General features: G+C 41.4%; 109 protein-coding genes and 1 tRNA gene (2 of these 110 running past the window's edge). 52 read left to right on the forward strand and 58 right to left on the reverse strand.

Annotation, left to right across the window (positions count from 1 at the left end):
• Nucleotides 1–79, reverse strand: partial view of a RagB/SusD family nutrient uptake outer membrane protein gene (locus ACFGVR_RS20945; protein WP_448699488.1) — the start only. It extends 1,364 nt beyond the left edge of the window; 79 of the gene's 1,443 nt are visible here — the first part of the coding sequence; it begins with the start codon at nt 77–79; its stop codon lies off the left edge, out of view.
• Nucleotides 80–92: 13 nt separating this feature from the next.
• Nucleotides 93–3,125 (reverse strand): SusC/RagA family TonB-linked outer membrane protein, encoded by a 3,033-nt coding sequence (locus tag ACFGVR_RS20950; protein ID WP_448699489.1) that lies wholly within the window; start codon nt 3,123–3,125, stop codon nt 93–95.
• 265 nt (nt 3,126–3,390) lie between these two features.
• On the opposite strand from ACFGVR_RS20950, the gene ACFGVR_RS20955 reads away from it, so the two are divergent.
• Nucleotides 3,391–4,281, forward strand: coding sequence for a 3-hydroxyacyl-CoA dehydrogenase family protein (locus ACFGVR_RS20955; protein ID WP_448699490.1), 891 nt, complete (start codon nt 3,391–3,393; stop codon nt 4,279–4,281).
• 69 nt (nt 4,282–4,350) lie between these two features.
• Nucleotides 4,351–4,641 (forward strand): hypothetical protein, encoded by a 291-nt coding sequence (locus ACFGVR_RS20960; protein ID WP_448699491.1) that lies wholly within the window; start codon nt 4,351–4,353, stop codon nt 4,639–4,641.
• 163 nt (nt 4,642–4,804) lie between these two features.
• On the opposite strand, the gene argS is transcribed toward ACFGVR_RS20960, so the two are convergent.
• Nucleotides 4,805–6,574 carry an arginine--tRNA ligase gene (gene argS, locus ACFGVR_RS20965; RefSeq protein WP_448699492.1) on the reverse strand — a complete coding sequence of 590 codons (1,770 nt, stop codon included), beginning with the start codon at nt 6,572–6,574 and terminating at the stop codon, nt 4,805–4,807.
• A gap of 176 nt (nt 6,575–6,750) precedes the next feature.
• Here argS and ACFGVR_RS20970 point away from each other — a divergent pair, with 176 nt between their 5' ends.
• The gene (locus ACFGVR_RS20970) at nt 6,751–8,208 is read left to right on the forward strand and encodes an arginine deiminase family protein (RefSeq protein ID WP_448699493.1); all 1,458 of its coding nucleotides are present in this window, start codon (nt 6,751–6,753) and stop codon (nt 8,206–8,208) included.
• A gap of 66 nt (nt 8,209–8,274) precedes the next feature.
• Here ACFGVR_RS20970 and ACFGVR_RS20975 read toward each other — a convergent pair whose 3' ends face one another.
• Nucleotides 8,275–9,078, reverse strand: a complete 804-nt coding sequence (locus ACFGVR_RS20975; protein ID WP_448699494.1) for a class I SAM-dependent methyltransferase — start codon at nt 9,076–9,078, stop codon at nt 8,275–8,277.
• Between the two features lie 105 nt (nt 9,079–9,183).
• Between ACFGVR_RS20975 and ctlX the strand changes: the two genes are divergently transcribed.
• From ctlX to ACFGVR_RS20990, 3 genes are all read left to right on the forward strand, one after another.
• Nucleotides 9,184–10,095: a citrulline utilization hydrolase CtlX gene (gene ctlX / locus ACFGVR_RS20980; RefSeq protein ID WP_448699495.1), complete on the forward strand. Its 912-nt coding sequence runs from the start codon at nt 9,184–9,186 to the stop codon at nt 10,093–10,095.
• A 494-nt stretch (nt 10,096–10,589) separates the two neighbouring features.
• Complete coding sequence (locus tag ACFGVR_RS20985) at nt 10,590–11,984, forward strand: arginine decarboxylase (protein WP_448699497.1); 1,395 nt, start codon at nt 10,590–10,592, stop codon at nt 11,982–11,984.
• Between the two features lie 139 nt (nt 11,985–12,123).
• The gene (locus ACFGVR_RS20990; RefSeq protein ID WP_448699499.1) at nt 12,124–12,546 is read left to right on the forward strand and encodes a secondary thiamine-phosphate synthase enzyme YjbQ; all 423 of its coding nucleotides are present in this window, start codon (nt 12,124–12,126) and stop codon (nt 12,544–12,546) included.
• 17 nt (nt 12,547–12,563) lie between these two features.
• On the opposite strand, the gene ACFGVR_RS20995 is transcribed toward ACFGVR_RS20990, so the two are convergent.
• Complete coding sequence (locus ACFGVR_RS20995; RefSeq protein WP_448699501.1) at nt 12,564–13,766, reverse strand: proline dehydrogenase family protein; 1,203 nt, start codon at nt 13,764–13,766, stop codon at nt 12,564–12,566.
• Between the two features lie 69 nt (nt 13,767–13,835).
• Between ACFGVR_RS20995 and ACFGVR_RS21000 the strand changes: the two genes are divergently transcribed.
• Genes ACFGVR_RS21000 through ACFGVR_RS21010 form a run of 3 tightly spaced genes read left to right on the forward strand, consistent with a single transcriptional unit; the run spans nt 13,836 to nt 16,056 of the window.
• On the forward strand, nt 13,836–14,042 hold the full coding sequence (locus ACFGVR_RS21000) for an RNA-binding S4 domain-containing protein (RefSeq protein ID WP_448699503.1): 207 nt from the start codon (nt 13,836–13,838) through the stop codon (nt 14,040–14,042).
• Between the two features lie 6 nt (nt 14,043–14,048).
• Nucleotides 14,049–15,122 (forward strand): 3-dehydroquinate synthase, encoded by a 1,074-nt coding sequence (aroB, locus tag ACFGVR_RS21005; RefSeq protein ID WP_448699504.1) that lies wholly within the window; start codon nt 14,049–14,051, stop codon nt 15,120–15,122.
• A complete protein-coding gene (locus tag ACFGVR_RS21010; protein ID WP_448699505.1) occupies nt 15,109–16,056 on the forward strand; it encodes a sterol desaturase family protein in 948 nt (315 codons plus the stop codon). The genes aroB and ACFGVR_RS21010 overlap by 14 nt, the downstream gene beginning before the upstream one ends.
• Here ACFGVR_RS21010 and ACFGVR_RS21015 read toward each other — a convergent pair.
• From ACFGVR_RS21015 to ACFGVR_RS21025, 3 genes are all read right to left on the reverse strand, one after another.
• Nucleotides 16,049–18,031: a M1 family metallopeptidase gene (locus ACFGVR_RS21015; RefSeq protein WP_448699507.1), complete on the reverse strand. Its 1,983-nt coding sequence runs from the start codon at nt 18,029–18,031 to the stop codon at nt 16,049–16,051. The two genes, ACFGVR_RS21010 and ACFGVR_RS21015, sit on opposite strands and share 8 nt — an antisense overlap.
• 163 nt (nt 18,032–18,194) lie before the next feature.
• Nucleotides 18,195–19,745, reverse strand: a complete 1,551-nt coding sequence (locus tag ACFGVR_RS21020; protein WP_448699508.1) for a DHA2 family efflux MFS transporter permease subunit — start codon at nt 19,743–19,745, stop codon at nt 18,195–18,197.
• 152 nt (nt 19,746–19,897) lie between these two features.
• Nucleotides 19,898–20,500: a TetR/AcrR family transcriptional regulator gene (locus ACFGVR_RS21025; protein ID WP_448699510.1), complete on the reverse strand. Its 603-nt coding sequence runs from the start codon at nt 20,498–20,500 to the stop codon at nt 19,898–19,900.
• Nucleotides 20,501–20,579: 79 nt separating this feature from the next.
• Here ACFGVR_RS21025 and ACFGVR_RS21030 point away from each other — a divergent pair, with 79 nt between their 5' ends.
• Both ACFGVR_RS21030 and ACFGVR_RS21035 read left to right on the forward strand, forming a co-directional pair.
• On the forward strand, nt 20,580–21,101 hold the full coding sequence (locus ACFGVR_RS21030) for an N-acetyltransferase family protein (protein ID WP_448699511.1): 522 nt from the start codon (nt 20,580–20,582) through the stop codon (nt 21,099–21,101).
• Nucleotides 21,102–21,112: 11 nt separating this feature from the next.
• Nucleotides 21,113–21,616: a hypothetical protein gene (locus ACFGVR_RS21035; protein WP_448699512.1), complete on the forward strand. Its 504-nt coding sequence runs from the start codon at nt 21,113–21,115 to the stop codon at nt 21,614–21,616.
• A 5-nt stretch (nt 21,617–21,621) separates the two neighbouring features.
• Here the strand turns inward: ACFGVR_RS21035 and ACFGVR_RS21040 are convergent, their stop codons facing one another.
• The 6 genes from ACFGVR_RS21040 to ACFGVR_RS21065 form a co-directional block, all read right to left on the reverse strand.
• A complete protein-coding gene (locus ACFGVR_RS21040; protein WP_448699513.1) occupies nt 21,622–22,341 on the reverse strand; it encodes a LytR/AlgR family response regulator transcription factor in 720 nt (239 codons plus the stop codon).
• Nucleotides 22,332–23,354: a sensor histidine kinase gene (locus tag ACFGVR_RS21045; RefSeq protein ID WP_448699514.1), complete on the reverse strand. Its 1,023-nt coding sequence runs from the start codon at nt 23,352–23,354 to the stop codon at nt 22,332–22,334. Before ACFGVR_RS21045 ends, ACFGVR_RS21040 begins: the two co-directional genes overlap by 10 nt.
• 29 nt (nt 23,355–23,383) lie before the next feature.
• On the reverse strand, nt 23,384–23,818 hold the full coding sequence (locus tag ACFGVR_RS21050; protein ID WP_448699516.1) for a c-type cytochrome: 435 nt from the start codon (nt 23,816–23,818) through the stop codon (nt 23,384–23,386).
• Nucleotides 23,819–23,828: 10 nt separating this feature from the next.
• Nucleotides 23,829–24,362: a YceI family protein gene (locus ACFGVR_RS21055; protein ID WP_448699518.1), complete on the reverse strand. Its 534-nt coding sequence runs from the start codon at nt 24,360–24,362 to the stop codon at nt 23,829–23,831.
• An 8-nt stretch (nt 24,363–24,370) separates the two neighbouring features.
• Complete coding sequence (locus ACFGVR_RS21060) at nt 24,371–25,375, reverse strand: metallophosphoesterase family protein (RefSeq protein WP_448699519.1); 1,005 nt, start codon at nt 25,373–25,375, stop codon at nt 24,371–24,373.
• A gap of 126 nt (nt 25,376–25,501) precedes the next feature.
• Nucleotides 25,502–27,007 (reverse strand): PAS domain S-box protein, encoded by a 1,506-nt coding sequence (locus ACFGVR_RS21065; protein WP_448699520.1) that lies wholly within the window; start codon nt 27,005–27,007, stop codon nt 25,502–25,504.
• A gap of 285 nt (nt 27,008–27,292) precedes the next feature.
• Here ACFGVR_RS21065 and ACFGVR_RS21070 point away from each other — a divergent pair, with 285 nt between their 5' ends.
• The 24 genes from ACFGVR_RS21070 (at nt 27,293) to ACFGVR_RS21185 (ending at nt 53,020) form a co-directional block, all read left to right on the forward strand.
• The gene (locus ACFGVR_RS21070; RefSeq protein ID WP_448699521.1) at nt 27,293–29,386 is read left to right on the forward strand and encodes a T9SS type B sorting domain-containing protein; all 2,094 of its coding nucleotides are present in this window, start codon (nt 27,293–27,295) and stop codon (nt 29,384–29,386) included.
• Complete coding sequence (locus ACFGVR_RS21075) at nt 29,387–30,394, forward strand: PorP/SprF family type IX secretion system membrane protein (RefSeq protein WP_448699523.1); 1,008 nt, start codon at nt 29,387–29,389, stop codon at nt 30,392–30,394.
• Between the two features lie 224 nt (nt 30,395–30,618).
• Nucleotides 30,619–31,779: an ABC transporter substrate-binding protein gene (locus ACFGVR_RS21080; RefSeq protein ID WP_448699524.1), complete on the forward strand. Its 1,161-nt coding sequence runs from the start codon at nt 30,619–30,621 to the stop codon at nt 31,777–31,779.
• Entirely contained in the window at nt 31,780–32,928 is a 1,149-nt protein-coding gene (locus ACFGVR_RS21085; protein ID WP_448699526.1) for a CaiB/BaiF CoA transferase family protein, read from the forward strand.
• Nucleotides 32,925–34,067 carry a CaiB/BaiF CoA transferase family protein gene (locus tag ACFGVR_RS21090; RefSeq protein ID WP_448699528.1) on the forward strand — a complete coding sequence of 381 codons (1,143 nt, stop codon included), beginning with the start codon at nt 32,925–32,927 and terminating at the stop codon, nt 34,065–34,067. Before ACFGVR_RS21085 ends, ACFGVR_RS21090 begins: the two co-directional genes overlap by 4 nt.
• The gene (locus ACFGVR_RS21095; protein ID WP_448699529.1) at nt 34,057–35,292 is read left to right on the forward strand and encodes an extracellular solute-binding protein; all 1,236 of its coding nucleotides are present in this window, start codon (nt 34,057–34,059) and stop codon (nt 35,290–35,292) included. The genes ACFGVR_RS21090 and ACFGVR_RS21095 overlap by 11 nt, the downstream gene beginning before the upstream one ends.
• Nucleotides 35,293–35,297: 5 nt before the next feature.
• Complete coding sequence (locus ACFGVR_RS21100; RefSeq protein ID WP_448699531.1) at nt 35,298–36,371, forward strand: Gfo/Idh/MocA family protein; 1,074 nt, start codon at nt 35,298–35,300, stop codon at nt 36,369–36,371.
• A gap of 206 nt (nt 36,372–36,577) precedes the next feature.
• Nucleotides 36,578–37,027 carry a MaoC/PaaZ C-terminal domain-containing protein gene (locus tag ACFGVR_RS21105; protein WP_448699532.1) on the forward strand — a complete coding sequence of 150 codons (450 nt, stop codon included), beginning with the start codon at nt 36,578–36,580 and terminating at the stop codon, nt 37,025–37,027.
• A gap of 2 nt (nt 37,028–37,029) precedes the next feature.
• A complete protein-coding gene (fucP, locus tag ACFGVR_RS21110; RefSeq protein WP_448699533.1) occupies nt 37,030–38,334 on the forward strand; it encodes an L-fucose:H+ symporter permease in 1,305 nt (434 codons plus the stop codon).
• A 170-nt stretch (nt 38,335–38,504) separates the two neighbouring features.
• Nucleotides 38,505–39,914, forward strand: coding sequence for an L-fucose/L-arabinose isomerase family protein (locus tag ACFGVR_RS21115; protein WP_448699535.1), 1,410 nt, complete (start codon nt 38,505–38,507; stop codon nt 39,912–39,914).
• 4 nt (nt 39,915–39,918) lie between these two features.
• The gene (locus ACFGVR_RS21120) at nt 39,919–40,743 is read left to right on the forward strand and encodes a transketolase (protein WP_448699536.1); all 825 of its coding nucleotides are present in this window, start codon (nt 39,919–39,921) and stop codon (nt 40,741–40,743) included.
• Nucleotide 40,744: 1 nt separating this feature from the next.
• Nucleotides 40,745–41,710 carry a transketolase family protein gene (locus tag ACFGVR_RS21125; protein WP_448699537.1) on the forward strand — a complete coding sequence of 322 codons (966 nt, stop codon included), beginning with the start codon at nt 40,745–40,747 and terminating at the stop codon, nt 41,708–41,710.
• A gap of 44 nt (nt 41,711–41,754) precedes the next feature.
• Nucleotides 41,755–42,690 (forward strand): substrate-binding domain-containing protein, encoded by a 936-nt coding sequence (locus ACFGVR_RS21130; protein ID WP_448699538.1) that lies wholly within the window; start codon nt 41,755–41,757, stop codon nt 42,688–42,690.
• A gap of 6 nt (nt 42,691–42,696) precedes the next feature.
• A complete protein-coding gene (locus ACFGVR_RS21135; RefSeq protein WP_448699539.1) occupies nt 42,697–43,317 on the forward strand; it encodes a DUF2291 domain-containing protein in 621 nt (206 codons plus the stop codon).
• A 2-nt stretch (nt 43,318–43,319) separates the two neighbouring features.
• Nucleotides 43,320–44,828: a sugar ABC transporter ATP-binding protein gene (locus ACFGVR_RS21140; protein ID WP_448699540.1), complete on the forward strand. Its 1,509-nt coding sequence runs from the start codon at nt 43,320–43,322 to the stop codon at nt 44,826–44,828.
• A gap of 6 nt (nt 44,829–44,834) precedes the next feature.
• Nucleotides 44,835–45,812 carry an ABC transporter permease gene (locus tag ACFGVR_RS21145; RefSeq protein ID WP_448699541.1) on the forward strand — a complete coding sequence of 326 codons (978 nt, stop codon included), beginning with the start codon at nt 44,835–44,837 and terminating at the stop codon, nt 45,810–45,812.
• 4 nt (nt 45,813–45,816) lie between these two features.
• Nucleotides 45,817–47,304 (forward strand): FGGY family carbohydrate kinase, encoded by a 1,488-nt coding sequence (locus tag ACFGVR_RS21150; protein WP_448699542.1) that lies wholly within the window; start codon nt 45,817–45,819, stop codon nt 47,302–47,304.
• A gap of 470 nt (nt 47,305–47,774) precedes the next feature.
• Nucleotides 47,775–48,113 (forward strand): ArsR/SmtB family transcription factor, encoded by a 339-nt coding sequence (locus ACFGVR_RS21155; protein WP_448699544.1) that lies wholly within the window; start codon nt 47,775–47,777, stop codon nt 48,111–48,113.
• Nucleotide 48,114: 1 nt separating this feature from the next.
• On the forward strand, nt 48,115–48,576 hold the full coding sequence (locus tag ACFGVR_RS21160; RefSeq protein WP_448699546.1) for an SRPBCC family protein: 462 nt from the start codon (nt 48,115–48,117) through the stop codon (nt 48,574–48,576).
• Nucleotides 48,573–48,980, forward strand: a complete 408-nt coding sequence (locus ACFGVR_RS21165) for an LIC_13387 family protein (RefSeq protein WP_448699548.1) — start codon at nt 48,573–48,575, stop codon at nt 48,978–48,980. Before ACFGVR_RS21160 ends, ACFGVR_RS21165 begins: the two co-directional genes overlap by 4 nt.
• A gap of 286 nt (nt 48,981–49,266) precedes the next feature.
• The gene (locus ACFGVR_RS21170) at nt 49,267–50,376 is read left to right on the forward strand and encodes a Gfo/Idh/MocA family protein (RefSeq protein WP_448699549.1); all 1,110 of its coding nucleotides are present in this window, start codon (nt 49,267–49,269) and stop codon (nt 50,374–50,376) included.
• A gap of 10 nt (nt 50,377–50,386) precedes the next feature.
• Nucleotides 50,387–51,304 carry a sugar phosphate isomerase/epimerase family protein gene (locus tag ACFGVR_RS21175; protein WP_448699550.1) on the forward strand — a complete coding sequence of 306 codons (918 nt, stop codon included), beginning with the start codon at nt 50,387–50,389 and terminating at the stop codon, nt 51,302–51,304.
• A 36-nt stretch (nt 51,305–51,340) separates the two neighbouring features.
• Entirely contained in the window at nt 51,341–52,171 is an 831-nt protein-coding gene (locus ACFGVR_RS21180) for a phytanoyl-CoA dioxygenase family protein (RefSeq protein ID WP_448699551.1), read from the forward strand.
• Between the two features lie 24 nt (nt 52,172–52,195).
• Nucleotides 52,196–53,020, forward strand: coding sequence for a sugar phosphate isomerase/epimerase family protein (locus ACFGVR_RS21185; RefSeq protein WP_448699552.1), 825 nt, complete (start codon nt 52,196–52,198; stop codon nt 53,018–53,020).
• A gap of 9 nt (nt 53,021–53,029) precedes the next feature.
• Here ACFGVR_RS21185 and ACFGVR_RS21190 read toward each other — a convergent pair whose 3' ends face one another.
• Both ACFGVR_RS21190 and ACFGVR_RS21195 read right to left on the reverse strand, forming a co-directional pair.
• A complete protein-coding gene (locus ACFGVR_RS21190) occupies nt 53,030–53,791 on the reverse strand; it encodes a hypothetical protein (RefSeq protein WP_448699553.1) in 762 nt (253 codons plus the stop codon).
• A 79-nt stretch (nt 53,792–53,870) separates the two neighbouring features.
• Nucleotides 53,871–54,752 carry a hypothetical protein gene (locus ACFGVR_RS21195; RefSeq protein WP_448699554.1) on the reverse strand — a complete coding sequence of 294 codons (882 nt, stop codon included), beginning with the start codon at nt 54,750–54,752 and terminating at the stop codon, nt 53,871–53,873.
• Nucleotides 54,753–55,062: 310 nt separating this feature from the next.
• Between ACFGVR_RS21195 and ACFGVR_RS21200 the strand changes: the two genes are divergently transcribed.
• The 6 genes from ACFGVR_RS21200 (at nt 55,063) to ACFGVR_RS21225 (ending at nt 63,049) form a co-directional block, all read left to right on the forward strand.
• Nucleotides 55,063–55,953 (forward strand): alpha/beta hydrolase family esterase, encoded by an 891-nt coding sequence (locus tag ACFGVR_RS21200; protein ID WP_448699555.1) that lies wholly within the window; start codon nt 55,063–55,065, stop codon nt 55,951–55,953.
• A gap of 91 nt (nt 55,954–56,044) precedes the next feature.
• The gene (locus ACFGVR_RS21205; RefSeq protein ID WP_448699557.1) at nt 56,045–57,319 is read left to right on the forward strand and encodes a phenylacetate--CoA ligase family protein; all 1,275 of its coding nucleotides are present in this window, start codon (nt 56,045–56,047) and stop codon (nt 57,317–57,319) included.
• Between the two features lie 119 nt (nt 57,320–57,438).
• Nucleotides 57,439–58,983, forward strand: a complete 1,545-nt coding sequence (locus ACFGVR_RS21210; RefSeq protein WP_448699559.1) for an HAL/PAL/TAL family ammonia-lyase — start codon at nt 57,439–57,441, stop codon at nt 58,981–58,983.
• A gap of 37 nt (nt 58,984–59,020) precedes the next feature.
• Nucleotides 59,021–60,154, forward strand: a complete 1,134-nt coding sequence (locus ACFGVR_RS21215) for a beta-ketoacyl-[acyl-carrier-protein] synthase family protein (RefSeq protein WP_448699560.1) — start codon at nt 59,021–59,023, stop codon at nt 60,152–60,154.
• Between the two features lie 4 nt (nt 60,155–60,158).
• A complete protein-coding gene (locus tag ACFGVR_RS21220; protein WP_448699561.1) occupies nt 60,159–61,988 on the forward strand; it encodes a beta-ketoacyl-[acyl-carrier-protein] synthase family protein in 1,830 nt (609 codons plus the stop codon).
• A complete protein-coding gene (locus ACFGVR_RS21225; protein WP_448699563.1) occupies nt 61,985–63,049 on the forward strand; it encodes a beta-ketoacyl synthase chain length factor in 1,065 nt (354 codons plus the stop codon). The genes ACFGVR_RS21220 and ACFGVR_RS21225 overlap by 4 nt, the downstream gene beginning before the upstream one ends.
• A 6-nt stretch (nt 63,050–63,055) precedes the next feature.
• Here ACFGVR_RS21225 and ACFGVR_RS21230 read toward each other — a convergent pair whose 3' ends face one another.
• From ACFGVR_RS21230 to ACFGVR_RS21265, 8 genes are read right to left on the reverse strand one after another with little or no spacing between them, the layout of a single operon-like run.
• A complete protein-coding gene (locus ACFGVR_RS21230) occupies nt 63,056–63,319 on the reverse strand; it encodes a phosphopantetheine-binding protein (RefSeq protein WP_448699564.1) in 264 nt (87 codons plus the stop codon).
• Between the two features lie 14 nt (nt 63,320–63,333).
• On the reverse strand, nt 63,334–64,614 hold the full coding sequence (locus ACFGVR_RS21235) for an ABC transporter permease (protein WP_448699565.1): 1,281 nt from the start codon (nt 64,612–64,614) through the stop codon (nt 63,334–63,336).
• Nucleotides 64,614–65,363 (reverse strand): ABC transporter ATP-binding protein, encoded by a 750-nt coding sequence (locus tag ACFGVR_RS21240; RefSeq protein ID WP_448699566.1) that lies wholly within the window; start codon nt 65,361–65,363, stop codon nt 64,614–64,616. Before ACFGVR_RS21240 ends, ACFGVR_RS21235 begins: the two co-directional genes overlap by 1 nt.
• A complete protein-coding gene (locus tag ACFGVR_RS21245; RefSeq protein WP_448699567.1) occupies nt 65,360–66,376 on the reverse strand; it encodes a BtrH N-terminal domain-containing protein in 1,017 nt (338 codons plus the stop codon). The genes ACFGVR_RS21240 and ACFGVR_RS21245 overlap by 4 nt, the downstream gene beginning before the upstream one ends.
• Nucleotides 66,366–66,773, reverse strand: a complete 408-nt coding sequence (locus ACFGVR_RS21250; RefSeq protein ID WP_448699569.1) for a hypothetical protein — start codon at nt 66,771–66,773, stop codon at nt 66,366–66,368. The genes ACFGVR_RS21245 and ACFGVR_RS21250 overlap by 11 nt, the downstream gene beginning before the upstream one ends.
• 14 nt (nt 66,774–66,787) lie before the next feature.
• On the reverse strand, nt 66,788–67,936 hold the full coding sequence (locus ACFGVR_RS21255; protein WP_448699571.1) for a beta-ketoacyl-ACP synthase III: 1,149 nt from the start codon (nt 67,934–67,936) through the stop codon (nt 66,788–66,790).
• A 9-nt stretch (nt 67,937–67,945) separates the two neighbouring features.
• The gene (locus ACFGVR_RS21260; RefSeq protein WP_448699572.1) at nt 67,946–68,845 is read right to left on the reverse strand and encodes a hypothetical protein; all 900 of its coding nucleotides are present in this window, start codon (nt 68,843–68,845) and stop codon (nt 67,946–67,948) included.
• A gap of 15 nt (nt 68,846–68,860) precedes the next feature.
• Nucleotides 68,861–69,349, reverse strand: coding sequence for a hypothetical protein (locus ACFGVR_RS21265; RefSeq protein WP_448699573.1), 489 nt, complete (start codon nt 69,347–69,349; stop codon nt 68,861–68,863).
• 228 nt (nt 69,350–69,577) lie between these two features.
• Between ACFGVR_RS21265 and ACFGVR_RS21270 the strand changes: the two genes are divergently transcribed.
• From ACFGVR_RS21270 to ACFGVR_RS21290, 5 genes are read left to right on the forward strand one after another with little or no spacing between them, the layout of a single operon-like run.
• A complete protein-coding gene (locus ACFGVR_RS21270; protein ID WP_448699575.1) occupies nt 69,578–70,393 on the forward strand; it encodes an SDR family oxidoreductase in 816 nt (271 codons plus the stop codon).
• Nucleotides 70,394–70,404: 11 nt separating this feature from the next.
• Nucleotides 70,405–70,878 carry a 3-hydroxyacyl-ACP dehydratase FabZ family protein gene (locus ACFGVR_RS21275; protein WP_448699576.1) on the forward strand — a complete coding sequence of 158 codons (474 nt, stop codon included), beginning with the start codon at nt 70,405–70,407 and terminating at the stop codon, nt 70,876–70,878.
• Complete coding sequence (locus ACFGVR_RS21280; RefSeq protein ID WP_448699578.1) at nt 70,875–72,161, forward strand: beta-ketoacyl-[acyl-carrier-protein] synthase family protein; 1,287 nt, start codon at nt 70,875–70,877, stop codon at nt 72,159–72,161. Before ACFGVR_RS21275 ends, ACFGVR_RS21280 begins: the two co-directional genes overlap by 4 nt.
• Entirely contained in the window at nt 72,154–72,411 is a 258-nt protein-coding gene (locus tag ACFGVR_RS21285; RefSeq protein ID WP_448699579.1) for an acyl carrier protein, read from the forward strand. Before ACFGVR_RS21280 ends, ACFGVR_RS21285 begins: the two co-directional genes overlap by 8 nt.
• A complete protein-coding gene (locus ACFGVR_RS21290) occupies nt 72,408–73,073 on the forward strand; it encodes a 4'-phosphopantetheinyl transferase family protein (RefSeq protein WP_448699580.1) in 666 nt (221 codons plus the stop codon). Before ACFGVR_RS21285 ends, ACFGVR_RS21290 begins: the two co-directional genes overlap by 4 nt.
• Before the next feature lie 5 nt (nt 73,074–73,078).
• On the opposite strand, the gene ACFGVR_RS21295 is transcribed toward ACFGVR_RS21290, so the two are convergent.
• From ACFGVR_RS21295 to fabG, 15 genes are all read right to left on the reverse strand, one after another.
• Nucleotides 73,079–73,450 carry an ApeI family dehydratase gene (locus ACFGVR_RS21295; RefSeq protein ID WP_448699581.1) on the reverse strand — a complete coding sequence of 124 codons (372 nt, stop codon included), beginning with the start codon at nt 73,448–73,450 and terminating at the stop codon, nt 73,079–73,081.
• A complete protein-coding gene (locus tag ACFGVR_RS21300; protein WP_448699582.1) occupies nt 73,437–74,072 on the reverse strand; it encodes a hypothetical protein in 636 nt (211 codons plus the stop codon). Before ACFGVR_RS21300 ends, ACFGVR_RS21295 begins: the two co-directional genes overlap by 14 nt.
• On the reverse strand, nt 74,050–74,685 hold the full coding sequence (locus ACFGVR_RS21305; RefSeq protein WP_448699584.1) for a LolA family protein: 636 nt from the start codon (nt 74,683–74,685) through the stop codon (nt 74,050–74,052). The genes ACFGVR_RS21300 and ACFGVR_RS21305 overlap by 23 nt, the downstream gene beginning before the upstream one ends.
• Nucleotides 74,678–75,439 carry a polysaccharide deacetylase family protein gene (locus tag ACFGVR_RS21310; protein ID WP_448699585.1) on the reverse strand — a complete coding sequence of 254 codons (762 nt, stop codon included), beginning with the start codon at nt 75,437–75,439 and terminating at the stop codon, nt 74,678–74,680. The genes ACFGVR_RS21305 and ACFGVR_RS21310 overlap by 8 nt, the downstream gene beginning before the upstream one ends.
• Nucleotides 75,433–76,497 (reverse strand): beta-ketoacyl synthase chain length factor, encoded by a 1,065-nt coding sequence (locus ACFGVR_RS21315; protein ID WP_448699586.1) that lies wholly within the window; start codon nt 76,495–76,497, stop codon nt 75,433–75,435. The genes ACFGVR_RS21310 and ACFGVR_RS21315 overlap by 7 nt, the downstream gene beginning before the upstream one ends.
• A gap of 3 nt (nt 76,498–76,500) precedes the next feature.
• On the reverse strand, nt 76,501–77,697 hold the full coding sequence (locus tag ACFGVR_RS21320; RefSeq protein WP_448699588.1) for a beta-ketoacyl-[acyl-carrier-protein] synthase family protein: 1,197 nt from the start codon (nt 77,695–77,697) through the stop codon (nt 76,501–76,503).
• Nucleotides 77,694–77,951 (reverse strand): phosphopantetheine-binding protein, encoded by a 258-nt coding sequence (locus ACFGVR_RS21325; RefSeq protein ID WP_448699589.1) that lies wholly within the window; start codon nt 77,949–77,951, stop codon nt 77,694–77,696. Before ACFGVR_RS21325 ends, ACFGVR_RS21320 begins: the two co-directional genes overlap by 4 nt.
• A gap of 14 nt (nt 77,952–77,965) precedes the next feature.
• Nucleotides 77,966–79,210 carry an NAD(P)/FAD-dependent oxidoreductase gene (locus ACFGVR_RS21330; protein ID WP_448699590.1) on the reverse strand — a complete coding sequence of 415 codons (1,245 nt, stop codon included), beginning with the start codon at nt 79,208–79,210 and terminating at the stop codon, nt 77,966–77,968.
• Nucleotides 79,211–79,310: 100 nt separating this feature from the next.
• Entirely contained in the window at nt 79,311–79,736 is a 426-nt protein-coding gene (locus tag ACFGVR_RS21335; RefSeq protein WP_448699591.1) for an acyl-CoA thioesterase, read from the reverse strand.
• A 46-nt stretch (nt 79,737–79,782) separates the two neighbouring features.
• The gene (locus ACFGVR_RS21340) at nt 79,783–80,406 is read right to left on the reverse strand and encodes a hypothetical protein (protein ID WP_448699592.1); all 624 of its coding nucleotides are present in this window, start codon (nt 80,404–80,406) and stop codon (nt 79,783–79,785) included.
• Nucleotides 80,407–80,443: 37 nt separating this feature from the next.
• Nucleotides 80,444–80,857, reverse strand: a complete 414-nt coding sequence (locus ACFGVR_RS21345; RefSeq protein ID WP_448699594.1) for a 3-hydroxyacyl-ACP dehydratase — start codon at nt 80,855–80,857, stop codon at nt 80,444–80,446.
• Between the two features lie 16 nt (nt 80,858–80,873).
• The gene (locus ACFGVR_RS21350) at nt 80,874–81,752 is read right to left on the reverse strand and encodes an LpxL/LpxP family acyltransferase (protein ID WP_448699595.1); all 879 of its coding nucleotides are present in this window, start codon (nt 81,750–81,752) and stop codon (nt 80,874–80,876) included.
• On the reverse strand, nt 81,752–82,009 hold the full coding sequence (locus ACFGVR_RS21355) for a phosphopantetheine-binding protein (RefSeq protein WP_448699596.1): 258 nt from the start codon (nt 82,007–82,009) through the stop codon (nt 81,752–81,754). Before ACFGVR_RS21355 ends, ACFGVR_RS21350 begins: the two co-directional genes overlap by 1 nt.
• Before the next feature lie 14 nt (nt 82,010–82,023).
• Nucleotides 82,024–83,244: a beta-ketoacyl-[acyl-carrier-protein] synthase family protein gene (locus ACFGVR_RS21360; RefSeq protein ID WP_448699597.1), complete on the reverse strand. Its 1,221-nt coding sequence runs from the start codon at nt 83,242–83,244 to the stop codon at nt 82,024–82,026.
• A gap of 162 nt (nt 83,245–83,406) precedes the next feature.
• Entirely contained in the window at nt 83,407–84,135 is a 729-nt protein-coding gene (fabG, locus tag ACFGVR_RS21365) for a 3-oxoacyl-ACP reductase FabG (protein WP_448699598.1), read from the reverse strand.
• A gap of 450 nt (nt 84,136–84,585) precedes the next feature.
• Between fabG and ACFGVR_RS21370 the strand changes: the two genes are divergently transcribed.
• Genes ACFGVR_RS21370 through acpS form a run of 6 tightly spaced genes read left to right on the forward strand, consistent with a single transcriptional unit; the run spans nt 84,586 to nt 94,507 of the window.
• Nucleotides 84,586–85,782: a DUF2062 domain-containing protein gene (locus ACFGVR_RS21370; protein ID WP_448699600.1), complete on the forward strand. Its 1,197-nt coding sequence runs from the start codon at nt 84,586–84,588 to the stop codon at nt 85,780–85,782.
• Nucleotides 85,783–85,795: 13 nt separating this feature from the next.
• Nucleotides 85,796–89,620, forward strand: coding sequence for a 1-acyl-sn-glycerol-3-phosphate acyltransferase (locus tag ACFGVR_RS21375; protein WP_448699601.1), 3,825 nt, complete (start codon nt 85,796–85,798; stop codon nt 89,618–89,620).
• Nucleotides 89,621–89,623: 3 nt separating this feature from the next.
• Entirely contained in the window at nt 89,624–91,135 is a 1,512-nt protein-coding gene (locus ACFGVR_RS21380) for a phytoene desaturase family protein (RefSeq protein WP_448699602.1), read from the forward strand.
• 10 nt (nt 91,136–91,145) lie between these two features.
• Nucleotides 91,146–92,807, forward strand: coding sequence for a C45 family autoproteolytic acyltransferase/hydolase (locus tag ACFGVR_RS21385; RefSeq protein WP_448699604.1), 1,662 nt, complete (start codon nt 91,146–91,148; stop codon nt 92,805–92,807).
• Between the two features lie 58 nt (nt 92,808–92,865).
• The gene (locus tag ACFGVR_RS21390; protein ID WP_448699606.1) at nt 92,866–94,074 is read left to right on the forward strand and encodes a cation:proton antiporter; all 1,209 of its coding nucleotides are present in this window, start codon (nt 92,866–92,868) and stop codon (nt 94,072–94,074) included.
• 58 nt (nt 94,075–94,132) lie between these two features.
• A complete protein-coding gene (gene acpS, locus ACFGVR_RS21395) occupies nt 94,133–94,507 on the forward strand; it encodes a holo-ACP synthase (protein WP_448699608.1) in 375 nt (124 codons plus the stop codon).
• A gap of 201 nt (nt 94,508–94,708) precedes the next feature.
• Here the strand turns inward: acpS and ACFGVR_RS21400 are convergent, their stop codons facing one another.
• From ACFGVR_RS21400 to ACFGVR_RS21490, 19 genes are all read right to left on the reverse strand, one after another.
• Nucleotides 94,709–96,652 carry an OmpA family protein gene (locus ACFGVR_RS21400; protein ID WP_448699610.1) on the reverse strand — a complete coding sequence of 648 codons (1,944 nt, stop codon included), beginning with the start codon at nt 96,650–96,652 and terminating at the stop codon, nt 94,709–94,711.
• Between the two features lie 70 nt (nt 96,653–96,722).
• Nucleotides 96,723–98,858: an InlB B-repeat-containing protein gene (locus ACFGVR_RS21405; protein ID WP_448699612.1), complete on the reverse strand. Its 2,136-nt coding sequence runs from the start codon at nt 98,856–98,858 to the stop codon at nt 96,723–96,725.
• Nucleotides 98,859–98,997: 139 nt separating this feature from the next.
• A complete protein-coding gene (locus tag ACFGVR_RS21410; protein WP_448699614.1) occupies nt 98,998–99,549 on the reverse strand; it encodes a helix-turn-helix domain-containing protein in 552 nt (183 codons plus the stop codon).
• Nucleotides 99,550–99,839: 290 nt separating this feature from the next.
• A tRNA-Leu gene (locus ACFGVR_RS21415) sits at nt 99,840–99,921 on the reverse strand.
• 94 nt (nt 99,922–100,015) lie between these two features.
• Nucleotides 100,016–100,804 carry a helical backbone metal receptor gene (locus ACFGVR_RS21420; protein WP_448699616.1) on the reverse strand — a complete coding sequence of 263 codons (789 nt, stop codon included), beginning with the start codon at nt 100,802–100,804 and terminating at the stop codon, nt 100,016–100,018.
• A gap of 3 nt (nt 100,805–100,807) precedes the next feature.
• Nucleotides 100,808–102,211, reverse strand: a complete 1,404-nt coding sequence (locus ACFGVR_RS21425; protein WP_448699618.1) for an undecaprenyl-phosphate glucose phosphotransferase — start codon at nt 102,209–102,211, stop codon at nt 100,808–100,810.
• A gap of 121 nt (nt 102,212–102,332) precedes the next feature.
• A complete protein-coding gene (locus tag ACFGVR_RS21430; RefSeq protein ID WP_448699621.1) occupies nt 102,333–103,736 on the reverse strand; it encodes an undecaprenyl-phosphate glucose phosphotransferase in 1,404 nt (467 codons plus the stop codon).
• A gap of 57 nt (nt 103,737–103,793) precedes the next feature.
• A complete protein-coding gene (locus ACFGVR_RS21435; RefSeq protein WP_448699623.1) occupies nt 103,794–104,939 on the reverse strand; it encodes a glycosyltransferase in 1,146 nt (381 codons plus the stop codon).
• Between the two features lie 152 nt (nt 104,940–105,091).
• Nucleotides 105,092–105,658, reverse strand: coding sequence for a D-sedoheptulose 7-phosphate isomerase (gene gmhA / locus ACFGVR_RS21440; RefSeq protein WP_448699625.1), 567 nt, complete (start codon nt 105,656–105,658; stop codon nt 105,092–105,094).
• A 47-nt stretch (nt 105,659–105,705) separates the two neighbouring features.
• Nucleotides 105,706–106,659: a D-glycero-beta-D-manno-heptose-7-phosphate kinase gene (gene rfaE1 / locus ACFGVR_RS21445; protein ID WP_448699627.1), complete on the reverse strand. Its 954-nt coding sequence runs from the start codon at nt 106,657–106,659 to the stop codon at nt 105,706–105,708.
• Nucleotides 106,660–106,761: 102 nt separating this feature from the next.
• Entirely contained in the window at nt 106,762–107,736 is a 975-nt protein-coding gene (locus ACFGVR_RS21450) for a GDP-mannose 4,6-dehydratase (RefSeq protein WP_448699629.1), read from the reverse strand.
• Between the two features lie 139 nt (nt 107,737–107,875).
• Entirely contained in the window at nt 107,876–109,111 is a 1,236-nt protein-coding gene (locus tag ACFGVR_RS21455; protein WP_448699631.1) for a glycosyltransferase family 4 protein, read from the reverse strand.
• 61 nt (nt 109,112–109,172) lie between these two features.
• Nucleotides 109,173–110,444, reverse strand: a complete 1,272-nt coding sequence (locus ACFGVR_RS21460; protein WP_448699633.1) for an O-antigen ligase family protein — start codon at nt 110,442–110,444, stop codon at nt 109,173–109,175.
• A 23-nt stretch (nt 110,445–110,467) separates the two neighbouring features.
• A complete protein-coding gene (locus ACFGVR_RS21465) occupies nt 110,468–111,235 on the reverse strand; it encodes a glycosyltransferase family 2 protein (RefSeq protein ID WP_448699634.1) in 768 nt (255 codons plus the stop codon).
• A gap of 37 nt (nt 111,236–111,272) precedes the next feature.
• Complete coding sequence (locus ACFGVR_RS21470; RefSeq protein ID WP_448699636.1) at nt 111,273–111,860, reverse strand: DapH/DapD/GlmU-related protein; 588 nt, start codon at nt 111,858–111,860, stop codon at nt 111,273–111,275.
• A gap of 55 nt (nt 111,861–111,915) precedes the next feature.
• On the reverse strand, nt 111,916–112,608 hold the full coding sequence (locus ACFGVR_RS21475; protein ID WP_448699637.1) for a CatB-related O-acetyltransferase: 693 nt from the start codon (nt 112,606–112,608) through the stop codon (nt 111,916–111,918).
• Between the two features lie 29 nt (nt 112,609–112,637).
• A complete protein-coding gene (locus ACFGVR_RS21480; RefSeq protein WP_448699639.1) occupies nt 112,638–113,570 on the reverse strand; it encodes a nucleotide-diphospho-sugar transferase in 933 nt (310 codons plus the stop codon).
• Nucleotides 113,571–113,579: 9 nt separating this feature from the next.
• Complete coding sequence (locus tag ACFGVR_RS21485) at nt 113,580–114,941, reverse strand: capsular polysaccharide export protein, LipB/KpsS family (RefSeq protein WP_448699641.1); 1,362 nt, start codon at nt 114,939–114,941, stop codon at nt 113,580–113,582.
• A 22-nt stretch (nt 114,942–114,963) separates the two neighbouring features.
• Nucleotides 114,964–115,343: the 3' end of an oligosaccharide flippase family protein gene (locus ACFGVR_RS21490; protein ID WP_448699643.1), read on the reverse strand. It continues 1,072 nt past the right edge of the window; 380 of the gene's 1,452 nt are visible here — the last part of the coding sequence; its start codon lies off the right edge, out of view; its stop codon occupies nt 114,964–114,966.

The raw sequence follows: 115,343 nt of genomic DNA on the forward strand, positions 1-115,343 counted from the left end.
CATCAAGGAAGCTTTTTTTGCAGGAGGCCGTTATAGACGCAGCCGCAATTAGTATATATATTAATTTTTGCTTTTTCATGTTTTTATATTTTTTATAATCCAACATTTATACCCATTGTAAATGTTCTAACAGGAGGTATATCTAACGTAGAGAAACCAGTCACAGGCACTTCCGGATCAAATGGCAGGCGATTATCGTAAGTTTTTACATATAAGTTCGTAGCTCTTCCGTATACATACAATTTTGAGATACCAATTTTCTTTAAGATACCGATGTTTTTAAAATCATATCCCAAAGACACATTCTTTAAACGAATGAAATCGCCATAATATAAAAATCGTGTTGAAAAACTTGACGAGCTTGCAGAGCTACCACCACCGTAAACCAGCTTAGGAACATCCGTAACTTGTCCTGGCGTGGTCCACCTGTTAAGCCAGCTATATTGATATTTATTACCTGTTACTAACTGTGCACCATCTTGTAGATAAAGTGACCAGCTGTCGCTTATACGATTACCAAAACTACCATAAGCATCGGCAGATAAGGTGAATCCTTTATAGGTGAATGAACTTCCTAAACCGCCGGTAACCTTTGGATCGGCTTGAGCGTATGGCACTCTTGCTGCAGCAGTATAGGTAGTTGTTGTAGCTGTTTTTGTTGCATCAGTATACCATAAAGCATTACCATTAGCAGGATCAGCGCCTGCGTATAAACGTGTATAGTAAGTATAGTAGTCCATACCTTGTGCTAGCCAATAGCTACCATTTACAGCATCAGGGTTAGCCAGTCTGGTCATAGTATTGGCATTATGGGCCACATTAAAGTTTAATTTCCAGGTAAAATCTTTAGTTCTTACAGGTACGCCGGTTATACTAAGCTCAACTCCTTTATTTAACATTGCGCCAATATTTTGACTTTGTGTTGAAAAACCGGTTGTTCGTGAAAGGTTTACCGTTTGTATTAAACCATCAATGCTGTTATGATAGTAATCAAAACTTAATCCTAACCTGTCTTTAAAGAAGGCTATGTCAAGACCGATGTCTGTTTTTTTCGAAGATTCCCAGGTCAAATCAATGTTACCAATGGTATTAAAGTTTTGACCATTACTTAGATTATAATTCGAACCGTACCCAGCTGTAGGCCGCCAAGCGTAATTGGCCAAGCCATTCGCGTTACCTGTTTTACCATATGATGCTCTTAACTTTGCAGTAGTTATCAGGTGTTGTTTGGTAAAGAACGATTCCTGATCAATACTCCATGCCCCACCTATTGAATAAAAACTACCATAGATGTTGTTAGTACCGAAACGTGATGAACCTTCATTCCGGTAAGAGCCACTAAGAGAGTATTTGTTTTTGTAGTTAATAACTGCCCTGGAATAAAAAGCAGCAAATGTATAATTTGAAAATAGTTCTGATGCTGTTGCGGGAGCTGAAGCGACACCAACTGCAGTTAGTAATGGCTGAGTAGCAGGATAATTTGTTGCATAAGCCGTATTATAATAGTTAGTAGATCTTTGCGCCTCATAACCAATTGAAGCGTCTATATAGAAATCTTCTGTTGATGGAATGTTATAACGATAATCAAGCTGATTTCTAACTAACCAGTTAAAAAAGCGTGTATAGTTACTCGTTCCGCTACCATTCAATGACTTAGCATCACCCATGGTAGGATTCAGGAAAGTAGTTTCTTCCAGACTCTGAAAATCAACACTTGCATAACCAGTGTACTTCAATTGGTCCCAAATATTCCACTTAATGGTCTGATTACCCAAAACTCTTGTTTCACCAAGCAAACGAACGTCATTAGCGGCTATATACAATGGATTGGAGTTACCCGAAGTTGGGAAGTTAGCGTTGCCTGTTGTGCTCGAATTGATCGAACCATCAGCATTATAGGCCATCTGGAATGGGAGTAGAAAATATGCCGATGCTATAGCGCTGCTAAAATATGCACTTCCTTGCAAAGGTGTATTTTGTTGAATGTTAGAAACATTGATACCGGTTGATGTGGAAAATTCCTTATTGATGTTATGGTCAATATTAATTAAACCGGTAATTCTGCGTAAGTTGGATTTAAGTACTGTTGCATCTTGTTTAAAATACCCTACCGATGAAAATATTTTGGTCTTTTCATCACCGCCACTTAGGGAAACGTTAAATTGCTGTTGCTGACCGCGATGCGTAACCAACGGGTACCAATCATTACCTGCGCCATCCATATTATAGCTTGTTACCAGGCCGGCTATTTGAGACGCACTATATCCGCCATTATTGGTTAATGCTTCAATAAATGCAGCTTTATACTGCTCCGGACTAAGTGGTTTACCTGCATCAGGAATATTTGTATTGTTACTTATCCCAAACTCTGCATCAAAACGAACCTGAGTTTTTCCGCCCTTTCCTTTTTTAGTAGTAATAACAATTACGCCATTGGCGCCACGTGAACCGTAAATAGCGGTAGCGGCAGCATCCTTTAATACGGTAAAACTTTCGATATCATTATCGTTAATACCTGCCAAAGCATTGGCTGTTGATGCAGATCTTGACAAATCACCTGAGTTAACGATCATACCATCAATTACGTAAAGTGGGTTGGAGTTTAATGCTGTAGAGCCTAAACCCCTGATACGGATTTGTACGTTTGCACCAGGCTGACCACTGTTTGATGTAACTGCAACACCGGCAAATTCACCTTGTAATGCTTGCTGGAATGTAGAGAACGGTTTATTCTCGTTATCAGCACCACTTACGGTAGCAGTAGCACCCGTGTACGATTTTTTATTCTGTACACCATAAGTATCAGTAACCACTACTTCGACAAGAGCCCGCGCATCCATCGTAAGTTTAACATTAATGGTTGCACCATTGATAGCAACTAATTTAGTAGCAAAACCGATATAACTAAAGACTAGAGATTTTGCATTTTGCGGGACGGTGATAGAATATTCACCTAATGCATTGGTTTGAGTACCAAGGCTGCTGCCTTGAACTTTTACAGATACGCCAGGTATTGACATACCGTCATCCCCTGTTACTGTACCCGTGATTTTTCTACTTTGAGCAAATGCGCTGCCGAGCGCAAATAAACTTAAAAGCAGAAGAGAGAGTAAATTTTTCTTCATGTTTTATAAATTAAGGGTAAATAGAAATTGAATGGCAAATTAACATTATTGTATTATATTTTTTACAAATACTTCTAAAAAGAGCTCGCCAAATTGAAAATTATATAGATAATGACAAATTCATGACAGAATCACCCACCATATATGGTAATATAATATTTGGTTATAGGCTATAATTACAAAATTCTAATTTGTCTTTCAGTAATTTAACAAAAGCAGAGAATTTGCAGGGCGCTTCCTATATTTACGGTCATAAAACTTAATTATGAAAAACATCACGGTTATAGGTTCGGGCACTATGGGCAACGGCATTGCACATAGCTTTGCTCAGCATGGTTTTAAAGTTAACATGGTTGATATCAGTCCCGACGCGTTGGCCAAAGGATTAAGCAATATTGAAAAAAACCTGGACAGGCAATTATCAAAAGGAGTTATTGACGAACAAACCAAAACCGCAACCTTAAACAATATAACTACTTATACTGATACGGCAGTCGCTGTTCAAAATGCCGACCTGGTTATTGAGGCAGCTACTGAAAATATCGATCTGAAATTAAAGATATTTAAACAGCTTGATGAGCTTTGCGCAAAAGGCACTATTTTGGCTACAAACACATCGTCAATATCCATTACCAAAATAGCATCGGCAACGGCCCGGCCCGCAAAAGTTATCGGTATGCATTTTATGAACCCTGTACCTGTAATGAAATTGGTGGAGGTAATACGAGGTTATGCTACTACCGATAGCGTTACACAAACCATAATGCAATTAACACAACAATTGGATAAGATACCTGTTGAGGTGAATGATTATCCTGGTTTTGTAGCTAACCGTATTTTAATGCCGATGATCAATGAAGCTATTTACACTTTGTATGAAGGCGTAGCTGGTGTTAAAGAAATTGATACGGTAATGAAATTAGGTATGGCCCACCCTATGGGTCCGTTACAGTTGGCCGATTTTATTGGGCTGGATGTTTGCCTGGCTATATTAAATGTACTGTACAATGGCTTTGGTAATCCCAAATATGCGCCATGCCCGTTATTGGTTAACATGGTAACGGCGGGTAATAATGGTGTTAAAACAGGTAGCGGGTTTTATGATTATAGCCTGGGCGGTAAAGACCTGATAGTTGCTGCCAAGTTTCGTAAATAGCCCGCGGGTCTCGATTTTCAAACTTTTCGAATTTTCATCTGTCATATCTATACACTAATTTATATACCGATGAAAACGATTTCGAAATTCTGTATTGTTATAGCCGCCTCGGCAAGTATGCTTGCCGGCTGTGGCGAAAGTGAATTTGTTGTACGCGAACGTCCTGCAGAGGTGGTGTACGAAAGACCGGCAGCTCCTTATCCCAACGCGGTTTGGATATCCGGAGAGTGGGAACGAAGGGGTGATCATTACGAACGCGTACACGGACATTGGGAACGCCCAAACAACCGCGTTTGGGTTGAAGGTCACTGGAACGAAACCCGCGGTGGTTACACCTGGGTACGCGGCCACTGGCAATAAATGGTAAATCCTGAATAGTGGGTAGTTATTTCAACTACCACATAAATAAAGAAGCGCCTGTAATAGGCGCTTCTTTATTTTTATAAATGCTTCAGTAAAATTATTTGTTGTATAACAATATTTCAATTGCACATGTGCATATTAATTCATTAGCACAATTAAACTACATCCTTTCGGGGACATCGATACCCAGCAAAGCCATACTCCTTTTAATAATGTTTGCCGATGCTGCCGATAGCGTAAGCCTTAGTTGGCGGACATCCATAGCTACCTCATCTTTCAATATAGGGCTATCCTGGTAAAAGCGATTGTAAGTTTTAGCCAGATCGTATACGTAATTAGCAATAATAGCCGGGCTATAATCGCGGGCGGCCTGCATAATGGCTTCTGGATATTGGTTTAAGGCCAGTATCAGGTCCATTTCGGCTGTTTCGAGCGGCTGGTTATAAACATCGCTGCTTGTAGAATAATTAGCTTTGTTTAATACCGAACGGATACGGGCGTGCGTATACTGAATAAACGGACCGGTATGACCCTGGAAATCGATAGACTCGGCAGGATCAAACAGCAAACGTTTTTTAGGTTCTACCTTAAGCAGGAAGAACTTTAACGCACCCATGCCTATAGTGTGGTATAGCTGTGTTTTCTCTTCATCGCCAAAATCGTTTACCTTGCCCAAAGCTTCGGTATGCGTTTTGGCAGTTTGTTCCATCTCATCCATCAGGTCATCGGCGTCCACAACCGTTCCTTCACGGCTTTTCATTTTGCCCGATGGCAGATCGACCATACCATAAGACAAATGGAACAAGCCTTTAGCCCAGCTTTTGCCTAACTTTTGCAGGATGAGGAACAATACCTTAAAGTGATAATCCTGTTCGTTCCCTACCACATAAATGGATTTATCCATGCGGTACTCATCATACTTTAACTGTGCGGTACCCACATCCTGGGTGATATAAACCGAAGTTCCGTTGGCGCGCAGCACCAACTTTTGGTCGAGGCCCTCAGCGGTAAGGTCTATCCAAACAGAACCGTCTTCCTTTTTAAAGAAAACGCCTTTAGCCAGCCCTTCGTCTATAATGTCCTTACCTAATAAATAGGTATCCGACTCATAGTAATACTGATCAAAATCGACACCTAACTTTTTATAGGTTTCGGCAAAGCCGGCATACACCCAGCCATTCATGGTTTTCCACAGGTTGATCACTTCGGCATTGCCTGCCTCCCACTGCTCGAGCATTTGCTGGGCTTGTATAATTAGAGGCGCATTCTTTTTGGCTTCGTCCTCGGTTTGGCCCTGTGCTTTTAACTCGTCAATCTGCTTTTTGTATTCCTTATCAAAAACTACATAGTACTTTCCTACAAGGTGGTCGCCTTTTGAACCGCTCGATTCCGGTGTTTCGCCATTGCCGAACAATTGCCAGGCCAGCATGGATTTACAGATATGGATACCGCGATCGTTAACCAGGTTGGCCTTCACTACATCATAACCATTTGCCTTTAATATTTCGGCAACGGAGTAACCTAACAGGTTGTTACGGATATGGCCCAAATGGAGCGGTTTATTGGTGTTTGGCGATGAATACTCAACCATTACCTTTTCGCCTTTAGCAGGATAAACGCCAAAATCAGTTTTCGCTATGTCATTATATAAACGGCTAATCCAGTAAGCATCGGTAACGCTGATATTTAAAAAACCTTTAATAACGTTGAATGCGGATACATCGGCAAGCTCGTTTAACAAATACTCCCCTATCTCGGTACCCGTTTGCTCGGGCGATTTGCGCGAAAACTTCACAAAAGGAAAAGTAACGATAGTAACCTGGCCCTCAAACTCTTTACGGGTTTGTTGTAGTGTTATATCAGAAGCGGTAATATCTGTATTGTATAAGGTCTTAACTGCCTTGAGGGTTGCATTAACGATAAAATCCATTCGCCAAAATTAATCATTTAGTCGGAAGTCAGGAAAGTTTTAAACTTAAGGCAGAACAAAACACCTAATTCAAAATGACCAGATAAAGTAAATCCGAAATCGAAAACCGCGAAGTGCTCAGCGAAGTTAATTCGAAATCCGAAATTAATAAATAGCTTTGTTTACTACCATGTTTTATGACCTTAACAAGAGAAGATTTTAAGATTGGCGTTGGATCGGAAATTGGCGACCTGCGTTGTTTACTGATCCACAGCCCCGATAGCGGTCTGGGCAAAGTTGTACCTTCAAAAGCGCAAGACTGGCTTTTTGAGGACATTGTACACCTGGATACCGTACGAAAAAACGAGTACGACCATTATATAAAGGTACTGATGTACTTTTTAGACCCGAATAAAATTAAGGGTAAGCTTGCGCAGATAGAAGCAGGCGAAAGTAACCGGGCATTTTTTAAACCGGATAACGCGGCCTTCCACGCATCCACAAAAGTGATAGAGATACAATCGCTATTATCGGATATTTTGCAGGAAAAAGGCATCCGCGAAAAGCTCACCGCTGCGGTTTGTGCTATTGAGAACTGCACCTACGGCCTGCAGCAAATACTAACAGACACACCACCGGTTGAACTGGCCAAGATCCTGATATCGGGCTCGATGGATGGCATGGAGAAAATGATCTTTGCCCCTATCCCTAACTTTATATTTTCAAGGGATATCGGCATTGCCATTAATAGCCATGTGCTGATCAATAAGCCGGCAAAACAGGCTCGCGCCCGCGAAACTTTGCTAATGCGTTATATTTTATTTAACCACCCGATGTTTGCTGCTTACCGTGATAAAATTTTGGAGATACCCGAAAGTATGCAAAGCTTTTTACGCCCCGGTGAAGACAGCGGCGAGAAAACCACGCTTGAAGGTGGCGATGTAATGGTGGTAAGCCCAAACCATGTGCTGATAGGTTGCAGCGAACGTACATCTACCATTGGTGCCAACGCGGCCATTAAATTATTATTTGAAAATAATGTGGTAGATAAAGTTACTGTAGTCAAAATTCCGCATAAGCGCGATTTTATGCACATCGACACTATTTTTACACAGGTTAAACGTAACGTTTGGGTATTACTGGGTTCGTTATCCATCGCCGAAAGGCCCATTAAAGACAGCGACCCGATAGCCTATTTTGCCGATCGCAAGGCCAAAGACAAACCCGAAATTGTTCAGTTTAAAAAAGGTCGCATTGATGAACCGAGGCTGTTTGCCAGTTTGGAGGAATTGCTGGATGATATTAGTCAGAATGATTTAAAAAGTACCGAACCAACCCGGTTTATTTATTCTGGCAATAACAAGTTTCCGTACGATGCACGCGAGCAATGGACAGACAGCTGTAACCTGCTGGCATTAAAAGAAGGCGTTGTTTTGGGCTACGATCGTAACGATAAAACCGTTGACGCGTTTTTACAAAGCGGTTTTAAAACCATAAAGGTTTGCGACTTGTTGGATAAATTTGAAAATAACCAACTACAACCACATGATATGCAGGACACCCTTATACTCATGCCATCATCAGAATTATCCCGTGCGCGGGGTGGTTTCCATTGTATGAGTATGCCGCTTTTTAGAGAGAAGGTGCATGGCTGATAGTCCATAAACCATGGAAGAATTGCATTGCGAAACTATGGTCTATCAACTATGGACCATGGTCAATTACACTTTTTTTAAAAGCACGGCAAAATTGGTGTGGATGCGTTTGCCGATTGCAGCGGGCAACAGTTGCGTAAATTGCTCCATTGCCATTACCATTACCCTGGGCATCCATCTAAGCATTGCCCTTAACTTGCTGTAGCCACCGGTAAAAAAGTTGGTATTATATTTCATGTCCACAAGTTGCAGATTTGCCTTTTTTGCCAGCACGCCCATCTCATCCACGTGCAGCAAAAAGATATGATCTTCGGAATGAGGGCCAAATTGTTTTGATTCGAAAACAGACGCATCTTCCACGTCACTGAATTTTGGCAGGTGATTTTTAAAGTATGAGCCCAAAGGTGTTGAAATAACCACATAACCACCAGGTTTAACCAAGGTTGCCAGTTTGGCTAAAAACTCGTCGGGGTGAGCCACATGCTCTATGATCTCAGTAGCGAGCACCACATCAAAAAGCCGGTCGAACTTTAAATCAAAAGCATTACCGGGCCTATAAGTGATATTGCCGGTTTCGCGTTTCATTTCAACATATTCTGCCAGGTCTTCACGAATATCGTTCCAGGTTACATTGTACCCCAGTTCGGCCAGTGTAAGGGTAAAATTTCCCTGCGATGCGGCTACATCTAAAACATGATCGCCTTTTTTGGCGATGCTTTTGATGAGGCCAATGGTACTATCGCGGCGCATACGGTAGGCATACACATAGCCCGGGTTTTCTGTGGTTTCGCCATAGATCTCCATCAGATCGTACGGGTAGCTGTATTTCCAGCTTGGTTTCCAGGAATCATCAGGAAAAAGGCGTCTCATTTAATCTAATAGTTTTAATTGCTTTAAAAATGAACAAAAAAATCATCATACACTATTTTGATAAGTACTTGTTGTAAATTCAACCCATTATTACTGATAAAATCTATGAGATCGACCGTATTAATGATCCGTCCTGTTCGGTTTGGCTTTAACGAGCAAACCGCAGGCAGTAATGCTTTTCAGCAGCAGGGCATTGACCAGCAAAATGTGCAGCAAAAGGCATTGCACGAATTTGATGCATTGGTTGCTGCCTTACAGGATAACGGTATTAGTGTGATAGTGATCGATGATACGCCGGAGCCGCATACCCCCGACTCGATATTCCCGAACAACTGGGTATCATTTCATGAAAACGGCCAGGTGTTTTTATACCCCATGCAGGCTGAAAACAGGCGGCTGGAGCGACGCGAAGATATTGTAAGAGAGTTGGAAGATAATTTCAATATTGATCAGATTGAAGATCTGAGTTATTTTGAAAGCAAAAAGCAGTTCTTAGAAGGCACAGGCAGCATGGTGCTTGATCGCGAAAACAAGATAGCTTATGCCTGCTTATCGCCTCGCACCGACCCGGAAGTTTTAGCAGAATTTTGTGAGGAAAGCGGTTACCGGGCCGTAGAATTTCACGCGGTAGATGGCAAAGGTAAAGCCATATACCACACCAATGTGCTAATGTGCATGGGCGAAAAATTTGTAGTGATCTGCCTTGATTCGATTACAGACGAAGAAGAACGGACATTGCTGATAGACTCCTTCACCATCACCGGCAAAGAAATTATTGAAATAACATTGGAACAAATGAATGCCTTTGCCGGCAATATGCTGGAACTGGAAAATGATAAAGGCGAGCATTTACTGGTGATGTCCGCCAGTGCATATCATTCGTTAACAACACAACAGATAACCCATCTGGAAAAGTATTGCAAATTGGTTTATGCTGACCTGAACACCATCGAGACCAATGGCGGTGGCAGTGCAAGGTGTATGATTGCGGAGGTGAGGTTGCCTTTGGTTGGGTGAGTGGTGAACGGAAAGTAGTCAATAGACCATGTTTGTTGAATTTAGCTCTGATCGCATCTAATCATATAACCAAATCCGTGTTTATGAAAAATTTATTGATCGTAGTCATTGTCTTTTGTTCGCAAATAGCCTTATGCCAGCAAACCCATAAAACTTCACATAAAAATGAAAAAATATTTGAGATAGATTATGATAATGGACGTGGTGAGCCAGGCGGATCTATATTAAAACTACACTCAAAACACGTATACTAATAATAGACACACAGACGATTAAGAATTCCCCATCGGCAAACAATTTACTCGCAGAATTGATTTATCAGGTAAGCCAAATGGATAAAAGTGCTATTGTATTAAAAAGATAATTTGTTAGATACTTATCATAAACAAAACCCTCTAAATTAAATTACATTTCAACTATTAAAATTCTCGCAACAATTAGGATTTTTTCCATTTAAAAATTACATTTTTGCGCAAATTTTATTCAATCAATAAATGCAGAGTTACCAGGAATTTATTGACCTGAGCGTGGGTTTTCCGCAGGATGGTTTTGAGGTGTATGATGATGAACTATATTTTCATGACCTTAACTTAATGGAAATGATCGAAACGTATGGCACGCCCTTGCGTTTTACTTATCTGCCCATTGTTTCGAAAAAAATACAGCAGGCCAAGCTTTTATTTCAGCAGGCTATCGTTAAAAACAACTATCGCGGCAGCTATAAATACTGCTATTGCACCAAAAGCTCACACTTTAAACATATTGTTGAAGAAGCGCTGAAGAATGATATCCACCTCGAAACATCGTCGGCGTTTGATATGCCGATGATTGACGCGCTGGAAAAAAAAGGTGCACTGAACAAGGAAATGACCGTGATATGCAATGGTTTTAAAACCTATCAGTACAAGCAGTATATTATTGATATGCTGCATGATGGATTTAAAAACATCATCCCGGTGCTGGATAACAAAGAGGAGTTTAATATTTATGATGATGAGGTTGAGCTCTCAACCCCGTGCAACCTGGGTATCCGGATAGCGGCGGAAGAGCAGCCTGATTCACAATTTTATACTTCGCGCCTGGGTATCCGTATGGAGGATATCATCGATTTTTATTACAACAAAATCGAACCGAACCCGAATTTTAAATTAAAGCTGCTGCACTTTTTTATTAACTCGGGTATATCAGATACGCCATATTACTGGAACGAACTGGAAAAGTACGTTACGCTGTATTGCAAGCTTAAAAAGATCAACCCTGACCTGGATACTTTAGATATCGGTGGCGGTATGCCTTTCAAGGATTCGCTGGTATTTGATTTTGATTACGAATACATGGTGAACGAGATCGTTAGCCGTATCAAAGAAATTTGTGCTGAGCACGACGTAATTGAACCGGATATTATTACCGAGTTTGGCAAATATACCGTGGCAGAAGCTTCGGGTATTATCTACAAAGTACTGGGCCGTAAACAACAGAACGACCGTGAACGTTGGCTGATGCTGGATGGTTCGTTTATCACCAACCTGCCCGATGTTTGGGCCTTGAACCAAAAGTACATTTTACTCCCCATTAACAACTGGGATGCCGAATACGAACGTGTTAACCTTGGCGGGATCACCTGCGACGGGCAGGACTATTATAACCAGGAAGCGCACATGAACAGTGTATTTATGCCAAAAACACGTAAAGTACAGTATCTGGCATTTTTCCATACCGGTGCTTACCAGGAGGTATTGAGCGGCTATGGCGGTATACACCATTGCCTGCTGCCATCGCCTAAGCATGTTATTATTCGCCGCAACCGCGATGAAACTTTCAATTTCGAGGTTTTTGGCGAAGAGCAAAATAGCAAGCAGGTGTTAAAGATACTGGGCTATACTACATAATAAAGTAAACTTAAATAACGGGTGTCATAGTGAGCCTGTCGAACCAAAGAGGTGGGCTCTACACTCGTTCTTCGACAAGCTCAGAATGACACCTTTTTCTTTTGAATCATATTTGGCACTAATTCTGCTCCGTTAATATATGAAGATCTTCCAACAGACCTTAACACTTAAACAGCGCAGGCGCGGGTTTCACATCATTACGTCCGAAGTGGTGTATGCCATGCCGCATATTAACCAGATCAAGGTTGGCGTGTGCCAGGTGTTTATTCAGCATACATCGGCATCATTAGCTATTAATGAAAATGCCGATCCTACCGTGCGGCAGGATTTTGAAATGTATTTCAACAAAGCAGTGCCCGAAAACGATCCTGATTATCGTCACGATGACGAAGGCCCCGATGATATGCCCGCGCATTTAAAGGCGGCTATGCTGGGCAGTTCAGTAACCATACCTATCCGCAACGGACGGTTAGCCCTGGGTACCTGGCAGGGTATCTATTTATGCGAACACCGCGATCATGGCGGCGAAAGAGATCTGGTGATAACGATTTGGGGAGAGTAAGTAACCTTAAAGCCATGTCATGCCCTTCTCCGCTTCTTCTCTTTAGTGATGAGGCTTAGCTCACGGCTCATCTGCCCTGCTATAGCAGTATTTTCCTGCGCACGGCGAAAAAGGTATGGCAGCACAGCTTTTACCGGCCCGTAAGGCACGTACTTGGCTACATTATAATGCGCGTGCGCCAGGTTAAAACTTAAATTATCGCTCATGCCTAATAACTGTGAAAAGTAAACATGCGGATGATGATGGTCAACCTTGTGAGTATCCAGCAGATCGGCTAAAATACGGCAGCTATCTTCGTTATGCGTACCGGCAACAAAGGCTATCTCTTTTATATTTTCGATGCAAAATACCAAAGCTTTGTTGTAATCAATATCAGTTGCCTGTTTGGTTGGCTGGATGGGCGACGCATAACCCATTTCAGCAGCGCGTTTACGCTCTTTCTCCATATACGCACCGCGCACCAGTTTGGCCCCCAAATAAAAAACTTCAGCTTTAGCTACGCTATGATCCTGCTGCATCGATACCAGCTTATCATGACGATACAACTGGTAAGTGTTATAAACTATAGCTCGCGTACGGTTAAAGGCCCGCATCATATCCAGCGCAAGCATATCAATAGTATCCTGTATCCAGCTTTCTTCGGCATCTATCATTACCGGTATATCCAGCAAATGCGCCTTTTCGCATATCGAACGTACCCTGTTTTGTACTTTTTCCCACTCCTGCTGCTCGGCTATCGTTAATTGCTGTTTAGCATCAAGCTTCTCTAATAACGCAAAGCGGCCAACACCGGTTATTTTAAATACGGTTAACGGAATAGCGGGATCTCCTTTGGCACGCTCAATGGTCCGAATGATCTCTTGCCGGGTTTCATCAAAAATATGCTCCTCATCCTCACCCTCAACCGAATAGTCAAGTATGGTACCTACGCCACCCTGCGCCAGGTTTTTAATGGTATCATCGCATTCGGCTATAGTTTCGCCACCACAAAACTGTTTAAATATTGTTGCGCGGATAATTCCCTTAATGGGTAAGTGTATTTTAAGTGCAAAATTGGTTATCGGTGGGCCAGCCTTAACAAAAAAGTTGATGTTGATAAACTTAAACAGCCACCACGCACGTTTTAATGATGAGTTGGACGCGTGGCGAAAGGCGATCTCGGTATTTTCAAAAGAAAGTTCGTTACCCCTTTGGGGGGCATTGTCGTTTTGGGTCAGCATAGTGCAAATTTATAAAATGCTCATTATTATAACTCATTATTGAATGAATAGTTTATTTTTGCCGAACCGATGATCGAATTCAAACTAACTGAAGAATATATCCATTTGATCCAGTTACTTAAGGCTACGCACCTGGTTACTACAGGCGGTGAGGCACAGATAGCTGTTGTAGAAGGCGAGGTAAAATACAACGGTGAGGTTGATACCCGTAAGCGCCTTAAAGTGCGTACAGGCGACATAGTAGAGTTCCGAGGCAATAAAATTTTAGTGAAGTGATCCCCAATGAATAAGATAGACAGTATAAGTTACCCTATATACTTTAATAACATAACCAACGGCCTTGATGAGTTTATCAGCGCCGGCAAGTACTCCCGTTTTTTTATTTTAACCGATGAACACACCGGAAAATTTTGCCTGCCTTACATACAGGAGCGCCTGAAGAGCAATCCCGACTTCGATCTGATTGAAATAAGCGCAGGCGAAGAGAGCAAGAGCATTGATTTTTGTGTAGGTATCTGGAAAAATCTGATCGATTTTGGTGCCGACCGTAATGCGTTGCTGATCAACCTGGGCGGTGGCGTGGTTACCGATCTTGGGGGGTTTGCTGCATCCACCTATAAACGCGGCATCGATTTTATACATATCCCTACTACCCTGCTTTCGCAGGTTGATGCTTCGGTTGGCGGTAAAACCGGTATCGATATTTTTAACCTCAAAAACATCATCGGCACATTTACACAGCCTAAAGCGGTGTTTATTGAGCACGCCTTTTTAAATACTTTGCCAGCAAGACAGATCAAATCGGGCCTGGCCGAGATGTTAAAACATGGCTTAATAGCCGATGCCGCTTATTGGGATATGCTTAAAAACAGCGACCTCGAAAACCTGAACGCCAAATTGATACAGGACTCTATCGAAATAAAAAATAAAGTTGTTATTGCCGACCCTACCGAACGCGGCTTACGCAAAATATTAAACTTTGGCCACACCATCGGCCACGCTATTGAAAGCTACTCGCTGGATAACGACGAAGATCCACTTACCCACGGCGAAGCCATTGTAGCCGGCATGATATGCGAAACCTGGCTATCGCATCAAAAAGCAGGATTGTCGCTAAACCAGATGCAGGCCATTATTAATTTCCTGCTTGGTCTTTACGGCAAATACGAGATCCATGAAAACTGCTATCCTTTTTTAAATAACATTATGAAAAAGGATAAAAAGAATGTGAACGGCAAGATCAATTGTTCACTGCTTGCCAACATAGGCGAATGTGTGATAGACAACATTTGCACCGATGACGAACTTTGCGATAGCTTACGTTATTATGCATCGTTAGAGTATGCACGCGCATGATGTAAAAAGCCAGGCAGCTATTTTACTGGTAGCTATGTTGATCGTTTTAACATTAATTGAAATGATTTTCAGCTATGTCCAAAACAGGCATTACTACAACAACCGTGATACCGTAAACAATATATACTTAACCTTTTTAGCCTTTTTGTTTAATTTGGCCGTAAAAGGGAGCACATTTTTTATCCTCGATTATTTTTACCGTTTCAGATTCTTTCAAATCAGTAACACGTTTTGCTATTGGTTTGCATTAGTAATAATACAGGATTTTTTGTATTGGCTGCTACATTACACAGGACATTATTGCCGGGTGTTTTGGGCCATGCACGTAACTCACCATTCGAGCGAATATTTTAATTTCACTACCGGCTTCAGGGCAACGGTGTTTGAACCGCTGTACCGCGCAATTTTTTACTTACCGCTTGCGCTGATGGGTTTTAATGCTCTCGATATCTTATATGCCTACCTGGTTACACAACTTTATGGAAACATAGTGCATACCCAATACGATATCAAGTTACCTAAATGGTACAGCTGGATATTTGTAACCCCGGCCCACCACCGCATACATCACGCGTCAAATATCCCCTATCTTGATAAAAACATGGGGATGGTACTTATTATTTGGGATCGGATGTTTGGAACATTCGGCTCAGAGCAACCGCGCGAACAAATTAGATACGGCCTCACTAAACAACCCGAAAAACTGGGACCAGTCGGTATTATCTTTCATGAATGGAAGGCGCTCATCCATGATGTTAAACAAGCTCCCGGTATAAAAACCAAATTGCAATATCTGTTCAAGGCTCCGGGTTGGAGTCACGATGGCAGCACCCAAACTGCAAGAGTATTGCAGAAAGCATATAAGGACGCATCGATAAAGAAAGAACTAAAAAGACTCCCCGGAATCCGGAGAGGCTTTTCCAATTTTATTTAGCCGGTTTAAAAGTATTGTTACCGGGATTAACATCAGGTAACTGAGTGTCCGGATCTAGCGTTACCTCATCAATAGCGGTTGTTGATGGATATTTGAATGTCCAGGTAGCACCGCGCTGCCATATTTCAACCGGCAGGTGCACAATTTCGGTTTTGCCATTACTCTGTTTTATTTTTAAATCAACCGGCATCACTAATTTCTCTTTGTTTACCAGTGTGATCAAAGCTCCCTTTTCGGGATTACCATCCACGTAAGTTACATTGGTAATAGCCTGATCCAGTTTCCAGGTGGTAAAGAACCAACCTTTCCACAACCAGTTCAAGTCTTCGCCTGCTGCATTGTTCATCGACCGGAAAAAGTCATACGGTGTAGGATGCTTCATGGCCCATTGCTGTATGTAGTTGCGGAAAGCGTAATCAAATCTGTCGTGCCCTAAAACCACATTACGCAGCATATTCAGCGCTAATGATGTTTTGCTGTAATAGTAACCGTAGTCACGCAGGCCCATAGCTTCGGGCGGTGTCATCAAAGGATCGGCCATTCGCGGCATAGCACGCGACATCGCTTTGGCTGGCCTGTCGGCCGACTTATAGTATTCTCCTTTATTGAACATCTCGGTAGCATATTCATTAATAAAGGTATTAAAGCCTTCATCCATCCACATGTATTTCCGTTCGTTAGAGCCTACGATCATCGGGAACCAGTTGTGCCCTATTTCGTGGGTAACATCGCCCCAAAGACGCCCGTTCTTCAAGTTATTTAAGCAAAATATAATGCCAGGATACTCCATACCCAATGCTACGCCCGCAACACTTACAGCCGAATTCCAGGGATATTCATAATAAGCTTTTGAATAGATCTCCATGCTGTATTTCAGGTATTCGGTTGATCGCCCCCATGAGTCGTTACCGGCACTCTCGGCCGGGTAAGCCGACATGGCAATACCTTTACGGCCCGATGGAAAGTTAACCCTTGCTGCATCCCAGATAAATGCTTTTGATGCCGCCCACGATACATCACGGCTATTGAGCATTTTAAAGTGCCAGGTGAGGTTACCGGTAGCATCAGGGCGGGTACCCTTCTCGCCTACTTCGCCTTCTTTAACTATCATTATTGTTTTGTCGCTTTCGCGGGCCTCTTTTAAACGTGCTATTTGTTTGGCGGTTAATACTTGTTCCGGGTTTTGCAGATCGCCCGATCCCACAACGATCATATCAGATGGTGCGGTTATGTAATAATCAAAATCACCATACTCACAATAAAACTCACCCAGGCCCATATAAGGTAAGGTATTCCATCCTTCTACGTCATCATACACACACATGCGCGGATACCATTGGGCAATTTCGTATACATATCCTTTTTTAAACTTTTTGCGGCCCATACGGTCGGCACCATAAAAGGGGATCGAAAAATCATAGGTAACCTTCACATCAATCTTATCTCCTTTGGCACCAAGCGGCGTATTTAACCGTATCTGCATACGGGCATCTGCTATTACCGGTGTAACGGCATAACTTTTACCATTATAACTTAGGGTAACGGTTTTAATATGATAGCCGCCGCGGCTAAAGCCTTTTACATCAAAACGATCGCCGTCAAGCGGTGTGGTTGCTGCCCCGCGCGAGTCGGGCCTAAACAGGTTTTGATCAAGTTGCAACCAAAGATAATCCAACTTATCCGGACTATTATTGGTATAAGTGATCCCAACTTCGCCGGTAATGGTGGTATCCTGCGGGGTTTCGTTTAAAGTAGCTTTAATTTGGTAATCGGCTCGGTTTTGCCAGTATTTTGGCCCGGGCTGGCCTAACGCCGACCGTACTTCGGTGCCGGTAATTGGCCAGGTTATGGGGCCAAATGTTTCCTTATGGTCGTACCTGGTAGAATCGTTGATTATTTGGGCTTGTGATTGTTGGTTAAATGAAATAATTGCTGCAGCCAGCAAAAGAAGTGAACTAAACTTGATATAACGCATATGTTAATTTGGGTAAACCGCAAATAAACCAAATTAATGCCAATAATTAAACCTGCGGTTAAATAGTATCAAAATTGTTATGAGGTTGTCAGGCAGGCAACAAGATATAAACAATTATAAACCAAATCATTACAGTTTAATAAGAGTTAATCACTTCTGCTATTTAATGATCAGATGCAATAACCACCTGACCTGCACCTTTAGTTTTTTTAACCACCAGCAGTAGCAAGGGCAGTGTGAGCAAAAAAAACACGCCAATAAGCTGGTACGAATCAAGATAGCTCAACAGGGTTGATTGTTTCACCACGATGGTGTCGATAACTTTCATCGCCTTTTCACGCGCGTCTATCCAATCGATACCTTTTTGATGAAAATTAGCTGTGTAAATATTGATCCTGTCGACCGCCAGTTGGTTTGCCGCTGTAATATGCGATACCATATCTGTCCGGTGCGATGCAAAACGTCTTGCTGCATAGGTATTGATAATAGATATTCCGAATGATCCGCCCAACTGCCGCATCATGTTATTAAGCGCTGTGCCTTGAGGCATATCTTTAGCTTGCAGTGTTGATACCGCTAACGAACTTAAAGGCACTGTCAATAATGCCATCCCGATAGCCCTGAATATCAGAGTAAATGTTATAGCTTGCGCCGAAGTATCCAAACTCATACCCGACATACGGAAGTTAAAGTAGATAAAGAATAAAAAGCCTATCCCGGTTATCAATACCGGCGAAACACCTTTTTGCAATAGCCTGCCTGTGAGTACCAAAGCCACCAACGCAAAAATAGCTCCCGGTAATAGCAGCATACCGCTTTGCGATGGCGTAAAATTCAATAAGCGTTGCGCAATGACCGGTGTAAGAAATATGGATGTAAACATGCCTATCCCGGTAACAAAGGTTAACACCGCCGCCACACTGAGCGACCTGCTTTTTAACACCCGCAGGTTAACTACCGGGTTAGGTATTCGCAGTTCCCATATTACAAATGAGGTTAAGGTGATAATAGCTAACACCGTTAGAAAAATGATGTAGCCGGCAGAAAACCAATCGTCGGTTTCGCCGCGCTCCAATACGGTTTGCAAGCTGCCTATACCTATGGTTAACAGAATAATACCCAGCCAGTCGACTTTGGTAACCTGTGTTTTAACGGCCGACTCTGGCAGTAAAAAGTAGCACGAAATGGCGGCTAATATGCCTATAGGAACGTTGATATAAAATATCCACGGCCACGAATAATTTTCGGTAATAAAACCACCAAGTGTTGGGCCAACGGTTGGTCCGATGAAGATACCGATGCCAAACAAGGCGCTGGCCATACCCATTTTCTCTTTCGGAAACTGCTCATAAACTACCGCTGCTGATACTGACAATAATGCACCGCCACCAAGCCCCTGTAAAAACCTGAAGAATACCAGCATCCATATTGAGGTAGCCTGCCCGCACATCAGCGAACACACAATAAATAAAATAACCGAACCGATATAATATTTGCGCCTGCCCAACATATTGGTTAAAAAGCTTGTCATCGGAATAATGATCACATTTGCTATGGCATAAGAGGTGATTACCCAGGCGGTATCTTCCAGGGTTGAACCCAGGTTTCCGCTCATATAGTTTAGCGCCACGTTAACTATCGAAGTATCTATCAGCTCCATAATGGCTGCACAAATCACCGTGATGATCAATAGCTTTCTTTTAAATCCGTTCATTTTATTTATATTTTATACCAATTGGTATATTTTAAATGAAAAAAAATTACAACCTACTGTTAATACGCTCTCGCTCTGTTTTTCTTTTTTTATTTGATGCTACAAGTGTAATATATATTTTATACCGAATGGTATTTTTAATGTCAAATTTTTTATTGCTTTAAATTATCTACCAGCATAGCTACTGTTTTCAGTACCTCATCTAAATTAGCCGGCTGATTGGTTACTCTCGCTATCATAATACCACCTTCTATTAAAGCGATCATCGACAGCGCCACATTATTGGCGTCTATATTACTTTTAAATTCGCCCGCGTTTACACCACCCTGTATCAGGTTGATGATACTTTTTTGCCAACGCAAAACAGCTTTGGCAGCCCTGTCTTTCAACTGGTTATTAGTATCATCAGCCTCTACGGCAGTATTGAGTATTGGGCAACCGCCTTCGGGGAAAGGACCACGTTTAAAGCTATGGTATACCTGGGCGTAAACTATCAACTTGTCGCGATAGGTTATAGCACTTGTCATTCTCTGCAAAATTATCTTGCGCAGCTTTTCAAGGTTATAGTCAAAAGCGGCAAGGGCAACTTCTTCCTTGTTTTCGAAATTACCGTATATACTTCCTTTGGTTAGCCCGGTAGCCTCTGTGAGATCGGACATAGAGGTACCCACGTACCCTTTAGTGTTAAATATATTAGCTGTTGTTTCAATGATGAACTGACGCGTCCGTTCCGACTTTGATTGTAACTTACTCATATACAAATATACCAAATGGTATTATGTAACACAATAAATTATTTTGTTTTACATTGGTTTGATTTTTTAAATTTAGCTGATGCAACCCATCATCCGACAAGCAACTATAGCAGATATGCAAGCCATACTAGATATCTACAACGATGCCATCATCAATACCACGGCCGTGTATCAATATCAAACCCATACGCTGGCTATGCGGCTGGAATGGTTTGAGGATAAGGTAAAAAAGGATATTCCTGTTTGGGTAGCCGTAATTAACGGACACATTACTGGGTTCGCATCATACGGCCCGTTCAGGGCATGGCAGGCTTACAAATATACCATCGAGCATTCGGTTTATGTACATCCCCGCTACCGCCGGCAAGGTATAGCTAAAAAACTTTTACAGGTGTTGATAGATTATGTAGCAACCAAGCAAATACATAGTATTATAGCCGGTATTGATGCCGATAATGCCGGCAGTATTAACCTGCATCTGCAATTTGGGTTCGAAGAAACAGCACATTTTAAGCAAGTAGGCTATAAATTCGGCAAATGGCTCGACCTTAAATTCTTTCAATTGATCTTACCAAACGACCTTCAACCTCACGACGATTAAATCTATAAACCATGACCAATTATCCCAGCCAGCAATCACCAAAAACGATGCTAAAAACTATCCCGCTAATACATTTGGGCTTGTTAGGAGGGCAAGTGCTGTTTGCAATCGTAACGCTTGTTATAACACCTGGCAGTACATTTAACATTAAATTTATTAACGATCCGTATCTGTATACAATTCCGATGATGGCTGTTATCTCTTCCCTAAGCACTGTATTGTACAAGCAATTACTTACCACGGCCATAAATAAGCCAACGGTTCAGCAAAAAGTTACAGGTTATCAAACAGCAATGATCGCCAGATTGGCGATGTTAGAGGGTGCTTCTCTTTTCGGGATCGTCGTGTACCAGCTTACAGCAAACTTGTTATATCTCGTTGTTTCGGGGATAATTATCCTATTCTTCATCGTTATCCGGCCTACAAGAGATAAAATAGAAACCGATCTGAATTTAGATTACCAGGATAAAGCAGAACTAGATAACGACGGAATAAGTAACGAGCAGAAATATTGAGGCTGTTACCGCTTTATAAATTTATCCTTCAATATCCGTTTCATCACCTCGTCGTTATAATTAGAGCTCATGGTTATTTTGTTTTCGCCAAGGTGTAAAACATTGCCCTCAATGGTGTTGATGCGGCCCATGTTAACGATATAGCTTTTGTGCACCTGCACAAATTTTTCGGGTGGTAATTGCTCTAAAATACCCTTAATAGTTAAATAAACTACAAGTTTCTCCTGTGTGGTATAAAGTGTAACATAATTGGCCATAGCCTCAACATAAAGCAAATCGTTATACAGTACGCGCTTTATCTTCCCATCGCATTTCACGTAAAAATATTCGTCGCTTGATTTTTCAACAGGGTCAGGTTTCTGTTTCAACGTTTTAAGTTCTAAAGCTTTCTGACTTGCTTTGATGAAACGTTCAAGCGAAAAAGGCTTCACCAGATAATCAATCACAGCCATTTCAAAACCTTCCAGTGCGTATTGACCATATGCGGTGGTCATGATCACCATGGGTAAATTAGCCGACGATCTTAAAAACTCCATACCGCTCATCTTCGGCATGTTAATATCCAGAAAGATCAGGTCGGTAGGTTGGCTATTGATCACGCTAATGGCCTTAAGCGGGTTTTCGGCTATCCCAACTAAACTCAAAAAATCGGTTTCCTCAATATATTCCTGCAACAACTTGCGGGCTATCGGCTCATCATCAATTATAACGCAATTTAAAACCATAAATTCATCAGGGTTAACTCAACAGTATAATCATCTTCGCTTTCGTTGATCTTCAGGCTATGCTTTTCAGGATAAAGCAGTTCCAACCGGCGTTTAGTGTTGGCAATCCCCAATCCCGACGCCCCATTGGAACCGTTGATGAACGAATCCTTGGTGTTGAATATCTTAAAATACAAATTGCCATCGTTAAACCGGAGTTTAATGTCAATTATGTTTTCGCGGCCTTCATTAAAACCAACATATTTAAAAGCATTCTCAATAAAATTGATAAAGATCAATGGCGATACTGTGATATTACCGCTTATCTCATCGGCACAAAATGATACTTGAATACGCTCGTCTATTCGGCTTTTTTGCAGCGCAATGTAATTGCGCATGTAATTGATCTCTCTATCCAGTTCAATTTGTTCAACATTGCATTCATACAACTGGTAACGCAACATATCCGAAAATACGAGCAGCATCTCGCGTGCAGGCTTATTGGTTTTGTCGATGTGTGCGTAGATAGAATTAATAGAGTTAAACAAAAAGTGCGGGTTAAACTGCGCCCTTAAAAAATTAAGTTCATTATCAGCCCTTTCTTTCTCGATCTGCTCGATATATCGCTGCGAGCTTATCTTTTCGGTTATTAGCCTGGTAACCAATATCAGTACTACCCAAAAAAGGATATTGATAAACGAATCTGAAAATACCTTGTACGGGTTAAATTGATCAACATTTACTTTAAACAAATACCTACTGATCAAAAACGATACAGGCACCCGCAGTAACGCGCCCGCCAATATCCCGGCCAAAAAACAAAACCCAAAAGCCACATATCTTTTACGGTTAAGCAATGCCGGTACCGTAAAAAGCGAATTATAATAGTAATTACCTGCTATAAATATGAGGTAACAGAATTGTATGGTTAGCGCATGAGTGAGCACCAGTGTGCCATTCCTGAAAATAAAGATCCAGAAAAGGTAGGCCAGCAGCCAAAAGCCAAGGTGATATATTAACTTATTACTTTTCAAAAACACCGTTCAATATTTCGCTAAGATAATCATTTGGGTTCTGCTCCGTCTGGAAATGCCTGGCCTTTGTGGCAGGTGGTACATTGTACAATTAAGCCTGGGTCGCCCAGTTTAGGGTGTTTGTTTTTTAACCATCTTTTGTTCAGATCAATCGTCATTCGCATCATGGTACGCGTTATTTCTTTTTCGGGCTTCGCATCGCTTGCAAAATCCAACCCGTGGCCATCTTTGTTATTTGCATGGCAAAAACCGCAGCTAACACCTATGCCATCTTCAAAGTCGTCGGCCATAATACTTTGCAGGTCTTTTGAACTGATATCTTTTGGCAAAACTTTTAAATTAGTATAAAGTGGCTTATCAGCAGGTTTCTTGTCATCGGCCGTTTTTTTAATAGTTGCCGCTGTTGTAATACTTACAATAGCGGCAAGGCCTCCGATAACACAAATTTTTTTGTTGATTTTCATCCTGTTTGTATTAAGCTTTCTTTGCGATTACATTGATCATTACTTCCAGTTCATCCGATACGGTACTTGTACCACCTACTCCAAAATCCTTTCTGTTCATCTTAAACGAGCCTTTAAAAACAAAGCCGTCCCCGCCCGGCGTAGCCTCAAACGGGAACTTTATTGGCTTCGTCTTCCCTTTTATGATGAGCTGGCCGTTAAATAAGTAGGTCGCGCTCTTTACGTTGGTGATCTGTGTTGATTTGAGCCTGATGCGTGGATAATTCTTCACGTCAAAAAAACTATCGCCTTTTAAATGTTCATCCCGCATACTGTTATCGGTATTAACGGTACCAGCGGATACCGTAACATCAAAATTGCTTGCAGTTGGGTTTTGAGGGTTGAAATTAATCGTTCCCTCAAAACCGTTAAAACTGCCATTTACATCAAATCCCAGATTTTTAATAGTAAACTTCAGGGTCGATCCCTGCTCTGCCGGTTTATACTGCGCATGGCTTATTTTAGCTGCGCAGATCACCAGCAGTATTATTATCAACTTTTTCATTTGTAATATTATTTATCAGCTATAACTAATGGTGTATCGGTAATAGCCAGGGCATGGTCATGTTCAACATAATTTACGCTGGTTAAACCTAAGTAGCTGCGCAGTTTCTCGGCAGGTACTTTCATTGGACCCGGCGAAGGTGCTGCACCCGGTGCAGGTTGCGGGAAAGCGGTCGAGTTTGCAGTGTGGAAAGTGATATTGCCCTCAATCTTTTGAATGGTTTGATGGATGTGACCGTTCAGTACAGAAACCGATCCGAAGCGTTTTAGTAAAGCTAATGCCTGTGCACTGTCATCAGTACCCCAGCCCCATTGTGGATAAATGGCCCAAAGTGGTATGTGTGCAAAAACTACTATAGGCGTGCTGTTTGACAATGGTTTCAAATCGGCCTCTAACCATTTAAGCTGGGCAGCACCAATATAACCTAAACCGCCGTCAACGTGGTTAGTTACATTGTTTAAACCTATAAAATGTACACCATGCGAATCAAAGCTATACCAGCCATCGCCTAAGGTGCCTTTGCCAAAACGCTCCATGTATAATTTACCATTGTCGGTAACGTCATGTTCGCCCGGTACGTAAAATATCTTTTCGGTTTTAACGCTTTTTAGCGATTGATCTAAAGTATCAAATTCATCAGCTTGGGCAAGGTGGGTTAAATCACCGGTGTGCAGCACAAACGATGGCGTTACCGGCATATTATTGATCTTTGATATAGCAGCATTTAACGTACCAACCACATCAGGATTAGCGGCTTTATTAAAACCGATGTGGCTGTCGCTGATCTGCGCAAAGCTAAAATCGGCCTTAGGTATTACAAGGCCCTTTTTAAGCGCACCAGTTGATTTATCGATCATCTGGCTCATGCCAAATGATTTTAATATACCGCCCGACATCATCCAGATCACTCCGGTACCCGCCCAGGCCATACATTCTAAAAACCCCCGACGGTCAATGCCGTCATTATTGATCCCCGGCGCAGTGTTGTCTTCAGGCTGAAAATTGTCTTCCATAGCTTTATCTTTTAAGTGATTAAATTGAATTACACCACTAAAAAAGATAAAGAGCGGCCCCGCCCGAATTATTTTACATGAAGCACCGAAAATACTTGACGAAATATGGTTTACAGAATCAGGCGGCTATTGAATTTTTAATTTAAAGGAGAATTTTGAACCCACACCCTCTTTGCTTTCGACATTGATCGTACTATCATGATAGCGAAGTATTTCTGAAACAAGATAAAGACCTATGCCAAATCCTGAAATGGTTTTTATTTCTTCGTTTTTTACCCTGTAAAATCTCTGAAAAAGATTTTCTTGATCTGCAGCCTTGATACCTATGCCATTATCAATTACAGAAACCTCAACTATATCATTATTTTTTTCGCATGTAACTAAAATTTCACCTCCTTTAGGCGAATACTTTATCGCGTTGCTTACCAGGTTCATCAGCACCTGCCCTATTTTATCCTGGTCGGCATTAACCATCACACCGGCACAATGCGACGTTTTTATAGTATGGAGTGATGTAAAATACTGGGCATCACCAGCTATTTCTTCTATCAGTGCATCTAAACTAAAACGTGTTTTATTAATCTCTATCTTTCCCTCTTCTAATTTTGCCAGGCTTAAAAAATCCTGTATCATGGCCGTCATCTTTTTAGTCTGGATGTCGGCCCTTGTTAAAGCATTAGTTCTAAAAGGGTCTTCTTCACCTTTAGATTTGAGTAATAAAACCTGGATGTATGATCGCAGTGACGTAAGCGGCGTTTTCAATTCATGACTCACCATGGCTATAAAATCATTTTTCCGTATTTCCTCCTGCTTTTTTTCGGTGATGTCGCGGGCAATTTTCGAAAGGCCGATGATATTGTCCTTCGAGTCGCGCATTGGTGAAATAGTTAGCGATACATCAATTAATTCGCCATTTTTTTTCAACCTTCGGGTTTCAAAATGTTCTACACGTTCTCCTCTGGCTAATCGCGATAAAATTTCAACCTCCTCATGTTGCCTATCAGGTGGGATGATCTTCAGTATCGATTGACCTATCATTTCCTCCGCCTCATACCCAAAAGTTCGTTCTGCTGATTGATTCCAACTGGTGATGATCCCTTCGAGGGTTTTACTCACAATGGCATCGTCTGATGAATCGACTATTGCAGCAAGTTTGGCATTCTTTTCTTCTGCAATTTTAGCATCCGTAATATCTATCACGGTACCGATAAAACGTTCGGCCTGTGATTTATTATTAAAATGCACCTTCCCTTTTGCTCTTATCCATCTTACACTTCCATTATCAAAACGGGTAATACGATAGGTCGCATCATAGTCACCGTTACCGGTTGGGTCCATCGCTTTCTCAACCTCCCTATTTACAAAATCGTGATCTTCCGGATAAATGTGCGCAGCAAATACCTGCATATTAATTTTCATATCATCCGGAGCGCCATAGATATTTCTGCATTTGTCAGACCAGGTTAAAACACCTTCGAGGGGGTGATAATCCCATGTACCCAAACTGGTAGAATCCATTGCCATCTGCAACCTGGCCTCGCGCTCTTCCAACTCCAATTCACGCTGCTCGTAACGGGCGAGTTTTTCCTGTAATTCTTTTAACTTTTCAATAGAGGGAAGAGGATTTTGCATGTTTTATTTAATGTTCTCGAGCGCATAAAATTAATAATTGCAATTACAATACAGACAGGTGACTAAATTGTTTAGTTATATGTTTTTTTCGTAAAAAGCATTCTCTGATGGATTTATCTTTTTGTTTATTACTATAGGTGTTGGGTATAAATTGGATTTCCTAAAAGTAAATAAATCCTCAATTTTCTTATCAATATTTATATTTATTAACGATACAGCTTCTGTATTTTTATTTATTCTCTGTTTTTTTTATCTTCACGCTAACTTTACCATTCGCAATTAGCTATGAAAACAATATTTACCAGGGCATCCCTTTGCCTTATTGTCATAATTTTGTTCGGCGTAAAAGTTTCGGCGGTATCTATTACCTCTTTTACTCCAAGGATAGGCGTTCCGGGTACTTTAATAACCATAACCGGCACCGATCTAAGCAACCCTACGAGCTTTTCTATTGGTGGTAAACCAGCTATTATCATATCAAATACCGGGACAAAATTAGTAGGAATGATCATGCCGGGAGCACGATCAGGGAACATAACTATAATCAATGCACACGGCTCCGCTGTAAGCGCTACCAATTTTATGCTCGTTGTTACGCCCGATCCGGGAGGCTCGCAAGGCACCAAGTTAACGGGCCGGGACACAGCTGGCGCAGCTGCACAAGGTGTAAGTGTTGCATATAGTTCAACCGGTTATACATCAATTGTGGGCGGCAATACCGATAGTGCAAAAATTGGCGCAGCCTGGGTATACGCTTCAGGCGGTACGCAACAAGGCACTAAATTAGTAGGCACCAACGCAATCGGGCAATCGGCACAGGGTACTTCTGTTGCAATCAGCGCCGATGGTAATACAGCTATTGTTGGTGGTCCTGGCGATAACAACAGCCAGGGTGCAGTGTGGGTGTTTACCCGTACCAATACCACCTGGACACAACAGGGCCCCAAGCTAACTATCACTACTGCAAATCCTGTAAAGTTAGGTATTTCGGTTTCCTTAAGTGCCGACGGCAATACCTTTGTTGCCGAAGCTTCGGGCGATAACAACGGCGCGGGCGGGGCTTACGTATTTGTACGCAATAACGGAATATGGAGCCGGCAGGGCGGCATGCTGGCAGCTACCGGTTCGGCAGCAGGCGCACCCGATGAGCAACGCGTGGCCATAAGCGCCGATGGCAATACTTTTATTATGGGTGCACATACCTCAACCGCCGGAACGGGGTCTGCCTGGATATTTACACGTAATAATGGTACCTGGTTGCAGCAAGCGGCTCCATTGTTTGGTACAGGGTCAATAAGTAGCCCCAACCAAGGCAGCTCTGTTGCCTTAAGCGCCGATGGCAATATAGCCGCGGTTGGTGGTTTTACCGATAATAATCAAACAGGGGCAGTGTGGATATTTAAAAATGATACAACGGCCCACGTATGGAAACAAATGGGATATAAAATAGTAAGTGTTGATACCATAGGTAAAGCTAAGCAGGGTTGCTCTGTAAGCCTAAACGCCGATGGTACAGTATTGCTGTTTGGCGGTCTGACTAATGATAGCAATACTGGTTTGGCACGGTTATATATCCGTAGAGATAGCATCTGGACCCCTTTTCCAGTACCGTTAAGTTTCGTAGATGCAGTAAAAGGTTCGTATGCAGGCAATTCGGTAGCGCTTAGCGCCGATGGGATCAATTCTATCGTTGGTGGTTTTGGTCACGATGCAGGGCACGGCATTGCCTGGCTGGCTGGCGGCATTGGCGGTAGCGGCGGTAGCGGCGGCTCACCGTGTGCCTTACCCGGTGTTAATACAGCAGCTGCTACTGCCATCACATCTGATGGGGCTACTTTAAATGGCTCTGTTAGTGCTGTTAACACTTTGCCAACGTCTGTAGTTTTTGAGTTTGCTACCTTATCCGATATGTCGAACTCCGTCGTTGCCGAACCGAACACCGGCACCACTCCCTTATTGGGCAATAGTTCGTTTAGCGCAGTATTAAACAAGCAATTAAAACCGGCAACTACCTATTATTTCCGTATAGTTGCTGCAAATTACTGCACAGAGATAACCTACGGTAATATTATGCAATTTACTACACCTGCCGATGCGCCAGGCAGTGGGCTTTCTGTACAAACTATACCAACAGCTTTTAGCCCTAACAATGACGGCATAAACGACAAATGGGATATTCCTTTTTTAAGTAAATATCCAAATTGCTCTGTTAAAATTTTCAATCGTGGCGGCCAGGTTGTCTTCGCATCAACAGGCTACACCACATCCTGGGATGGCCGTTTTAAAAACAGCGATCTGCCATCTGGAGCTTATTTTTATATAATAGATCTTAAAAACAATCAAAACTCGATATCGGGTGCAGTTAATTTGGTCAAGTAAATGAATAAACGTTTACTATCCCTCCTGCTACTGTTTCCCGTTAAATTATTTGCTCAGCAATTACCGCAATATACCCAATACACATTTAACGAATTATTAATCAACCCGGCCGTTGCCGGTATTGAAACCTATTGGGATATCAAAACCGGTTATCGCAGTCAATGGACAGGTTTGCAGAGCGCCCCAACTACCGGGTACTTCACGGTAAGTATCCCGTTAAATAAAGAGTTTACCGAAGGCAATTATGGCCAGATCATCCGGAATACCGATAATCCTATAGGCCGGACCGATCGGGATAGCTATCAGGCTTCATTTAACCATGGCGGCATTAGCCTTAGTTTGGTGGGTGATAAATCAGGCGCGTTCAATCAAACGCATTTTAACACAGGCTATGCTTATCACCTTATGGTTAATGATCAGTTTAACCTGGCTGTGGGCGCCTCGGTTGGTTTCAATAATATTAGCTTAAATGTTAGCCAGCTGACATTTAATAATCCTATCGATCCGGCGGTTAGCCAGGGTGGTAACGGCCAGTTTAAACCCGATGCCGCAGTAGGAATGTGGGGCTATGGCCCTGCGTTTTTTATTGGTGCATCAGCACAGCAACTCATCCCCCAAGATCTTAGTTTTAACAGCAAGCCATCTGGCAATCAAAGTAAAATACCTACCCAATACTTCTTTACTTTAGGTTTTAAGGTATACCCTTCTGATGATGTAACGTTGTTGCCATCGGTGGTTGTTAACCCGTCCGCCAATACCCCAATTAATTTGGATGTAAATGTTAAGATAGCTTTCCGTGATATATTTTGGTTTGGCGGGGCATATCGAAAAAATGATGCCATAACAAGCAGTGTGGGTTTTAACATTGGCGCACTGTTTACTGTTGGCTACGCTTACGATTATTCAATATCCGATTTAAGTGCTGTAAACAAAGGCACACATGAAATTATGTTAGGAGTACTTTTGCATAATAAGTACAACGTAACAACCGCGCGCCACACCTGGTAGTGCCTAATGAAATTAGCATCTTCAATTTGAGCTGTCGGATAATATCCTACAATTGCTTGCATATATACTATAACAACCAAGTAGTGTATCCGGATAAATTTGTTTCATCAATAAATCTAACTAAACAAAAAATTTAATTGACGGCTGGCAGCGCGTACAGCCGATTAAAATCCCTGATAAAATCTACAAAAGGTCTTTATCAGGATGAAAACTAATATCAATACATGTCCGAAAACATCATTCTAAAAGGCATTACCTGGAATCACAGTCGCGGCTTTACGCCGATGGCGGCTACCGCACAACGTTTTTCAGAACTTAATCCATCTGTTACCATTACCTGGGAAAAACGCTCATTGCAGCAATTCGCCGATCTTTCCATTCAGCAATTAGCCGAACGGTATGACCTGCTCGTCATCGACCATCCATGGGCAGGCTTCGCCGCAAAAACTAATAGTATTTTAGCATTCGATAAATACCTGCCTGCTGAATTTTTAGCCGATCAGGAGCAAAACACTGTTGGTCATTCCTACGAAAGTTATAATTATAATGGCCATCAATGGGCATTAGCTATTGACGCTGCCACACCCGTAGCTTCTTCGCGCCCCGACCTGCTTCAAAAGCATAGTTTATCCCTGCCAAAAACCTACCAGGAGTTACTCTCAATGGCGAAAAAAGGCTTGGTTGCTTTCCCTGGCATCCCGATAGACTCATTAATGACGTTTTATACTTTCTGTTGTTCATTAGGGGAAGACCCTTGTCAGCAGGAAGATACAGTGATAAGCGAAGCAACCGGGGTAAAAGCGTTACAAATGTACAGGGAGTTGGCTTCATATATTGCTCCTGCTTGCTTTGATCGTAACCCTATACAAACTTATGAAGCGATGACGCTGAGCGACGATATTGCTTATTGCCCTTTTGCATATGGTTATTCCAACTATTCGCGCAAAGGTTATGCGCGTAAGTTGCTGCATTTTCATGATATGGTTACCCTTAACGGGGAAACTAATCTACGTAGTTCGTTAGGTGGTACGGGGTTGGCGGTTTCATCAAATTGTAAATACATTGATATAGCCATGCAGTATGCACAGTACGTGGCCTCGCCGCAATGCCAGCGCGGTTTGTATACGGATAATGGCGGTCAGCCAGGGCATTTAACCGCGTGGACGGATGAAGATAACAACCTCAAAACACATAACTACCTTGCCGCCACTTTACCGGCATTGCAACGCGCTTATCTGCGTCCGCGGTATTTCGGACATATGTTTTTCCAGGACCATGCCGGAGATATTGTACGTGATTACCTGATGCAGGGTGGTGATGAATTACAGGTATTGGCTGCGTTAAACAACCTGTATGTAGAATCTAAAACCAAAGTACAGGCATAAATGAAACCATTAGAAGGTCTTTTGGTATTAGAATTTGCACAGTTTATGGCTGCGCCAACAGCCGGTTTGCGGCTGGCAGATCTGGGTGCACGAGTTATCAAAATTGAGCGCCCGGTTAAAGGCGAAGCAGGGAGGCAAATTGCCATACGTAATATTTTTATTGATGGCGATAGTTTGGTTTTTCATACCATCAATCGCAATAAGGAATCGTATGCTGCCGATCTTAAAGATGCCGGTGATATGGAGCATATCAAAAAACTGATACAAAAGGCAGATGTGGTCACGCATAACTTTCGCCCCGGCGTAATGGAGAAGATCGGTTTGGATTACGAATCCGTTAAAGCCATTAACCCTCGCATTATTTATGGCGTGGTTACCGGTTACGGCACCAAAGGCCCGTGGGCTTTGCGACCAGGTCAGGATCTGCTTATTCAGTCCTTATCCGGATTAACTTATTTATCTGACACTGCCGATGCCGGGCCTGTTCCATTCGGTTTGGCTACTGCCGATATGATCTGCGGGGCGCATTTTGTGCAGGGCATCCTGGCCGCATTAATCAGGCGGGCAAAAAACAATACCGGTGCACTGGTTGAAGTGAGCTTAATGGAATCGGTGCTTGATATGCAGTTTGAGGTGATCACCACTTATTTAAATGATGGCGGTAAATTACCGCAGCGCAGCAGCGTAAAAGGCAATGGCCACGCTTATTTGAGTGCTCCTTACGGGATATATCAAACTAAGGACGATTATATCGCTCTCGCAATGGGCGATTTGCATAAAATAGGTAATGCTTTAGGTTGTGATGTTTCGGATACCTATCCCGACAAGGCGCAATGGTTTGAACATCGTGATGAGATCATGACCTTATTTGCCGAAAGGCTCAAAACCAAAACCACCGGCCAATGGGTAAACGAGTTGGATGTTCAAGGCATTTGGTGCTCAGAAGTATTTACTTATCAGCAAACCTTACAACACCAGGGCTACCAGGTATTAGGGATGCAGCAACAGGTTAAATTGCCTTCCGGCGGAAGCCTGACCACAACCCGCTGTCCTATCCGCATAAATGGCGACAGGCTTTACAGCAATGTAGCCGCACCCCGGCCCGGCGCTCAAACTGATTTAATAAACCAGCAATTTGAACTGATATGAAACCATTGGAAGATTATTTAGTGGTTGATTTTAGCCAGTTCCTATCGGGGCCTTCAGCAGCATTAAAGCTGGCTGATCTGGGCGCACGGGTAATTAAAATTGAAAAGCCCGGTACAGGAGATATTTGCCGGCATTTATATACATCGAACGTTATATTGAATGGCGAGTCTTCGGTATTTCATGCCATCAATCGCAATAAAGAAAGCTTTGCCGCGGATGTTAAGAATGATGAGGATAAAAAGCACGTCTGGCAACTGCTCAAACAGGCAGATGTGGTGATGCATAACTTTCGTCCGGGTGTAATGGAGCGTTTAGGTTTTGATTACGAGAGCGTACGCAAAGTAAATCCGGGTGTAGTTTATGGTGAGATATCGGGCTATGGAACAGAAGGCCCGTGGAAAGACAAACCCGGTCAGGATCTTTTGCTACAATCTCTGTCGGGATTAACGTGGTTGAGCGGCAACGCCGGAGGACCGGTGCCTATGGGTTTATCCATCATTGACATGCTTGCCGGAAACCATTTAGCACAGGGTATTTTGGCCTGCCTTTATCGTAAAGCCATCGGCGGCGAAGGCGCTTTGGTGCAGGTGAGCATGCTGGAATCTGCTATCGATTTTCAGTTTGAGGCAATTACAACTTATTATTACGACGGTAAACTGCCCGAGCGTTCTGCCAAAAACAATGCACATGCTTATTTGGGCGCGCCTTACGGGATATACCAGACAGCTAACGGTTATATGGCTTTGGCTATGGGTTCTATACCGCAATTGGGCGAATTGTTAAACTGCGAACCTTTATTAGCATATACAGATATTGGCGAGGCCTTCCACAAGCGTGATGAGATCAAAGCTAAGCTTGCTGCACACTTATTGACAAACACTACCGAACATTGGCTCAACATTTTACAAAAAGCCGATATCTGGTGTGCCGAGGTATTAAGCTGGGATAAACTGATGCAAAACGATGGTTTTAAAGCATTGGATATGGTGCAGGAAGTAACCATGAACGATGGTTTTAAATATCGTACCACCCGCTCCCCTATCCGCATCGATGGGGAATTGCTCACATCACCGAAAGGCTCACCAAAGCTTGGACAGGATAACGAAACCATTTTAACCCAATTGAGCCATGCAGACTGATACCTTAAAAATAGCCGTGCGCAAATTCGGCCCGTTTGAAACGGCTCTGCAAAAGCTATGGGATAGGTATTGCGCGGTTTCGGGATGCAGTTTAAAAGTCGAAATGGTACCAATGGATCTGGACGATCTGCATGCTGCGATATTGGAAAACAATGGATTAAAAAATGGAGATTGGGATATTGCTCATGTAGTTACTGATTGGTTGTTGGAAGCCTGGCAAGATGGCTCATTAGAAAACCTGCAAGCTTACATTGCACAAAATCCGCCGGATGGATATCCGCATGGCTGGAGTAATTCGTTATTGGGCATGCAGCAGTTTGGTGAAGGTATAGCCGGATTGCCATTTCATGATGGGCCGGAATGTTTGATATACCGTAAAGACTTGTTTGAGGACAGCAATGAGCAGCAGGCTTTTTTTGATCAGTTTGGCAAACCGTTGCAAGTGCCTAAAACCTGGGACGATTTTAAAACCATCGCGCAGTTTTTTTACCGGCCGGAGCAAAATCTTTACGGGACGGTATTTGCCGGTTTACCCGATGGCCACAACACTGTATTTGATTTTTGCCTGCAACTGTGGACACGTGGTGGTGCACTAACCGACAAGGATGGGTACGTAAACATCAATACCCGGGCCGCATTGGAAGGCCTAACCTTTTACAGGGACATGCTGCTTAATAAACAAGCCGTACATCCAAATACCATGCAATATGAATCGGTACAAACCGGGATGGCCTTTGCCCGGGGCGAAGCTGCCATGATGGTGAACTGGTTTGGGTTTGCTTCGATGTGCGAGGTGATCGATGAATCGGTAGTTAAAGGTAAAGTTGATATTGCGCCAATACCTTGTACCGAGGGAAATGAGTCTGCTTCTTTAAATGTATACTGGCTTTATACTATTGGCAGCGGCAGCAGGCATAAACAAACCGCTTATGATTTTATCCGCTTTGCCATCAATCAGCAAAACGATAAGCTGCTCACTTTAGAGGGTGGTATCGGTTGCCGCATTTCAACATGGGTTGATGCCGGCGTAAATTCCATTATCCCCTATTATCATAAATTAGAACAACTGCATCAAAACGCCCGTTCGCTGCCGCAAAAAAGTAACTGGGCGCAAATAGCTAAAATTATTGACGAGGTGGTATTGCTGGCCATTAACAGTAATACACCAGTTGAACAACTACTTGCCAATGGGCAACTAAAAATAAGCAGGTTAGATAAAGCTTAAAAATTATGCAAATACCTTATAAACCGATATTGCCCAAAACGCCTGTACCCATTATGATTATTGGTGCCGGTGGTATTGTTGGTGATGCGCACTTACCGGCATATAAAAAAGCTGGTTTTACCGTGTTCGGAATAACTAACCGCACCCGTGCGCGTGCCGAAAAACTGGCTGATGAATGGGGAATACCGAATGTTTATGATACCGTTGAGGATGCCGTAGCACATGCACCGGCCAATGCTGTTTACGATATCACCATTATGCCCGAGCAGTTTGTAGAAACACTGAACAAACTGCCCGATGGTGCCGGTGTGCTGATACAAAAACCAATGGGCGACTATTTTTGGCAGAGTAAAGAAATATTGGAAGTTTGCCGGAAAAAGAATTTAGCCGCGGCTATTAATTGCCAGTTGCGCTTCGCTCCCTTTGTAAGCGCAGCACGATACATGATCGATCAGGGTATGATTGGTGAGTTATATGATATGGAAGTACGGGTAACCTTACAAACGCCGTGGGAGTTGTTTCCCTTCGTGATGGTGCACCCGAGGCTGGAGATACAGTACCATAGCATCCACTACATCGATCTGATGCGCTCGTTTTTGGGCGACCCGCGCACGGTGATGGCCAAGACATTAAAGCATCCGGCAAAAACCTTATCTTCATCACGCTCGACGATATTGTTTGATTATGGCGATACCATGCATGCAGTGATCAATACCAATCACGATCATTCGTTCGGGCCGCATAACCAGGAAAGCTTTATTAAATGGGAAGGTACCAAAGGCGCCATCAAAGCACGTATGGGCCTGCTAATGGATTACCCGCATGGCGTACCCGATAAGTTTGAATATTGTATTATGGAGGAAGGCAAAGTGCCCGAATGGAAGGAGATAGCATTAGAAGGCTCCTGGTTCCCTGATGCGTTTATCGGTACCATGGGCAGTTTGATGCGCTATAAGCTTGGCGAAACTGATGTATTGCCAACGAGTGTTGAAGATGTGATCAAAACTATGGCAGTAGTTGAAAGCGCTTATATATCAAGTGATAATGGAGGCGTGATTGTGGCAGAGAGATTTGTTTAATTTCGGATTTCGGATGTTCAATTTCGAATTTATTTTAACAAAAACTATGTCATTGCGAGGAACGAAGCAATCGCACATAGGCAAGGCGGGCTTACGGGGCCGCTCTGTACAGCAAGCGATTGCTTCGTCCCTCGCAATGACAAAACAAAGCTATCAATAACCAATAACTTAATAACCTACTAACTCAATAACCAATAAACCAATCCATGTATTTCAAATCCATATTTTTCGAAGATTACACCATAGGCGAAAAGCGCATAACCCTTGGACGCACCATTACCGAAACCGATTTTGTGGTGCACGCGGGCCACACAGGCGACTTTTTCCCGCATCACATGGATGCCGAGTGGTGCAAAACTCAGCCGTTTAAACAACGTATTGCGCACGGCACGATGGTGTTCAGCATCGGTATCGGGTTAACAGCTTCAGAGATCAACCCGGAGGCTTTTTCGCGCGGGTATGATACCTTACGCTTTATTAAGCCGGTATTTATAGGCGATACAATACATTCGGAGATCACCATTTCGGCTAAAAGTGACGCCAAGAAACCAGAGTTCGGCATCGTGACCGAGCACGTAGAGATCATTAACCAGCACGGCGAGGTAGTACAAGTGTGCGACCACCTGCTGATGGCTAAAAGAAAACAAAACGCATAACGATGGCCGGTATTAGCAATAGTACACCAAATGGTGTTATAAACGAGGCAGACTTAAAGGGCAAAACCCTATTGTTGCCATTTGTATTAATCTGCTGCCTGTTCTTTTTATGGGGCATGGTGCATAATCTTGATGGTGTATTGATACCTCACTTAAAAAAGGCCTGTCAGCTCAATAACCGTCAATCAACATTAGTGGATACGGCGATATTTTTGGCCTATTTTATTATGGCGATACCTGCCGGTATGCTGCTTAAAAAATTTGGTTATAAAAATAGTATCATCATAGGGCTGATCCTGGCTACCATTGGCGCAGCCCTATTTATCCCGGCAGCAAACGCGTTGGCTTATACAGGTTTTTTAGGCGCCTTATTTATTATCGGCTGTGGGATTGCCATTTTGGAGACCGCCGCTAACCCCTACTCGGCCATACTTGGCGACCCGGCAGGTGCGACTACCAGGCTAAACCTGGCAGCAGCTTTTAACGGAACCGCTGCGTTTGTCGGTCCTCTTGTTGGTACCCTATTCATACTATCGGGCAAAGAGTACACAGCAGATCAACTGAAAGCCATGCCGGATGCGGCACGCTCAGCTTTTTTACTGCACGAGGCATCATCGGTAAAGCTTCCGTATGGTATACTTGCCGCAACGCTTGCTGTAATAGCTATCCTATTCTTTATCGCTAAACTACCCGAAATTAAAAGTGTATCGAAAGAAGAAACATCAGGCGGTAGCTTTTTTGGCGCATTGCGGCACAAACATTTAAGTTGGGCGGTTGTGGCGCAATTTTTTTATGTGGGTGCGCAGGTTTGTGTTACCAGCTTTTTTATCCGTATGGCTAAGCAAGGCGCGGGATTCGACGAAATAAAAGCCGGTTACTATTTAACCATGTATGGGGTTTTATTTATGGGAGGTCGCTTTATCGGCACACTATTTTTGCAGTTTGTAAAATCGCACAAGTTGCTCACTATTTACGCGGTTATTACCACCTTGCTTTGTGTAGTGGCGATTTTGGGCAAAGGCGCTTATGTAGTTTATTGTTTAGGTGCGATTGGTTTCTTTATGTCGATCATGTTTCCAACCATTTTCGCTCTAGGTATAGATGGGATCGGCGATGATACCAAACCCGGTTCGTCATGGCTCATTATGTCGATAGTAGGTGGCGCGATACTTCCCTACCTGATGGGTACGGTGATCGACCTGAACCATGACAATATACAGATGGGTTACATCGTGCCGCTTATTTGTTTTTTAGTGATCGTGTATTTCGGTGTAAACGGTTATAAGATCAAAAAACAGATTAGCTAAGTGCATGATAATATCCTATAAAAGTTGGATAACCTATCATCACAAATAACAGGCACGTTATAATAGTTTTGAGATCGTACAATTAAACCAAATCAATACAATATAAAATATTATCTTAGGGTCATCCCTGGGGCAATAGCCAACATAAACTGTATAGCTACCAATTTATAATGAGCAGTAAAACTACTTTGGGTGTCATTATTGGCAACCGCGATTTTTTCCCCGACAGACTGGTTGCCGAGGCAAGGCAGGATATTTTAGCACTATTCGCCAAACTGAACCTGAACGCCATCATGCTGGATGAACAGCAATCGAAATTAGGCGGTGTTGAAACTTTTAGCGATGCACAGAAATGTGCCGAGTTGTTTCGCAAAAACCAGGATGATATTATCGGTATTTTAGTGGTACTGCCAAATTTCGGCGACGAACGCGGCATTGCCGAAACGCTTAAACTGGCTAACCTTAACGTACCTGTACTGATACAGGGCTACCCCGACGAACTCAATAAACTGGATGTTGCCCGCCGCCGCGACTCGTGGTGCGGTAAGATATCCGTTTGCAATAATTTATACCAATTTGGCATTAAATATAGCTTAACTGCGCAGCATGTTATCCATGTAAACGATGCTGCCTTCGGCCCTGAGCTGCTGAACTTTGTTTCGGTTTGCCGTGTGGTTAAAGGATTGCGTAAGGTGCGTATCGGCGCGGTAGGCGCTCGTCCGGGTGGTTTTAACACTGTGCGTTATAGCGAGAAGATCTTACAACGTAACGGTATTTCGGTAGTAACTGTCGACCTTTCGGAGATATTGGGCAATGCCAATAAATTGAGTCAACACGACCAAGTGGTTAAAGACCGCTTAGACAAGATACTGGCCTACGCGCCCAAAGGCCGTACCCCGGATGAGGCTTTGATACAAATTGCCAAACTGGATGTGGTGCTCAATAATTTTATGCAGGATAACGCGCTTGATGCTACGGCTATCCAATGCTGGACATCGCTGCAGCAAAACTACGGCTGTAACGTGTGTACCAGCATGAGTATCATGAGCGAAAATATGCTGCCAAGCGCCTGCGAGGTTGACGTTACCGGTACACTGAGCATGTATGCCATGCAACTGGCGTCGGGTTCGCCAAGCGCGCTGGTTGACTGGAATAACAATTACGCCGACGACGAGAACAAATGCGTGCTTTTCCATTGCGGTAACTGGGCAAAATCATTCCTGCCGGATATCGAGATCAGCACCGCTCCTATTTTAGGTACTACCGTTGGCGAAGAAAACACTTACGGCGCGCTGGCTGGCCGTACCCCGGCATCGCCGTTAACCTTCGGCCGTATCAGTACCGATGATTGCAAAGGCATCATCAAAGCCTACATTGGCGAAGGTAAACTGACCGATGATCCGCTGAATACTTTCGGTAACCGCGCCGTAGCGCAGATCAATAACATGCAGGGCCTGATGCAGTACGTTTGCCGCAACGGATTTGAACACCATGTGGTAATGAACGCATCGAACACCGCCGGCATTTTACAGGAAGCTTTGGGCAATTACATGGGTTGGGAAGTTTATCAGCACATTTAAAACTATGACAGAGAAGGAACTCGCTCAAAAATCGGTTGAGTATCGCAAAAAGATACTCAAATACATTGTGGGCGCCAATGCCGGCCACACCGGTGGTAGCCTGTCTTGTATCGATATTTTGAACGTATTGTATAATAAGATCATGAATGTTAGCCCGGAGAATTTCAAGTCGCCGGACCGTGATCGTTACATTCAGAGCAAAGGGCATTGTGTTGAAGCTTTGTTTGTAACGCTTGCCGATAAAGGTTTCTTTCCTGAAAGCGACCTGGAAACGCTATGCAAATATCAATCGCATTACATCGGTCACCCTACCAAAAAGGTGAACGGTGTTGAGCAAAATACCGGCGCTTTGGGTCATGGTTTGCCTATCGCTGCAGGCGTGGCTTTAGCAGCCAAAATGGATAAAAAGGATTACCGCGTATTTACCATGCTGGGCGATGGCGAACTGCCCGAAGGCTCAAACTGGGAAGCTGCCTTAACAGCGGCTCATTACAACCTGGATAACCTTTGCGCCATTATCGATAATAACAAGTTACAGATAACCGGCCCGAATAAAGACGTGTGCAATACCGACCCTATCGACACCAAATTTGAAAGTTTTGGCTGGGAAGTACGCCACGTTGATGGCCACGATCTGCAGCAGATGACCGATACATTAAGCAGCCTGCCATTCAAAGCCGGCAAACCAAGCCTGGTGATAGCGCATACCATAAAAGGTAAAGGTGTTAGCTATATGGAGAACACGCTGAAATGGCACCATGGCGTTCCGTCGAAAGAGCAATACGAACAGGCAATAAACGAATTAGATACTTTAATTGATTTAGGATAAGATGGGCGCAGTTGTAGAAACCACCGCCGCAACAGGCAAAGCAAATCAGGACGTATTTTCGGCCGTACTGCAGGAACTGGCTGCAACCGATAAACAGATCATCGCCGTTACCAGTGATTCGCGCGGCTCCGGTAAGCTGGTTGCTTTTGGTGAACGCTTTCCTGACCAGATCGTAGAGATAGGCATTGCTGAGCAGAACTTAGTTGGCGTTGCCGCCGGATTGGCATCAGCCGGTAAAAAAGCATTTGCAGTATCGCCTGCTTGTTTTTTAACTGCCCGTGCTTTGGAGCAGATCAAAAACGACGTAGCCTATTCTGATAACCCGGTGCGTTTGGTTGGCATTAGCGCAGGCGTTAGCTATGGCGCCCTGGGTACCACGCACCACAGCCTGCATGATTTTGCCGTGCTGCGCGCTATCAACAATATTACCATTGTTGTTCCTGCCGATAATTTCGAAACAGAGCAAGCTGTGCGTTTGGCGGTGCAAACCAATAAACCCGTTTACCTGCGTTTCGGCAAAAAACCGATGCCTTTGTTAAATCCGGATGAAACTACTTTTCAGTTCGGTAAGGGACGCGTGATCAAAGAGGGCAACGATATCGCCATCATTGCCAACGGCGAAACGGTTTATCCGGCCTTACTGGCAGCACAAAAGGTTGAAAAAGAACACGGCATCCAGGCAACGGTGATCAGTATGCATACCATCAAACCGCTGGATACTGAGCTACTGGCCACTATCGCCGCAAAGGTAAAAGCTATTATTACCGTAGAAGAGCATATGGTTAACGGCGGTTTAGGCGAGGCTTGTGCATCGTACCTGCTGCAAAACGGTTATCATAAACCGTTCAAAATTATGGGTATACCCGATGAGTATACGGTTACAGGTTCGCAGGTAGAGATACTGAACCATTACGGCATTTCGGAAAGCGGTATAGCCGCCGAAGCGCTGCAGATATTGAAGAAATAAAAAGCCTGCCGGGTCTATACCGGTATGCTACCAATTATAAACGTATGAGAAAATTTTGGTTATTGCTTTTAGCTATACTGGTTTTTGCTGCCTGCCATAATGGTACCGCAAACAAGCAGCCTAAAAAAGTAGCGGTAATAGTTTCTACCTTAAACAACCCCTGGTTTGTGTTTTTGGCACAAACCGCTTCTGCGGAGGCTAAAAAAATGGGGTATGAAACCAAGATCTTCGATTCGCAAAATAATACGGCTTTAGAGGCCGATAACTTTGAAAACGCCATCGCCTCGGGTTATAACGCCATACTGTTCAATCCTACAGATGCCAACGGATCAGTAGTCAACGTAACCAAGGCTAAGGCCTCGGGCGTACCGGTTTTTTGTATGGACAGGGAAGTAAACTCTGTAACCGTTGCTACCTCACAGATCCTGTCTGACAGTTATTCGGGCTGTGTGGAAATGGGCAAGTACTTTGTGCAAACACTCCATAAAAAAGGCAAATACGTAGAGCTTTTGGGCATTGTTGCCGATAACAATACCTGGGCACGCTCTAAAGGTTTCCATAGTGTGGTAGATAATTACCCCGACCTCAAAATGGTAGCCCAGCAAAGCGCGGATTTCGATCGCAACAAAGGTCTGGAGGTTTTAGAATCCATTTTACAGGCACATCCGGATATCGACGCGGTGTTTTGTGGTAACGATGCCATGGCTATGGGCGCTTACCAGGCTTTAGCTGCCGCCGGAAAAGCCAATCATGTTAAAGTATTTGGGTTTGATGGCGCCGAAGACGTGATAGGCTATGTTAAGGACGGTAAAATATCGGCTACAGCCATGCAGTTCCCAAAAGTAATGGCACAAACCGCCGCTAAATATGCCGATGAATATTTTAAGGGCCAGCGCACCTTTCCGCAAAAAATACCTGTGGCTGTTGAATTGGTAACCGCAAAAAACGTGAACGACTATATGGCTTACGGTAAAAAATAACAGAGCATGAAAAAGAGTGTCCGCTATATTTTATGGGTTGCGCTGGTGCTGATCGTCGGCTATAACTCGGTGTATTTTAAAAAGCTTGACGAGGTTAACGCTGGTGCTGCAAAAGCTTTCGACGCTGCGGGCTATGCCGACACCTATTTCTATAAAGAACTCCCAGCCGAAATAGTCAAAGCGCCCGAAATTGGCAAATTGATCGGCTTACTCAAAACCGATCCGGCTAACTCATTTAAAACATACGGCCATGCATTGGCCATAGGCACAACACGATACTTTTTAGTTGCCGGTGAGGGCCAGGTAACCAATATTGACGATAACGGGCTAACAGTGCTAACAGGTTCGGGCAATACGGTGTTACTTGCAACGGCGTATGTTTATGGAAACGCTGTGCGCGATGCTTCCGGATTAGTTGACGTGAACAAGTTCAGCAATACTATGGACTTGAATAATATTTCGGCCGAAGTTGATAAGATCATCCGCACCAAAGTCTTACCTCCCGTTCTTCCGCAAATAAAAAAAGGCAGCCGGGTGCAGTTTACCGGTGCTATCGGTTTAAACGAGGCACATTTACAACTGGATGACATCGAAGTAACACCTGTCACACTAAAATTGATCAAGTAATTATGCCGGTTTTAGTTGCAGAAAATATCACCAAAAAATTTGCCGGGGTTACCGCTCTAAACAATGTGAACATTGAGCTGCAGGCCGGTAAGGTTACCGCTATTATCGGCGAGAACGGTGCCGGCAAATCAACCCTGATGAAGATCCTGTCAGGCGTGTATGCTGATTATGATGGCCGTATCCTATTTAAAGGCAACTGCGTAAACTTTGATAATCCGCGCAAAGCACAGCAATGCGGCATAGCCATTATACACCAGGAGCTAAACCTCATCCCCTATCTCAGCATTACCGAAAACGTTTTTTTAGGACGCGAACTGATCAATAGCTGGGGCATGTTGGATAAGGCAACCATGCATACCCAAACGCTTGCATTGTTGAAACGATTAAGGCTGAATATCGATCCCGAAACCAGGATCATCGACCTTAAAGTTGGCCAGCAGCAAATTGTGGAGATAGCCAAAGCGTTACTAACCGATGCCGAGGTGATCATTATGGACGAACCAACATCGGCAATAAGCGACAGTGAGGTTGAGGCTTTGTTTGCCGTGATCAACGATCTGCGTAAAGATAATAAGGCTGTCGCCTATATATCGCATAAACTCGACGAGCTATTCAAAATTGCCGATAACTACATCATCCTGCGTGACGGCAAGACTGTTGAGTCCGGCGAAATGCAAGCTATAACCCGTCCGGACATCATCAGCAAAATGGTTGGCCGCGACCTGCACGTTTTACAGAAATCGCAAGTTGAAATCACCGGTAAACCTTTGCTTTGTGTTAAAGATATCGGCTTAACCCATCCTGAAAACAAAGAACGCACGTTGCTCAACAATATCAGCTTCAACCTGCACGCGGGTGAGGTGCTGGGCATTTTTGGTTTGATGGGCGCTGGCAGAACTGAACTATTGGAAACCATATTCGGTTTACATAACACTGCCAAAGGCACGGTAACCATTAACGATAAGCAAACCGGCTTTACCTGCCCGGCCGACGCCATCAAAGCGGGCATTGCCCTGGTTCCCGAGGACCGTAAAAAAGACGGTTTGATCTTAGGGCTGGATGTCAAAAGTAATATCAGTATTACCACGCTGAACGATCTGAAAATAGGCGGCCTGCTAAATGAGCAAAAAGAACACGCATTAGCCGATCAATATATCGGTTCGTTAAAAATCAAAACATCATCTGCTAAACAAACCGTTAAAAATCTGAGCGGCGGCAATCAGCAAAAGGTAGTTTTGGCTAAGTGTTTAGCAACAAAGCCTATTGTTTTGATGCTTGATGAACCAACACGCGGTATAGACATCAACGCCAAAAACGAGATCTACAAACTGATACTCGAACTGGCCGGTAACGGAATGGGCATCATCATGGTATCGTCGGAACTGCCCGAAATACTGACGATCTCAAACCGTATCCTGGTAATGTGCGAAGGTAATATCACCACCGAAATACAAGCCGCAGACGCGACTGAAGACCTGATCATGAAAGCAGCAATAACCCCTGTTAACTAACAAGCTATGAGTTTAAACCCTACATACAAAGCTTACCTCATTAAATTTCAGCCGCTTATCGCCCTGTTTATTTTATGCCTGCTGCTCAGCATCTTGTCCAACAAATTCATGACCGTGGATAACGGTTGGAACGTGATGCGGCAGATCTCCGTCAACATCTGCATTTCTGTCGGTATGACTTTGGTTGTGCTGACCGGCGGTATCGATCTTTCAGTAGGCTCCGTGCTTGCATTTTGCGGGGCAATTACGGCGGGCTTATTAAAAAACGGCATCCCTATCCAATCAGGTAACCTGTTCATTGGCTTTACCCTGCTTGGCGCGATAGTCGGCGGGATGCTTATCGGCACACTAATGGGTACTTTTAACGGCTACACCATCACCAAATTTAAGGTACCGCCGTTTGTGGCTACACTGGCCATGCTCACCATTGGCCGCGGGTTAACCATGTTGTATACCAATGGTTTCCCAATATCATCACTGGGCAGTAGCTTTGCTACCATAGGCACCGGCTGGTTTTTAGGCATCCCGGTTCCGGTTTGGATCTCGGGCATCATCGTCATCATCGCCGTTGTCATCACCAATAAAACTACCCTCGGCCGGTATATTTACGCCATTGGCGGCAACGCCAATGCAGCGCGCCTGTCGGGCATCAACATAAAAAAAATAACGATTATCGTCTACAGTATCGCCGGTGCGTTGGCCGCTGTAGGCGGTATTATCGTTACCTCGAGGCTCGATTCGGCACAGCCAAATGCCGGTATCAGTTACGAGTTGGACTCTATCGCCGCGGTAGTTATCGGCGGCACCTCGCTGTCAGGCGGCAAAGGTACCATTATGGGTACCGTACTTGGCGCGATCATCATCGGCGTGCTCAACAACGGCCTGGTACTGCTAAACGTTTCGCCGTTCTGGCAGCAAGTGGTTAAAGGCGCGGTGATCTTACTGGCTGTAATTATCGACAGGGCCAATACCAAATCAGAATAACAGCATGGCGCAGCAATATATCTTAGCGGTCGATCAGGGTACCAGCAGTACCAAAACCATTGTGTTTGATGCCAAAGGCAATGCGATAGCCAAAGCTACCGAACCACTCAAAACCATCTACAGCGAAGGAGGTTTTGTAGAGCAGGTTCCCGAAGACATTTACCAAAATGTATTAGCCTCGGTTAAACAATGCCTTGCAGATTTCAAGGCAACCGGCGCGTTGGTTACCGATATCAAAACCTGTGGCATCTCCAATCAGCGCGAAACTTTCGTGGTTTGGGATGAAACCGGTAAACCTTTGCACAACGCTGTAGTGTGGCAGTGTAAACGCTCTATCGCCATCTGCGAAAAGCTGAAACAAGTGGCCGGATTGGAAGAAGAGATCACCGCCAAAACCGGACTGATCATCGACCCGTATTTTTCGGGCACTAAACTGATATGGCTATACGAGAACGACGAAAAGGTAAAGCAAGTTATCCACACAGGCAAAGCCTATTTCGGTACGGTTGATACCTGGCTGCTGTATAAACTTACCAACGGTAAACAGTACGCTACCGATCATACCAATGCCTCGCGCACCTTATTTTTCAACCTGCATACCCTGCAGTGGGATAAAGAACTATTGGGAAAGTTTGGATTAAGTAACTTAAACCTTCCGGAGATCAGATCATCAGCATTTGATTTTGGGGCAACTAATTTTGACGGCCTGTTTAACGAGCCAATTCAGATCGGCAGCATGATCGGCGATTCACATGCCGCCGCTTTTGGCGAAGGTTGCATCAACCCTGGAACGGCGAAAGCTACCCTGGGTACCGGCTGCTCGGTTTTGATGAACATCGGCGCCCGGCCCAAAACTTCAAACAGCGGTATGGTGACTACCATTTGCTGGAGTATCCCCGGCAGGGTTGACTACGCCTTCGAAGGGGTTATCGTATCCTGCGGGTCGACCATCGAATGGCTCAAAAATGAGTTGAATTTGTTTACCGACAGTAAACAAACCGAAGATATAGCCACTACCCTGCCCGACAATAACGGCGTTTACCTCATCCCCGCGTTTAGCGGCCTGGGGGCTCCGCATTGGGATATGAGCCGCAAAGCATCCATCCATGGCCTCACCTTTGATTGCAACAAAAATCACATTACCCGCGCTGCGCTCGAGTCGATTGCCTACCAGGTTAAGGACGTGATCGACGCTATGCAAAGCGATACCGGTTTACCTTTACAGGGATTGATGGTTAACGGCGGCATCAGTTCCAACCGTTTTGTTTTGCAATTGATTGCTGATTTGCTGGACTGCGCAGTGATCAATAACCACATGCCTGATGCCTCCGCTTTGGGCGCTGCTTACCTGGCGGGTATCACCAATGGTTTCTATCAGGCTGTTGCTGACATTCACTCCAGGCAAAATGAAACTGCTTACAGCGCAGGTGCATCAAGCGATCAGGCAAGGTTAACTTATGATGAGTGGCAGGGGTTGATCAGATCAACCTGATCTTTATCACAGGACGAACCTAAACTTCGATAATTTTGAAAAAACATCGATTGCCATTTTCACAACGAAAATTGGAAAAAGGTGGGTATTTGTCGGTATTTTTTAATGATTTATTGGTGCTCAATTATCAAATTCACAATTAATTTCAGCTTCGCGCTTTATACTCTACACTGGCTTCAGTTTATAACTGAAGCCCACAGATAAATTCAGTCTGTGACTGAATAGTCCCCGAAGCTTAATTACCAAATTCGCAACCAAAATCTCCAAAACATGGGTACTTATCGGTATTTTTCACTAATTTATCGGTGCTAAATTATCAAATTCGCAATTAATTTAACCTCACGCTTATACAATATACACATTTTTTAATGATTACACAAGGGTCCTGTAATCCTTAAAAAATAATTTGCACTTTTCAAATTTAATAGTAAGTTTGTACTTACCGTAAGTTAATACTTACTATTAGATTTATGCAGACATTAAAACAATACGATTTAGCTTTTAACGCGCTCGGCGATCCGACCCGCAGGGCCATCTTCGAAAAACTACAACGCGGACCCTTATCGGTGGTGCATATCGCCGAAGGTATGGCCGTTAGCCGCCCGGCCGTATCGCAGCATTTAAAAGTGCTGAAAGAAGCTAAGCTGATCAGCATCCACCAGCAAGGTACCCGCAGCATTTGCGCTGTTAACCAGGAAGGAATATTAGCCATGAGAAATTACCTCGACAATTTTTGGAACGACGCACTGGCCGCATTTAAACTGCTGGCCGAACAGGAAGAAAAAACCAAAACCAATAAACAATTATAACATGACGACCACTATTGAATCGATCAAAAAAGAACTCCTCGTGGAAGCTTCGCAGGAAACCGCTTTTAATGTATTCACCAGTAAAATGGGCGCCTGGTGGCCCAAAACCCATCATGTAGGCAGCTGCCCTATGATCGAGCTGATACTCGAATCCAAACCAAACGGCCGCTGGTACTCCACACACGAAGATGGCAGTGAAGTTAACGTGGGCCATATTTTAGTGTGGGATCCGTATGGCAGGCTGGTGCTCAACTGGCAGATCAACGGCGATTTTAAATACGATGCCGCATTGACTACCGAAGTGGAAGTACGCTTTATTGCCGAAGGGCCAAAAAGAACAAAAGTGATCATGGAGCACCGCGATCTGGATAAACTCGGCGGCGGCAAAGCGATCGGGAGTATGGATGAAGGCTGGGGCATGATCATGAATTTATATAAGGATTTAGCCGATCAGCAACCATGAAATCAAAATTATTGCTCCGCATCGCATCGATATTGATGTTGTTGCACAGTATAGGCCATACTTTTGGCGCCCTAACCTGGAAAGAAGCACCCAACGCCGCCGTTGGGCAGGTAATCACAGCCATGCAGAGTGTCCATTTCCCGTTTATGGGCCGCCAGGTCTCGTTCGGCCTTTTTTTCGAAGGCTATGGCATCAGTATGATCTTTGTGCTGCTGCTGATTACAATACTGCTTTGGCTGTTGTCAAATAATCCGCAACCAGCCTTTATTGTGGTGTTAGCTATTTTTCTGTTGCTGCTGGGCGTTACCGAGTATATTTACTTCTTTCCGTTTGCGGCCGCGTTTACCTTGCTTTCGGGCATATGCACGGGCCTAACCATATTTAAAACACGGCAGGCAGCTTAATTGCAGATCATAAACCTTGTTTCAGTTAAAATGCGGGCTCTTTAAATAAGAGCCCGCATTTTTTGTGATATAAGGTATTGAAAAGCAATTGTGTATTGAAGCAGGAACCGCTGCAGAATATCACAGGAAAATTTTAATTGGATAGTATTTTACATGATTATGTAAATATAGTACAGCGCGCGCGCTAACTGTCTGATTAGCTTTGGTAACTAACAAAACCAATTGATACACCCAACCTTTAATGCCAGGGAAAATACCCGGAGGTTGAAACCATTTTTTATTAACAATGAGTGAATTTACATTAGATCTGAATATAACAGCTCAAATGCCTTCGCGGAAGGACTGGCGCATCGGCACCATTGGTTCGGGCGCTATCGTACGGGGCTGCCACCAGGTAGCCTACCGCAATGCCGGTTTTAATTCGTACGGTATCGCATCGCTCAACAGGGCAAACGCGGAGAATGTTGCAAAAGAATTTGATATTCCGAATGTTTATGATTCATGGCAGCAATTAATAAAAGATAAAAATATCGAGATCATTGATATTGCCGTTCCACCAGATAAACAACTGGAAATTGTCCGGGAGGCTGTAAAAGAGAAAAGCCACATCAAAGGGATACTCTGCCAAAAACCACTGGCCATGAACCTCGAAGAGGCTAATGAGATCGTCATCCTGTGCGAACAAGCCGGTATTAAACTGGCTGTTAACAGCAATATGCGCTACGATCAGTCCATCCGGGCACTGAAAACCCTGCTCAACAATAATTACTTTGGTGAGATCGTACTGGCCACAATTGATATGCGGGCCATCCCCCACTGGCAGGAGTTTTTGAAAAAGTACGACCGCCTGGAGATGCTTAACATGGGTATCCATCATATCGATACCTTCCGCTACTTGTTTGGCGATCCGGAAAAGGTAACGGCAATAACCCGGAGCGACCCGCGCACCCAATTCCATCACATTGATGGCATTACTCAATATACCTTTCAATATGCAGACGGGTTGATAGCGACCAGCTTAGATGATGTTTGGGCATGGCAGGGCGAAGGAACCCAAAAAGACATGTATATCAGATGGAGGGTTGAAGGAACGGAAGGAATGGCCGTTGGCGAAATTGGCTGGCCAAAATATCCTGAAAAGGGACTCAGTACATTAAAATTTACCACCAAAAAATTCCCTGATCAGTGGATTGAGCCAACCTGGGATACCGTTTGGTTCCCTGACGCTTTTGAAGGAACAATGGCTTCATTGCTCCGTGCTGTTGAAGAAGATGCACTGCCCGAAATAAATGGCCGCGATAACTTACACACCATGGCCGTTATCGATGCGCTTTACTTATCCATCGAAGAAGAAAGAACAGTAAAATTATCCGAAACCTTACAAAACCTTAAATAAAATAAGAGAAATGATATCAGTAGGCATTTTTAATGGATATTATCCATACACTCTGGAAGAAACGATCAGTAAAGTAAAAAAAGACGGTTTTAATTGCATTCAGCTTGATCTGAGTTTTAAAGATTTTGATCTGAACGATCCGCACACCTTGCCTCAAACCCTAACCATCGAAAAGGCCTGTACCATACGCAATGCTTTTCGCGATGCCAATATTGAGATCGTAGCTATTTCCGGGTATACCAATTTGATCTCTCCTGATCCTGAAAAGAAACGGAAAAACATTGAGTATGTAAAAACCCTGTTAAAGTTTGCCCGCGAATTAGGTACCCCATACGTGATCAGCGAAACCGGAACGTATGAGCCAGGCAGCGATTGGGTGTTTCATGAAAAAAATGCCACCGAAGAAGCTTTCCAGGAAATTAAAGCCGTGATCAAAGACCTGGCAGAATTTGCCTGGAACCACGATGCTGTATTTTTGGTTGAAAACTACGTAAACAATGTAGTTGGCAGTGTTGATCAGTTATTAAGGCTGTTCAGGGAGATAGATCATCCCGGACTTGGGCTTTTGATGGATCCCACCAATTACTTCAACGGTTCTAACATCAAAAATGTTGATGCCGAACTTCACCGCATATTTAATGCCCTGGAGGATAAAATAAAGATAGCCCACGCCAAAGACATTAAACAGGCCGAAAGCAGCGAAGAAAAACACGCAGCTATTGATGCGGTAGAATCGCATACCTTTCGTGGTGCCGGGGATGTGGAACTGCCGGCGGCGGGCCTTGGCGTATTGAACTATGAATTGTATTTAAAACTGCTGTCAAAAAAGCATCCTAATATTCCAATTATTATTGAGCACCTTGACGAGGAGGATATTCCACGCGCAAAACAATTTGTTGACGATACTTTAAAAGCAATTGGTGCCTAAACAGGCGCCTACCTATTTATGTGAAAATGTAATACCATGAAAGATATTAAATTGAGCGCCGAACAAAAAGCGGCATATCACCGGGACGGTTACCTTGTTGTTAAAGATTTTTTAACCCCGGCGGAGGTTGGTTTACTATATAACATTGCCACAGGCGATGATGTGCTTAAAAACAAAGCATTTGATTTTAACGATCAGTCGGGCAAGCGTACAAAGCTTACCCTTTGGTTTACACCGGGCGATGATGCGTATGGCTTATTAACACGCAGCCGGGCCCTGGTTCAATCTGTCCAGGATTTGCTTGGTGAGGGCGAGGTATGCCATTTCCATTCAAAGCTGATGCAAAAAGAACCACAGGTAGGCGGTGCCTGGGAATGGCACCAGGATTATGGTTATTGGTATAAAAACGGTTTTTTATTCCCCGATGCCATGATCAGCGTGATGCTTGCCCTCACCGAAGCCACCGTAAAGAATGGGTGCCTGCAGGTATTAAAGGGTTCGCATAAAACAGGGCGCCTTGAGCATAGTTTTGCCGGTGAGCAGCAGGGTGCGGATATGGATTTTGTTAACGAAGCGCTCGCCCGTTTTGAGCGTGTGCCCGTAGAATTAGCCGCCGGCGATCTGTTGTTTTTCCATCCCAATACCTTGCATATGTCGGAAGCTAACACGTCCGACAAGCCCCGCTGGTCAATGATATCGGCTTATAACCTGAGTTATAATAAACCTTTCAGGGAAAAAAACCTGTCGTGCATCACACCCGTGCAAAGCGTGCCCAATGATGCGATCATGTCATCAGAAGCTAAGGGCTTATCGGCCGACAGGGATTTCCTTCAAAAAGAAGACGAAATAACCCTCAAGGTAAAGTGATCTGTTCATATTAAACTTAACCCATTGGAAGTTAAATTTTTTTGCCCCCGATGGGGAAGCGAACATCACAGCTGGGACGCATTTTGCCGGAAAGTGAAAGACGAAGGCTATGATGGTGTGGAATACGGCATCCCAAATGATGTTGCTATAGCCGAATTGGATGAGGCCTGGAATAATTTTGAAAAATATGGACTGGCAGTCATCCCGCAGCATTATGGTACTTATGATGCTGATTTTTCAAAGCATTTTGATCATTATGCGGGCTGGCTCGATATGATCAAACCATACAAAGCCCTCAAAATTGATTCGCAAACGGGTAAAGATTATTTCACATTCGAACAGAATAAAAAATTGATAGAGCGGGCCGGCGAACATTCGCGCGCAACAGGGGTTGAGGTGCTGCATGAAACACATCGTAACAAGTTTACCTTTGCAGCCCATATTACCTTTGATTATATTAACAGGATACCCGGATTACGCCTTACGCTCGACGTTTCGCATTGGGTTAATGTTGCCGAATCGTTTTTAGAGGATCAGCAGGATGCCATGAACCTGGCCATTAAGCGTGCCGAACATATCCATGCCCGGGTTGGTTATCCCGAAGGCCCGCAGGTTCCAAACCCGGCAGCACCTGAGTGGACCGAAGCATTGAAGCATCATTTAAACTGGTGGGATAAAATTATTGAACGAAAACGGGCCGAAAACAGCCCGTTGATGACGATCACCCCCGAATTTGGACCGTATCCCTATATGGTGCACCTGCCCTATTCTCAAAAACCAATTTCTGATCAGTGGGCAAATAATGTGTATATGATGAATTTGCTCAAAAAGAGATACTTCGGTCTATAATTTCTTAGATCAAAACTTGACCAATAGTTTTTCAGTAATAAGTTTTCCATCTTTATAGTACTCAAAAAACCAGTCATCATTTATTTTCAAAACAATGCCGTTGGCGGTATCACTACTGGCTATAAAATAGTTCTCTGTCGAGGTTTTAAGCAGCGTTAATACTTTTTTTGGTGTGGTATCAATTAACTGGTAACCGTTGGGTATAGCCTGGGCATACAATGTGGCAGTATTCGGGTTCGCTGCGGCCCCTGTGGCTACTACAGGTGTTACAACGGCAATTTGTCCCGTGGTTACCTTAGGCGCTGTTGTAACCGGGGGTACCGCAGGTGCTTCATTGGTTGACCCATTATAAGCGTACGGAACCTGATCTAAAGATGTAACTGCATCTTTTAGCGCCATAGTATAGGCGGCACGGTATTCCTTCTCGCGGCTGCTGCCCTGTTTACTTTTAAAAACAACATTGCCGTGGCAATCCTTTAGTACAAGTGTAAGGCCGGTGCTAAACATGCTGCTTTTTTCCAGCAGGTCGGCATTTAACGCCAGGCATTTATTGTGGACTAACTCTGCCGGTAATTCGGCATTGTCAGAAAAAACAATAAAACCCTTATTCTGCAAAACCGCCTTGGTAACACTGTTCAGAGAGTATTGATCATCTTCGCTAAGGAAACTAAATCTTACCGGCACTAACGCATATTTGTAATTGTTAATGGTGTTTTGCGAGTAGCCCGAAAAAGAGAGAAACAGAGAAAAAACTAAAATATACTTTTTCATATCAAATAATTATCAGTCCGTTTTAAAGTTCAAAAATAACATAAAACAAACCCATCAGTTAGTATTTCTCAGTGATTACCTATTTGATTTTCTTCAAAAACGGGTTATTCTCCAAAAAAAGCTGAAAATTATCCGGCTTACAGATAATATCATTATGCTCATGCAAGCTGTGAATAAACATTAGCCTGTTGGCTTTAACTTGCTGTGCTGTTAAATTGTTTTCTTCTGTTTCAACGTAAGCAATATGTTCCTGCTCAAGCAGCTTCACCATATTGTGGCTTTCGCCCGCTGTGCCGCCGTGATCGGTGTACAGGTGAATAAACCGGTGCGAGGTATCCGCTTTTATCCAGGCCATAAATTTATCGGTGTCGGCATACAGGGCATCAAATAGCATTACCTCGTCAATGGGCATTTGCCCGTTTTGGATAATACGGGCCAGTACACGATATGCACCGCTATGGCCGCCTAACAGGATGTGACCTGGCTGGCAATTTTTACCGGTTAGCCGCCGCGTTTTCAACGCATTTAACACATCGTTAACCAATGCTTTAAACACTCCCTGGTTTTCCAGTTTGCCGCCGTAGCTGTCGGGAGCGTTTCGTGCTGTTTCGGCTAAAATCAACACCGCGTTTTGGTGCGAGGCTATAAACTGACGGGTAAGCTGGTAATAAGCAGCTGTGCTATCTACATTATTACGCCAGCCATGGAACCAAAAGACCAGGTCGACCGTTTTCCTGGCATCCAGGTTTTTAGGCGCAATGATGAGCACCGTGCTGTCATGATAATGTTCAGCTTCGGTATATAAAACTTTACTATAAACATGTCCCCTCGCCCTACCCGTATCCGGGAACGCGGTATGCGATGATTGGATATGAAAGATCAAAGCGCCCGCATCATCCTGCGCAAAAGACAGCTTAGTGCCGATGATGAATAAAGCGATCAAGGTTAGCTGAAATTTCATACGATTTGTTTAGCAATTATTTTTCTGAATTTAGACAAAAATAACCGAAGATCAACAAAAAAAGGCTGCCCTTTATAGGTTCAAAACCCAGGCTGGTGATCACACAAAGCAAAAAGCCTTATTTTATAACCAGGGTATCATCAATCGGAAACACTCCCATTGAGTGGGAACGATTGCAAAAAAACACCTAACTGTTTATTCACCCATTTTGTGCTTCGGCACACAATCTGATAAAGTAATTTTGTTTAAACGCTCGTCAAATAAAACTATTCGTCTTTTTTTACAGTATGTAGTTTATAAATCACCTTTAATGAAATATACCTTTTTATTGCTATGTTTCTTTCTTATTCATCCTGCTATGGGGCAAAGCATGCAAAAACACGAAGATATGATTGTTGACGGCATTAAGCGGTCGTTTGTTAGCTATATACCAGCCAACGGCAACGGTAAAATGCCCTTAATAATTTCATTACATGGTGGCCTTGCTTCGCCTAAAGGCCAGTTCCGTTTGGCCGATTTCAGGCCCCTTGCCGATAGGGATAAATTTATAGTAGTATGCCCGGCATCAAAACATATATGGCATGACGGGCGCGATAATAAAGGTATTGACGATGTTAAGTTTATGGATAAACTGATCAGCTTAATGGTAGATAAATATCATGCCGACCCGCAGCGGGTATATATTACCGGTATATCAAACGGTGGTTTTATGGCGTCGCGGCTGGCTTGCCAGCTAAGCAGCCGCATTGCCGCCATAGGTGTTGTTGCGGGTACCATGAACGTTGAAGAAGGTTATGCGCCTGTAAAGCCAATGCCTGTTATTTATATGCATGGTACTAAAGACCGGGTATTTTCAAACAAAGGAGGCAAAGCTTTCGGACGGCTTACCTACTCACATAATGATGTGGTAAAACTGTGGGTCAATTTTGATAAGTGCAACCCGGAACCTGTTATTACCAATATACCCGATACCGCCCACGATGGTACAAGTGTGATCTGCGAAGAATATCGCAATCCGGCCAACGGTATTGAAGTAATTGGATATACCATAGTTAATGGTGGCCATACCTGGCCTGGCGGCTGGCAATATATGCCCCGGTGGATAGTAGGCAAAACCACCAAAAACATAAACGCCTGTGCTGTAATGTGGGATTTTTTAAAAAAATATAAGCTAAACCTAACCCCCGATAGCGCCCTATAAGAAAATGCGAAAAGGCCATTCGCATTAAGGTATCAGCAAAATTTTTAGTTTCTTTGCGCCTGGTTAAAACAAGAGGTTCAGACAAATACCAATGAGTGCATCGGCAAATGATATTAAAATACGACAAGAGCAAAGGCTGGGCCAACTGTTGCAATACGTTAGCATACACTCTGCTTTTTACAAAGCTTTGTTTGCAAAACACCATATTGATATAACAACCATTAAAACCCTTGCCGATCTGGCGCGGCTGCCGCTTACCAGTAAAGAGGACCTGCAGCAATACAATGATGATTTTTTATGCGTTGGTCGCGATAAGATCATTGAATACGCGTCTACATCGGGTACATTAGGCAGCCCGGTTACAATTGCCCTTACCGATAAAGACCTCGACCGTTTAACTATAAACGAATATAATTCGTTTATCTGTGCCGATACCTCTGCCGATGATATTTACCAGTTAATGCTTACGCTCGACAGGCAATTTATGGCCGGCATTGCCTACTACTCGGGCTTGCGTAAACTGGGCGCGGGCATTATACGTTTAGGCCCCGGCGTACCATCATTGCAATGGGAAACCATCCAGCGGCTTAAGCCTACTGCCATTATTGCGGTTCCCTCGTTTATATTAAAACTGATAAAATTTGCGCACGAAAATCATATAGATATCAACAGTTCATCGGTAAAAAAAGCTATTTGCATTGGCGAAAACATACGCAATACTGATTTTAGCTATAACATACTCGGCAAAAAGATAACCGAAGCCTGGGATATTCAATTGTATTCAACCTATGCTTCAACCGAAATGCAAACAGCGTTTACCGAATGCAGCCAGGGATGTGGCGGGCACTTACAACCCGAATTGTTAATTGTTGAACTGCTCGACGAAAACAATCACCACGTTGCTCCCAATACACCAGGCGAGGTAACCATAACCACTTTGGGTGTTGAAGGTATGCCATTGCTGCGCTACAAAACAGGCGATATGTGTATGTATTTTGACGAGCCCTGCGCATGCGGCCGTACCAGTTTGCGTTTATCGTCCATTATCGGTCGCAAAAAACAAATGATCAAGTTTAAAGGCACTACGTTATATCCCCCGGCTTTGTTCGATCTCTTAAACGAGATTGAAGATGTGATTGATTTTGTGGTTGATGTTTATTCGAATGAAATAGGTATGGATGAGGTTTTATTGCACATAGTGCCCGCAAGTAACGATAGGACCTGCGATAACCGGATACGTGCTTACCTGCAGGCACGTTTAAGGGTTAGCCCCCATATTACCTATGTTAATATGGAGCAGATACAAAAAATGCAGATACAGGAAGCCAGCCGTAAGATCATCAAATTTATCGACAGAAGAACATAAATCCGGTTAACCAGTTTCTAAACTACTATACAACACCAATATTGTTTATTAAGGCCAGCAATTAATAAACAAAAACTTATATTTGACGCTTGCAGCTATAATAAAAACAATTTTTGCGTATGATACCTATTGGACAAAACGTCCTTACTTTAAATGATTTTTCTGATATACTATTTAAGAAGAAAACCATCACTTTACCCAAAACCGCTTTAGAGAAAATAACCGTTAATTTCGAATTTCTTCAGCAATTTTCTTCAAATAAGCTTATTTACGGTATAAATACGGGCTTTGGTCCCATGGCCCAATACAAGGTTTCCGAAAAAAACCTTTTACAACTTCAATACAACCTGATACGCAGCCATAGTTCGGGCAGCGGAGCACTGTTATCGCCTTTATTGGTTAAAGCGCTCATGATAGCCCGCCTCAACAGTTTAATGCAGGCGTACTCGGGCGTGCATACCGATATTGTTGAACTGCTTACAGAACTGATCAATAAAGATGTGAGCCCCTGCGTGTATGAGCATGGTGGTGTAGGTGCCAGCGGCGATTTGGTACAGCTTGCCCATTTGGGTTTGGTATTGATTGGCGAAGGAGATGTAATATACGAGGACAAACTGCAACCCACCGCTGATGTATTTAAAAAACTGGGTATAAAGCCATTAGCTATACATGTTCGCGAAGGCCTGGCTACTATCAATGGTACATCAGCCATGACAGGTATTGGTATGGTAAACGTTATACAGGCACAAAAATTAGTAGGCTGGTCGGCTATGCTATCAGCCATGACCAACGAAGTTGTTGAAGCTTACGATGACCATTATTCGTACGAGTTGAACGTGGTGAAACATCACAAAGGGCAAAATAAGGTGGCCGCTATGTTGCGTGATATTTTGCAGGATAGTAAAATGATACGCAGCCGCTCAAAACATTTATATCATGCCGATGGCATTAAACACGATGTTTTTGAAGATAAGGTACAAGAATACTATTCGCTGCGTTGTGTTACCCAGGTTTTAGGCCCCGTTTACGATACAGTAATGAACGCCAAAAAGGTATTGGTTGACGAACTTAACTCGGTTAATGACAATCCGGTTGTCGATCACATTAATCAAAATATCTTCCACGGCGGTAATTTCCATGGCGATTATGTTTCGCTCGAAATGGATAAATTAAAAATAGCGATTACCAAATTATCAATGCTTGCCGAACGACAGCTTAATTATTTACTCAATAATAAGCTTAACCAAAAATTTCCACCTTTTGTTAACCTTGGGGTGTTGGGCTTAAATTTTGGTATGCAGGGCGTTCAGTTTACTGCTACATCAACCGTTGCCGAAAATCAAACGCTTTCGTTCCCGATGTATGTACACAGCATACCCAACAATAACGATAACCAGGATATTGTGAGCATGGGCTGTAATGCAGCCGTAATGACAAAAAAGGTAATAGACAACTCATTTTCGGTATTAGGAATACAATTAATGACACTTTTGCAAGCTATTGATTTTTTAAAGTGTCATAAAAAACTGGCACCCCATACCCTGGCTTTATATAATAACGTACGCAGCATTTTCCCAAAATTTATTGAAGACCAGCCAAAATACAAAGAGATGGAGAGTGTACGTTTGTTTTTAGAAACAAACAACCCGCCGGTCTGTATTTAATTTTAATGGTGTAAAATGAATATTAATTTGGCAAATAATGACAGACGTTTTTATTGTTTCAGATAATATTGTGTCGCCTATCGGTTTAACAACCGGCGAAAATTTTACACAGGTTAAAAAAGGTCTGTCGGGTATAAAAAGCCACTATAATACCGCACTGGCCGATAAGCCTTTTTACGCTGCTTTATTTGATAATAACAGCAGTATTTTTAACCATGGCGAAGTAAAGCACACCCGGTTTGAGCAATTGCTCATTGCGTCAATATCGGCGGCTCTTACAAATAGCAAGGTTAATGTTGCCGATAAAAAAACTATCCTGATAATTTGCTCAACCAAAGGCAATATTGATGTTTTAGAAACCGGGGTGAATACCCCCGATGTACAAAAACGAATATCACTACCAACATCGGCCCGGCTAATTGCCAGCTACTTTGGTTTTGTAAATCAGCCGGTTGTTATATCAAATGCCTGTATCTCGGGTTTGATGGGTATAATAACCGGTAAACGTTTAATACAGACAGGGCAATATGAAAACGCCGTAGTTGTAGGTGCCGACGTTATTTCGAAATTTATTTTATCGGGCTTCCAGTCGTTTCACGCTATAAGCGCTGAGCCGTGCAGGCCCTTTGATGCAAACCGCGATGGCATAACTTTAGGCGAGGGCGCCGCAACGGTAATTTTATCGGCCCGCAAAAATAGTGAAGATGATGTTAAGGTAACCGGAGGTGCGGTTAGTAACGATGCCAATCATATTTCGGCGCCATCACGCACCGGTGATGAACTTAAGCAGGCCATTAACAAAGCATTAAATGAAGCCCAGTTGGCTGTTGCCGACATTGGCTTTATATCGGGCCATGGCACAGCCACCGTTTATAACGACGAAATGGAAGCAAAAGCTATAACCTTAGCCAATATGCAGCATATTGTGGTTAATAGTTTAAAGGGTTATTACGGGCATACATTGGGTGCCGCCGGGTTAATAGAATCCATTATTGCTATACAATCGCTTAAAGAAAATATAGTTGTACCATCTTTAGGTTTTACCCATACGGGCACCACCAATGCCTTAAACATTTGTACAGGTTTGCTGGCAGGCGAATATAAAAGCTGCCTAAAAACGGCTTCGGGTTTTGGTGGCTGCAATGCCGCGATAGTATTTAACAAACAATAAGTAAATGTCGCATCAGCAAAAATATATCACCTCCAGTTGTATCATCAGCAACCATACGGTATGCAAAAACAATGAGGTAGTATTTACAGATAAAACTGCCGATACCCCCACCTTTCTGAACGCCCTTTACAAGCATCTCAACCTTAGTTATGCCAGGTATTATAAAATGGACAACCTTAACAAGCTGGGTTGGCTATGTTCAGAAATACTATTGAAAGATAGTTTTAATAAAGGCATGTACCAGCCTGAAGATGTGGGAATTATTTTGGCCAATGCCAATGCAAGCCTCGATACAGATAAACGTTACCAGGTCAGCATAGGCGATGATCCAAGCCCGTCCTTGTTTGTTTACACATTACCTAATATCATTACCGGCGAAATATGCATCCGCAACAACTTTAAAGGCGAAGACGCATTTTTTTTATCCGATAGTTTTGATACAGGTTTCATTATTAATTATGTAAGTAACCTGCTCGATACAGGCGTTTTACAAACTTGTATCTGCGGCTGGGTTGAACTATTGGGCGACGAATATAAAGCCGCCTTGTTTTTGGTTGAAAAGATGGAAAACAGCAATGCGGTACCTTTTACAGAACAAAATATAACCGAATTATTTAAGGGCCCAAAAGCAAACCCCGGAGTTTATATAGCAGGCATTGGTACCATAACCGCTATTGGCAATAATGTTGCCGATAACCTTATCGCCTTTGAAAACGAAAAAGCCGGCATAGGCGATATAACTTACCTGGATACCATACATGGTAAGCAATTACCCGTCGCTGAGGTAAAACTAAGCAATGCCCAACTTGTTGAGATGCACAGCATGGCGCCTAATACCAGCCGCACTACTTTGTTAAGTTTAACCGCAGCCAAAGAGGCTATCGCCGATGCGGCGATACCGTCGCTGGCATCACTTAGGGTAGGCTTGGTTTCGGCAAATACCGTTGGCGGCATGGATAAAAGCGAAGATTTTTTTGTCGATTTTATTGCCGATAACCGCAAAGGAAAATTAAGAAACGTTTTTGACCATGAGTGCGGCAGCATAACCGAGGCCGTTGCCAAACAGTTAGGAATAAAAGATTATATGACGACCATTAACACAGCTTGTTCGTCATCGGCAAATGCCATATTTTATGGCTCGCGCCTAATTAGTAATGATGTTTTAGATGTGGTTGTAGCCGGTGGGGCCGATTCGTTAACCAGATTTACGCTAAACGGCTTTAATACCTTAATGATACTGGATAAAGAGTTTTGCAAACCGTTTGACGAAAACCGCAGGGGTTTAAACCTTGGCGAGGGTGCCGGTTATGTTGTGCTGGTGTCTGATCGTGTTGCAAAAACGTTAACAAATCCATTATACTGCAAATTAAGTGGCTATAATAATAGTAACGATGCCTATCACCAAACGGCTTCATCACCCGATGGTACAGGCTCATATATGGCTATGCAAGGAGCGCTTGCCAAAGCAGGCTTAAGCCCTGGCGATATTGACTACATTAATTTACACGGCACCGGTACACCCAATAACGACGAGGCCGAAGGCACCGCTGTAAAGCGCTTATTCGGGCCTGAATATCCGCCCATGAGCTCTACCAAATCGTTTACCGGGCACACCCTGGGTGCAAGTGGTGGCATTGAGGCTGTGTTTTCAGTTTTGGCTATTAAGCATGGCATTATTTATCCAAACCTGAGGTTTAAAACCCAAATGCAGGGCTTCCCTTTCGCACCCCAAACACAGTTTAAAAAGGGACTCACTATTAACCACGTCATGTCTAATTCTTTTGGCTTTGGCGGTAATTGTTCATCGTTAATATTTTCAAGCATTAATCCATGAAGGTATATATACGCTCGGCTACTTGTATATCGCCTCAAAATACGTTTGATGACGATGGCTTACTCACCCCCCCTATTGAGTATCACGAAAACCGTTTAAGGGCTATTGAGCCGGATTATTCGGCTTATATAGATCCAAAACAGATCAGGCGGATGGGGCATATTATAAAAATGGGGATCGCTGCGGCTATAAAATGCTTAAAACAGGCCGATGTTGAAATGCCGGATGCTATTATTACCGGCACTGCTTACGGTTGCATGGCCGATACGATAACGTTTTTGTCGAGGATGATAGAGATGAAAGAAGAGATGCTTAACCCAACAGCATTTATACAGTCGACCCACAATACAGTTACCGCGCAAATTGCTTTAATGCTACAGTGCCACGGGTATAACAATACTTTTGTACATCAAGGCATTTCGTTTGAAAGCGCGCTGATAGATGCCACTATGCTTTTAAAAGAAGGCGAAGCAGATAATATACTGGTTGGTGGCACCGATGAAATGACCGATACCAGTTATACTATTTTAACAAGGCTGGGTTTATTTAAACGGCAGCAGTTATTGAATTTAGATCTGTTTAAAACACCATCAAAAGGAACAATAGGAGGCGAAGGCGTAGCTTTTGTTTTATTAACCGATAAGCCATCAACCAACAATATGGCCGAGTTACAAGGCACACAAACCTTTTACAAGCCTGCCAATACCATCGAAATTGAACAGCGCATTACCGGCTTTTTAAACAGGCATGGCCTTCAAATTGAAGACATCGATCTGGTAATTACCGGGAAAAGTGGCGACACTAAATACGATAAAAGTTATCATGACTTAAGTAAGTCGATCTTTAACAACGTACGGCTGGCTAACTATAAACATTTATGCGGCGAGTACCCAACCTCATCATCATTTGCGTTATGGCTGGCAGCAAATATTATTAAAAAGGGTAAGGTACCGGCGGTAATTATGGAAAGACCCGGTGAAAACCTTACCCCAAAACAGATATTGATATACAATCATTACTTTGGCATTTACCATTCATTAATACTGGTACGTGCCTGCTGATGCTAATTATTTAGTGCGGTTTTTCTCAATATAGTCAACCATGGTATTTACGTCAACCAGTATTTTGCGACCTTCTTTAGGGTCCTGAATCACAATGCCATATTCCTTTTTGAGCAGCACGATCAGTTCGAGCGAATCGATCGAATCTAAACCAAGGCCTTCGCCAAACAAAAGCTCATTGTCTTTAATTTCTTCGGGTGTTAAAGGCGACAAGTTAAGAAACTCTATAATTTGTTTTTTTAGTTGTTGTTTTAGTTCTTGAATTTCCATTGAGCTGTATTTATTCAGATTAATTTTTTTGCTTTCAAACCTGTGACCGTTAACGCCTGCAGGCATAAAGTTATCACCAATAAAGGTATTATATTTATCAAAACATCGGTAAGTTTACCGCCTTCTAAAAACAGGCCGTAATAAGCTTCCAAACACCAATGCATTGGCGATAATTTAATAATAGTTGCAAACGATGCCGGCATAGCAAAACTTGGCACCATCAACCCGCCAATAGCAGCCAGTATAACAATTGATACCGCCCCAATGCCATTGGCTTGCTCTTGCGTTTGCGCAAATATGCCAATGCATATGGCATAGCTAACCGCGCACCACCCGCAAATTAACGACACCAGTATTAAGCCCAATACATCGGCAGGTAAATTTAGCGGAGGCAGGCCAATTAACGGAAACACCCATAAACCAATAGCAAATATTACCGTGGCCTGCGCTATAGTAACGGTAAGGTAAGTTATTTGTTTTGACAGCAGCGCTATATAATAGTTTGTTGGCAAGGTTTTTAGCCTGATAAAGCTACCGCTCAGCTTTTCGCGGACAATGCTGCCGCCTAATGATATCACCACAAAAAACATGGCGAAAATTGTCCATGCGGGTACGTTATGCTGCGATGCATTGGGTATACTGCGGCTATTATCCTTTGAAACAGGTATCTCGTCTATCGGGATGTTGTTGTTTAATAATTCATCCTCAAGTTTTTGGGGTAAAGGTTTTTCATTAACGCTAAAATAAAGGTTCTTTAATATCTGTTTGCTTTCTATCAGCTGTAAAGCAGCGTATAAAGCACCCTGTACTGACTTTCTGAAAGACTCCTGCAATATAGGTTGGTAATACAATGATACAGGGCGTACATTTCCCACGGCTGGGCTAAGCTTATCACCCTCTAATCCAAAAGTATTGAGGGCCTTACCCGCTACAAGCTTTGCTTTAGCATCGGTTTTTGCCGAAAAATCAGCCGGTATGAGTATACCTAAAAGTGCATCCTTACTTTGCATGCGCGTTATTATAAGCTTTGCATCACCATCTTTTGATATGGGTATTAGTTTAAACATCCCTACCTTATCAATAGCCTGTACAAAGTCGCGACTTATTTTGCCGGTATCCTGGTTACAAATCAGTAAAGGTATTTTATTTTTATTGATGAGCTGAAAGGTGCTGTTTTGTATGCTGGTAACAATAACTACCAGCAAAATGGGCATCGCAAACATAAACAGCAGTCCAACCTTGTCGCGGGTTAGTATGCGTATATCTTTAATTATAGTTGCCCAAAGTTTAAACATCACGAATCCCTGTAGTTTTTACCTGTTAAATTTAAAAATAAGCCCTCAAGGCCGGTTTGGCTGTGTTGGGCCAGAAGTGTGTTTAACTCATCGTATACAATAAGCTTTCCGTTATCAATCATGGCTATACGTGTACACAAGCTTTCGGCCTCGCTTAATTGGTGCGATGTATAAATAAGTGTTGTACCCTGTTGATTTAACTGTTTTAAATAGTCAATTATGGCAAACCTTGTTTGCACATCAACACCCACGGTAGGCTCATCTAAAAACAAAACCTCCGGGTTATGCATTACGCCTATGGCCAGGTTTACGCGACGTTTCATCCCCCCTGAAAATTTTTCGACCGGTTTATCTCGTACATCCTGCAAGCCTAATACTGTTAACAGTTCCTGGCTGCGCAATTGTATCTGCTGTTTGTTTAAGCCATACCATGCGCCAAAAAACTCCAAATTTTCGGCAGGGCTAAGTTCCTGATAAAACGAAAAATCCTGGGGTACGTAACCAAAAATTTTATTGACAGATAGTTTATGACCGCTAACTTCGGCATCTATCAGTTTTATGCTGCCGGTATCGTACGTAAGCAAACCAACCATCAGGCTCATTAAGGTAGTTTTACCGGCACCGTTCGGGCCAAAAAGCCCAAATCTTTCTCCTTTATTTATTTTGAGGTTAAAGTTCGAAAACAGAGCGGTTATATGTCCCGGATAGCTGAACATTAGGCCGTTTATATCAATTGCTAATTGTTTCATGCCTTCCAGTTAATTTTTGATAACGCGGTAAGCGCTTGTCTTTCTATTTCGGCTATCTCTAACAGGTAATCGCCCATTACGTTAAAATCTTCCTGGCTGCCAATACGGCCTTTGTATATCCCGGCAGCCTGCACGGCAGCAGTGCGCCAAAGATCGCCCGAAGCGGTAAACATTTTTGATATTTCCAATAGTTCGTCAATGGGGTGGTAAGCATAGGCCTCCTGCAAAAACGCGCCATATATATACCTGAAACCACCGCCACCTGTACCGATTTCTTCCTGCATGCGCACCAGTTGGGCCAGGTACAAGCCTGCCTGTTTTACACCCAGGCTATCGCGCCATTTCTTTATACGCTTACCTGTATACTTAATGCCTTTTATGCCAACTATGGGTACGGGGTTGTGCAATACATCGTTTACAGTTTTTTTAATACCGGTAACAATGCCTTTTTTTATTTGCGCGTCGGTAACTACAGCCGGTGTTTTGGCATAGTATATCTGCCCGTTTGGTGCCAGTGTGCCTTTGGCAAAGCGCACTCGTTCCAACTCATAACTGGTTAACGTAGTCGGATGTTCCATTACCGGGTCGCTTATTAGGTAATTGTCGCCGGTATGGCCATAAACAATCAAATTATGGGCGTTAAAATGAAAGCGGTATTCTTTGGGGAAGTAACTGAGATAATAAACACCAACCTGGCAGCCCACTGCCTGACCTGCTGCAAGGCATTCATTTAAAAAAGCCTCGGCCTTTTGCCTGGAGCTAAATTTTTTGCGTACAATCTGTATACCCAGCGCCTTGCAGGTGCGCTTAAATATAAGCCCCGGCATTACCCTAAAGGCAATTACAGGCCCGTTATTTATTTTTAAAAAAGGCACGTAAACATAAAACAAACCCGCGCCTATGCCAAAAGCCAAAGGTTCGGTTATATTTTTAATGCCCGCATTACTTAATAAGCTACGGGTAACACCGTTTTCGCAATGGGCCGACTGCAAGTGTTCAAAATTAAGCTCCATACATATTCCCGTTCCTTAAATCGTTTACACTAATGCTAAAAACATCGGCATATTTCTGTAATTTTTTGTGTGATAGTTTTGCAAATACAGCGGGTTTGAGGTGCCTTTTAATTTGCCATTGCCAAAAGCCGGTATATGCAGCTAAAATGGCTATATCCATTAAACCTTTTTCCATAAAAAACAGGATAGGGCTGGCCTCGTTGTTCAATACTTTTTGGCGTGCTGCTGCTATGCGGTTTCCAATATCATGCCAGGCAGCATCAAGGGCGGTTATTTTCACGTCCCATCCCCGGCTAAGCTCGGTTACGTATTTGCCAGACTTATCGGTCGCATAGCAAACTTCTTTTGTGATCTTGCCAAGCGAGCTTAAATCCTGCGGAACATCTTCTTTTTTCATCAGATCAGCAAAGCTTAACAAACGGTAAGCATGGCATACATGTACGAAAATCTGGCACTCTCAGGCACCAGCAATAAAAGTTTTTCGCCTTTTTTTAGCGTACCGTTATTAAATAATTCGTTTATCATTAAAAATATGGATGCTGCGCCCACATTACCAACGGTATACAGGTTAATAAACCATTTTTCGTAAGGTATGCCTCCACCGTATATTTCAACCATATCGTATATCTTACTCCTGAAAAAATCGCTTGATATATGCGGCAAAAAGTGATCAATATCGGCTGCTGTTATACCACGCCTGTCTAATATTTCTTTTATTTTTTTGCCACCCAGGGGTACTATATTATCGCTCAGCAGGCTAATATCCTGCTTTACGCTGAAGATAGAGTTGGTCATGATCTCTTCGGGGGTATAATCCATAAAGCCTTTTAAGGTACCATCAGGCAACTTTTCGGCCCCCATGTACATGCAAGTTTGCATTTCGTTGGCGTATGATATGCCTTCTATCCAATCAATCCGAAGGCTCAACCCCTTTTCGTTGGGCTTATCTGACATCAGGAAGGCCGAAGCCCCGTCAGATAACATCCATCTTAAAAAATCTTTTTGAAACGCGATATATGGATTGTCGCTCAGGTCTTTTAATTTTTGGGCCTCTTCTTCAAAAACATCAGCTACCAGCAAACCCGAAAACCTTTCGGAACCTGTTGCTACAGCAAGCTTTACATCGCCGGTTTTAATGGCCATATAAGCGTATTTAATAGCATGCATACCTGCGCAACACACACCCGACGGCGAAACAACTTCAATACCTTCGGCCTCTGGCAGCCAGCCGTGTGTCATTACCCCATGGCTGGGCATGATCTGATCAGGCGACGATGTTCCGCATGATAACAGTTCAATATCTTTTATTTTTTCGGGCGCAGTTTCAAATAAAGCTTTTACGGCCAAGGCTGTCATCTGGGCATTGGTATGCGTAGGCTTACCTCCTTTGGTTAAAGCGTAGTAACGGTTTTTAATAGCATTATTGCGCAATACAATTTTTTTTGACTTAGAAGGTTTGCCATCAATAAAACCGAGATATTGTTCCATATCATCATTCGCAACAGGCTCATTCGGAAAATAGGCTGAAGTACTAATGATATAAACTTGAGGAGTTGACATATATGTACGTTAATTTAAATTTAAATAGTACTGTTTTTTTGCTTTAATACGTTTAGGCGTAAAAAAACGGATAAAAACGTTGTTGATTGTTAAAATTATTGGGGCACCTAACCAAAAAGCGATTAAAAGATAATACTTAAACGCTGCCAGCCAAAATGCCCTGTTCTTTCTTTTTACAATAAAGTTAGCCCAAAATCTGAATATTTTGCCCGCCGTCGATTCGATAACCATTAAATTATATTTCAATTTAACAGCGCCCTGTTTAACCATTTCGTCTTGCAGGCCGTCCCAGTTATTGGTATTTAAATGTGTTAAAACCTGTTCACCAAATACATGTGTGTGCTTAATATCGGCGTCAGAAACACCCGGTGGCGGAAAAATGTTGAGATACCTGTCTTTTTTACCGCCCAGCATCCAATGAAAAATAGTAACAAAACTAACCGGGTTGGGGTGGTTATCAACCAGCGCAATATTACCTACATGGTTGGCGCCGGCAGCTTTTATTAGCTTTTTTACTCTTACAAAAGCATTAAGCCACATATTACGGGCACCCGTAACGGTAATTACAGGTGTGTTTTTTAGTATGGTTTTTAATTGCTGTTGCTGCATTAGTGAATTAAATGGTATGCTTGGCGATAAAAACCAGGCCTGGTAGCCTAATATTACCAAATCATACTGCTCCTGTTTTAAAGTAAAAGGAGACAATTCTGTCGGCACATCTAAAACACAATCGGGCATTACGCTAAAAAAGCTGGCCCCCGTCCAGGGGAAGGGGAAATTTTTTACAGGCTGAATATTTACTTTTTCAACCTCGGCCCCGGCATTAATAAGCGGCGCGGTAAAACAATCGATAATGTCGCCGAGTTGACCTGATTGTGAATAATAAATAGCCAGTATTTTTTTGTTCATTCGGCTGTATCTAAATTAAAGATCTTGCAGGTGCAACACCTTCGAACTTTTTGTATAATCAATAACGGCTTGTTTTATCGCCTGCGGCATGTTTTTATAGGATGCTTTTACAAACTGCATGTCGGCATCAATATCGGCGCTGTATTTAACAATTTTGGGGGCGTGTTCCTGTATTATCAACCTTAAAAAATGATATTCGGCGTTATCGTTATCGTTTTTTAATGCGGTTTCCAATTTTATCCGTCCTTTTTTAAATAACCTAAGTTTCTCTGCAGGTATTTTTACCAGCCCGGCTTTTCGCATCAGCAGGGTTCCTTCGTAAGCTTCTTTTTCTGGTAACGATCCGGAAGTTAAAATGTTCAGCTCTTTGTCAATATTATCTGTTTTGCCCGATGCCAGTACGGCGTAAAAAGCTGATACATCAAAATTTTGTGCCAGGCTTTTGCTTTTTGTGAGTTTATCCGGGAAAATGAGGAGCAGTAGCAAACAGATAGTTAATTTCATTAAAGCAGACGGCGTTATGCCACAAATATACCTAATTATGGCGATTTAAATATGTTGGTCGTATAAATTAACAAGCTATTGTACAGTTAAGTTTTTAGTTAATTTATTTTTGTTAGGGCTACCCATCACAATATTTTATATATTAACACCAAATTGTTAAATTCAATATCCATTCAAGGTTATTAAATTTTGAACAGTAAACTATTGTATACCCGTAAAAGTTTTTAAGTGCATAATACAACGCAATTTTCGAGTTTGTGGGCCATTATATTAGGTGGTTCAAGTGGTTTGGGTTTGGCTGCAGCCGAAAAATTAGCCTCGCATGGTATGAACATCGCTGTTTTATATCGGGAGAGCGCAGGTACCGAAAGATCGATAAAACAAATATTCGCGGCATTAGCCGCTAAACACGAGGTGACCATCCAATTGTTTAACATTAACGCGTTAGATGGCGAGGCACGTGGCTCATTTATCGACCGCTTTGTTGCGGACGATAATAAAAAGCATAAGGTTAAGTTGTTATTACACTCCATATCAAGAGGTAATTTAAAGCCCCTCTTTTCGGAAGAACTACCTGCCGATGCACACAACGTGCTTTCGGTAAATGATATTCAATATACAAGCTACGCCATGGCCACCAGTATGCTCGATTGGGTACGCGGCCTTTTAAAAGCCGATGCTTTTGCTCCCGACGCCCGCATCGTTGGCCTTACCAGCGATGGAGCCCACAAATATTGGGATGGTTACGCCGCAGTATCGATTGCCAAGGCCTCGCTCGAAAGCCTGGCTACCTATATGGCCGTTGAGTTTGGTAAACAAGGTTTAAAAACTAATTTGATACAGGCCGGTATAACACAAACGCCATCGTTAAATAAAATACCAGGTAGCGAAAAACTGGTACAGTTTGCAACAGAGCGTAATCCGCTGGGCCGTATAACTCAACCTGCCGATGTTGCCAATGCAATTTATTTACTTTGTACTGATGAGGCCTCGTGGATAAACGGCGCAGTAATACATGTTGACGGTGGCGAGCATTGTCTTTAATTATAAGCAAGATGCATAATTACATTATACCTTATTTGCCTTACAAATCGTCGTTTTTGTTTGTTGATAACATAACTTCATTAAATGCTGATGGCGTAACAGGCAATCATACATTAAAAAAAGAAGCCTTTTTTTACGAAGATCATTTTATAGGTAACCCGGTTACCCCTGGTGTAATTATTACCGAAATTATGGCGCAAATAGGTTTAGTGGTACTGGGAGTATATTTAATGCTCAACAATGCACACGAGCCGGGAGTTGAAATGAACGAAGGCTCGATTCCGTTATTAACCTCAACCGAAGTATCGTTTTTTAAAATGGTGTTACCTGGCCAAAAGGTTGTCGTAACATCTAAAAAACAATACTTTCGCTTCGGTAAGTTAAAATGTTTAGTTGAAATGCACGATGAAGCAACAGAATTGGTCGCAAAAGGGACATTTTCGGGTATCATTAAAAATGCACATTTAAGGCACACAGATAAATGAACAGACGCGTAGTAATAACGGGATTAGGTGTGCTATCGCCAAACGGAATGAACATTCCGGATTTTTTACATGCCATACAAAACGGTATATCGGGCATTAAATTTATGCCGTATTACGAAGAACTTAAATTTAATTGCCAGGTAAGCGGCGAACCTGCTTTTGAGTGGGATTGCCTTAAAAACTACTTAACGGAAACAAGCTTGTATGGTTTAAAGGGCAAGGGTATAGCATTTGGAATAAAAGCTGCCCTTGATGCCTGGATGGATGCCGGTAATACCATAGCCAACGAAGAAACACTTTGGGATACGGGTTGCATTTTTGGCAGCAGCGTAGCAGACACCGACATTATAAAAAATGCTATAACCCGAGTAGATGCGCACGAATCGCGAAAATTAGGATCGCGGGTGGTAGAACAAATAATGAATAGCAGTGTTACTGCATATATTTCGGGCCGCTTGGGTTTGGGTAATAAAATAATCAGTAACTCATCGGCCTGTGCTACGGGTACGCAAGCTATATTAATGGGATACGAGTATATTAAATACGGCATGGCCAAACGCATGATTGTAGGCAGCAGCGAGCATGTTGATGCTTATATATTTGGCGCGTTCGATTCGATGCGTGTTTTATCACGTAAATTTAACCATGAAGCCCAAAAGGCCTCACGGCCAATGAGCTCATCGGCAGGTGGTTTTGTGCCAGGCTCGGGCGCAGGTGCTTTGGTGATAGAAGACCTTGACTATGCGTTGGCGCGTGGTGCACGCATTTACGCCGAAATATTAGGCGGTTACAATAATTCGGGAGGGCAGCGGGCCGGCGGCACTATGACGGCTCCCGGCGCCAACGGTGTTATAACGTGTATAAAACAAGCTTTGGCCGAAGCTAATATCAGCGGAAATGATATTGATCTGGTAAGCGGGCATTTAACGGCTACCATAGCCGATAAACTGGAGATAAATAACTGGGTAAATGCGCTGGATAGGACCGGCGAAAACTTTCCGATGGTGAACTCGTTAAAATCAATGATAGGGCATTGCCTTAGTGCTGCCGGATCGATTGAAACTGTGGCGTCTGTTTTACAAATAGAGCATCAGTTTGTACACCCTAATATTAACCTCGAAGACCCTGCACCGGAGATAGTAGATATGGTAACTTTAAACAATTTGCCAACAACTTTGATTAAAAAAGAGATTAATATCGTTGCAAAAGCTAATTTTGGCTTTGGCGACATTAATACGTGCCTGATAATTTCAAAATATAATAAATATAATAACAATGGATAGAAAAACTATCTTAACCGAATTGAAAAAAGTAATAGCCCCTTATACTGAAAACAAGCAGTTACTGGATAGTATTACCGAAGAGACTGACCTGATACGGGATTTAAAGATCAACTCTGCTAACCTGGTAGACATCATTATTGATGCCGAATCGCAGTACAATATCGAAATAGATTTCGATTCGGCAGAGAAAATGCACATAATTGGCAGTTGTATTGATATAATATACGATAAACTAAATCAGTCCGCTTGAAAAGTACCGGCAATGATATAGTAGCATTAGGATCCGTAAATAAATTAAGAACCAACCGGTTTAATTTTTATTCAAAAATCCTTTCGGTTTCCGAGCAGCAACTGTATCAATCATCCCGGCTTACCAGCTTAAGCTTTGAATACTATGTTTGGCTGTTATGGTCTGTAAAAGAATCGGCATACAAATACTTAAAAAGGCTTGAACCTCAATTAATATTTTCGCCGGTAAATATCATCGTTCAAACTACAGCCCCTGCAGAAGGCCATCTGGAAAAAGATCATACCTTGTTTGAATGTGAAAGCAAAACCTTTAGCCGCGAATTTTACACCGGTAAAGTTACTTATGCGGCGCACACTCTTTATTTCCGCTCAATAATTACTACCGACTGGATAACTACGGTAGTTAATGACACCGAAAGTTTTGAAAACGTTTACTGGGGAGTAAAAACTATTAACGATGTGGATAATGAGTCCCGGTCGACAGAAGTCAGGGATTTTTTGCTGAATAAATTAAGTAAGTTTTTTGGCACCTTACGGATAGAAAAAAGCCCCGTTGGGTACCCATTTATATTTAAACACGAACGGGATCTGCATATTCCGGCTTCGCTTGCGCATGATGGCCGTTTTGTTGGCTATTCTTTTATATTGGATGACCTAGGTTGATGTAGTTATTGATCCTTTTCGGCAAATATGCCTTTCATTTTAAAAAGTACGGTGTCGTTATCAAATAGCCGTGCATTTATTCTCATCTGTTCATTTTCGGGCATTATTTTTAACTCCATCCGCAATACTTTATCTTGCTCTGGCACAATAATCACCAAAAACTTAAGCTCGCTTGCCTTTATCAATTTTAGCTGTTTATCGATATAAGCCTCTGCTACTTCCTTCGCCATTTGCATCATACATACGCCTGGCAAAATAGGCTGCTCTGGAAAATGACCTTCAAATATTACATGCAGGGGGTTAAGCTTAATATCTGTTTTTATAATATCGCCGTCAAATTGTAAATCCGTAAAAGTAAAAAGGTCATTCTGTAGCATCTACCTGTCGTTCTATCCGTTTTAATTCTATCGTAAAATTAAAGTTTTTATGGGTAATGCCTATAGTATCTGGTACGCCATTTTTATAGTTTTTCATAATAGCCAATACAATTGGCTTGTGCGGCGATGATATTTCCATTCGCTCTAATTCGGCACCATTCTTATTGGTTACATAACAAAAAAAGCCTTTTTGCTTTTTAAAAATGTAATATAGGTTGTTGTCGTCTTTACTTAAATGTGCTGCTTTTATATCTTGCTTATCTATCAGTAACAACTCAAAATCTTTTTTTAATGTTTTTATTACCGGACCGTTGTCCATTTGTTTTATAATATAGTACACTTTAAAGCCCCCATCGGCACGGTACTCAAAATCGAAAAATTTAAAGCCTACCTCGTTCGAAAACACTATGCGGATACTGCTGTCCTGCAATTTTTTAATGAGTAACAAACCACTTAAATGGTGCCCTACAATATCCGTTTGTGCCTTATACAAGGCCACATCAAAATTGGGACTAAATTTTTTAATTGCCGTAATATCGCCACTTGCAGGTTGCAGATCTTTATAGACCGCGGTACAGCCAAAGAGTAAAAAAAGGCAACTACCTAATAGCAAATAGCGCATCTGGAATAACGGTATTTAATTCTTTATTTATAAAATGCAATACAGTGCTATCACCCGAGTTTTCATTCATTTCTATAGTGGTTACTTCGTAGTTCTTTTTATCAACAACCACATCAATGTTTTTAAAAAACTCTTTTAAGGTTTTTGATACCGGGGTTAGCTCCACCTTATAATTACCCTTGTTTTCGTACGCGCGGGCAATAAAATCGGGATTATTAAAAACAGCGCCCTGTACGCAATCAACAATTATCCTGTCTATCTGCTGAAATATTTTGTTTGATTTAACCGAAACCTTACTCTCTTTTCCACCATCTTTTACGTACATCTTATCATTGTTAAGTATCATCAGGTACTCAAACGGTTTATTAAACTCCATGCGCAGCATACTGTTTTTTTTAAACCAAAATTTTCCCTTCGATGTGATCTTCTCCGAAAGCATACTCAGATTTTTTTCCTGTACAAAATCACTTTTAATGGTTTCGGTTTTAGTTGCAATAGCTATAAACTGTTGTTTAAAATTAGCCAGATCGGTAACTGTGGTGTAGCCCCCAGTCTGGGCTTTGGCCGTAAATCCCAAAATGAGTACAAAAAAAATAAAAATTATTTTACGCATAAGCTTGTAAATTTAGCATTTTATCGAGCCTGACAATTTGATAGCCCTTCGCTTTAATATGTTGTATAAACTCCGGAAGCATGGCTAATGTTGTGTTACTGGTATCGTGAAATAAAAAAACAGCGCCAGGCTTAATTTTACTAACCATGTTGCTTAACAACTTTTCGGGCTGTTTTATTACCGTATCCATTGAGCGTACACTCCAGCCTATTGGTGTATAGTTACAGTTATTAATAGCGTTTTTAACATTAGGATTGGTAACGCCATAAGGCGGCCTGAATAATTTTGGTGCTTTACCAATTGCATTGCTCATAGCTTCGCTCATCATCAGTAAATCGCCGGTCATTTTTTTTGTAGAAAATAAATCGAACCAAAAATGATGAGAAAAACTATGATTAGCAATAATATGTCCCTCATCATCAATTTGCTTTAGCACCTGTTTGTTATCCGCAATTTTATTGCCGATGCAAAAAAAAGCAGCTTTAACATCACTTGCTTTTAACATAGCCAAAATTTGAGGGGTATTTATGGCATCCGGTCCATCGTCAAAACTCAGGGCTATTATTTTTTCATTTGTTTTTACCGAGCAAATAACTGGGATAAAGTAGTTGGAACCAACATAGTAGCAGCCATAAAATAACAAACTTAAATATATTGCCAATAAAACAACATCAGCATAAATAGGCATGCCGGCCCAAATACCCACGCCAAGCAAACAGATAAAAAGTATGTTAACGTTTTTGAAATTTAACATGCCGACATTAGAATTAACGAATGGTAAATATTTTGATAGTTGTTGTAAATAAGCACTTTGTTTAAATTGTTTTTTACTTTTCCGTTTAAGCTTAATACCGCGGGGATGCTATTGGTTTTAATGATATTTGCAGCGAGCCAGGTGGCAAAAGCGGTTGATGTGGGATACTCGCCGCATAGGTTTTTATATTTAACCACCGGGGCGCTTTTAAATACCGACGACCGTAGCTGAGCGTATATTTCATCATTTTTTTTGTCGCCATTATCGCCGGTGATAACCAGGTCAATATCGTTCAAATCTGTTGCATGTTGAGCTAAAAAGGATAGAATATGTTGTACGGTTTGGTTGATATCAGTTGGTTTGTAAAAAGTACCAACAGCATCAAGGCAGGCAAGATTATTTTCGTCCGGAGTAGTGGCCAATACAAAAAATGCAGCGCCTTCGCCGCCAATAGTGCCTTTGGTGTTTAAGTTAAATAAACTGATATTCGATACCGGGTTGCGCTTATACAGGCCTGTGCGGTTTAATATGATATGGCTAACATCAGTTATCTCATCCATGCCGCCTACCAATACATTGGCCATTTCATTTTCACTTAAAAGCATCATTGCATCAAGTAAGGCACTCTCAAAAGACACGCCACCGCTTACAAATGTATTATTGTAATGATTGCATTTTATAATGAGCGCAATCTGTGCACCTATGGTATTGTGTGTTGATTGCACAAAGGCCGTAGGGGTAATAGGTTCTTCATTATGCTCAACTATTTGGCTTAAAAAAATACCGGTATCTTCCAGGCAGCCATAAGCGGTACCGGTGACTATAGCATCGGGTACGGTTATACCCGCGTTATTTAAACTTGTTAAAGCGCTTGCCACGCTCATTTTAATGATACGGCTCATCCTGCGGATAAGCTTTTGAGGTATTATTTCGTTGTAATCAGGCTCAATGCTGTTTAAACGATTACCATTGTATGTGGCAAGCTGATCTAAAAACTGGGCGTTATTAAATGTGTTTTGCGGTGATATGCTTGCTGCCGACCTGATATAAGTTTTCATCGCTTATAGTTTTGAAAATATGAGTGATGAACAATTACCTCCAAACCCTACAGAGTTGGATAACACGTGTTTAAGTTCGGGATATTCTGAAAAAGTAGTTTCGGGCACAAATGGAAAATCGGCAATCGGAGTTTGTAAACGCAGATTAGGATAAACAATACCCTGCTGTACAGCCAAAGCCGAAAACACCCCCTCGATAGCCGAACTGGCCCCCAAAGTATGACCGGTAAATGCTTTGGTTGAACTCATTTTGGGAAAATGCGGGGCAAACAAACGCATTATAGCTGTACCTTCCGAGCTATCATTGTTTTGTGTACCTGTACCATGCAGGTTAATGTAGCCAATATCATTTGGCTGCAAGCCGCTCATTTTTAACGCACCGGCCATTGCCCTATAGGGGCCGTCGCCATCGGGCGATGATGCAGTTTGGTGGTAAGCATCGTTAGCATTGTAATAACCTGATAGCGAGCAGTAAGGATGCTTTTTTAATAATGATGATACCCGCGCGGAAACCAGCACTATATAACCCGCGCCTTCGCCTATATTAAGGCCGCGTCGGTTTTCGTCAAATGGCTGGCAATATTGTTCATCCAGTATCATCAGGGTACTAAACCCGTTAAGTGTAAAGCGTGTAATGGCATCAGTACCGCCTGCAACTACGGCATCAAGTATGTTGTGTTTTATTAAACGTGCACCGTACATTACAGCATTAGCTGATGATGTGCAGGCTGTACTAACCGTACTTACATGGTGCTTAATGCCTAACTTTTCGGCAACAATTGCGGTAACGTTGCCACATTCGTGGTAGGCCAGGTCGCGAAGCCTTCCCTTGCGCTGATCGGCCATAAAATCAATAATAAACTCTTCGGTTTTATCCATACCCCCTACCGTGGTTGCCGAAACAAAACCTATGCGCAGGTTGGGGATGTTCGCAATACCCGAATCATCCCACGCTTCGCGGGCCGCTACCATACTTAGCATAACATTGCGGCTTGTGGAAGGCGAAAACCCCGAAAACGCGGCAAGCTCATCATTAGTTAACTTAACCTCCGACGCAGGATAGACATCGCGGTGATTAGTTTGAAGGTGCCTGATATTGCCAATACCTGTTTCACCCCTTTTTAGCGAAGCAAGACATTGGGATACATTAGTGCCGATTCCGGAAATTACCCCTGCACCGGCAACAAAAACAGCACTCATTTCACGTGGTTTGCAGTTATATATTCGGCCATGGTACGTACCGATTGGAATACTTTGTGTCCATCGCCTGCATTAGTTACCCGCAGTTTATATTTTTGTTTCAGCAATACTATCAGTTCTAACACATCTAAAGAGTCGAGGCCTAATTTATCTCCAAACAGCGGCTCGTCATCGCCTATATCTTCGGCTTTAATATTTTTTAATTTTAACTGTTCGGCTATTTGCTGTTTTAATTCGGCTATTAATTTATCCATTATTCTATTTAAATCTATATCTCTTCATCGGCCAGCAGGCCCAATTCAATTGTGCGGGCTAATCTCTTTATTATAATTTCGTGATCTTTCACAAAAGGGTTAGTGGTATCCCATACATAACCTGCCAAAACCGAGCAGATCATTTTTTTAATAGGAAGATTTTGCTCTTCGCTAAAAAATATGGTATCGAGTGTACCATCATACCAGGCCATTACGTATGAGCGAAAAGTATTAACACCTTGCAATAGCTGCTTAGTATAATCTTCCCAGTCAACGTCTTCGCCTTTTAATTTACGTATTACCAAATGTGCTGCGTTTTGGCTTGATACGGTTGCCAATGTAACACCCGATGAAAAGATGGGATCTAAAAACTCGGTTACATTACCCGTAAGTACAAAACCTTCACCATAAAATGTATCGGTTGTGGTTGACCACGACTGTAGCACTCTGGGCTCAAAAACATATTCAACACCATTCAACCGTTCGGCCAGGTAGGGCTGTGTTGAAATCAACTGGCGCAATATCTGTTCGTTAGTCCCCTCATATTGGGCAAAAAACTCCGGGTCGCCAACAAAGCCAACTGAGGTAACGCCGGTTGAAAACGGAATTACCCATATCCAAACTCCAGGTTTATGTACAATAATTGTAATACGGTTAGGCTCCTCATCCATTATGCGCTTAACATCCAGGGTATGGGTAAACAGTGCCTTTCGGGAGGGCAAATTAGATGGTTTATCAAGGTTAAATAACTGCGGGATAACGCGGCCATAACCGCTGCCATCAATTATAAATCTGGCCGCTATCTCTGTTTTGTTTCCATCAATATCCTCAACAACGGTTACCGAGTCAGAGCCGTTAAATGTAATACCGGTAACGGTGGTTTCATAACAAACGGGTACGCCCATTTTTTCGACAGTATCGGCTAAAGTTTTATCAAATTCGGCGCGGGGTACCTGCCATGTCCAGTTCCAGCCCGACGAAAACTGATCTGCAAAAAAATAGTCGCATATCTTACCGTTTTTTACAAATTTGGCTCCGTTTTTTTCCTGGAACCCTTTTTCTTTCAAAGCATCAATAAAGCCGGCTTCGTCAAGGGCCTCCATACAGCGCGGCAATAAGCTTTCGCCAATAACAAACCTTGGAAATTTTTGCTTTTCGACAATTTTAACTTTAAAACCAGCCTTATTAACTATCGAGGCAGCCACAGTGCCTGCGGGCCCTGCTCCAATTACCAAAACATCAACCTTTTCAACACTCATTTTATACCTATATTAATTTTATATCTATATTAAATAGTACCGTGCATCTTTATCTCAAAAATGCGCTTAAACATTTTGCACTTATTATCTGTGACAAAAATCACATCATACCCATTTTCAACTTCCATTCCTGAAAAAACTCAGGATTGTTTAATTGAAGTACAAAATCGGCACTGCTTAAAAAAACCTGCATGGTAGAGCCTGTTACTACTAATTCTTTCGTGTCAGCATTTATTAAACGGTATTCAAAATTTATTTTCGCAGGTAAGCAAGGTATATAAGTTGTTTCGATAATTATCCTGTCGCCGTATCGTAAAACCTTTTTGTAATCGCATTGAATGTTTACGATAGGCGTAATGTAGCCATGTTCATAAAAATCAAGATAACGCAAGTTGTATTTTTTACCGAAGGCCTCACGCCCGTCTTCAAAATATTGCACATAATGTCCATGCCATACTATTCCCAATGAATCGACTTCACTGAACCTTACATCTTGCTCTATAGTGGTTACTAACTTTTTTTTCAATTTATCTTACTAAACGGATATTATCAGATGATCTAAAAATGATCAATTACATTTTAGCCCATTTTTTAAAATTATCCTCCATATCTTTTAGAACAGTATACAATGGTTTTGCCCAATAATTTCTAAATCCAAAACCACCTGGTTTAGCTGTTTGATAGGTTGTGTATAAAACAGTCTTTGATTTCATGTCCACAAAAGTCACCCAAATACCCATTGATGCGGTCCCTTTGCTCATTCCATCTACAAAAAAAAGCAAGCCTATACCTTCATGGTTCATAAAATCGTATTTCTTAACGGCATCGGCAATAGTAGCTTCGGTTGTTAAATGAAAATCGCCTGGGTTGTTGGTAAAAAAGTCTTTCTTAGTAAGCGCCCGGTTGGCATTCAAGGCAACATCAATTTTGTACTCTACTGATTTGCGACCGATGGCTTTGGCCACATCATATTTTTTTTGCTCGGTAATAAAAAGCTGGTTCCACTCGGATGTATAACCATCTCTAAAGACATCGTTAGTAATAACTGCTTCTCCGGATTTGGTAGCCGCGCCAATAAACTTAGTTTGCGAGTAATCAACACCCAACCACGTAACAGTTACGTTGGGATCAAAAACGTCGGCTTTTGATTGTGCCAACAATGACTGACCATTTACAGCAATAAATAGCAATGTCATAATCCATTTTAATTTTGTTGTAATTTTCATATTTAGATCAATTTAGTTTCTGAATAAAAATTTTCATTTCGCATTTCGCTATCAATTGGTCTTTACATTTAACCGTTCCACTAATTATGGTTACATCAAATATTTGCTTTTCAATAATTACCTCGGTTTCTAAAATATCGCCCACGCTGGGTAATTTATAAACTTCCAGATCTTTAACGGCTCCTATGTAGCCTGTTAAAATGGGCTCATTGTTTTGCAGTGCAACATAACCTACGCCCGCTGCTGCTGTTTGAGCAATATTTTCGGTTAAGCCAGCTTCGGTTAAATGCCCATTATAAACAAGCACATTTTCGGCCTTTACCTGCAATGTTGTACGCGAGCTAACTTCGTCGCAATGTGTTAAATGGTCAACCATTACAAAAGGCGGCCTTTGCGGGATGAGGGGTAAAATACTTTGCAATGATATAATCAATTTATTATTGCCAAAAATTATAGTAATTATACCATTGTTCGGGGTACTGCTTTACCTTATTTTCCATATAATCAACAAAATCGGCAACCATTTGCTGTGTTGCTTCCCCCCTATCCAAATATAGATATTCTTTTAGTTGATTTGCAAAAAAATGATAATGATACGTGCTCTCTTTCATGCCATAAACAAATATTACCGGCACTCCAAATTGTGCGCCCAATACAAACGGCCCCATTGGAAATTTTGCATCAGCTCCTAAAAATTTTACGGTTACGGTTTTATTCCCTTCAATAAAGCGGTCGGCAGGCATACACACCAGTTCATTATTTAAAAAGGCATCGCTTATGGCAAAAATATGCGACATGTCGTCCTTAATAATAATATAATTTACTTTGCTTTTACCCGTTACCGATTCAAGGTATTCTTTAATGCGCTGGTCTTCCCCATCGAAAGTTACAATGTTGATGCGGGCATCTATTTCGTAAAACAGATGACTGGCGACTTCCCAATTACCGATGTGCGAGGTTAACAATAATCCGCCTTTGTTTAATGCTGCAATTTCATGCAGGTTTTCAATCCCATCAAAATTAAAGGTCAGTTTGTTTGGTATGCCCGACATGACGGCAACCTTATCGATAAGCGACTGTCCTAAAAGGTTATAATTTCGGTAAGTTTTTAAAATGGATTTTAATACGCTATAGCCATGCCTTTTACGAAAGTAACTAAAAGTGTACCAGGTGGTTTTAAATGAAAAAACTAAATAATGAAGAGCTACAAAACGCAATAACAGGTACGCCGGTAACAGCCCACCAACTTTTAAAACACTAACAAAAATACGGTAGCCTAAAGGTTGTCCTTTCGATTTTCCTTGCCAGGATGGCATTACACAAGCTCAGTTAATTTGCTGTTAGTTATTACGTAACTATAAAAATCCTGAAAGGTTACTATACCTATAAAATCTTCGGGTTTTACTTTAAACGGAAAATTACTTTCAATTACTACAACAAGATCAATATAATCCAAGCTATCCAGATCAAGAGTATCTTTTAAATTAGCATCCGGAACCATTTTATCTGCATCTATCTCAAACTCTTCGGCTAAAAAGTTGTTTATCTTTTCAATGATCTCTTCATTATGCATAAATAGGGGGGTCTTTAAGTATATTTTTTAATTATTAGTGATGAATTTGTTCCTCCAAAACCAAAAGAGTTAGACAAAAATACATTTATTTCTTTTTCGACTGAAGTTTTTGCAATATTTAGTTTCGCCGAATCTTCATCCGGGTTTTCAAAATTGATGTTAGGGGCTACAAATGAGTTTTGCATCATCAGCATCGAATATACAATTTCGCTGGCTCCGGCCATCCAGCACTCGTGTCCTGTCATCGATTTTGTTGAGCTAACCAACGGGTTGCTTGCGCCAAAAACTTCGAAAATAGCTTTGGCTTCGCTGGCATCGCCGGCAGGTGTTGAGGTTGCGTGGGCATTGATGTAGTCAATTTCTGAAGCGGACAAGCCGGCATCTTTTAATGCCATAACAAGCGACCGTACCGGACCTTCGACCGTTGGGTTTGAAATGTGTGCCCCATTTGATGAAAAACCATAACCTACTACTTCGGCAAGTATATTAGCACCTCGTTTTTGAGCCGATTCGAGGCTTTCTAAAATAACCGTCGCAGCTCCGCCACTGGGTATAAGCCCATCGCGATTACGATCAAACGGCCTTGAGGCTTTGGTTGGGTCGGCCTCATTAACAGAAAATGCCGAAAGGGCATCAAAACTGCCCATTGCGTATTGATTTATCTCTTGCGCTCCGCCGCAAATGATGCATTCCTGCAAACCGGTTCTTATAAAATGGTAACCAAGACCAATAGAGTGCGAACCACTTGCGCAGGCCGCGCTAATGGTAAAATTTATTCCCCTTAGCTTAAATATTGTGGCCAGGTTCATGGTCACAGTCGAGTTCATGGTTTGAAATACCGCACCCGAGCCTATCATCATGGTGTTTTTTTTCTCACGGATAACGTCGGTGCAGTCAATAACAGCTTTTGCCGAACTATCGTTACCGTACAAAATACCTATTTCGTGTTCGCTAATGTAGCTGGCATCAATACCCGCGTTAGCTAAGGCTTCATGCGTAGCAACATAGGCATACTCACCCTGTTCAGGGAGCATAATACGCGAGCGCCTGTCTAAAATATCCTTTAAATTAGGTCGGTCAACATGTCCGGTCAAAGCCGATCGGTAACCAAATGCCTTTCGTTCGGCATCAAATATAATACCCGATCTACCTTCGTACAGGGATTTGCTTACTTCGTCAAGGTTTTTGCCTATGCACGAATATATACCCATACCTGTAATTACAACCCTATTCATTTATTAAAACTCCCTGCCTTACGTTATTATTAAACAATGTGATAAAAATACAAAAGTACATCAAACTTCAAAATGGAATTCAATTAATAATGCGTTAATATTTCGGGCCATTTAGTATTAAGCCTGTGTAAAGAATTATACGGCAAATCAAAAAAACACGTTTTACGAATACAAGCCCCCGTTAACCGATAGTATTTCGCCGGTGATATATGCTGCACCTGCCGATGCTAAAAAACCAACCGCGTGTGCAACTTCTTCGGGGGTGCCAAAACGTTTAACGGGTATCATCGATTGAAGTTCCTTCTCATCAAGGCCTTTGGTCATATCGGTTTTTATAAATCCTGGTGCAACAGCGTTTACTGTAACGCCGCGACGGCCAACCTCCTGTGCCAATGCTTTAGTAGCCCCAATCACACCGGCTTTTGCTGCCGAATAGTTTATTTGACCTGGCAAGCCTTTTAATCCCGATAAGGATACCACATTAACTATACGTCCGTATTTTTTTAATAACATGCCATTTAGTACCAGCCTGGTAACATAAAAAAAACCATCTAAGCTGGTTTTTAGTACATTATCCCACTGCTCGTCTTTCATCCACATCATTAATACATCGTCTTTAACTCCGGCGTTGTTTACCAATACTTCAATATATTTTTCGGTATTTGTTTCAATCCAGGTACCTAACATGTTATTAATATCGTTCTTGTCGGCAACATCAAATTGCAGTAACTCGCCGGTGCCACCGGTTTCAACAATATGGGCAAGTGTTTTATTGGCCTCATCAATATTCGACCGATAGTTAATTATAACATGATAACCCATTTGGGCCATGGTATAACATATAGCTTTTCCAATACCTCTTGAACCACCGGTAACTAATGCGCATTTCATATTTTTACGATTTAAAGAAAACTTGTAGATTATTAAACCTCTGTATGGTTTAAATTGAAGCCGGTATGTAAGGCCGACTGTTCGGATTTAAGATTATTTGCATACGAGTAAACATAAAGTATTAAAATTAGCCCCGGTTTGGCCGTTGAGAGTTACCAAGTCGCAAAAGGGGAATTTTGTGCGAAATTAGAGTAAATATTTTAAATTTACGTAGCTTATATTGCTAAATACCGCCATATAAAAATATAAACCATTAGTTAGTAGTTTAAATAAGGTAATAATTACCTCAAAAATTTAATAAAATATAAAATAAGTTAGCCAAATGAAGGCCGAATTATCAAAACTTGATTAAATTTGCTTATTGAAAAAATAACCCACCACAGGGCAATTTAAACTTGTTATGTTGAGCTCATTCTGGTACGAAAAAACGTTGCAGATACCATGTACCCTATGAACGATCTAAAAATAATTAACCAAAAATTTGATCGTTTAAAGGTTTGTGTAATAATACCCACCTATAACAATGCAGGCACACTTGGCGGTATTATTGCCGATGTTGCCCAATATACCCAGCATGTTATTGTAGTAAACGATGGATCGACCGACGATACCTTGCAAATTGTACAGGCCTTTCCGTTTGTACAATTGATAAGCTACCCCGATAATGTGGGCAAAGGCTGGGCGCTGCGTAAGGCGTTTGCGTACGCTATATCAAAAGACTATGAATATGCTATAACCATCGATTCGGACGGGCAACACTTTGCAACCGATCTGCCGCTTTTTGTAGATAAGCTTGAAAACACAGGCGATGCCATTATTATTGGCGCGCGCAATATGGAACAAGCAGCTGTACCCGGTAAAAGTAGTTTTGGGCATAAGTTTTCGAATTTTTGGTTTAAGGTTGAAACCGATATTGATTGCCCGGATACGCAATCGGGTTTTAGGTTGTACCCACTCCTTTTGCTTAAGGATATTAATTTTATTACCCGCAAATACGAATTTGAAATTGAGGTGTTGGTACGCGCTGCCTGGAGCGGTGTTGCAATCAGCTCGGTACCGGTAACTGTATACTATGCGCCTAAAGAAACCCGTATATCACATTTCAGACCTTTTCAGGATTTTAGCCGTGTAAGTGTTTTAAATACTTTTTTGGTAATAATTGCTTTTGCTTACATTAAACCGCGCGATTTTTTTCATACCCTTTTTGTAAAAAAAAAAGTTAAGCAGCTGTTAATAGATCAGCTTTTTAGTTTTAACCAATCCGATCAGTTAAAGTCCATATCCATTGGCTTTGGTGTTTTTATGGGGATATTACCTATATGGGGTTTTCAGTTGTGGGTAGGTTTATTTATTGCTTATATTTTTAGGTTAAATAAAGCCCTGGTTGCTGTTGCATCAAATGTGAGCATCCCTCCCATGATACCCCTTATTGTTTTTTTGAGTTTTAAGTTAGGCAAATACTGGATGGGTAACCACAATGTTAATATGGCCTTTATGCCCAATTTAACTTTAAACTCAATTGGCCAACACATGGAACAATATATATACGGTAGTATAACATTGGCACTTATTGCAGGTACACTAACCGGCCTATTGGCGTTTATTTTGCTCAAATTATTTAATAGAAAAGCCGCTCCTGTTTTTTGAGCTGATATACTACATGGAAAAAAGTCTTCTTGCCATTTACGCCTACTTCGCAAAAAACCGGAATATATTTTATATCGTTTTTGTGGGCATTTTTGTCTTTATCACCTACTTTGCTTTACAGGTAAAATTTGAGGAAGATATTTCGAAGATTATCCCAAAAGATAAAAAGATAGATAAGGTTAACGAGATATTTCAAAACTCCAAGTTTATTGAAAAGCTGGTTATTATGGTATCGTTAAAAGATACCACGCGCCAAAACCCCGACAGCCTTGTAGCCTTTGCCGATGAATTTGGCACTCGTGTACAGGATAAATATGCAGCGTATATTAAAAAAGCGAATTTTAAGATTGACGATAACCTGGTTTTAAAACTATTTGAAACTATAAACCAGCGCCTGCCCATTTATTTGGAAGATAAGGATTACTTAACTATTGATACCCTGATAACCCCGGCAAAGGTTAAAGAAACACTGCAATCAGATATTCGTACACTTTCATCGCCGGCAGGTTTAGCTTTGAAAAAGATAATCAGTAATGATCCGGTGGGCCTGTCGTTCATCGGCTTAAAAAAACTACAACAACTGCAATACGACAAAAACTTTGAACTGTATAACGATTATGTAATAACCCAGGATCATAAAACCATTTTACTGTTTATTACCCCTGCTTACCCCCCTAACAATGTTGCTAAAAACGCTCCTTTTTTAAACGGGATTGACAGCATATTCAGCGATTTAAGCAGCAAAGATTTTAAAAACGTAGATGCCAGTTATTTTGGTGCCGCCGCTGGTTATGCAGCTAACGGCCTGCAATTACGCCGCGATACCAACCTTACGCTTACCATTACTATAGTTGTGCTGGTTTTATTTTTGGGTTTATATTTCCGTAAAAAAAGTGCCCCGTTAATTATCCTTATCCCGGTTTTGTTTGGAGCTCTTTTCTCTTTAACAATAATTTATTTTCTCAAAGGCAGCTTATCGGTTATTGCTTTAGGGACAGGTTCGGTGGTGTTGGGCATAGCTGTTAATTATTCGCTGCACGTTTTTAATCATTACCGGCATACCAAAAGTGTTGAGCAGGTAATTAAAGACTTGATGTTACCGTTAACCGTGGGCAGCTTTACTACCATAGGAGGCTTTTTTTGTCTGGAGTTTGTACAGTCGGAAATACTGAAAGACCTGGGTTTGTTTGCCGCTTTTAGTTTAATAGGTGCGTCACTATGCTCGCTGGTTTTTTTGCCGCAGTTTATCACCACTAAAAAAGAAGAAAAAGACCATAAAATAATCCAGTTTAACTGGATAGACAAAATGGCGTCTTATAACGCTGAGTATAACAAGTTTATTGTTATAGCCATTATTGCACTTACCGTAGTTTTTGGCTACACAGCCAACTTTGTAACATTCGAGTTTGACCTTGCCGGTATGAATTATATGTCGCCCAAATTAAAACAAGCCGAAGCCAAACTGAATAAGATAAATAAATTTTCGCTAAAATCGCTTTACCTAGTTACCGAAGGCAAAACGCTTGACGAAGCTTTGGTGAGCACCGAAAGATTATCGAAACAAATAGATGTACTGAAAGATCAAAATATCGTCATCAAATATTCGGGGGTTTCATCGGTCATTATCTCCGATTCGTTACAAAAGGCAAGAATTTACCGCTGGCAGCAATACTGGACGCCCGAAAAAAAACAAAAACTATTTGCCACGCTTGAGCAACAGGGATTGGGCATGGGCTTTAAACCCACAGCTTTCGATCAGTTTAAAAATTTGCTGAACAAAAAATTTGACATAGCCGATAAAGAAAACATGGCTGCCATAAGGCGAAGTTTTCTTGACGATTTTATAAACGAAAAACCAGGCCACGCAACCGTAGTTACCCTGGTGCAAACTACGCCGCAAAACAAATTAAAAGCTTATAATACGTTTAAAGATAACCCCAATGTAACCGTTGTTGACAAGCAATACATCACCAATAAACTGGTGCAGATCATCAATTCGGACTTTACCAAAATAGCGGTAATGTCATCAACGCTGGTGCTTATTGTATTGTTGTTAACTTATGGGCGCATAGAGCTTACCATGGTTTCGTTTATACCCATGTTTATATCGTGGATATGGATAATTGGCCTGATGGGGATATTTGGCATCGAGTTTAACATTGTTAACATTATCATTTCGGCCTTGATATTCGGCCTTGGCGACGATTATAGTCTCTACATTATGGATGGCCTACTGCAGGAATATAAAACAGGCAAACAAATATTATCGTCGTATAAAACATCCATTTTTCTTTCGGCTATTACCACCGTAACCGGTTTGGGAGTATTGGTGTTTGCAAAGCATCCGGCATTAAAATCAATAGCCTTTATTTCTATAATAGGTATTTGCTGCGTGGTTATTATGGCGCAAATATTAATACCGTTTTTATTTAACATACTGGTGCGTAACCGTACGGCAAAAAAGCAATTTCCATTTACCTTCACCAACCTTTTAAAAAGCGTTTTTGCCTTTTGTTATTTTGTTACCGGTTGCATTATTTTAACTGTCCTGGGCTTTTTATTTAAGCTAAACCCCTTTAACAAAGAAAAAGGTAAATACGTTTACCACTACATACTGTCCAAATTTGCCGGGTCAATGGTGTACATCATGATGAATGTAAAAAAAGAGATCATTAATAAACAATACGCCAATTTTGCCGAGCCTGCGGTTATTATCTGTAACCATCAATCGTTTTTAGATATATTGTCAACAGTGATGCTTTACCCAAAGCTTATACTGTTAACAAATAATTGGGTGTGGAATTCGCCGGTATTTGGGGCAGTTGCCCGTATGGCCGATTTTTACCCCGTAGCCAACGGCGCCGAAAACAGTATTGAACTTTTGGCCGACAGGGTGAAGCAAGGCTACTCGGTAGTGATCTTCCCCGAAGGCACAAGGACCGTAGATGGGGAGATGAAGCGTTTTCACAAAGGGGCATTTTACCTTGCCGAACAGTTAAATATCGATATTTTACCGATAGTACTACATGGCACAGGGTATACCATGACCAAAGGCGACTTTTTATTAAAGGACGGCAAAATAACCATCAAATACCTGCCGAGGATAAGGCAGACCGACACGCATTTAGGGACGGGTTATAGTGAGAAAACTAAACAGGTAAGCCGGTATTTTAAAGATGAGTATAAACAGTTATGCAGGGAAATTGAACAACCGGGCTATTATAAGGAACAGTTGATATACAATTACCTGTATAAAGGCCCTTTGCTCGAATGGCAATTACGGCTTAAGCTAAGGCTCGAAAAAAACTATCAGTTTTTCCATAACCTTATCCCCGAAAAGGGTAAAGTACTGCATATAGGTTGCGGGTACGGTTTTATGGCCTATATGCTACACTTTGCACGTAAAGAACGCTATTTTACGGCTATAGACAGCGATGAGGATAAAATTGAGACCGCCAATACTTGCTTTAGTAAGGATGACAAAATAAATTTTATTTTAGCAGATGCATTTGAGTTTACTTTTGAAATTTATGATGCTATAATAATAGCCAATATATTGCATAAACTGCAACCAACGCAACAACAGGCACTAATTGAAAAATGCATGAATAATCTGCACCCGGGCGGATTGCTTATTATAAGAGTTGGCGATAAAAATTTAAGCCAAAAAAACAGGGACAATATATTTAAAGAAACGGTTTCGGATGCTTTGCCCCATCTCGCCGGTCAGCTGGTTAAAGATATGGCAACGGCTTATAGTATGAGTTGTACATTAATAGCCGAACCGAAACAGGTACCTGGCAGTGTTTTTATAATAAAAAAAGAAGAACTGAATTAATACATGGAGAATTTTGATATTCTGATAATCGGCAGTGGCGTAGGTGGGTTGGTATGCGCCGATATCCTGAGTAAAGAAGGGTATAAAGTTTGTGTACTCGAAAAAAACAAACAGATAGGCGGCAGCTTGCAAACTTACGCCCGCGATAAGGTTATATTTGATTCGGGCGTGCATTATCTGGGCGGGCTTGAAAAAGGCCAAAACCTGTACCAGATATTTAAATACATAGGGATTGTTGATCAGCTTAAACTGCAACGGCAAGACCTTGATGCTTTTGATAAGATACTGATAGAAGGCGACGATACTGAGTATTGCTTTGCGCAGGGCTACGAAAATTTTATTGCCAAACTGCTTATACATTTCCCCGATGAGGAGCAAGCTTTACATACCTACTGCGATAAAATAAAAGAGATATGCAGTAAATTCCCTTTGTACAATTTACGGTCATCAGGTGATTTTAACGAAAAATCGGATGTGCTTGAAATTGACACCAAAGCCTTTATCGAATCGATAACCAGCGATACTAAACTACAAAATGTATTGGCCGCCAATAATGCTTTATATGCAGGCCAGGCCGATAAAACACCGTTATATGTACATGCGCTTATTTTAAACAGTTATATCGAAAGCTCGTGGAAATGTGTTGATGGCGGATCGCAGATAGCAAAACTGATAGCCAAAAACATTAAAGAAAATGGCGGCAAAATAATACGCGATTGCGAGGTTAAAAAAATTGTAGAAGAAAATGGCATAGTAAGCCACGTTGAGTTGGAAGATGGCAGCAAGATGTATGCTAAGCAATTTATATCGAATATGCACCCGGTTAAAACGCTCGAACTAACCGAAACCCCGCTTATTAAAAATGCTTACCGTAACCGGTTAAAAGGGTTGGAAAATTCGGTATCGGCGTTCACTTTAAACATTGTGTTTAAGCCCGAAAGCTTTAAATATATTAAGCATAATTACTACGTTGTCCGCGAAGGACATCTGTGGACCTCAGCTGACCATACCGAAGAGAACTGGCCTTTAGGTTATGCCATATTTTGCGGCGCCTCATCAAAATCGGAAGTATATGCCGATGGCTTATCTATTTTGGCGTATATGCGGTTTGATGAGGTAGAAATCTGGAAAGACACATTTAACACGGCATCGAAGGTAAACGACCGCGGCGAAACTTATAATGAGTTTAAAAAACGCAAAGCCGAGATTTTATTGGATGCAGTTGAAAGGAAATTTCCGGGTTTACGCAGTTGTATTAAAACATATTATGCGGCCACGCCGTTATCATACCGTGATTATATTGGTAACGATGACGGATCTTTGTATGGTATAGTTAAAGATTATAAACACACTTTAAAAACCTTTATATCGCCCCGTACCAAGTTGCCTAATTTATTTTTAACAGGGCAAAACCTTAATTTGCATGGCATATTAGGCGCATCAATGAGCAGTATAGTTACCTGTTGTGCTTTGTTGGGTAACGACAACGTTGTAAGCAATATAAGAAACGCTTAAAAAGGCATTAATGAAAAAAGTATTAAAAATTACGTTATATGTGTTCTCAGGCTTTTTGGGGTTGTTTTTAATACTTGCTATTTACCTGGCTTGTGTGGCCATTGATTATCCGCCAAAGCCAAAAGATATCAGCAGCGAGGCGTTGGTACGTAAACAAGTTTCTCCGGGCTTTTACACCATAAAAAACAACTGGTTTCGCAAAAGTAAAAGTGGCTTGTACGAATTATACGTTGAGGGCGAACCTTTTGAACGTGGTGTTATAAATGGAAAGCTAACCAAAGAGCTGGTTGTAAAACAGGAAGATTATTTTACCGAACAAATAGCCAAAGTTATACCGTCAAAATTTTACCGTTCTTTTTTAAAATACTTTGTAGCCTGGTTTAACCGCAATTTAGACGATAATGTAACCGAGGAAGATAAAGAGGAGATATATGGTATATCGCAATCGGCTTCTGATAAGTACAAATCAATAGGCTCAAACTACCAGCGAATACTTAACTACCATGGCGCGCACGATATTGGGCATGCTTTACAAGGCATGGCCCTGGTAGGCTGCACATCATTTGGTACCTGGGGGGCGCGGTCGATGGATAGCACCATGATAATTGGCCGTAATTTTGATTTTTATGTAAACGACGATTTTGCACGCGATAAAATTGTGGCGTTTTATAATCCGGCCCAGGGCCATAAATTTATGACGGTTACCTGGGGAGGATTTATAGGCGCAGTATCGGGCATGAATGAAAAGGGTATTACCGTAACCATAAATGCGGCTAAAAGTGTGGTACCAACAGGCGCGGCAACGCCGGTATCGTTAGTAGCACGCGAAATTTTACAATATGCCCAAAATATTAGCGAGGCTATCGCGATTGCCCGGAAACGGAAAATGTTTGTTTCCGAGTCGTTTTTAGTAGCATCAGCATACGATAAAAAAGCCGTAATTATTGAGAAGACACCCGAAACCATTGACGTGTATAACCCCGATACCAATTTTATAGTTTGCACCAATCACTTCCAGGGTAAAGACCTGGTGAAATCAAAAGAGAATATCGAGCAGCTTGAAAACAGTGCTTCGCTTTACCGGTACCAGCATTTAATGGCCCGGCTAAACAATAACGGGAAAAACACAGTTCAAAAAACCATTGATATATTGCGGGATACCAAAGGGCTCAAAAATGCAGATATTGGCATGGGCAACGAAAAATCGATCAACCAGTTAATTGCGCACCACTCCATTGTTTTTGAGCCTCAAAAACTAAAAGTATGGGTATCAACTGCGCCATGGCAATTAGGGCAATTTGTTTGTTACGATTTGAATAAGGTTTTTGCCTTACGCGGAATGAAAAAAGACCAGGAGATTATTGACGATAATTATACCATAGCTGCAGATACCCTTATACACACGCGGGCTTATCAAAACTTTGTTGCTTACCGTAGTATTGAACAACGCATAATTGATGGTAAAAAAGTTAACCCCGATAGCCTGATCATCAATAACCCGCAATATTATAATGCTTATGTAATTGCCGGCGACTACTCGTTTAAACAGCTGCAGTTTAATAAGGCGCTGCGGTTTTACCAGGCCGCTTTAACCAAAGTAATTGCCACCACGCAGGAAGAAACATCTATAAAGAAAAAAATAGCTAAATGTGTTAAAAAATTGGGTACTTAAAAAGGTAACCGGCAGCGTATGTTGTAAAATAATATAAGTTTGCTATTTTTAGGCTCCAATGAATAATAACGCATGGGAGCATGTGCTCCAACAATTTCACCTTCCTTTTACAAACCCGGTACTCATTTTTACACTCGCGCTTTTTGTCATTTTATTCGCGCCTGTTTTTATGGCGAAAATAAAAATGCCCGATATAGTAGGCTTTATTATTGCCGGTGTTATTATAGGTCCGTACTGCTTAAACCTGCTCAGCAAAAATATGGCAATTGACCTGTTTGCTACCATCGGGCTGTTATACATTATGTTTATTGCCGGTATTGAGCTTGACCTTACCGACTTTAAACATAAAAAGAACCGAAGTTTTGTATTTGGTTTTTTAACGTTTACTATACCTATCCTTATCGGTTTCCCGGTGTGTTATTATGTAATGGGTTACCCTTTAATTACGTCTATTTTAATAGCCGGTATGTTTGCTACTCACACCCTTGTGGCTTATCCTATTGTAAGTAAATATAAGGTTGCCGAAAACGAGGCTGTACCGGTAACTGTAGCGGGCACTGTATTGACAGATACTGCCGTACTAATTTCGCTCACTGTAATTATAAATGCCAAAAGCGATGGGTTAAACGCTATGTTTTTTATACGGTTAATCATATCGCTGGCAATATTTACTTCGATTGTGTTTTTAATTATGCCGCGTATAGCCAAATGGTTTTTAGCCAGGCCCGACACCGGTAAAACAGCACATTATATTTTTATATTGAGCTGCATGTTTTTTTCGGCGTTTATGGCACAAATAGCCGGCGTTGAACCTATTATAGGCGCGTTTTTTGCTGCTTTAGCCTTAAACAGGTTAATAGTGAAGCCATCGCAATTGTTTGATAATATCCAATTTGTTGGCAATGCCATATTTACCCCTTTCTTTTTAATCAGCGTGGGTATGTTGGTTAACCTGCACGCATTATTTCGCGGCCCCGGTGCCATTATGGTGGCCATTATCCTTACCGGAGTAGCCGTTGCGGGCAAATGGTTTTCGGCATTTTTCACCCAAAAAATATTTAACTACTCGGCCACTCAGCGTAAACTAATGTTTGGCTTAAGCAGTTCGCATGCTACAGCAACAATGGCTGTTATTTTAGCAGGTTATAAAAGCAAAATTGTTAATGATGACATACTTAATGGCACCATTATACTCATACTGGTTACTTGTATCATAGCCTCGGTTGTTACCGAAAGCGCAAGTAGAAAATTAACCGGTATGCAGTAATTACCCCACTACCAAAGTTTTATATATTTATACAAGTTTAACCAAAGCAAACTAACCAATGGTAACCGGCTTAGGTATTGATATTGTTGAAGTAGCGCGTATTACCGCGAGCATAGAAAAAGAAAACGGCTTCCGCGAAATGGTATTTTCGGAAGCCGAAATAGCCTATTGCGAAAGCAAAGCCAATAAGTATGAACATTACGCCGCACGTTTTGCCGCCAAAGAGGCTTTTTTTAAAGCAATTGGCACAGGCTGGCTTAATGATACCGCCTTTAACGAAATAGAGGTAATAAACAACCAGCTTGGCAAACCCCATATCAATTTTTTAGGTACTACCCTGGCCACTATTACAGCTATGGCGATAGGCAATGTATTGGTTTCGTTAACGCATGTAAAAACAACAGCTTCGGCAGTGGTGCTGATAGAAAAATGAGCCTTAGTTGTAAACTGTCAGATTATCAGCAAAAAAGGGTTGCTCTTTGTGGAGCAACCCTCGCCGGAATTTGATTCATTCCATGTAGTGGAAGAAGGAACTATAATAGAACACCTTGATGGTATTTTATTGATAATTAACAAGATAATAAGCCCCTAACTTTTTAAATACAAATCATATTTACAACCTTACATTACAGGATTATTTTATCGGGATGATATCTACGATAACCGTTCTATTGTAAAAACGCTCTTCGGGTAAATTATTATCGAACGGCGCATGGCTTGCATCTTCACCAAAACCTAAAGTCTCAAACTTAACGTGGATCTTACCCGATGCCACCAAAGCATGTTCAAGTATGGTTTGTACTTCGGCAGCACGCTGTTGCGATAACTTCATGTTATGATCTTCTTCGCCGATAATATCGGTATGACCATGAATAATCACTGTTGAGCCATCGGTAATCGATGCCGCCACTGTGCCTGTTAAAAACTTTTCGTAGGATGCAATAGCATTTGATTTGTTGAAATCGAACAGGATGCTATAACGGTACCCTTTGACTACCACATTATCATTGCGAACTAAGTGTACAGAGCTTTCTTTTTTAACAGACAAGCCACTTTTAGTAACACCAGTCATCGTGATTTTATAATCACCTTCGGGACGTGCGCCAACAATGTGAGTACCGGCGATTCCTTGCTGATCGCTAGTATAAGGGCCGTAATGCTGACTGATACCTTTATCATCGGTAATATCTACCGACCATGATTTTAGCAAGTCTTTAGCTCCGTCAACATTTAAAATAACCTGGCTGTCCATCGGGTCAACCTGCGTAGCCACAATTTGTACTGGCTTCATCATGCCGCCGCCCACTTCGAGCAATAATGCAGGCGAAGCGCTTTCAATATCAACCCTACGGTCGCCGGCACGTAATAAAACAAGCTCTTTATTACCGCCAGGCTGTTCTGACGCAACCACCGGTTTAATACGACCAACTGTTGTAATTCTATTGCCGTCAATTCCAAAATTTACCACCAGGTATCTTTTGATCGATTCGGCCATAGCCCTACCATCAACAATACCTCTGCCCGACGCGCCGGTAAGCGTAATAATTGCATCCGGGTTTGAACGTAAACGGTCGCCTAAAACATTCAATATATTGTGATATACATTTAACTGCCGTGATGAACGGCCAGTTGTATTTACCGACTGCTCACTTTGTAATTCGTGTTCGCGGAAACTGCTTGCCTGGCTGGTTGATAACATGACGTAACGAACAGGAATATCGGTTGAACCGTCGTCAAAAAACACAGAATTACGCAACGGTAAAGTTTCGCTAACCTGGCGTTTAGCCGGTATGCTTATAGGTGCGCGCACAGTAAATATCACCTCGCGCATCGGTACAACAGCTACGGCCGGTGGTGTTGGTTTTACAACAGCCTTCGAGCCTTTGCCAAATTTAAGCGCTATACCTACTCTTACAGTCGTCATCGACCAGCTTTCGATACTGCGAGGATCCTGACCAAAGTACGGTTGATAAGAAACGAATGGTGAAAGATCGATTTTGGTAGTGCTTTTTGGTGAAGATACCAGGAAATCGTATCCGGTTCCTACCTGCCCCGAAAAGATAGTTTTGTTAATGTTACTTAGATCGGCATTGGTATTAGGTTGTTTAAGCTGCGTATATTCAAAACTATTGATAATGTTAAATGCCACACGCGGCCCTGCAAAAAAGTAAAGGCCTGTTTTTGGTATGCCTAAACGCAGGCTTGGCTCAATAGCAATATAGCTTGCATTTACCTGCAGATCGGCCGGGCAATTACAAGGGGCTACAACTTCATCAAACTTTCCGCCGCGGCCATCGTAAGCTACGTTAAGGCTTACACCTAAAATACCCAAAGGGCGGTATTCAACCAATACCGAGCCATAAGGGCGTATCCCGGTACCTTTGTGAAAAGCCGCCGGAACAATAAGATTATCGTTTAACCTTTGGGTTGTACCATCATAAAAATTAAAGTTGGCTGCGCCCGATACACCAAACCACCATGTGGGCTGCGTATTTTGAGCCTGCACTGTGGTACAGGCTATAACCATCAGCAAACAACCTGCAATGGTTTTGTTAATGAGTTTATTTATAGGTAACATAATGTATATCTGTTAAATTAAAATTTGGTTTGTTTATAAATCCCTCGCCTTGGGCGAGGGATAAATGGTGCTATTGTACGTTAATCACAGTATTAACCATGGTAACCGATGCAACCAGGGATATAGCCCTGCCATTGAGTACGGTTTGAACAAGGGCATTTGTGCTGTTAGCAGGGTTAGACAAAGTCACCCCTGCGGTGGCAATGATAGTTCCAACCATCGTACCACCACCTGCATAATTAATTACTGCTGTGCTGCCTACATACCAGTAAACGTTTTGTGCTAAAGCACCGCCAATAAGTTTAACACTGTGGGCTCCGGTGCCTGTTGAGCCTATGGTTAGCGATGATGCGGTTTGGAATATCCAGGTAGCATTCGGATCGCCTTTAGCATCAAGTACGAGGTCGAGGTTGGTTACCTTAAATGTACCTCCGGCTGCCTTATACACGCCAGGACCTAAGGTTAAACCACCTAATTCGCCGGCGCCGGGGTCAGTACCACCTGGTTTATTGGCCGGTGATATGCTGTTATAAAAAGCTGTAGCAGCGGCCAGGCCATTATCGGCTATTACCTTAGTGGCAGCATTACCACCAAATGGACCACCCGGGCCAAATATTGTCGGTGGCGGAGCATAAGTGTATATCCTGCCTGCCGCAACATTACCTACGTTAAGCGGTGTTTCGGTGTATTTATCTCCTGTGATATCGTGAAAACCGGTTACCAGCGTAGATGCACCGGTAGTACCGATACTGCCATTATTGATCACCGTAAACAATCCCTGGTTAGTTATACCCGCGTTTCCGCCAAAGGCACCAAATATTGAAGTGAACAAAGCCGGAGCAACAGGTATAGCTGCAAAGTTTGCAACCAGCGTGCGGTTACCCGCCATGGTAAACTGATAGCTCGCGTTCGTCGATACGATATTCCCGGCTTCAGTCCAATTAACAAAAAGGGAACCTGAATTCGCGGTTGCTGTTGCTGTAGCACTACTACCTGCCGTATAAGGGCCTGAACCGCTTGTTGTACCGTTAGCCGCTGGCGTTGCCGACAAAGCCAAAGTATAAGTATTGATCAGGAAGTTTGCAACCAATGTCCGGTTGGCATTCAGCGTAAAGGTGTAAGCGGAACTGGTTGAAACAATAGCACCATTCTCTGTCCAGTTAACAAATGAATAGCCAATATTAGGCGTTGCCGTTGCTGTTACAGATGTACCGGTTGCGTAAGAGTTTGACCCATTGGTTGTTCCGCCGATAGGTGGACTCGAAGTTAGCAACAACGCTACCTGCGATGCCGGTATAATTTTAAAGTTTGCAACCAATGTACGGTTACCCGCCAGTATAAACTGGTAGCTCGTACTTGTTGAAACCGCTACGCCTGCATCCGTCCAGTTAACAAAGGTATAATTGGCATTTGGTAATGCTGTAACCGTTACCAACGAACCAGCGGCAAATGAGCCTGCTCCGGTGGTAGTTCCACCGGCTGCCGGACTTGACGATAGGTTTACCGCAAAATTGCCGGCTGGTATAGCCGTAAAGTTTGCGACTAATGCTTTATTGCCAGCCATAGTAAACTGATAACTTGAACTTGTAGAAGCTATAACGCCGCCTACCGTCCAGTTGGTAAAAGTGAACCCTGTATTTGGTGTTGCTGTTACTGTGGTTACCGAACCCTGCGCGAACGTGCCCGCACCGGCAGTTGTACCGCCCAATACAGGGTTAGATGCTGTTGTTACTTGCGGTATGGTAGTAAATGTCCAAACATAATCGGCCAGAGTTGCTGTATGGAACCTGTCAACAGATGCTGTTGTAATGGTGCCCGTATAAGTAACAAATGGCAACAAAGGTACGTCTGGCTTAAAAGTATAAACTTTGGCATCGGCAGTTGTAGCAACCGTACCCGATACTGTTGCCCCACCCTGCGTAATGGTAAATGTTGCTTTGGTGATGGATGTCGAATCCATCTCGGTATTAAAAGTTACAGATATAACTTTGGTGAGTGCCACATCGATTGCTTTATCAAGAGGATCGGTTGAAACGATTATCGGACAAAGCCCCACAACCTCGCCACCATACTTATCCTTTTTACACGCCGGCATAAAAACGATAAGCAGTAATGCCACCAACCAAATGGTATTGAAAATTTTTGTATAGCTCCTGCTTTTCAGCACAGGGGTACTATCCTTGGTTGTAGTAGATTTTTTGAACATGATTCCTTATTTTAAGTGATAGAAATATTTCCCTGAAAGCCGAAAAAAAAATACAAGACTTGAGGAGATACAAACGTAGCCTGAGAGTGAGGCCCGCATGTTACATAACTATGGGAATAAGTTCTATAATTCACACATTTTAGGGACGCAATGGCCTATTGCAATCTATGTGCTTATACTGCGAAGGGGTAATGCCGGTTACTTTTTTAAACTGGGTTGATAAGTGGGCCACACTGCTGTAATGCAGTTTCCACGAAATTTCGGTAAGATTAAGATCGTTATGGCAGATCAACTGTTTAACCCTTTGTATTCGACTTTTTATAATATGCTGTTCAATTGTAATACCTTGATTTTCGGAAAACACATTGGCCATATAGGTGTAGTCGAGGTTTAGCTTTGCACTCAAGTAGTAGGAAAAGTTAGTTTTGAGTACACTATCTGTATCATTGATCATATCAGATATTACATTCAATATCTTATCTATCAATAAACTTTTACGGGTATCAACAAGTTCGAGGCCGGCTGTAACTAAAGCAATTTTAAAACTTATTATTTGTTGTGCCGATATAGGTTCTAAAATTTCTACCCGGCCGGATTCAACCATCATTAAACTGATACCAAGCTTTTCTAACTCGTATCGCACTACCATTTGGCAACTCAGGCAAACCATGTTTTTAATCAGGAGGATCATTGTACCTATACCTGCAAAGGCAATGCCGCTTTGCCAGGTGTTAGATAATGTTTAGTATTTACAGCTATAATTAAATTGATAATACATTTATAGGGCTAACTATCCATTTCAGAGCATATTTTATAGATAGATTGTATTTATACGCATATTGCTATATAAATAACCTCGCAGCTAAAGAATATTAATAAATGCTTAGTATTAGGGAATAAGTGTAGTGTATTAACTTATGGTTAATATGTCGATATCATTAAAAAGCCGCTAACTTATTCAGTTAACGGCTTTTCAAGCAGTGCGGAAGAAGGGACTCGAACCCCCACGCCTCGCGGCGCCAGATCCTAAGTCTGGTGCGGCTACCAATTACGCCACTTCCGCATCTATTGGTTTTTTACAGGATGGCAAAGGTAACCTAAAATCTGGAAAAGAAAAATGGAATTTTCAAAAAAACGAAATAATTGTGATTGGCCGTTTAGCTGCTCAATTGATACATCAATTGCTTTAGATACTCTGTAGCTAAAAGCATCCTGCTGCCATACCACGAAAACATTTCGCCATCAACTAATATAACCTTTGCATGCGGTACTATTGCCTTAAACGCACTAATATGTTGCTGCCTGAAAGGATACGGCTCTGATGACAGCATGATCACATCAGGATTTGCCTGCCGCAAATCGTGTTCTGTAAATTCCGGATAGCGGGTTTGTTTAAATGCATTGATAAAATCACAGCGTTGTAACAGGTTGTCTATAAAAGTGCCTCGCCCCGCGGCCATATAAGGTCCTTGCCATATTAAATAAGCAACACGCAAAGGCTTTGACATTTTTGGCAATAGGTTAAAGTTCTTTTCAATGGCTGATGCCATCACATCAGCTTTGTTTTCGGTTTCAGTTAGATGCCCTATGCCCCTTATCATATCTAAGGCCTGCGGCACATCGGCAATATCACTCATCCATACCGGAAACTCCTGCATCAAAGCCTCGATCTGCGAACGTTCGTTTTCTTCTTTATTGCCAATGATCAGGTCGGGCTGCAGGTTACGGATGACATCGATACGTAGCTTTTTTGTACCGCCTGCTTTTACTTTATTTTTTACCAGGCTAGCGGGATGAGTGCAAAATTTGGTAACACCGATAATGTGATCATCCAATCCCAGATCGAACAATAATTCAGTTTGCGATGGTACTAAGGAAACAATACGTTTGGGTGGATGGCTTAAATGGATGGTTCGTGATAGCTGATCAGTAAACGCGCGCCACATTGATTAAAATGCATGTTTATCGCCGCGTACAGAGTTCCAAACCGTTAAAAATATGATCTTGATATCTAACACAAACGACCAGTTTTCAAGGTACCACACATCGGCCTCAACACGTTCGAGCATCGCCTCAGTGGTTCGGGTTTCGCCCCTCAAACCGTTTACCTGTGCCCATCCGGTAATGCCGGGTTTTAAAAAGTGGCGCACCATAAACCTGTCAATCAATTGCGAATATTGTTCGGTATGGCTTATCATGTGCGGGCGTGGCCCTACAGTTGACATGTTGCCTATCAGAACGTTAAAAAACTGCGGCAATTCGTCCAAACTGGTCCGTCTTAATACCCTGCCGAGTTTTGTTATCCTTGCATCCTGCTTTGTTGCCTGTAGAGTATCAGAGTCTTTATTAACCTGCATACTCCTAAACTTGTAACAATTAAACGGGCTATTATCGCGACCGGAACGTTTCTGCACAAAAAAAATCGGCCCGTTACTTTCTAATTTGATCAATATGGCCAGTATCGGAAATAACCAGCTAAAAATGAACAGAATAACAAATAGTGAAAATGCAATATCAAACCCCCGCTTAACACCGCGGTTTAACAGGTTTTCTAACGGTTCGGGCCGTATGGATATGATGGGGATGTTACCAAACGTTTGTAGAAAAGTGTGCTTTTTGATGTACTCATGATATTCGGGCACAATTTTAAACCTTATCAGGTTTTTATCAGCATCGATCATTAAACGTTCAATAACATCATGCTGAGAATATGGCAGTGCACAGTATATTTCATCTACTTTGTTATTAATTACGTACTCCATGCAATATGTTGTATTTCCTAAGTACAGGCCCCTTTCGGTTATCTTTTCAGGATCATCATCAAAAAAACCCAGAAGATTATACCCGCCAAAGGGATTGTGTTTGAAATAGGTACGTAATTCGTGTCCGGCACGGCCCGCTCCAACTATAATAACGTTACGGGCATCCTTTAACAATGCGCGCCCCCTTCTTCTGATATACAGAAATACTACTTTCCAGGAGCCCAGAAAAAAACCAAATAATGCTATAGAATAAAACAGGTATGATCGTGTAATGAAATATCGTTTGGTGCCGATCACAATTAAAATGGTAATACAGATCAGGCTTAAAAAAAGTAAATATGTTTGAAATACGCTGCGAAAGGTTTTTACCGAGTCTTTATTAAGTACATGTTCGTACAGGCCTGTTATATTAGCCGATAGCAACCAGATGAGGTTAAACACTAAAACTACCGGTAAATACTGCTTGTTGTTTAAAAAAACGGTTGCCGGCTTGTCTAAATAAATATAGACGGTTAGCATCGCTATGTTAAGAAGTAGGTAATCAACAAAAAGATTTATTGCTTTAAAAAATGTTGAGTACTTGTTAACCATATATAAACCTACAAGGGAAATTATAAGAGTATACTAAGATAATATTAATTTACTACCTGTCAAAAAAAAAGAGTGTATCAAGGGTGTTTTCGCATATTGTAAATAGATCATGCGGTTGTCGTCAAAACGCATTTTCCTCACCTTTAAGGATATTCCACAAGGTTAGTACGATGATTTGAACATCCAAAAAAAACGACCAGTTTTCCAGATACCACACATCGGCTTCTACCCTTTTTTCCATTGCCTCGGTTGTTTTTGTTTCACCCCTAAATCCGTTTACCTGTGCCCAGCCGGTGATTCCGGGTTTTAAAAAATGGCGCACCATAAATTTATCAATGAGTTCGGCATATTGCTCAGTATGGATCATCATATTAGGACGCGGCCCTACTACCGACATGTTGCCAATCAGGGTGTTGAAAAACTGAGGGAATTCGTCCATACTTGTTTTTCTCAGAAATGCCCCAATTTTAGTAATTCGTGAATCGTCTTTAGTTGCCTGAATAGTATCAGCATCGCGATTGATCTTCATGCTTCTGAATTTATAGCACTTAAACGGCTTATGATATAAGCCCGGACGCAATTGTACAAAAAACACCGGTCCTTTAGATTCCAGTTTAATTAAAATTGCCAGTATCGGGAGCAACCACGATAAGACAAAAACAATTACAAACAGAGAAAAAATGATATCAAACGAACGTTTCACTAATTGGTTAAACCTGTTTTCAAGTGGTTCTTCCCTAACGGCAATTACCGGTATATTGCCAAAACTTTGCAGGTATGTTGGTTTGTTGAGATATTCGTGATACTCAGGAACTATTCTAAACCTTATCAGGTTTTTATCGGCACTCAGCATCAATTTTTGAATTGTACTGTGTTCGGCAGTTGGCAGCGCGCAAAATATTTCGTCAACCTTGTTATTGCTTATGTATTCAATAAAATCATTGTTGCTACCCAGGTAAAGATTTTTATTTGCAATTTTACTTGCATCGTCGTCAAAAAAGCCGAGTACTTTATATCCTTTAAACGAATTTTCGGAAAAAAACTTCTGCAATTCAAATCCCGACTGCCTTGCCCCTACAATTACCACATTAATGCTGTCGCTGATGAGCGTTCTGTTATTTCTTCTGATCAATAAAAAAATGGTTTTCCATACACCTATCAGAAAACCAAATAAAATCATGGAGTAATACAAGTAATGGCGTGTTATAAAGTAAAAGTTGGTACCGATAATGATAACTACCGATACAAAAATAAAACAGATAAACAGTATATAAGTTTTATAAACGCTCTGAAAGGTTTTTACCGAATTGTTGTTTAAAACATATTCATATAACCCTGTTATATTGGTTGACAGTAACCAGATGAGGTTAATTGACAGAACAATTGGTAAATATTGCTTATTGACTGTCCACGAAATGCCCGACCTATCAATTTCAAGATAAGTTATGATCATTGATACATTGAGTATAAGATAATCGAATACTAAATTTAGGGTTTTTAAAAAATTGGAATATTTTGCAATCATATTAATGTAGACATTCTTCTCATAAGGTAAATGACTGATGTGTTATTATTTATTTGCTTAAACCAATGCATTAGTATTAACTCTTTGCAACGAACTTTTATATTTTTCATTTATGTAAGCCTGAATCTGACTAATAAAAACAGCTTCATCAAATTTTTCGGCGTGGTTGCGAATAAAAACAGGATCAAACTCCAATTGTTCGCATCTAGTTATAGCGTCAGATAACGACTGAACAGTTTGCTCTTTGAAAAATACGGCTGTTGCTTTCGATGCATCGTTCACATAAGGTATCATTGTTGATAAAACACCTCCCTTTTCGAAAGCTATTACAGGCCTTCCGGATGCATTTGCCTCTAACGGCGTTATCCCGTAATCTTCGTGTTGAGGAAAAATAAAAGCTTTACAGTTTGCATACATATCTGCTAACTCTGTGCTTGACAAACCGCTTTTAAATTCAATATTACTGTTAGCCATTGCCTTTAATTCTTTGGCTTTTGTACCGCTTCCAACAATAACGATATTAAGCCCTAGTTTATTAAACACCTCTATACACAGATCAACTCTTTTATATGGCTCAAGACGCGAAACTAGTAAATAATAGTTTTTAGGTTTATCTGAGATATAAAAGTTGCGGCATTTTACATCGGGTTTAATTATCTCTATCTCATCAGTAACCTGGTAGGCTTCTCGTATACGTTGTGTGGTTTCAGGCGTCATCCCCACAAAAAAATTAGCTCTTTTAGCGGCTTTTGCATCACTATAACGCAAATATTTAATAACCTGATTAAAAATCCATCTTGACAAGCCTTTTGACCTGTTATACTGATCATAGCTTGTTGGATTCCAGGCTAACCTGAAAGGAGTATAAGTGTAATTGATAACGATGGTTTTGGGATCTACCTTTACATACTTGGAGCAAAAGGTAGTTGAAATGATCACAATATCATAGCCCTTTACTTCTAAAGCTTTCATGGCCCATATTCCGAAAGGGAAAAACAACTTTTTCATAACTGAAGCATTTTTAGCTATCTTCTGAAAAAGAGATGTATGTATTTTATAATTTTTATATTCGGGGTATGTGCTTTCGGGATCGTAACACATGGTATAAAAATCGGCACCCTCAAATGCTTTTAACATACTAAGGGCCACCTGCTCCGCTCCTCCCCGCCTCATCAAATCGTCGTGAACAATTGCAATTTTCATTATAAATCAATAAATATAAGTGATAATATTAATCAATATGGCGCTTACCGCCGTATCAAATTTATCACATTTGCTCTGTGCAAAGCCTGTTGTTAAATAATATCATGTAGAAGGCTTACAATTAATGTACAAGATTAGAGCTTTTATTTTGATTAAAAAATGATATCATCTACAATTGCGCATAAAATATGCCCGATGAGTATATGAATTTCTTGAATACGTGCGGTAACGTTTGATGGTACAACAATATTTACATCGCATTCCGGAGTCATTTCGCCTCCTGTATTACCCGAGAGGCCTATTATTTTGCAGCCTTTTGTTTTACCGGCCCTTAACGCATTTAAAACGTTTTTACTGTTACCACTGGTTGATATGCCAATTAAAACATCTCCTGAATTTGCCAATGCCTCAACCTGGCGTTGAAACACCCTGTCAAATCCATAATCATTTGCAATGGCCGTTAATGCCGATGTATCCGTAGTTAAAGCAATGGCAGGCAACCCTCGTCGTTCTTTAACAAACCTGCCGGTTAGTTCGGCAGCAATATGCTGCGCATCGGCCGCACTGCCACCATTGCCAAATAGCAAAACTTTATTACCATTTTTAATGCTATCGGTAACTATAGCAGATACTTTTTCTATATCATCGGCGAGCTTTGTCAATGACAATTCAACAAGCTTAGCGTGTTCATCAAAACTATTTTTAATTCTATCTTTCATTCAAATACTATTCATTTAAAACTGCTCATAGTTTGTAACATAATGTACTAACTATCGCGAAAGCTCTCCTCAATTTCGGCCAGAGTAGCTGTTGCACTACCTGTTTTATTCACTACAATACTTGCAGCATGGTTTGCAAATATACAAGCCTGGTGTAAACTCCCCCCGGCAGCAATTGCCAGGCCCAGCGAAGCCAATACCGTATCCCCTGCGCCTGTAACATCAATTACTTCAAGAGCCCTCGTAGGCACAATATCTATTTTTTCATCTGCGTACAAGGCAATACCTTCTTCAGACATGGTTACAATAACGTCATCACAAGCTGTAATTTCTTTAATTTTAGCACAAGCTTTATACAAACTTTCGGTATCTGTTATTTTTATACCGGTAGCAGCAACAGCCTCTTTTTTATTAGGCTTAATAATATTTACACCTTTATATTTTGCAAAATCTGTGCCTTTAGGATCTAGAATGGTAGGGATCGACTCTTTTCTGCAGCTTTCAAAAATTGTTTGTAATAGCCCGGCGCTCAACATGCCTTTGTTATAATCAGACACCAAAACAACATCATAGTTTTTTGCAATGAGTTTAACAGTATCTGCTATCTGTTTTTCGATTTTCGTAGATATTGTCCTGGTATCTTCCCGGTCAAGCCTGATGAGCTGATGCCTTGCTGCTAATATCCGTGTTTTTATTGTTGTGCATTTATCTCCATCGGTTACAATCCCAGCCGCAGGTACACCCTCGTTTTTCAGTTTTTCAACAACAGTTACAGCGTGTTCGTCATCGCCTACAATGCAAACAATATTAACCTGGCATCCAAGCGCATTTAGATTTTTCACTACATTTCCCGCTCCGCCCAAAAGGTAATCCTCAGATCTTACTTCAACAACAGGCACAGGCGCTTCCGGCGAAATACGATTACAATCTCCGTATATATAATGGTCAAGCATTACATCACCAATAACCAGTATTTTACAGGTTTTTGTAATTGAAAACATCTTAATATCTTTATTTAAAGGTTTATATGTATCTAATCTTAAACTTTAATCAAATTAAAGTAGCTTGTATCACCTTAACCAGAGCAGGGCCCAAGTGTTTATTTATAATGGTTTGTGATTATAATTTTTTAATTCTTCGGTTATAATCAATTCCAAAACCTCAAAAAATGTTTTTGAATAATCCCAGTTTAACAGTGTTTTGGCTTTGGTATTATCGCCATAAATATCTTCTATTTCTGTTGGCCTGAACAGCTCCTGATCTTCAATCAATTTGCTCAGGGGGATATTCAGATAATCAAACACAAATGTTATTATTTCGCGCAGGTAAACCGATTTACCTGAACATATTACATAATCGTTGGCGTTATTTTGCTGTAGCGATAACCACATTGCCTTTACATAATCCGGCGCGTAACCAAAATCTCTTTTAATATCAATGTTCCCAACCTTTAAGGAGTCAACTTTATTATTTTTGATATCTAAGGATGTTTTAAGCACCTTTTTTACAAAGAAATTTGGGCTTCGCAAATACGATTCATGATTAAACAGTACACCGTTAGTACAGTATATATTGTAAGATTCACGGTAATTTATACCTATCCAATAGGCCGATGCTTTTGATATTGCGTAAGGGCTAAGCGGATGTAACGGAGTAGTTTCGCTAACTGGTAAATTTGTCACCTTACCAAACATTTCGCTGCTTGATGCCTGATAAATTTTGGTGTCCAGCTTTAAGAGCCTTACGCTTTCTAATATATTTAGTACTGATTGTGTATTATAGTTGATAGTGCCTATTGGTTGCTCAAATGACATCCCTACCGAGCTTTGCGCCCCCAGATTATAAAACTCATCAGGTTTATATTTGATCAGGATCTTTATTATACTCGAAAAGTCGAGTAGGTCGCACTCCTCGATCTTTATCTGCCCATCTATGCCAAGATATTTAAAATTATTAAAATTAACGTTGTTGTAACTTCTGGTAAGCCCCACAACCATGTAACCTTCATTTAGCAGTAACTGAGCCAAATAAGCACCATCCTGCCCCGTAATACCCGAGATACATGCTGTTTTTTTCATTCAATAGATGTGTTTACCATAACTAGCCCCTTTGTTAAAAATTATACACAAACATTAAATGTTTATGTTTTTAGTTTCAGGGCAAAGATAACTGCCCTACCAGTTACTTTTTAAAAATGTTTAAGAGTTGCGTGTTTATTTATGCCAAAATTTGATGGTAGTAATCAATTAACGACAATGAATATCTTTTTAAAGTATGATCCTTACTCCAAAATGTATCATATGCGTTTTTACTTAATCTTTCAGCCAGATCATCATCCGAATATATCCTTTTAATTTTATCGGCTAAATCTGGTACATTTTTTGACTTAAAAATCAATCCGTTATCTCCATCTGTCACAATTTCGCGCGCGGAAGTACAATCCGATATAATAATTGGTATACCGCACGATGCTGCCTCCTGAACAACTAATCCATAGGTTTCATATAAAACAGACGGAAACACCAATACTCTTACATCTTCTAATATCTTATTAATTTGTTCTTTACTTTGCCATCCCATAAAGTTTATGGTGGGATGTTCATTTGTAAGCTTGTTTAGTTCAGGCCCTTCGCCAACAACAAGCGCCTCGGTAAGGTTTAACGACTCGATCGCCCGGCAAAAATAGGAAATGCCTTTTTCAACAGATACCCGCCCTACGTATATTATCTTGCTATTCTTTAAAATGTTTACCCTGGGCTTTTTTACAACATCAATAGGGTTTTCGATAAAGCACGTCGATTTAAATTTTGATATATAGGGCTTAAGCACATCGTAAGATAGCCTTGAGAGTGCGATGAAGTTTACTTTATTTTTAAATTTTCTGAAAACATTTCTTTCTATTAAAGACCTGTTAACCCGAAACATTTTATAGAAATAACTCCTTGAATCGCAATTTGATGTGATACAACCAACAGACAGCGGGGTTTTGTGGCAGATATGTTTATCGGGATAATTATAGAAGCTGCCGTTTGGACAGTAAATAAAAAAATCGTGCAGTGTTATCACAACTTTAAAACCAGATTGCAACGCAGCTGATATACAACTTACAGAAAGCGACTTGGTCCATCCGTGAACGTGTACAATGGTTTTTTCAGGATCGAAATCTTTTAGCAAATCAAACATCGCCTGCTCGGATCCTTTATTCCACAGGCCCTGAAATATTGCTTTGAATTTGTTGGTTGCCTCTAACAGTACTTCTTGGTTAAGATGTTGTATATGTATCCGTTCGGAAGACAACAGCGCATCATTGATTTTACCCGAAGCACAAAAGTAATGCACATCTATATCTTCTCTGCTTAATCCTACAGTTGTATCAACAGCTATTTTAGCGGCTCCTCCGTTTATATTACCAAAATCGTTAACTATTATAACTTTTAATCGCTTATTTGTCATTATGTTCAATATTCGCTCTTTAATAATTTATGCTTTTGGTGTATGCTTATAACTATAATGGTTACACAATTAAAACCCCTATAAACACCCAAATAAATAACATAGTTAATGCTGGAAAAGCAAAGAAATATATTAAAGAGCTTAAAAGTCCGGCTACAAGTATATCCGAAGATTTTTTATTTGCCTTTTTAAATACAAAATATATAAAAACGAAAAATGTAATAAATGCAAGCCCACCATATTCTGACAGGATTTCCACATAAATATTATTAGGTATTGTCTTAGCGTTTCGGTCAAAAATGGCTATTTGATTGTAATGATTATAATGTAAACTAAAATTGGCAGCACCTACACCCAAAAACGGATTATCCCAGGCCATCTCGAGAGCTACCAATGTAAAATTAAGTCTTTCGGTTTTTGAATAGATGTCATTTCGATCTTCAACCGTATCGGCAGTGCCAAATATTTTATTGTAGAATATTTTTTTAAACCCATCGCTAAAATTTATCAGCACAGCTAACAATACTACTATTGAAATCATACCTAAAAACAATTTCCTTTTGTATTGTTTATACTTTTGGTATATAAATATCAACAAAAACAAAAATGAGCAAAATATAGCTGTGGTTGAGAATGCTGTTATAATAGTCAGAAAAAACAGGATAGCCAATCGTGTCTTTTTATAGTAAATAGCCAATACGCCCGATATAAAAAGGTAAAAACCCATGTAGTTCCCCTCTTTAAATGTACCGGCTCTGATGATGATATTGCCAAATCCCTTTTGAGGATCAGGTTCCATACCAGGCAATAAAAAAACAGGTAGTCTTAACAGACCAGAGACAAACAGGTACCAGGCGTACATGGATGCTGCAACAGCGCCCCAGAAAAAATACTTGATATATCTCTCATTATCTTTAAAAGCACTATACGTTAAAAACATGGCAGCAAATGCCAAAACGATATAGATAAACTTTAAAACACTATCAACAAGTGGGTCAATACGCGAATTGCTAAGATCTAACTTGTATGGATATTTATAAAAAGCGTTGATAACAACAGAAACAAAAACAATTACAACAAATGCGAAGCAGGTTATAAAGATAGGCTTACTTAATTTTTTATGCAGTAATTTACCGGTTATAACATTAAATATAACCCATAAGATCAAAAATATCTCCGAGAGCTTTAATGGGAATAAGATATTGATGCTTAGTGCTTGCGAAAACGGCAGAAAAAATAAAAAAAGCTTAATCAACCAATCATTAACATCGATCCGGCCAATGTCATACTGAGATGTAGTTGTTATTGCAGAATTATTTATCGCGTTGTCCATAAACTATTTACAGTAAACAAAGATCAAACATTTACGCCCATCTTCTGCAACAGTGTGCGTACATAATACTTCGTCATTTGAAATACATAGTAATACGAAGCCATAAATAGGCCTGCTTTTCCTGTTGTTCTGCAAACTTTATAATGCTCTTTAAACAGTTTGCTACCGTTCGAACTTGCTCCTCCCTGGGCCATTCTAACCGTTACCTTGTCCATAAATGCGGTTTTAAACTTTTTGCCCGGGCGAAGTAATATTTCATAATCACTGCAAATAGCCCATTGGGTGTCATAAAGCCCATATTCTTTAAATAATGCTTTATTGTGCATTGACCCGGGATGCGCTATGGTGTTTTTATAGCGATCTTTTTCCCACTTCCAAGCCTGGCCTAATGTTTTAACTATTTTATCATGCTTATTTACCAAATGTATCCTTGAGGATACGTACTGTAACCCCGGATCATTTAACGAGGTAATTATTTCAGCATAATTAGACAGTGCATCGGGGTAAAACTTGTCATCAGAGCCAATAAAACAAATCCAATCGCCTTTGGCAAGCTTTACACCCTTGTTCCAGGCATCGTATATACCGCTATCAGGTTCAGAAATCCATTTAGATACCACATCTTTATATTGATCAATTATGTTTAACGTATCGTCTTTTGATGCGCCATCAACAATTATATATTCAAAATTCTTATAGGTTTGTTCTTTAATGCTTTTGATTAACGCTTCGAGCACAGCCCCCGAATTATAGGTAGATGTTATAATGGTTATTAATGGTTCTGTTTTCATGTTTATCAATAAATTGGGCAAGTATCTTTACACGTAATTATTCAATATTCCTACGTATAAATTTTGCGGGGTTACCTGCCCATATCTCGCCTGCCGGTATACTTTTAGTTACTACCGATCCGGCACCAACAATACTATATTTGCCAATAGTTACACCTTTTAATACAATAGAATGTGCTCCTATAAAAGCATGATCTTCAATAATTACAGGTTTTGTTTTAGCAAGAGTTATATCTTCTGTCGGACTGTTACGTTCAGCGGCGTTTAACGAATGAAAATCGGTATCGTATATAACAACATTGCCACCTAATTTAACATGGTTACCAATGGTAACGCTATTATTGCAAACAATGGCTATACAGCTTGCCCCTACATCATCTGCAATTGCCAGGTGAGCGTTGGGGCCGACTACAAAATAACATGGCTGTTGCCTTCCAATTTTATTATAGTGCCTGCCGTTATTAATTGTAAAGCTTCTTCCGATAGTAAATTTACCTTTCAGGCTTACGTTGATCACAGGGCGGCCGTGAGTAACAAAATCATTAAAAAAAACAACTCCGTTTAGTTTGAGTTTGGCCCATGTTACGATCCAGGAGCATAAATCGTCGATTTTATAAAAAACCAACTTACAAACTTTATAAAACACTCTTAACAACCTCATTTAGGCCGCAAAGATACATTTAAATTATTTTATGCTCATCAATAAATTCTTCGACTGAAGAAAACTGTTCGATGTTTCGCTGTATCCACTCATCACCTTTATCCCACCACTTAATTTTTAGCAGGTTATCAATATCTTCATCTTTAAACCTTTTTTTTATAAGTTTTGCCGGTACCCCACCTACCAGTTCATAGTCACCTACATTTTTATTGACTACAGAGTTTGCTGCGATTATTGAGCCATGGCCAATGCTAACCCCATCAACAATTAAACAGTTGGCGCCAATCCAAACATCATTGCCAATTGTTACCTCCTCAAAGCTTTTATAGGTATCTCTGCCGATAAAGCTTTTTAGAAAATTAGGCTGATTGTTGAATGTTGCAGGGTGGGTGCTTATATGAGTGGATGACGGGTGTTTACCTGGCGCTATTCTTACATTAGGACCAATGGAGCAAAACTTGCCGATATTAGCGTTACTTATCGAGCAGTTATCGCCACAGTAGCTAAAATCGCCAAAATTACAGTTATAAATTTGCGAGTAGCGCCCAAGCCAGTTGTATCTGCCAAATACAGTGCCACTTACAATTGTTTTGTAACTTATTCTAAGATGTTTCCCCCAGTTTCTTAATTGATAATACACCTTACATTTAATCCATTTGAAATAATCAAATAACGGATTCATAAAAAGGCCCTTGTCAATATATTGTTTCATGTGATACTTTATAACTACAAGCTACAAATTTATCTTTTTATAATTCTTTTAATTTTATTTACTACCCGTTTGCTTATGTTGGAATATGGTTTATGAATATTAAAGTGACCTGCAGAGCAAATGTCGTCTTGCTGGGTATTGGGGAGTGAAAAAACAGGATGCTGCAACGGGAAGGTCATCTCTTCGTTTTTCATTTCTTTTAACAGTTTGTTGGCTGTTTTGGTATGGGTGGCATTGTTATCAAACCCAATATTTTTAATGAGGTTAACAGAGGGCCTTATACTCATACCGTTGTTTGTCCAAACGGTATACATCCATTGAAAATCCCAGGTATCTACCTGTCCGTTGTAAACATCTTTAAAATTTTTTAGCCAATATTTTTGGACTTCGGGTTTGGCCCAAATACTTTTTATAACGTTATTCTTTTCAAAATCAGGGAAACTCTTTATAGCCGGATCATAGTAATTCCAGGCACGGCGCCATGTTGCCCACCCCCATATTAAGCAATATTTTGAAAAATGATAACTCTCACCTACAGCAGTAATATTAGCTTGCGATGTTGTACCATCGATATGCCAAACACGATCATCGTCTTTATATTTAATAAGCAGATCGGCACAAAAAGAAAAAAAACTTTCGCTTGGCAGACAGTCATCTTCTAAAATAATGCCCATCTCTTCATTTTCAAAAAACCAGGTAATTGCAGTGTTGACCGCTACTTTACAACCAAGGTTTTTTTCTCTGAACAAGGTATGTACTTCACAATCCCAATCAATATCGGCAACTATTGCCCTGGTTTGGGCACAAAGTTCATGTTCACCATTTTTGCTAGCACGGGGGCCATCGGCAGCAATGTACAATTTATTGGGTTTATTTTTCTTTATAGCATTAAATGTAAGTTGGGTACATTCTGGCCTGTTAAAAATTAAAAACAAAACGGGCGGACGATAATTCAGTTTCATATAGTTTAATTAATCTCCCAGCAGTTGATATGTTTTTGCTACAAGTCTTGAAAACAAAGATGGTTTGATTTTTTTGCCCATAAATTTACCCGAAAATAAACCATCTGCCTCAAAATATTTAAATTCTGTTCCAAAAATAACGCACCAGTATCCAAACTTTATTGCGCTGTCATTTGGGGATGCAGCTGGTCTATTTTTAATGTAGTTCAGTACATCCTCATGATCTACAGGTGATATCACGCCCGCCATATGTTCATAAAAGGCTTTTCTTAATAATATTGCGGGTTTATTCCAAAAAACCGCTTCAATACCCGTGGTTGATCCAAATGTGATCACCAGATCTACCGCTTCCATAAGCGCATAGGTATCAATGGTTTCTTCGGAGCGTATTATCGTTAAATTTGAAAATTTTTCAAGCGTATTTATCGCTTTATTTTGTGCATTATCCAGCCCTTTAAGATTTGGATGTACCCTCAAATAAAAGTGATAGCGAGGCTGATCAATAAATGATTTACATATTTCTTCGATAGCTATATTATCATCTTCATACAAGGTGTTCTTAAAATCAGGAATGCCTTCATACTCATCCATAGATGAGTTAAAGATGCCAATATTTATTTTTGACATATCGAATCCCTTGGGTAAATTTCCTTCCTCCTGCTCGCCTGTAAACACGCTCCATGACTGTACTACCTTATTCCTCCTATCAACAAAAAATTGTTTTCCTATAGCATATTTGTTTTCAGGGCCATTTCGCCATACGTCTTCTATTTCATCTTTAATAAATAAGATGGAGTGCGGAGTGGCATTTTTTCGGAGCATATACCTGCTTATTTGTCCGCCGCGCTCATGCGTATAAAAATCAATGCCCTTTTTTTCACACAGGCGCATTAATGGCCGGTATTCCAAAAACCGACCGTTAAACATAATAACAACGTCGGGCTTAACTGATTCTAAAACCTGCTCGCCACGCTCATGTACCATAATGGCTGTTTGTAACCCCTCTTGTATCTGTTTTTTATATTTTATAGTATCAAATTGATGGTCTCTTGTTGAAGATATCAATGAAGAGGCAACCGCATAGCCAACATCGCTGCCCTTGTAAGTAAACTCTTTTAATGCATCTACTGATGAAAACGATTGCTCGCAATTTATTTCTCCAATGTTAAATTGTGATAGCCTTAAAATACGTTCATCGGGTATCTTTAATATTGATATGCCAGCTTTTACTTTCGACCTACAGTTATAGCAGATAGATTTTTTATGATCAGGGTTAATAAAACAAGTTTTGAGGTCAGATTCGCATGTTAAAAAAAACACTTCATGCCCTTCGCGCATTGCTTTAGTTGCCACTTCCATTTCTGTTTCCAAATGCGGGGTTTCGGCACAGCAACTATATATCAGATATCGCATATTTAACCTCTTTTAGAATAATTTTTTTGATGAATATCCCCACTGCAGCCAACAAAAACACAGTGATCATGATTTTGAAAATAACACCTGCATCTTTACACAGGTACGCTGTTAAAAACAGAGCTATGTTAACACCAAAATGAAACACACATAATTTAATGATATTGATATACTTGTTTAAAAAAAGCCTGTTTTCTTTGTTTAGCAAACCCGCAAAACCGAAAATCATGTATGAAAAATAGGTAACACCCAATGCGGCCCAAATTCCATAGTAAGGAATCAAGATTATATTGCCAGCTATATTTACGCCCGCGGCTGTTAACGAGATGACTGAAACGGAAAATGTTTTGTTTTTAATAG

The sequence above is a fragment of the Mucilaginibacter aureus genome (genome assembly GCF_053514885.1).

Bases quoted from the DNA above. Each gene is read 5' to 3' on its own strand.
- ACFGVR_RS21475 (WP_448699637.1), bottom strand. From the start codon at position 112,608: ATGAAACAATATATTGACAAGGGCCTTTTTATGAATCCGTTATTTGAT.
- ACFGVR_RS21450 (WP_448699629.1), bottom strand. From the start codon at position 107,736: ATGAAAAAAACAGCATGTATCTCGGGTATTACGGGGCAGGATGGTGCT.
- gmhA (WP_448699625.1), bottom strand. From the start codon at position 105,658: ATGAAAGATAGAATTAAAAATAGTTTTGATGAACACGCTAAGCTTGTT.
- ACFGVR_RS21215 (WP_448699560.1), top strand. From the start codon at position 59,021: ATGACAGACGTTTTTATTGTTTCAGATAATATTGTGTCGCCTATCGGT.
- ACFGVR_RS21260 (WP_448699572.1), bottom strand. From the start codon at position 68,845: ATGAACAAAAAAATACTGGCTATTTATTATTCACAATCAGGTCAACTC.
- ACFGVR_RS21235 (WP_448699565.1), bottom strand. From the start codon at position 64,614: ATGTTTAAACTTTGGGCAACTATAATTAAAGATATACGCATACTAACC.
- ACFGVR_RS21055 (WP_448699518.1), bottom strand. From the start codon at position 24,362: ATGAAAAAGTTGATAATAATACTGCTGGTGATCTGCGCAGCTAAAATA.
- ACFGVR_RS21480 (WP_448699639.1), bottom strand. From the start codon at position 113,570: ATGAAACTGAATTATCGTCCGCCCGTTTTGTTTTTAATTTTTAACAGG.
- ACFGVR_RS21225 (WP_448699563.1), top strand. From the start codon at position 61,985: ATGAAGGTATATATACGCTCGGCTACTTGTATATCGCCTCAAAATACG.
- ACFGVR_RS21130 (WP_448699538.1), top strand. From the start codon at position 41,755: ATGAGAAAATTTTGGTTATTGCTTTTAGCTATACTGGTTTTTGCTGCC.
- ACFGVR_RS20960 (WP_448699491.1), top strand. From the start codon at position 4,351: ATGAAAACGATTTCGAAATTCTGTATTGTTATAGCCGCCTCGGCAAGT.
- ACFGVR_RS21105 (WP_448699532.1), top strand. From the start codon at position 36,578: ATGTATTTCAAATCCATATTTTTCGAAGATTACACCATAGGCGAAAAG.
- ACFGVR_RS21315 (WP_448699586.1), bottom strand. From the start codon at position 76,497: ATGAAAACTTATATCAGGTCGGCAGCAAGCATATCACCGCAAAACACA.
- ACFGVR_RS21435 (WP_448699623.1), bottom strand. From the start codon at position 104,939: ATGAAAATTGCAATTGTTCACGACGATTTGATGAGGCGGGGAGGAGCG.
- ACFGVR_RS21370 (WP_448699600.1), top strand. From the start codon at position 84,586: ATGAACGATCTAAAAATAATTAACCAAAAATTTGATCGTTTAAAGGTT.
- ACFGVR_RS20990 (WP_448699499.1), top strand. From the start codon at position 12,124: ATGAAGATCTTCCAACAGACCTTAACACTTAAACAGCGCAGGCGCGGG.
- ACFGVR_RS21030 (WP_448699511.1), top strand. From the start codon at position 20,580: ATGCAACCCATCATCCGACAAGCAACTATAGCAGATATGCAAGCCATA.
- ACFGVR_RS21085 (WP_448699526.1), top strand. From the start codon at position 31,780: ATGAAACCATTAGAAGGTCTTTTGGTATTAGAATTTGCACAGTTTATG.
- ACFGVR_RS21295 (WP_448699581.1), bottom strand. From the start codon at position 73,450: ATGCTACAGAATGACCTTTTTACTTTTACGGATTTACAATTTGACGGC.
- ACFGVR_RS21010 (WP_448699505.1), top strand. From the start codon at position 15,109: ATGCACGCGCATGATGTAAAAAGCCAGGCAGCTATTTTACTGGTAGCT.
- ACFGVR_RS21245 (WP_448699567.1), bottom strand. From the start codon at position 66,376: ATGGAGCTTAATTTTGAACACTTGCAGTCGGCCCATTGCGAAAACGGT.
- argS (WP_448699492.1), bottom strand. From the start codon at position 6,574: ATGGATTTTATCGTTAATGCAACCCTCAAGGCAGTTAAGACCTTATAC.
- ACFGVR_RS20970 (WP_448699493.1), top strand. From the start codon at position 6,751: ATGACCTTAACAAGAGAAGATTTTAAGATTGGCGTTGGATCGGAAATT.
- ACFGVR_RS21300 (WP_448699582.1), bottom strand. From the start codon at position 74,072: ATGCGCTATTTGCTATTAGGTAGTTGCCTTTTTTTACTCTTTGGCTGT.
- ACFGVR_RS21375 (WP_448699601.1), top strand. From the start codon at position 85,796: ATGGAAAAAAGTCTTCTTGCCATTTACGCCTACTTCGCAAAAAACCGG.
- ACFGVR_RS21380 (WP_448699602.1), top strand. From the start codon at position 89,624: ATGGAGAATTTTGATATTCTGATAATCGGCAGTGGCGTAGGTGGGTTG.
- ACFGVR_RS21095 (WP_448699529.1), top strand. From the start codon at position 34,057: ATGCAGACTGATACCTTAAAAATAGCCGTGCGCAAATTCGGCCCGTTT.
- ACFGVR_RS21020 (WP_448699508.1), bottom strand. From the start codon at position 19,745: ATGAACGGATTTAAAAGAAAGCTATTGATCATCACGGTGATTTGTGCA.
- fucP (WP_448699533.1), top strand. From the start codon at position 37,030: ATGGCCGGTATTAGCAATAGTACACCAAATGGTGTTATAAACGAGGCA.
- fabG (WP_448699598.1), bottom strand. From the start codon at position 84,135: ATGAAATGCGCATTAGTTACCGGTGGTTCAAGAGGTATTGGAAAAGCT.
- ACFGVR_RS20995 (WP_448699501.1), bottom strand. From the start codon at position 13,766: ATGCTGACCCAAAACGACAATGCCCCCCAAAGGGGTAACGAACTTTCT.
- rfaE1 (WP_448699627.1), bottom strand. From the start codon at position 106,659: ATGTTTTCAATTACAAAAACCTGTAAAATACTGGTTATTGGTGATGTA.
- ACFGVR_RS21125 (WP_448699537.1), top strand. From the start codon at position 40,745: ATGGGCGCAGTTGTAGAAACCACCGCCGCAACAGGCAAAGCAAATCAG.
- ACFGVR_RS21280 (WP_448699578.1), top strand. From the start codon at position 70,875: ATGAACAGACGCGTAGTAATAACGGGATTAGGTGTGCTATCGCCAAAC.
- ACFGVR_RS21140 (WP_448699540.1), top strand. From the start codon at position 43,320: ATGCCGGTTTTAGTTGCAGAAAATATCACCAAAAAATTTGCCGGGGTT.
- ACFGVR_RS21430 (WP_448699621.1), bottom strand. From the start codon at position 103,736: ATGATTGCAAAATATTCCAATTTTTTAAAAACCCTAAATTTAGTATTC.
- ACFGVR_RS21090 (WP_448699528.1), top strand. From the start codon at position 32,925: ATGAAACCATTGGAAGATTATTTAGTGGTTGATTTTAGCCAGTTCCTA.
- ACFGVR_RS21015 (WP_448699507.1), bottom strand. From the start codon at position 18,031: ATGCGTTATATCAAGTTTAGTTCACTTCTTTTGCTGGCTGCAGCAATT.
- ACFGVR_RS21135 (WP_448699539.1), top strand. From the start codon at position 42,697: ATGAAAAAGAGTGTCCGCTATATTTTATGGGTTGCGCTGGTGCTGATC.
- ACFGVR_RS21360 (WP_448699597.1), bottom strand. From the start codon at position 83,244: ATGAATAGGGTTGTAATTACAGGTATGGGTATATATTCGTGCATAGGC.
- ACFGVR_RS20955 (WP_448699490.1), top strand. From the start codon at position 3,391: ATGAAAAACATCACGGTTATAGGTTCGGGCACTATGGGCAACGGCATT.
- ACFGVR_RS21200 (WP_448699555.1), top strand. From the start codon at position 55,063: ATGAAATATACCTTTTTATTGCTATGTTTCTTTCTTATTCATCCTGCT.
- ACFGVR_RS21325 (WP_448699589.1), bottom strand. From the start codon at position 77,951: ATGGATAAATTAATAGCCGAATTAAAACAGCAAATAGCCGAACAGTTA.
- ACFGVR_RS21265 (WP_448699573.1), bottom strand. From the start codon at position 69,349: ATGAAATTAACTATCTGTTTGCTACTGCTCCTCATTTTCCCGGATAAA.
- ACFGVR_RS21205 (WP_448699557.1), top strand. From the start codon at position 56,045: ATGAGTGCATCGGCAAATGATATTAAAATACGACAAGAGCAAAGGCTG.
- ACFGVR_RS21455 (WP_448699631.1), bottom strand. From the start codon at position 109,111: ATGACAAATAAGCGATTAAAAGTTATAATAGTTAACGATTTTGGTAAT.
- ACFGVR_RS21070 (WP_448699521.1), top strand. From the start codon at position 27,293: ATGAAAACAATATTTACCAGGGCATCCCTTTGCCTTATTGTCATAATT.
- ACFGVR_RS20975 (WP_448699494.1), bottom strand. From the start codon at position 9,078: ATGAGACGCCTTTTTCCTGATGATTCCTGGAAACCAAGCTGGAAATAC.
- ACFGVR_RS21230 (WP_448699564.1), bottom strand. From the start codon at position 63,319: ATGGAAATTCAAGAACTAAAACAACAACTAAAAAAACAAATTATAGAG.
- acpS (WP_448699608.1), top strand. From the start codon at position 94,133: ATGGTAACCGGCTTAGGTATTGATATTGTTGAAGTAGCGCGTATTACC.
- ACFGVR_RS21170 (WP_448699549.1), top strand. From the start codon at position 49,267: ATGAGTGAATTTACATTAGATCTGAATATAACAGCTCAAATGCCTTCG.
- ACFGVR_RS21060 (WP_448699519.1), bottom strand. From the start codon at position 25,375: ATGGAAGACAATTTTCAGCCTGAAGACAACACTGCGCCGGGGATCAAT.
- ACFGVR_RS21340 (WP_448699592.1), bottom strand. From the start codon at position 80,406: ATGACATTGCTATTTATTGCTGTAAATGGTCAGTCATTGTTGGCACAA.
- aroB (WP_448699504.1), top strand. From the start codon at position 14,049: ATGAATAAGATAGACAGTATAAGTTACCCTATATACTTTAATAACATA.
- ACFGVR_RS21035 (WP_448699512.1), top strand. From the start codon at position 21,113: ATGACCAATTATCCCAGCCAGCAATCACCAAAAACGATGCTAAAAACT.
- ACFGVR_RS21100 (WP_448699531.1), top strand. From the start codon at position 35,298: ATGCAAATACCTTATAAACCGATATTGCCCAAAACGCCTGTACCCATT.
- ACFGVR_RS21400 (WP_448699610.1), bottom strand. From the start codon at position 96,652: ATGTTACCTATAAATAAACTCATTAACAAAACCATTGCAGGTTGTTTG.
- ACFGVR_RS20950 (WP_448699489.1), bottom strand. From the start codon at position 3,125: ATGAAGAAAAATTTACTCTCTCTTCTGCTTTTAAGTTTATTTGCGCTC.
- ACFGVR_RS21305 (WP_448699584.1), bottom strand. From the start codon at position 74,685: ATGCGTAAAATAATTTTTATTTTTTTTGTACTCATTTTGGGATTTACG.
- ACFGVR_RS21075 (WP_448699523.1), top strand. From the start codon at position 29,387: ATGAATAAACGTTTACTATCCCTCCTGCTACTGTTTCCCGTTAAATTA.
- ACFGVR_RS21050 (WP_448699516.1), bottom strand. From the start codon at position 23,818: ATGAAAATCAACAAAAAAATTTGTGTTATCGGAGGCCTTGCCGCTATT.
- ACFGVR_RS21220 (WP_448699561.1), top strand. From the start codon at position 60,159: ATGTCGCATCAGCAAAAATATATCACCTCCAGTTGTATCATCAGCAAC.
- ACFGVR_RS21150 (WP_448699542.1), top strand. From the start codon at position 45,817: ATGGCGCAGCAATATATCTTAGCGGTCGATCAGGGTACCAGCAGTACC.
- ACFGVR_RS21320 (WP_448699588.1), bottom strand. From the start codon at position 77,697: ATGAGTGCTGTTTTTGTTGCCGGTGCAGGGGTAATTTCCGGAATCGGC.
- ACFGVR_RS21175 (WP_448699550.1), top strand. From the start codon at position 50,387: ATGATATCAGTAGGCATTTTTAATGGATATTATCCATACACTCTGGAA.
- ACFGVR_RS21425 (WP_448699618.1), bottom strand. From the start codon at position 102,211: ATGGTTAACAAGTACTCAACATTTTTTAAAGCAATAAATCTTTTTGTT.
- ACFGVR_RS21160 (WP_448699546.1), top strand. From the start codon at position 48,115: ATGACGACCACTATTGAATCGATCAAAAAAGAACTCCTCGTGGAAGCT.
- ACFGVR_RS21195 (WP_448699554.1), bottom strand. From the start codon at position 54,752: ATGAAATTTCAGCTAACCTTGATCGCTTTATTCATCATCGGCACTAAG.
- ACFGVR_RS21040 (WP_448699513.1), bottom strand. From the start codon at position 22,341: ATGGTTTTAAATTGCGTTATAATTGATGATGAGCCGATAGCCCGCAAG.
- ACFGVR_RS21410 (WP_448699614.1), bottom strand. From the start codon at position 99,549: ATGATCCTCCTGATTAAAAACATGGTTTGCCTGAGTTGCCAAATGGTA.
- ACFGVR_RS21285 (WP_448699579.1), top strand. From the start codon at position 72,154: ATGGATAGAAAAACTATCTTAACCGAATTGAAAAAAGTAATAGCCCCT.
- ACFGVR_RS21350 (WP_448699595.1), bottom strand. From the start codon at position 81,752: ATGCCATCCTGGCAAGGAAAATCGAAAGGACAACCTTTAGGCTACCGT.
- ACFGVR_RS21190 (WP_448699553.1), bottom strand. From the start codon at position 53,791: ATGAAAAAGTATATTTTAGTTTTTTCTCTGTTTCTCTCTTTTTCGGGC.
- ACFGVR_RS21000 (WP_448699503.1), top strand. From the start codon at position 13,836: ATGATCGAATTCAAACTAACTGAAGAATATATCCATTTGATCCAGTTA.
- ACFGVR_RS21155 (WP_448699544.1), top strand. From the start codon at position 47,775: ATGCAGACATTAAAACAATACGATTTAGCTTTTAACGCGCTCGGCGAT.
- ctlX (WP_448699495.1), top strand. From the start codon at position 9,184: ATGAGATCGACCGTATTAATGATCCGTCCTGTTCGGTTTGGCTTTAAC.
- ACFGVR_RS21310 (WP_448699585.1), bottom strand. From the start codon at position 75,439: ATGTTAAATTTCAAAAACGTTAACATACTTTTTATCTGTTTGCTTGGC.
- ACFGVR_RS21420 (WP_448699616.1), bottom strand. From the start codon at position 100,804: ATGTGGCGCGCGTTTACTGATCAGCTATCACGAACCATCCATTTAAGC.
- ACFGVR_RS21390 (WP_448699606.1), top strand. From the start codon at position 92,866: ATGAATAATAACGCATGGGAGCATGTGCTCCAACAATTTCACCTTCCT.
- ACFGVR_RS21385 (WP_448699604.1), top strand. From the start codon at position 91,146: ATGAAAAAAGTATTAAAAATTACGTTATATGTGTTCTCAGGCTTTTTG.
- ACFGVR_RS21240 (WP_448699566.1), bottom strand. From the start codon at position 65,363: ATGAAACAATTAGCAATTGATATAAACGGCCTAATGTTCAGCTATCCG.
- ACFGVR_RS21465 (WP_448699634.1), bottom strand. From the start codon at position 111,235: ATGAAAACAGAACCATTAATAACCATTATAACATCTACCTATAATTCG.
- ACFGVR_RS21145 (WP_448699541.1), top strand. From the start codon at position 44,835: ATGAGTTTAAACCCTACATACAAAGCTTACCTCATTAAATTTCAGCCG.
- ACFGVR_RS21330 (WP_448699590.1), bottom strand. From the start codon at position 79,210: ATGAGTGTTGAAAAGGTTGATGTTTTGGTAATTGGAGCAGGGCCCGCA.
- ACFGVR_RS21115 (WP_448699535.1), top strand. From the start codon at position 38,505: ATGAGCAGTAAAACTACTTTGGGTGTCATTATTGGCAACCGCGATTTT.
- ACFGVR_RS21025 (WP_448699510.1), bottom strand. From the start codon at position 20,500: ATGAGTAAGTTACAATCAAAGTCGGAACGGACGCGTCAGTTCATCATT.
- ACFGVR_RS21180 (WP_448699551.1), top strand. From the start codon at position 51,341: ATGAAAGATATTAAATTGAGCGCCGAACAAAAAGCGGCATATCACCGG.
- ACFGVR_RS21120 (WP_448699536.1), top strand. From the start codon at position 39,919: ATGACAGAGAAGGAACTCGCTCAAAAATCGGTTGAGTATCGCAAAAAG.
- ACFGVR_RS21065 (WP_448699520.1), bottom strand. From the start codon at position 27,007: ATGCAAAATCCTCTTCCCTCTATTGAAAAGTTAAAAGAATTACAGGAA.
- ACFGVR_RS21255 (WP_448699571.1), bottom strand. From the start codon at position 67,936: ATGTCAACTCCTCAAGTTTATATCATTAGTACTTCAGCCTATTTTCCG.
- ACFGVR_RS21210 (WP_448699559.1), top strand. From the start codon at position 57,439: ATGATACCTATTGGACAAAACGTCCTTACTTTAAATGATTTTTCTGAT.
- ACFGVR_RS21080 (WP_448699524.1), top strand. From the start codon at position 30,619: ATGTCCGAAAACATCATTCTAAAAGGCATTACCTGGAATCACAGTCGC.
- ACFGVR_RS20985 (WP_448699497.1), top strand. From the start codon at position 10,590: ATGCAGAGTTACCAGGAATTTATTGACCTGAGCGTGGGTTTTCCGCAG.
- ACFGVR_RS21275 (WP_448699576.1), top strand. From the start codon at position 70,405: ATGCATAATTACATTATACCTTATTTGCCTTACAAATCGTCGTTTTTG.
- ACFGVR_RS21250 (WP_448699569.1), bottom strand. From the start codon at position 66,773: ATGAAAAAAGAAGATGTTCCGCAGGATTTAAGCTCGCTTGGCAAGATC.
- ACFGVR_RS21165 (WP_448699548.1), top strand. From the start codon at position 48,573: ATGAAATCAAAATTATTGCTCCGCATCGCATCGATATTGATGTTGTTG.
- ACFGVR_RS21355 (WP_448699596.1), bottom strand. From the start codon at position 82,009: ATGCATAATGAAGAGATCATTGAAAAGATAAACAACTTTTTAGCCGAA.
- ACFGVR_RS21405 (WP_448699612.1), bottom strand. From the start codon at position 98,858: ATGTTCAAAAAATCTACTACAACCAAGGATAGTACCCCTGTGCTGAAA.
- ACFGVR_RS21460 (WP_448699633.1), bottom strand. From the start codon at position 110,444: ATGGACAACGCGATAAATAATTCTGCAATAACAACTACATCTCAGTAT.